This window comes from Burkholderia sp. ABCPW 111, assembly GCF_000773065.1.
GTDB lineage: Bacteria > Pseudomonadota > Gammaproteobacteria > Burkholderiales > Burkholderiaceae > Burkholderia > Burkholderia savannae.
In genome coordinates this window covers 170,583-284,874 of the sequence record NZ_JPWT01000002.1, presented here as the reverse complement: position 1 = coordinate 284,874, position 114,292 = coordinate 170,583, and the positions used below count along the sequence as shown (strand labels likewise).

Here is a 114,292-nt window from a genome sequence, read left to right as displayed (position 1 = left end):
GGCCTGTTCCCGCTAATAACGGGCTTGCGCTGGCCGCCAGAAGGGCCGAGCGCAAGGATTGCGACGAAGCGAATACTCGACGTATTCGCGAGGAGCATGGCGCAGCGATCGGCCCTTCTGGCGGCCAGCCCCTCGACGGATTTTTTCGATCACGGGAACGTGCCTTTGCGCCCGCATGGCGGCGTCGTTCGTCGTTGCAATAGCGACGGCTATTGCGCCTCCTCTCTCCTTGCCATGCGGGCGCAAAGGCACGTTCGCAAGCCCGTTATTAGCGGGAACAGGCCCTAGCCGGTTTATCTCGTCGTCGCCTTCTTAAGCGAGGCTCACTGAATCCCCGCAGCCTCCGCCACGCCGCCCGGCGGCCACGCATACAGGCAGCGCCCCACGAATTGCCCGTTCCTTCCACCCGGCGCGAGCATCGATTCAACTGATCGATTGATCCCCGCCGCATCCCGATCTTGTCCATCTACCGGGCCGCATCGACCTATCGCATTGCCTCGACCTGAACCCTTTCGGCGCTCCTCCAGCATTTCGACTGACCGATTTCCCTGTCAATGACGATTCCGCTCAGCGATCGGAACCTGGGATTTCATCGACACATCGAATCGCGTCCGCGATCTGAGCATTTTTTCGCTGGCTTCGTCATTCGACAGACGGATTACAAGCACGACCTGCAACTTCTCTTTTAATAACTCAGACAGCTACTGCGTCAAGCCTATTTCCATATTGCAAAAACAATAATTATCTTAACGGAGATAATATGGATGAATTGGCAACCCATCGAAACTCGTAGATCTAACAGGTACTCCCTCCGTAACCGACCGAGCGGCACCACACTCGGCACAAGCCATGTGCACGCGCCCACAACCATTCATGTCCAACATGCACAAATGGATAATCGAACATATATTATTTATATCTTTAATTCATTTCCACAAACTTTACGCCCTCCGCCAAAACACAAAACAATCGAAACCATCCCGATCAAAAAAACGAATGAATCGGCCTTCCGGATTGATCGCATAATCTCTCGCAGATCCCGTTTTACTCGCCGATTAACAACGGAACCATCGGGTATCATGCCGAAGCTCGTCGAATGAACAAGGTTCTTCCGTCCACGCGCCTGAACGACCGAATTTGGTTGATCGAGAATCGAAATACCGAAACCAGGAATCCCAAAAACATGAATTCATCGCCGAACCGAGGCGCCATGGAGCTTGGCAAGCAATCCAAGTACGAATCCACGTACAACCCGGAGAAGCTTTTCGCGATTCCGCGCACGATCAAGCGCGAGGAAATCGGCATCACGGGCCCGTTGCCGTTCTTCGGCGTCGACGTGTGGAACCACTACGAGCTCTCGTGGTTGACGCCGCGCGGCGTGCCGCGCGTCGCGATCGCGACGATCGTCGTGCCGTGCGCATCGCCGAACGTGATCGAGTCGAAATCGATGAAGCTGTATTTCAACACCTTCAACAACACGTCGTTCGAGACTCCGGCTGACGTCGAGCGCATCGCCGCGCAAGACCTGTCGCGCTGCGCGGGCGCGCCCGTTTCCGTCACGCTCGAGCCGCTGGAGCGCGCCGCCGCGCGCCACATCGGCACGCCGGCCGGCACGTCGATCGACGAGCAGGACATCGCGATCGACGCATTCGACGTGGACCGGCGGCTCCTCGCGACGCATGACGAACAGGTCCGCGAAACGCTCTATTCGAACCTGCTGAAATCGAACTGCCTCGTGACGGGACAGCCCGACTGGGGTACGGTCTCGATCGCCTACGAAGGCCGGCGCATCGATCGCGAGGCGCTGCTCAGGTACGTCGTGTCGTTTCGCAATCACGAGGAATTCCACGAGCAATGCGTCGAGCGGATTTTCAAGGACATTCAGCAACGATGCGCGCCCGCACGGCTGACCGTCGCGGCCCGCTACACGCGCCGCGGCGGCATCGACATCAACCCGGTTCGCAGCAGCGAGCCGCTGCACGACGTGCCGAATCTGCGCTTGATCCGGCAATAGCCCGCCTCGCAGGCCGATCATGGAATACGCTTCTCATGAAATCGAAGCCGTCATCGAGCCGTCGCTCGACAACGACGCGTTGCTCGTCCTGGTGCGCGTGTGCGATTCCGGCGCCACCTTCAAGATGTCGCCGCGCGAGCTGAACACGAAATCGTGGCTCGGCAAGTTCTCGCGCGAGGACGTCGCGCACATCGGCTTTCTCAACGCCGCCACTGACACGGACGGGCTCGTCCCGCTGTCGTACTTCCCGACGCGCAAGCATCGACTGACGCCCGCCGTCTTGCTGCTCGCGCTTGTCTATGTCGGCTTCCTGATGCTGTCGAACGTGACGGGCGCGCGCGTCATCGAGCTCAGGATCGATGGGCTGCCGCTTCTCGGCGCCGTCAGCTTCGGCATTCCGGCGGCGCTGATCGCGTTTCCGATGACCTACGCGTTCAGCACGATCATCACCGAGGTCTACGGATATCGCGTCAGCCGCCTGGTGATCTGGGGCGGGCTGGCGGTGAACCTGATGTTCATCATCGGCACCTGGCTGCTGTCGCTGCCGCCCGCGTTGCCCAGCTGGGAGGCGCGAAACCCGACGCTCGCCGCCGCATACCCGGCGCTCGCGCTCGAATTCGCCCGAACGTTCGTCGCGTCGACCATCGCGTATTTCTGCGGCGAGTTCATCAACACGACGTTTCTCGCGAAACTCAAGATCGCGACGGCCGGCCGCCATCTGTGGGCGCGTATCGTGTCGAGCACCGGCGTCGCGATCGTGATCGACAGCACGCTGTTCTGCGCGATCCTCTTCTGGGGGCGGCTGCCGCGGGACGTCGTGCTGACGATGATCGGCATCCAGATAGCCTTCAAGCTGATCTACGAGCTCGTGCTGCTGCCCGTCGTCACGGCCGTGTCGAAGCGCCTCAAGCGCGTGGATCAGATCGACTACTACGACTATCACACAAGCTTCAATCCGTTTTCGTTCAAGGATTGATGAGGCGCGACTCGGTCACGACGCCGAGCACCGCAACGCCCCGGCCGAAAGCGTCGACCGTCTGCGCGTGCGGCGCGCCGACGCTTTTGAGCCGGACGGCCTCGCCGTCCTCGATCACGCGGCGCAGCGCCGGCTCGCCGCCGTCGATCGCGGCGACGACCATCTGAGCGTCGCGAAACGCGAGGCCCGGCTCCACGATCACGACCGACCCTTCGCGAAACCGCGGCGCCATCGACGGTTTCGTACGCGCCGCAAACGCGCCGGGGCCGCGCGGCGTATCGACCGTCACCCATCGCGTGTTGCGGGCGGCGTTGTCATGGCCGCGCGAGAAATCGAGCATCTCGTCCCATTCGAGAATCGGAATCGGGTAGACGCGCTCGCTATGCAGCAGATACCCGACGGTCGAAGCGAGCGCGTCGGCGATCGCCAATACGGTGCTGATGCGCGGATCTTCGGTCGACATCGACAGCACGCGGCTCAACGTCGCCGGCGAGATGCCGGTCTGACGCGCCTGCGGCGCGCGTCGATGCGGCGCCGAGACCGCCTTCGCCCGGGCTTCGCCATGCCGCCCCCGGCGGATTCATGCGCGACACACGCGCCGTGCTCGCACTTGAGCGAATCCGAATTTCCACGATTCAGGATTCGATCGAACCACGCGTGCACGCTCCGACTGGCAACATCGTTCGCCAGCGCCGAGGAATTCGGATGCGCCGCGCCGCTGACGCGGCTACCAGCCGAATTTCAACTCCGCGCCCAGATAATCCGCGTTTCGACCGCCCGCGGCGCGGATCGCGTCGCCGATCTGAAAATGCACGATTTCGAGCGCCGCCGCCAGATTCGCCGTCACCGCCCAATCGGCGCGCAACTGCGTGTAGAAACCGGTCCACTTGCCGCCGCGCCCCGCCGTGCCCGGCACGGGCGACGCGCCCTGCGCATAGACCGCGTCCGCCGTCGTCGCGCGCCACTGAAGCCCGACCGCCGCGAGCAGCGTGAGCGCGTTGCTCGGCTTCAACGTGACCGACGGCTTCACGTGAATCAAATTCGTATAGCCGGTGTAGCCGGCGAGCGCGAAGTAGTAGCCGTTCGGGAACAGCGGATTGAACGTCTCGATGCGGCCGTCGTGCGGGTGCCGGTCGCCCGACGCGGCGTCGACCTGCAAGCCGACGCGCGGCGTCCAGCGCACGTTGGCGAACGTATAGCCCGCGAGCGAGCCCACCGCCCACGCGTCGATGCGCTGCGCGCCGACGTGCCCCGACTGGAGCATGCCTTCGACGTCCCAATCGACGTTGCGCTGCCTGCCCGCGTACCGGACATCGAACACGTCGCGATGCTCCGCACCCGAGCCGTCCAGAAACCGGGCCTGCGCCCGGTTGTACCGCGAGTAATAAGCGGACAGATCGCCGGGCCCCACGCCCTGACGTTCGATGCGCACGCCGCTGAACGTGAGATTGCGGTTCGACACGTCGTCGAATGCGTGATCGTCGCGATACTGGACGGGCTGCGTCGCATAGCCGATGAAGCGCCACGGGCCCTCTTCCCAGTCGGCCCAGATTCCGTCGAACGCCTGGCGCACGTTCGGGCCGTCGCGCACCGACACGAAGCGCTGCAAGTCGAACGCCATCTCCTGGCGGCCGATTCGCGCCTTGAAGACGCCGGGCCCGATCGCGCCGGCATAGGTCACGAACGCCTGGCGCAGATCCACGCGATTGCGATCGACGGAGCCGACGTCGTCCTTGCCGAACGTGCGCGCGTCCTCGAGCTGCACGAACACCTGCACGTGCCCGGCGATTCGCAGGTCGGCATGCACCTGTGCGCGCTGCAGCACGTAGGTGTCGTCGTGCGCGCGGCCGAGGCCGAACAGCGGCGCGTCGTTCATCTCGAGCCGCTCGCGCAGCACCGCGCCGAGCGACAGATACGTGTCGCTGCGGCCGAGCAGCGGCAGGTATTTCAGCGCATCGAGCGGCCTGCGCGGCACGCACGGGTCCGCGAGCGCCGACCAATCCTCCTGCCAGCGATTGAACAAGATCGCCGGACGCGCCTTCGTGCAGGATGATGCGTCCGGCGATGCGGGCGACGTAGGTGACATGGGTGACGCTGGCGACGTGGGTGACGTGGGTGACGTGGGCGACGCGGGCGACGCGGGCGACGTGGGCGACGCTGGTGACGTGGGCGACGTCGGCGACGCGGGTGACATGGGCGACGCATCCGCCGCATGCGCGCGCACCGCCGCGAACAGCGACATCAGCGCCCAGCAACCGAGCGCGGAAACGCGGCGCATCGTCATTGCGCGTCGTGCACTTCCGCGATATAGCCGCCGGGGAACGCGAGCATCGCGGTGCGCCCGGCCTGCGTGCGATAGGGCTGCGCCAGAACCTTGACGCCCGCCGCCTGCGCGTTCTCGAGCGTCGCATCGAGGTCGGCGACCGCGTAGCCGGTCGTTTCGCGGCCGTACGGATACGGCAGCTTGCCGTCGGTCACGAACGCGGCGACGCGTCCGAAAGTCGATTCGATCACGATCTTGCGCACCTCGGCGCCCGGCCGGCCGATTGCGCCGCCGTCTTCGCGACGGTTGTCGGAGACGATCTTGCCGTGCGAAAACCGGACCCAGCTCTTGACGAAGCGATCCGCCTCGTACGGCGACAGATAGACGCGATTGTCCGGAACCGTCGCGAGCGGCGCGTAAGACGGCGCCTTCCGGTGCCAATACAGCTGCATCATCACGCCGCCCGGCCAGCGAACGACGGCGTCGCGGCCGATCGGGTCGTCGAACGAATCGACGACGATGTCCGCGCCGGCGGCCCGCGCGGCCTTCACCGCGTCGTCGAGATCCGTCACGAGATAGCCCGTGCGCTCGGCGCCGAACGGATAGGGAATCGGCGTCTTGAACCCGAATACCGACAGCATTCCCACCGGCGTCTGCACGTATTGCGACAGCGTTTCGCTCGGCGTCGGCGTGACGGTGAGCGTCACGCGCGGCGACGCCTTCCCGCCGAACGTCGCGACGAAGCTGTCGACGAACGCGTCCAGATCGGGAACCGCGACGTAGACATGCGTCGTGTCGTATTGCGGCCCGACGGCGACCGGCGGCGCCGATGCGATCGCGCGCGCGGATTCGGCGGCGGCGCCCGCATCCGCATCCGCGAAAGCGGCGGGCATCTGCGCGAAGCCGAACATCAGGGCGGCCAGCAAGGCCGAACGTATTCCCGAGCGTCGTATTTGCATGCTTGTTTCCCAAAGTGGTGAAGTCATCGACATGCCGCGCCGGCGCCTGCTGCGCGCCCGCGCGGCGTTTGGTCCGGCCAGCCGGCCCCGGGGACGAGTCCGCCGAGAATCGCGAGGCAATCGTCGAGGCGGCGGTGCACGCCTTCCAGGCCGAGCGTCGCCGCGCGCGCGGCCGCCGGTTCGATCGCGAGCGGGATGCCGTCGAGACGGCGGCAGATCTCGCCGGCGAAACGTATTTCGGCGGACTGCGCGCCGGGCGTGCGCGGCCGCTGCCGCGCGTTCGCGCGCGCGAAGAACAGCTGGACGGCCGAATGCGCCGGAATGTCCGCGTCGCTCCCGCCGACGCTTCGTCGCGCGACGCGACCAAGCGCGTCACCGGAATGCGACGAGACAGCGACGCGCGGCACGCGCGCCCGATCGCGCGCTCACACCGCCCAGCACGAGCAGCCGAGCGCGCCCCAGAAGCTCTTCAGATCGTCGACCGGCAGCTTGCTGCTCCACGCGCTCGCATGCCGATGCGCATGAATGCCGCAACGGTTCGCGCACGCGCACGCCTGCGCCGCCTGCCGGACCACCTGCTGCAGCGACGCGCCGCCTTCCTTGTCGCCCCACGCCGCATAGCCGCCGAACACGCGGGCGGGCGACCAGTCCGGCATCGCGGGCGGCGGCGCGCCTTCGTCGATGTCGGCGAACGGCCCCGCGCCGTAGACGACCTTGCCGCCGACGACGGTCAAGAGCGACGTCGTATCCGCGATGTCGGATTCCGGGCATGCGAAGAAATCGCGGTCGGGCACGATCAGATCCGCGAGCTGCCCGACCTGAATCCGGCCCTTCTTGCCGACTTCGTTCGAGAACCACGTGACGTTCTCGGTCCACATCCGCAGCGCGGTTTCGCGATCGACGCAATTCGCGCGCGGATAAAGCTGCGCGCCGCCGACCGTCTTGCCGGTGACGAGCCAAGCGAGCGACACCCACGGGTTGTACGACGCGACGCGCGTCGCATCGGTGCCGGCCGACACGTTGACGCCCTTGTCGAGCATCCGCCTGACAGGCGGCGTCGCTTCCGCCGCGGCCTGGCCGTAGCGCTCGACGAAGTATTCGCCCTGGTACGCCATCCGGTGCTGAACCGCGATCCCGCCGCCCAGCGCGGCGATCCGGTCGATCGATTCGTCGGAAATCGTCTCCGCGTGATCGAAGAACCAGTTCAGCCCGTCGAGCGGAATGTCGCGGTTCACGCGCTCGAACACGTCGAGCGCGCGGCTGATCGTTTCGTCGTAGGTCGCATGCAAGCGCCACGGCCAGCGATTCTGCGCGAGCACGCGCACGACCGCTTCGAGCTCGCCTTCCATGTCGGGCGAAAGATCGGGGCGCGGCTCGCGGAAATCCTCGAAGTCCGCCGCCGAGAACACCAGCATCTCGCCCGCGCCGTTGTGGCGGAAATAGTCGGTGCCGTCGTGGTATTTCGATGTCGCGGTCCAGTTCAGGAAGTCCTGCTTCTCTTCCTTCGGCTTCTGCGTGAACAGGTTGTACGCGAGCCGGATCGTCAGTTGATCGTGCTTCGCCAACTGCTCGATCACCGCGTAATCGTCCGGATAGTTCTGGAAGCCGCCGCCGGCGTCGATCGCGCCCGTCACGCCGAGCCGGTTCAGCTCGCGCATGAAGTGCCGCGTCGAATTCAGTTGATATTCGAACGGCAGCTTCGGCCCCTTCGCGAGCGTCGCGTAGAGAATCGCCGCATTCGGCCGCGCGAGCAGCAGCCCGGTCGGGTTGCCCGCCGCGTCGCGCGCGATCCGGCCGCCCGGCGGCTCCGGCGTGTCCTTCGTATAGCCGACCGCGCGCAGCGCCGCGCCGTTGAGCAGCGCGCGATCGTACAGATGCAGGATGAAGACCGGCGTATCGGGCGCGACGGCGTTCAGCTCGTCGATCGTCGGCAAACGCTTCTCGGCGAACTGATGCTCGGTGAAGCCGCCGACCACGCGCACCCATTGCGGCGCGGGCGTGACGGCCACCTGGCGGCGCAGCATCGCCATCGCGTCGGCGAGGCTGCGCACGCCGTCCCAGCGCAACTCCATGTTGAAGTTCAGGCCGCCGCGAATGATGTGCAGATGGTTGTCGATCAGGCCCGGCAACACGCCCTTGCCTTGCAGGTCGACGATCCGCGTGTTCGCGCCCGCCGACGCGAGCAGCTCGTCGCCGCCGACGGCGACGAACCGGCCGCTCTTGATCGCGACCGCGCTCGCGGCCGGATTCGAACGGTCGAGCGTCGTGAAGCGACCGCGGTGCAGGATCAGATCGGGGGTGGCGTGTGCGGCGTGGTCAGCCATGGCGTTGCTCTCCGGATGACGAATCGGGGTGACGGGCGGCCGCGACCTGCGCCGGCGCGTCCGGCGCCTTCGGGCAAGTCGGCAATTGGCCGAACATGTGCGGCTTGACCTGGTGCTGATACCAGGAAGTCGACGTCTCGGCGTTGCTCAGCAGCCGCTTGACGAGCGGCGGCACCTGCTCGCCCGCGAGGATGCCGAGCAGGCCGACGAGTGCGATCACGGGCGGCGCCGGCGAGCGCACGTTGGAGACGCCGTAGATGATGCCCACGAGCAGCCCCATGGCGAGCGACAAGACATAAGCTTTCATGATGGGTAGTCCGGATGTAGTGGTCGTGTGCGTCGTCGGAACGTCGAGCTGGCGCGCGAGCGGTGAACCTGCGATCCGTTCGCGGGCGTCTCGATCGGTCGCGGCTGACTATCGCATTTGCGGGCGCTCGCGTATTGAACGTTTGTCGCCAGTTTTGAACGATAGCGACGCGACGCGACGCGTTCGCACGCGCACGCGCACGCGACATCGAATGGCGCGATGCGGCGATACGGCGATACGGCGATACGGCGATACGGCGGCATCATCGTCGACGGCGAGCAGTTCGCACGCAAGCCGACGCGCAACGTTCACCGGACTCCTCGCCAAGTTTGCGCACTATTGTTCAAGACGGCCGGACACCCACGCTCTAGCATCCATCCCGCAGCAGATCGTTCGAGTCGGCGCGCCCGCGTTTCGACTCGGCCGCCCGGCCTGAACGCGGCGCGCGGCGTCGGCGGCGTGCCGCGTTCGCATTCGATCCAGAAACGATGTGCGCGATCGCAGCGATCACAGCGATCGCCGCTCATCGAATGTCTTTGTTCACTCCCGCCCTGAACGGCGTCACCCCGGAGATTGTCATGTCCGACCCGAAGCTCGAAGTCCTCACTCCGCACAACTGCCAGATGATCTTCATCGATCAGCAGCCGCAAATGGCGTTCGGCGTTCAGTCGATCGATCGCCAGACGTTGAAGAACAACGTCGTCGGCCTCGCGAAGGCCGCGAAGATCTTCAACATTCCGACGACGATCACGACGGTCGAATCGGAATCGTTCTCCGGCTTCACGTACCCGGAGCTGCTCGACGTGTTCCCCGATCACAAGCTGCTCGAGCGCTCGTCGATGAACTCGTGGGACGACCGGAAAGTGCGCGACGCGCTGAAGGCGAACGGCCGCAAGAAAGTCGTCGTGTCCGGACTGTGGACCGAAGTCTGCAACCTGACGTTCGCGCTGTGCGCGATGGCCGAGGGCGGCTACGAGATCTACATGGTCGCCGACGCGTCGGGCGGCACCAGCAAGGAAGCGCACGACTACGCGATGCAGCGGATGATCCAGGCGGGCGTCGTGCCGGTCACGTGGCAGCAGGTGCTGCTCGAATGGCAGCGCGACTGGGCGCACCGCGAGACGTACGACGCCGTGATGACGCTCGTGAAGGAGCATTCGGGCGCTTACGGCATGGGCGTCGATTACGCATACACGATGGTCCACAAGGCTGCGCAGCGCACCGCGAGCGCGCACGAAGTGCTGGCGCCCGTTCCGGCTCGCTGAACCGGATCGGCCGGCGCGCCCGCCATGCGAGCGGACGCGCCGGCCGAATCCGATCGCCGATCGCCGATTGTCGATTGCCGATTGCCGATTGCCGATTGTCGATTGTCGATTGCCGATTTCGCTCGTTTCTCCGCAATCCGGCCGCGAGCAAGCGCGCGGCCGCTTCATGCATGCCGGCGCACGACGCTTCCGATCAACGCGTGCGCGATGGCTCGCGGCCCGATTCGAGCCGCCGCATTTGAGCAGCTCCATTCGAGCGGCCTCATTCAAGCGGCCCAATTCGATCGGCCCCATTCAAGCGACCGGAAAGATCGGCACGCCAGTCGATAGCCGCCACACGCCGGCGATCCGTCGCGCCGCAACCAGCTCGTCCCGGACACGGTCGCCCCGGCCATCGCCGACGCCCGACGCGCAAGCCCGGGCGCGATCCGTCAGCGGTCGAGCGCCTGCGGCATGCGTTCGGCGAGAAACGCGATGAACGTCTGCACCTTTCGCGAATGTCGCCGATTCGGCAGATACGCCCCATAGACTTGCGCGTCGCCGCCCGGCGGCGTCATGCGCCACGCCTCGAACAGCGGCAGCACGCGGCCCGCGACGACGTCGTCGTGCACGCGCCAGGTCGGCGCGAGCGCGACGCCCTGCCCGTCGAGCACGCCTTCACGCAGGATGTCGAGACTGTTCGCGGTCAGCCTGCCGCGAACCTCGACCTTCTCCGCCCCGCCATCGCGGCTGAACGTCCAGCTCTGCCGCCCTTGCCGATACGGAAAACGCAGACACCGGTGCGACGCGAGATCGCCCGGCGCGGCGGGCACGCCCATCTCGTCGAAACAACCGTGGCTCGCGACGACGATGCGCCGATTCTCCGTCAGCTTGCGCGCGACGACCGGCAAGACGCCGCATCAATGGCTGCTCGAACGGCGCATCGACACCGCGAAGCATCTGCTCGCGCATGGCGACTGGCCCCTTGCGCGCATCGCGGCGCATTGCGGCTTTTCGAGCCAGAGCCATTTCACGCAGGCGTTCGCGAAAATCGTCGGCGCGCCGCGCCTGGCCGGCGCGCTTCGACGAAACCCCGCTATTTCCGGTTCACACGACGCCACGCGGCGGGCGGCGTGCCGATCATGCTGGTGAAGACGCGCGTCAGATGCGCCTGATCCGAGAAGCCGCACTGGTGCGCGATGTCGGCGATCGGTTCGGAGTTCGAAAGCAGGCAGTGCTTCACGCGTTCGATCTTGTGCTCGAGCAGCCACCGGTGCGGCGTCGTGCCGACCGTTTGCCGAAACGCCTTGATGAAGTAGCTGCGCGACAAGCCGCACGCCGACGCGACCTGCGAGATCGGCACCTCGCCGGCGGCGTTCTCCTCGAGGATCGCCTTCGCGCGCTCCAGTTGCCAGTTCGCCAGCCCGCCCTTCGCGGGCGCGTTCGGCGCGGCCACGCCATAAGTCTGCACGATGTGGATCTGCATCGCGCGCGCCACGTGACCGGCGAGCAGCGGGCTGCGCGGCGAAGCGCCGGACGCCGCCGTCAGCAGCGCCCCGACGAGACACTGCAGCACCGCGTCGTGGCTGTCGTCCGGACATGCGAGCTCGCGAACGCCGCCCATTTGCATGTCGGCCGTCAGCTCGGCCAGCGTGCGCCGCGGCAGCACGTGGAACAGCATGTCGAACGGCCTTTGCAGATCGGCGCGAAACGGCTCGCCCTCCTGTCGGATTCGCAAGGCGATGCGCGCATCCCGACCCGGCGCGTCGTCGGCGCCCGGCGTCGCGCATGGCGTGCGCGCCGGCAGCGCCACGCCGATCAAGCAGCAATCGGCGGGCGGCAGGAACTCGACGACGCCGAAACCGCACTCCGCATGCCGCACGCGCGTCAGCACGACGGGCGCGTGTGCGTCGGCGCGCGTCTCGATCGTCTCGATCGCCGCGCCGCGAAACGCCTCGTGCAGCTCCATCGGGGCAAGATCAGTGCTGCTCATCGTCAGGCTCGGCAGTGTGCTCGCTTCGGTATCGGCAGATCGCCCCATGGCGGCTACTCCTTCGATCGGGTTAAGGATAATGGCCGATTGCATCCTTCGATAGAACAAAGGTGTCTTTTTTACAGAAACGTCGACGACGCTCGGTCCTCACCAGTTGTCATTCGCGCGCCATGCGCGCATCATCTTCGCACTTCGCGCCGCCGCCTCGCGCCGGCGGCCGTCGGGAGAAACGTCCCGCGATCTATACTTGAACAATCCGTCAGGACGGCAGGTGTCAGGCCGAGGCAACGCTTGCGCAAGCGCAGATCCGATGCCTCGCGCTCCTGGCGACGCGCACTCTTCGATGAATCACCTCCGAAATCTACTGGGGCATCTGAAGCATACCGACGACTTCGCCGCGTACGGGTTGCCGCACGACCTGATCGAACGCGCGTCCCGGTACGGCTGCGTCGTCGAAGTCGATGCCGGCGCGACGCTGTGCGCGAGCGGCACGCGCAGCGACTATCTGTACATCGTGCTCGACGGCACGACCCGATGCGCGCCGCCCGCGCATCCGGCCACGCCGTGCGGCGTCGATCACGGCCCCGGCACCTTCACCGGCGAGCTCGACCTGCTGAACGACATCGCCTGCGAAACCACGGTGGTCGCGTCGTCCGCTTGCCGCCTCGTGCGAATCCATCGCGCCACGCTTGGGGTTCTGCTGGAGCGCGAGCCGGATCTGCGCGACTTGCTCGTGCGTCTTTTCCTGCTTCGCCGCATCGGCCTGCTCGCCTACGGGCCTTCCGCCGCGTCTGCCGCACGCGGCGCCCCGCGCGCCGGCCATCGCGATCCCGGGCGCGATCCCGGGCGCGACTTCGACGTGGCGATCGTCGGCAGCGGGCCGAGCGGCATGATCGCCGCCGCGCACGCCGCATCGAGGCGCCTGAACACGATCGTCGTCGAAGGTCGCCTGCCGTTCGGGATCGACGACGAATTCGCACGGGCCGACACGGCGGAGCTTCAGCGATTCGGTCCACACCTGACGATCGGCAGCCGCACCGTGCGCCTCGACTGCGACGCCTACCCGTTCGGCCTCGTCGCCCGCGACGGCGAACGCATCGGCGCGCACGCGCTCGTCATCGCATCGTCGCTGCGCCCCGAGTACGACCCGCGGCTCGCGCGCGTCACGCTGCGCGCGAACACCGAATGGCTCGGCGGCGCCGTCGACGTGGACGACCGCGGATTCGTCCGCACCGGCCGCGCGGCGTCCGGCACGACCTTCGCCGCCGCATTCGAAACTTCGCAGCCGGGCATGTTCGCGATCGGCGAGGTGCGCGCCGGCCCGCGGCGCTCGGCCGTCGCCAACCTGTCGGAAGGCGCGGTCGCCGTCGAGGCAGTTCGCCGCTTCATCCGCGCGTACCCGGCCTGAGCCCGATCCGCTTCGGGCCTCGCGGCGGCTCACGCAGCCGCTCACAACGCCTTCTCCATCGCCTTTTCTTCGTCGATGAGCAGCGCCGCCCCGATCAGCACCGGCGGCAACGCAAACGCCCATGCGCCGCCGATCAGATAAAGTCCCGCCGCCGCGCCGCATCCGAGTGCGAACGTCGCGACGGTCCACGCCATGTTCGCGAGCCGCGACGGCCCGCCTGCGCGCGGCACGTCTTCGCCGGCGAGGCGGTTCGACAGATGCAGCATCAGTTGCGTGACGGTGCCCGTCATCAGCGTCGTCGGCAACGCGTCCGGCAGATGCAGCCGATGCACCGCGTTCTGGATCGCCATCGCCATCACGAGGATCATTCCGGTCATGATCGCCGGCCACGCATCGCCGTCCGTGAAAGGACCGAGGCGGATCGCAAGCGCCGCGCCGATCGCGAGCAGCAGCCATTGTGCACCCAGCAGGATCTTCAGCGCCGGCGCGCGCGCACGCATCATCGAGCGCCGCGCGACGCCCGCCGCAAGCACGACGAGACAGAAGACAGGCAGCGCCAACAGCTTTGCGACGGCGCCCGTGCTGCCGGAGACGAGCGTCGCGCCGAGCGTGACGAAGTTGCCCGTCACGTGCGCGGTGAAGAGGCCCTGCAGCGCGAGAAAGCCGGCCGTATCGACGAAGCCGCCGTTGAACGTGAGCAGCGATGGAAGGTTCAGTTTCATTGCATCGGGTTCCTGAAGAAAGCAACGGATGCCGGCCGGCAGGCGATCCGCGCGAAATCGCTGCGCGCTTTAATCGCCGCGAACGGCCCGCGGCCGAACCGCGCGCGCGGGATGGCCCGCGCCGCGGCCGTCCGCGCACGGGCCGCCCCTGCGCGACGTCGTCACGCCCATTCCGCGGTGACTTCGATCGGCCGCAAATCGAACAGCAAGACCTCCGCCTGCCTGCCGTTCTCGATTTGCAGCGCCTGCTCGTCGCGAATCCGCGCGCCGTCGCCCTCTTGCAGCGCGACGCCGTTCACCGTCACCGATCCGCGCGCGACGTGCACGTACGCGAAACGCTGCGGCGGCAGCACGAACCGCTCGCTCGCATCGCCGTCGAACAGGCCCGCGTACACCCGCGCGTCCTGGCGAATTTTCAGCGAGCCGTCCTGCCCTTCCGGCGACACGATGAGGCGCAGCTTCCCGCGCTTGTCGCCGTCGCTCACGCTCGTCTGCTGGTAGCGCGGCTCGACGCCGCGCACCGCCGGCCCGATCCAGATCTGCAGGAAATGCACGGGCTGCGCCGACGAATGGTTGAATTCGCTGTGCGCGATGCCCTTGCCCGCGCTCATCAGCTGCACGTCGCCCGGCACGATCACGGAGCCCGTGCCCATCGTGTCGCGATGTTCGAGCGCGCCTTCGAGCACGTACGACAGGATTTCCATGTCGCGGTGCGGATGCATGCCGAAGCCGCGGCCGGGCGCGACGCGATCGTCGTTGATCACGAGCAGGTCCGAGAACCCGACTTGCGCCGGATCGTAGTATTCGGCGAACGAGAACGTATGGCGCGAGCTGAGCCAGCCGTGCTCGGCGCGGCCGCGTTGATGTGCTGCCCTGACTTCAATCATGATGACCTCCGTTTCATCGCGGGCGCTGCGGGTTGCGCGCCTCGTCGATCGATGCCTGCAGCTTACGTCAACTATTTTGATACATATATAAACAGAGAGATAATTACTGTCTCATATTGGTGGACAATCATGCAATTCGACGACCTCCGGATATTCGTCGCGACAGTCGAAGCGGGAAGCTTCACGGGCGCGGCCGACAAGCTCCTGCTGTCCAAGCAGTTCGTCAGCCGGCGCGTGATGGCGCTCGAGGCGTCGCTCGGCGTCCGGCTGCTCGTGCGCAACACGCGCAAGCTCGCGGTGACGGAGCTCGGCCAGGAGTTCCATGCGCGCGCGACGCGCATCCTCGCCGAGATCGCGGAAACGGAAGAAGCGATGTCCGCGCGCCGCGGCGACCTGCGCGGAACGCTGAAGATCAGCGCGCCGATGTCGTTCGGCATCACGCGCTTGTCGCCGCTGATCGCCGAGTTCCTCGTCCAGCACCCGGCCGTGCGGCTGCACGTCGAGCTGAGCGACCGCCACGTCGACCTGATCGGCGAAGGATTCGATCTCGCGCTGCGCATCGGCGCGCTGCCCGATTCGACGCTGATCGCACGCCGTCTCGGCGCGCTGCGGATGGTCGCGTGCTGCAGTCCGGCCTATCGGCGCAAGCGAGGCGCGCCGGCGACGCCCGCCGATCTGCACGCGCACGTCTGCCTGCTGTACGGCCAGGAAGGCCGAACCGGCTGGGAGTTCGCGATCGACGGCGCGCGCCGCACATTCGAAGTGCAAGGCGCGCTGCTCGCGAACAACGGCGACGTGATCCGCGACGCGGCTGTCGCGGGGCTCGGCATCGCGCTGCTGCCGCACTTCATCGTCGAGCCCGCGCTGGACGCGGGCCAGCTCGTGGCGGTGCTCGAGCCGTTCGCGCAGGCGCCGCTGCCCGTCAACGCCGTGTATCCGCAGCATCGGCAAGACATGTCGGCCTGCCGGGTGTTTCTCGGATTCATCGAGGAGCGGCTGCGCGAGCGCTTTTCCCGGTGAGCGGCGGCGACTCGGGCGGTTGGGCGGTTGGGCGGTTGGGTGGTTGGGTGGTTGGGTGGTTGGGTGGTTGGGCAGTCGGGCAGTCGGGCAGTCGGGCAGTCGGGCAGTCGGGCAGTCGGGCAGTCGGGCAATCGGGCAATCGGGCAGTCGGGCAGTCGGGCAGTCGGGCAGTCGGGCAATCAAGCGGTCGGGCGGTTGATTGGGAAGCCGGGCCATTCGGCCGTTGTGTGGCGCTTCCCCGCCTCCCGATTCCATCGCATCGACCGAGATGTCCCGGACGACACGGGAAGGTCATGCTCCGCGCCGCTCCCACCATTCCCGCCACCGGCGCGCTTCGTGAATGCGGCCCGAGCGTGCGCTCTCGACCATCAGGCATCGCGCAACGAATCTGCCGATAGTTTCGCTCTGCTGCTGAACGAGCGGCGCGAAGCGGCCTCCATCGCCCAAGCGACGGGCATGTTCGCGCGCTGACCGCGCCGCATCGAGAATCGAGAATCGAGACGAACGCGTCCCCGCATGCGGTTTCAGATCATCGAAACCATCCGACCAAGCCCGCCGACGAATCCCGGGACCAGCGTCGGCGCGGCGGCGCTCGACCGCAGCCAGCACGGCGAGCGCCCGACAAAGCCCTGAAACCCAGGCATTTCGGGCGCTCGTCGCATCGCCGGAATCACGCCCCGCGCGTCTTCTCCTGCAACGCGCGAATCCGCATCACGGCCGCGGTGTCGTGCACCGCCGATTCGTACAGCTGCGCGAGATCGTGCTTGAGCGCGGTGCGCGAACCGCCGTCGAGATACACCATGTGTCCCGACGGATAGAACCGCGCAGACAGGTTCCGCCGCACCGTCGCATCCTCGAGCGGCATCTGCTGAAGATCGAGCACCGTCTGATAGAACGGCGTGACGAAATCGTAGAAGCCGTTCGCCGACAGCACCTTCAGATCGACGTTCAGCGCCATCGTCGCCGCGAGATCGCCCGCCGTGTAGAGGATCACGTTGCCCTTCGCGTCGACGCCCTGCTGCGCGCCCGTCGGATCGATGTGGCCGAAGTCCCAGAACTTGAACGCCTGATCGTTCAGGTCGGCGAACGACGAGTTCGACGTGTACTTCAGCTGCTCGTTCAGATACGAGTTCCACATCGCCGTGTAGACGCCCGACACGGCCGTCATCGTCGGATCGTTGCCGCCCGAGTTCGGATCGATCTTGCCCGCGATCCCCGATTCGATCCCCGTCACGCGGCCGTCGTATGCACCGAGCGCGAGGCCGCTCGCCTTCAGGAGCGTCGTCAGGAAGAGCGCGTTGCCGCGCGTGTCGTAGCTCGCGACGTCGAGGCTCCACGACAGGAGCGTCGTCGTGTCGATGCCGGTGTAGCCGGACAGCTTCTTGACCACCGCCTCGTCGGGCTGCGGGAACTTGCGCAGCGCGTCGAGATAGCCGGTGCGCGCGAACTGCGCGACCTCCTCGACGAACGCGCCGAGATCGGCCGGCGCCGGCGCGACGCCGAGCCGCTTGTGATACCACGCGTCGGCCGCGGCGGTCGGCAGCGCGCCCACCGGATTGCCCGCCTGCTTGTAGTCGAGGATCGACGATTGCAGCGTGATCCCGTTCAGGTCGACGCCGTCCTCGTGCAGCTTGTAGGCGAGCACGCAGCTGCGCGCGGTGCCGTACGATTCGCCGAACAGGAATTTCGGCGAATTCCAGCGGTTGTTCTTCGTCAGAAAGCGCTTGATGAACTGCTTGATCGAGTTCGCGTCCTGGTCGACGCCCCAGAAATCGCGGTTCTTGTGCGGCGCGACCGCCGCCGAGTAGCCGGTGCCGACCGGATTGATGAACACGAGGTCGCTCTTGTCGATCAGGCTGTCCGGATTGTCCTCCATCCGGTACGGCGCGGGCGGCGTGAAGCTCGGCATCGACGTCCTGATCCGCCGCGGCGCGAACGAGCCGAGCAGCACGAACACCGCCGACGAGCCCGGCCCGCCGTTGTAGAAGAACGTGACCGGCCGCGTTTGCTCCTGCTGGCCGTCCTGCGTGAACGCGACGTAGAAGATCTTCGCGTTCGGCTGCGAACTGCTCGCGTCGACGGTCACGAGATGGCCTGCCGTCGCCGTGTACGCGATCGTGCGGCCGTCGATCTGGATCGTGTGATGCGTGATCGCGGCGGCCTCGGTCGTGTCCGTCACCGAATCGTCGGGGCCGTTGCCGTACGCGACCGGATCGAAGAACGGCTGGTCGCCGTCGCGCTTCGGCGCCGCGACGATCGGCGGCGGCGCGTGAACCGAAGCGGAAGCGCCATGATGGAGCGGCTGCGTGCCGCCCGAAGAAGTCGAATCGATGCTCATCGTGCTGCTCCTTCTGGTTCTATTGGAGGGTGCATGAACGAATCGTCAATCGTGCCAAACCGTTTGCCGCCGATCGCGGCCGCGCGCGCATCGCGAACGGCCGGTCACGTCGAGCCGGCCCCGGGGCCGGCTTCGCGCAATGCGCGGCCGCCGCCTTTGCCGTCGCCGCCTCGCCGCAACGGCGAAGCGGCGAAGCACAGCCGTGATGCCGGAATGCCGTGATGCCGGAATGCCGGCGTCACCGCACGGCCAGCCGGAAAGCCCCGACATCGCCGCCGCGTCGGCCGTGCGACATCGCGGCCCGCCGCGTCGTCGTCGCGGCGACGAACGGCCCGCCGGCATGATCGATGCGCCGCGCGCCGACGCCGCCGGAGCGCCGCGACCGGAACCGCCTCTCCCGATCCCGCGCCGCCAATCTCGAATGGCGCCGCGCGCGCGTCAAGCGCCGCGACGCCGCAGCCTGCGAACCGCCGCGCCGGATGCGGCGGCGCGGCGGCCCGCGACGCACCGCCAGCCGTCGCATCGGCCCGCGATCACCCCGTGGCGCCGCTCTTGAGCGCCGCCACGACCTTCGCGCCGTCCGGGCTGCCGAGCCCCGTGCATGCGTCCCAGCCGGGCGTCGCCGCGTACGCGCCGTTGTCGCCGACCGTGACGTCGCGCAGCGCGCCCGCGTTCCGGTACAGCTTCGGGTTGATCCAGCCCGCGGAACTGCCCGCCGCCGCGTTGATCCGCGCGACGAGCGCGGCCCAGAGCGGCGCGACGGCGCTCGTGCCGCCCATCACCGCCGACGTGCCGCCGACGAGCACCTCGTAGCCCGTCGCGGGCGACGCGTCGCCCGCGACGTCGGGCACGCCGCGCTTCGCGAGCGGCGACGCGGCGCCGCCCCGCGCGAGCGTCGCGCTCAGCCCCTTCTGCCAGTCCGGCAAATCGAACACGTCGCTCACGCCGCCGCCCGTCGAACCGCCGCCCGCCGCGTCGTCGTTCCATACGACCTCGCTGCGGATGCCCTGCCCCGGCAGCGCATCGAGCCGCGTGCCGCCGCACGCGAGCACGTACGGGCTCGACGCCGGAAAGTCGACGTGGTTCGCGCCGTCCTGCACGCCGTCGGCCGAGCCGGCGTCGCCGGACGCCGCGCACACGGTCACGCCGAGCGCCGCGGCCGACTGCAGCACGCGGTTGAACGCCTGCAGCGATTGCGACGTCCACGCGGCCTCCGGGCCGCCCCAACTGATCGACACGACCGACGGCCGGTTCGTCGTGTCGTGCACCGCCTGGTTGACCGCCTGAATGAAGCCCGCGTCGCTGTTCTGCGCGAAATAGACGGCGAGCGTCGCGCCGGGCGCGATCGCGCCCGCGACCTCGAGATCGAGCGCGACTTCGCCGTCCGGCCCGCTCGGGTCGCCCGTCGGCGCATTGCGGCCGGCGCCGACGTTCACGTCGACGAGCTTCGGCTGCCGAGCGAGCCCGAGGCCGCTGAAATACTGCTGGATCTCGGCCGGCCGATACCCGCCGCCGAGCTCGACGATCGCGATGCACTCGCCCGCGCCGTCGCCGGGCGGAAAACCATACAGGGATGCGAGCTGCGGCGGCGTGTAGGTGACGGCCGCGCCGCCGCGCGCCGGCTGGAAAGTCGGCCGCAGCCGGAAATGCGGCCGGGCCTGCGGACGGTTGTCGAGCCCGAGCACCGCGGTGACGACGTCGTGCAACTCGTCTGGCAGCGCGATATCGCCCGTGCGGCCGCGATACTGGCCGATCGTCCGGTGCTCGAAGCGCTGCAGTTTCACGCCGAACGCCGCCTCGAACTGCGCGATCGTGCCCGACAGCACGACGAGGCTCTCGACCGGATCGACGCGCGCGACCGTCAGGCCGTGCTGCTTCGCGAACGCCTCGACTTTGCCGACATCGTCGGGGTGCGCGCAGAAACGCTGCGCGAACGCTTCGCGCGAAACCGGCTTCGCGTCGGGATCGCCGCTCGCGAGGCCTTGCAACAGCGAATCGAGGTGCTGCTCTTCCTGCCGCCGCAACATCACCACCACACGGATCGTCTCGGCCGGATCGCACGGACCGATGCACGTGGATTCGGCGACGATCGGCGGTTCGTTGCCGGCGTGAAGATGCCTTGCCATATTCGAGTCCTCCAGAAGCCGTGATAACGGGTTGCCAGGATTCGGACACGGTCGCGCGATCGCAGTTCCGGGCGGTATGTCGGACGGCGCACACACGCCGTCGACAGGACCGTGCGACAGTACGGCAGAGCAAGTGTAAAGCACGCGCGGCGATCCTGTATCGGCCTCTCGAGCGTTCGCGAAGGCGTGCGCCGGCGCATTCGCGAAGTTCGGCGCGGCGCGGCGTGCGTGTGCGTGTGCGTGTGTGCGTGCGGCGCGCGCGTGTGGCGCAACGCGCGCGCGGCGCGCGGATGCCGGCATTTCGCGGTTAGTTGCTTCGCACGCGCGGGCGGCTTCGCGCGTCGCCGCCGGAGCCGATGCCGGCGCTCGCGCGCGGCAGGTCAGTCGATCGACAGTCGCAGCGCAAAACCGAGCAGCACGGCCGAAAACGTCCAGCGCTGCGCGGTCTGCGCAAGCGGATGCGCGCGCAACCATCCCGCGATGCGCGCCGCGCCGGCGACGCACGCGAGATCGAAGCACAGGCCCGCGAGCACGAGCACGGCACCGAGCGTCGCCATTTGCACGATCACCGGCGCGCCGCCCCGTTGGACGAACTGCGGCAGCAGCACCGAGCAGAACAGCAGCGCCTTCGGGTTCAGCAGGTTGGTGAGCAGGCCTTTGACGAACGTATGGCGCAGCCGCGCGGCGGGCTCGGCCGCGCCGTCGTCGGACAGCGCGAACGCCGGCGAGCGGAAGATCTGCACCGCGACGTACGCGAGGTACAGCGCGCCGCCGTAGCGCACGGTCTCGTAGAGCCACGGCGCGCTCTTGAGGAGCGCGGCGACGCCGCACGCGGACAGCGTCACGTGCACGGCGCGCGCGAGCCCGAGCCCCGCGGCGGCGGCGGCGCCGTGCCGCGCGCCGCGGCCGATGCCCGTTTGCAGCACGAACGCCATGTCCGGCCCGGGCACCGCGTAGACGGCGACGACGGCGGCGATGTAGACGAGCAGCAAATGAGCGGAAAACATGGTCAAGCCCGGATTCGGAAAGGGTTCCATGTTGCCCCTGCTCAACGAGGGTTATTTGGCTAATTTAGCCTTCCAGCACGACGGAATTATTGGAATACACTACTAGAAACCGATTTTTTAGAGCATCCCCACACCATGATCGATCTCGACAAAACCGACCGCGCCATCCTCGCCGCAGTGCAGCTCGACGGACGCATTCCGGTCGCCCGCCTCGCCGACTCGGTGGGGCTGAGCGAAACGCCGTGCGCGCGCCGCCTGAAGCGCCTCGAAAGCGACGGCTACATCGAGCGCTATCGCGCGCAGATCTCGCGCAACGCGCTCGGCTTCGGCGTCATCGCGTTCGTGCTGCTGCGCTGCGCGGTTCACGATCGCGGCGTCGCCAACCGCTTCGAGCGCGAGGTGCTCGGCATTCCGCGCATCCTGTCGTGCCACAACGTGTCGGGCTCCGCCGACTATCTGCTGCAAGTCGTCGCGCACGATCTCGACGATTACGGGACGTTCCTGCGCGAGACGCTGCGCGTGCTGCCGGGCGTCACGTCGATCGAGTCGGCGCTGTCGCTGCGCGAGGTGAAGCGCGAGGCCGAACTGCCGATTCCATGAGCGCCGGCGAAGCGCGCGGCCACCGCCGGGCGCGGCACGGCGCCAACGCGCGCGGCCGAGCGGCGCGCATGCCGGCTATGACGCCGCGGGCGCGGCATCCACTATCATGCGTATTCCCCGAAACGCCGCCGAACCCGCCCCAATGAACGAAGCCGCCCCGATCCGCCTCGAACGATTCGTCGCCCGCCCGCCTGCGCAAGTCTGGGCGGCGCTCACCGAGCCCGCGGCGCTCGCGCGCTGGTGGGCGGCGGGCGACGTGAGCCCCGCGCACGGCCACCGGTTCACGCTCGACATGGGCCCGTGGGGCAAGCAGCCATGCGAAGTGACCACGGTCGAGCCGGAGCGCCGGTTCGCGATCCTGTTCGCGCAGGGCACGCTCGACACGACGATCACCTGGCGGCTCGCGCCCGAGGACGGCGGCACGCGCGTGTTCTTCGAGCATGCGGGCTTCGATCTGGACGCGCCGCAGGCGCGGATCGCGTACGAAGGCATGGCGCGCGGCTGGCCGTCCGTGCTCGCGCGGATCGAACAGGCGATCGGAGGCTGACCTCGCGCCGCCCTGCGTCCGCCCGTCGCGCCGCCGAAGAATCGCGCCCCCTTTGAGCGCTGTCATCAAACTGCCTGATCGCGGGCGCTAGGATCGAACGGTCAGTCATATCAAGGGCCGTCATGAACCACCCTCTGTCCGCCGCGACCAGCGAAGAGCTCGGCCGCACCCGGCATCTGGGCATCGCGCTTCTCGTCACCCTCGTCGCGGCCGGCGCCGCCTACGTGTTCGTCCACCTGTTCGCGGATCTCGCGCCCGTCGGCGAGCACACGGCTCTCCCCTACCTGCTGCTCGGCGTCGCGCTCGCGATCGCGCTCGGCTTCGAGTTCGTCAATGGCTTTCACGACACCGCGAACGCGGTTGCGACCGTCATCTACACGCATTCGCTGACGCCGAACGTCGCCGTCATCTGGTCGGGCATCTGGAATTTTCTCGGCGTGATGGCGTCGACGGGCGCAGTCGCGTTCGGCATCCTGCAGTTGCTGCCCGTCGAACTGATCCTGCAGGTCGGCCACGGCGCGGGCTTCGCGATGGTATTCGCGCTGCTGATCGCGGCGATCGCGTGGAATCTCGCGACCTGGTATTTCGGCCTGCCTTCGTCGAGCTCGCACACGCTGATCGGCTCGATCATCGGCGTCGGACTCGCGAACCAGTTGATGCACGGCTCGTCCGGCACGAGCGGCGTCGACTGGGCGCAGGCGGCGGGCGTCGGCAAATCGCTGCTGTTCTCGCCGATCGTCGGCTTCCTGTGCGCGGGCCTGCTGCTCGCCGTGCTGAAGGCGCTCGTGCGCGTGCCCGCGCTCTATCGCGAGCCGCGGACGAACGAGCCGCCGCCGCTCTGGGTTCGCGGCCTGCTGATCCTGACCTGCACGGGCGTGTCGTTCGCGCACGGCTCGAACGACGGACAGAAAGGCATGGGGCTCATCATGCTGATCCTGATCGGCACCGTGCCGACCGCGTATGCGCTCAACAAGGCGGTCACGCCCGGCGAGACGCAGACGTTCATCGCCGTCGCGCATCGGGCCTCCGAAGCGCTTGCGCGCTACGCGGGCGACGCGCCGCCGTCGCCGAACCCGCGCGCCGACGTCGAGGCATACGTGCAGTCGCGCCGCCTGAGCGGCACGACGCTGCCGGCGGTCCGGCAGTTGTCGGACGCGCTCGCGGCCGAGGTCGGCGCGACGGGCTCGATCGCGACAGTCCCCGAGGGCCAGGCGGACAACGTGCGCAACACGATGTATCTGGTGTCCGAAGCCGTGCGCCTGATGGAGAAGACCGGACAGCCGGCGTTCGCGCCGCAGGACCGCCGCGCGCTCGACGACTATCGCAAGCAGCTCGATCACGCGACGAAGTTCATTCCGACCTGGGTCAAGGTCGCGGTCGCGATCGCGCTCGGTCTCGGCACGATGGTCGGGTGGCGGCGCATCGTCGTGACCGTCGGCGAGAAGATCGGCAAGCAGCATCTGACCTACGGGCAAGGCGCCTCGGCGGAAGTCGTCGCGATGCTGACGATCGGCGCGGCGGACGCGTACGGGCTGCCGGTATCGACGACGCACGTGCTCTCGTCGGGCGTCGCCGGCACGATGGCCGCGAACGGCTCGGGGCTGCAATGGAGCACCGTGCGCAGCCTCGTGCTCGCCTGGGTGCTGACGCTGCCCGCCTCGATCGTCCTCGCGGGCGCGCTCTACTGGGGCTTCCACGCGCTGGTGTGACGCCGGATGACGGCTCGCCGCGCGAGCGCTCCGCATGAATTGCGGCGCAAGATTCGGAGCGCGACGCATCGACCGTTTCGCTAGACTGGCCGCATCGATCCATCCACGATGCAGCGAGGAAACGCCGATGAATGCGACGTTCGAACCACCCGCGACGCCCGCCCGCGCACACGACTCGGCGCACGCCCCGGTTTTACCCGTCGCATCGCGCGAGGCCGCGCTCGCGCAGCGAATCGACGCGCTCTCGTGGCGGCCGATCGAACAGGCCCTCGATCGCGACGGCCACGCGATCGTCCGCGGCCTGCTCGCGCGCCGCACGTGCGAAGCGCTCGCCGCGCTCTATGCGCGCGACGCGCTGTTCCGCAGCCGCGTGACGATGGCGCGGCACGGATTCGGGCGCGGCGAATACAAGTACTTCGGCTATCCGCTGCCGCGCTTGATTCAGGCGCTGCGCACGGCGCTCTATGCGCACCTCGCGCCGATCGCGAATCGCTGGCACGCGCAGATGCGCATCGATGCACGCTTTCCTCTCGAGCACGAACGATTCATCGAGCGCTGTCACGCCGCCGGACAGTTGCGCCCGACGCCGCTGCTATTGCGCTACCGCGAAGACGATTACAACTGCCTGCATCAGGATCTGTACGGCGAGCACGTGTTTCCGCTGCAGGCGGCGATCCTGCTGTCGGAACCCGGCGCCGATTTCACGGGCGGCGAATTCGTGATCACCGAGCAACGGCCGCGCATGCAATCGCGCGTCGACGTCGTGCCGCTCGAGCAAGGCGACGCGGTCATCTTCGCCGTGCACCATCGTCCGGTGCAAGGCGCGCGCGGCCCGTACCGGGTGAATCTTCGGCATGGCGTGAGCCGCTTGCGCGCCGGGCAGCGGCACACGCTCGGGATCATCTTTCACGACGCGTTGTGACACCCGCCGCGGGAAAGCACGCCGTATCGGGCCATGCATGCGCATCGATGCGCATGCCCCTCGACCTTTCCGATCTGCAAACGCAAAGCAGTCGACTCGAATGAATTGGTTGCGCACGCATCCATTTACCGGGACGCATGCGCATCGCACGAACATTCGATGCGACGGCGCAACCGCGTCGCCCGCACACGATTTCGCCATCGCGCCGACATGCGCCACGCGATCGCGCGGCATGCCCGCCCGTAAGAAACGCGCAACAGATTCGAAAGACTGCAACCGCCGACAAGCGAAATTCGACAAGCGAGATTCATCAGGACAATTGACGATAGCGTCGAGCGGACGATCTCCTCCACGAAGGCGCACACGCATTTCGAATGTGCTAACGCGCCGTCGAGAAACGAAGCAAACGCGCCCGTCAGTGTTCGGCATCACCCCGTTCGGCAATTTGCCTTCATTCGCTGCCGCCGCTCGCGGCACCTATTCGCTACTCTTTCGGGCAGCCAGGATCGGCCGCGTTCGCGCGACGATCGTTAGCCACCGAAAGCCTCGCAGCATCGCTCGACGTGCGCCGCCCGTGTTTCTGAACGAAGGTGGAACCATGCGAAATTTCTTCGATCTGGTCGGACAAGCGGCGTGCCGCACGCCCGACGCCGAGGCACTCGTCGCGCGCGACGCTCGGCTGACCTATCACGCGCTCGCCGCGCTCGGCCTGTCATTCGCCGAGCGATTGCGGGCGCTCGATATCGCGCCGGGCGAGCGGCTCGCGATCTTTCTCGACAAGCGCGTCGAGGCGGTCGTCGCGATGCTCGGCGCGGCCGCCGCGGGCGTGGTGTTCGTGCCGATCAATCCGGCTCTCAAGCCCGAGCAGGTCAATCACATCCTCGTCGACAGCGGCGCGCGCTGCCTCGTCACGTCGTCGCTGCGCGCGCGGATTCTCGGCGACGGCGTGCCCGCGAACATGCCGTACGTGATCCTGACCGACGCGAAAACGCAAGCGCCCGCGCCGTCGTCGCGCACGACGTATCTGCGATGGATACAGGCCGACGCGCCGCCCGAATCCGCGGCGCTCGCGCGCGCCAACGCGCAAACCTCGCTGCAAGCTGACACGATCGATACCGATCTCGCCGCGCTCCTCTACACGTCGGGCTCGACCGGCCGCCCGAAGGGCGTGATGCTGAGCCATCGCAATCTGCTCGAAGGCGCATGGAGCGTCGCGCAATACCTGCGCCACACGGCGGAGGATCGCATTCTCGCGGCGCTGCCGCTCAGCTTCGATGCCGGCCTCAGCCAGCTCACGACCGCGTGGGCCGCGAGCGCGACCGCCGTGCTGGTCGACTATCTGATGCCGGCGGACGTCGTCGACGCCTGCGTGCGCGAACGCATCACCGGCTTCGCGGGCGTGCCGCCGCTGTGGGCCCAGCTCTCGCGCGCCGCATGGCCCGACGACGCGCGCGCGCGACTGCGCTATTTCGCGAACACCGGCGGCCGCATGCCGCAACCGGTGCTGCGCGCACTGCGCGCGCTCTTCCCGAATGCGTCGCCGTATCTGATGTACGGGCTCACCGAAGCGTTCCGCTCGACCTACCTCGATCCCGCCGAAGTCGATCGCCGCCCCGATTCGATCGGCAAGGCGGTGCCGAACGCGCGGGTCCTCGTCGTGCGCGACGACGGCTCGCCGTGCGCGCCGAACGAGGTCGGCGAGCTGGTTCATGTCGGCGCGTGCGTGACGCTCGGCTATTGGAACGATTCCGAGCGCACCGCGTTTCGCTATCGGCCGTCGCCCGAGACGAAGCCGGGCGGCGCACGGCGTGAGACGGCCGTCTGGTCGGGCGATCTCGTGCGCCGCGACGACGACGGCTTCCTCTATTTCGTCTCCCGTAACGATGCGCAGATCAAGAGTTCCGGCTACCGGATCAGCCCGGAGGAGATCGAGGACGTCGCGCACGCGAGCGGTCTCGTCGCCGAAGCCGTCGCGCTCGGCGTGCCGCACGACGAGCTCGGCGAGGCGATCACGCTCGTCGTCGTGCCGCTGTGCGCCGAATCGTTCACGCCCGACGCGCTGCGCACGTGGTGCGCGAAGCAACTGCCGCCATACATGGTGCCGCACACGATCGCGGCGCGCGCGTCGCTGCTGCGCAATCCGAACGGAAAATTCGATCGCGTCGCGCTGCGCGCGGATGCCGCAAATCTCGTCGAATCGCTCTGACGGCCGGCCGCGCCGAGCGACCGTCGACGCGCGGCGCTTCGGGCGGTCGCGCCGCGCCGACCACGCCTCGCCGAACCGCGCCGCGCGGTTCGATGCACGATGCGCGGGGCACGACCGTTGCCCGCCGCCGCATTCCGCCCGCCCGGCGTGCTGCAGCGCAATCACGGCCCGCAAGCGCGCGCTCGGCAGCGGTGGCGTGGTCGCATCCCGATCGCTTCGGGTCCCGCCATTTCCCGGCGCCGGCTTGCGTTCCGCCACGAATATATTCGTTCCGCCATATTCCGGCGGAAAACAAGAATTCACCGCGCATCTAAAATCCTGATTCCACTCGAATATCCACTCGACACCATCCTTCACTGACGGCGAGTTGCCGAAACGATACGGCACTTACTGACGCATGCACAAAGACTTGTTCATGCGAAAATGAAATGAACTCGTCTATTGCATCGCACCAACGGTTTAAATTTCCGGCCGCCGAACCGGACGCGTCACGCCCCGCGGCCTCTCCTGCCGGATCGTTGCAGGCAGCGAAAAATATCCGAGCCGTTGAGATAAAAATATCGAACGTCATGCCGGAATAAATCTCAGATAATCCGAACGCCGCTCTTGCAATCGTTATTGCATTTGATATTATTTCCGGACAATTTCTACGTCATTGCGTTATCCGATTTTCATTGGCGACGCGTCCCCAACCCGGTACACGGCACTTCCGAAAGTCTTGATTTTCAATAACGGGGGCATGCAAATTGAGCAGGCTGCTTCAACGCGAATATCGAACAGGTGGAGACGACGGTGCGGGGTCGTCGTCCGGAGAAAGCGCTTCGACACCCACGTTCTCCGCCACCTTGCCGGAATCGCGCGACGTCCGCACGCTGATCGAGACTTTCAGGCAGGCGGCGCTGCAGATCGGCTATCAGCATCATGCAATCGTCGAGCTGACGGGCGCGTCGCATCCCGCGTCGATCAACGTCATCTCGCTGCACTATCCGTCCGAGTGGGTCGAGCACTATACCCGCAACGACTACTTCAACATCGATCCGGTGCATCGCGCGGCGTTCCGGTACAGCACGCCGTTCTCGTGGAGCGACATCGCGACGTCGAATCTGCGCGAGCGGCATCTGCTGACGGAAGCGGAGGACGCGGGCCTCGACCACGGCATCAGCATCCCGCTGCACCAGCCGCTCGGGCGCGTGCTGCTGGTCAGTCTGTCCGGCACCGCGCCCACGCACGACGCCGAGGCGAAGTGGCGCAACGCCTATCTGCTCGGCATGCAGTTCAATCTGCAGTTCCAGAGCATGCGGACGTCCCGTCCCATTCCGCCATCCGTTCACCTGACGGATCGCGAGCAGATATGCCTTACTTGGGTCGCGCGCGGCAAATCGTCGTGGGTCATCGCGAACATGCTCGACATCTCCAAGTACACGGTCGACTTCCACATCGAGAATGCGATGGACAAGCTCAACACGCGCAGCCGCACGTTCGCCGCCGTGAAGGCGACGCGGCAAGGGCTCATTTTTCCATGAACGCGCGCCTCGCCCCGATGCGTTAGCGCCGCCCGCATCATGCGCCGCCGCGCGCCGACGCGATGCAATCGATCAATTGCATCGCATTCCTGATCGAGCCGCGGCCGCCGTCTTTCCGAACGCCATCGCCGTCGCCATCGCCGCCGCCGTGCAGCGGCGAGGCCGGCCCGCATTCGTCGCCTGCAAGACGAGCGCGGCGAATCGCGGCGCCGCGGAACGGCCGCGGCCGCCGCACGCGCGTTCCTCGCAACCGCCACCGTTCATACGCGATCGCACGGGCCCTCCCTTCACCCCGGCGATCGATTCATCGGAGAACCAAGCGCCATGTCATACATCATCGCGGGCCGATTGGACGAACTGCCGCCCCACGTCCAGACCGATCTCGGCGCGTATCGCTACGACGTGTTCGTCCGTCGGCTCGGCTGGACGATCGCCGGCCACGCGCACGACGATCGTGCGGAATGGGACGAATTCGACGGTCCTTCGACGATCCACGTCGTCGCGCTCGACGATGCGCGCGGGATCTGCGGTTATGCGCGCTTGCTGCCGACGACGGGCCCGTATCTGCTGCGCGACGTATTCCCGCATCTGCTCGGCTCGGCGCCCGCGCCGCAATCGCCCGCGGTCTGGGAGATGTCGCGCTTCGCCGCATCGCGCCGGCGCCGCCGCACGACGGAGCGCCAGCCGCTCGGGATGGACTTCTTTCCGTCGGTGCTCGCCGTGGCCGCGTCGCTCGGCGCGACGCGCGTGGTCGGCGTGATGTCGCTGTCGATCGAGCGCCTTTACCGGCGCTCGGGCATCGCGCTGCAGCGCCTCGGCAACGCTGCGCCGTCCGCCGACGGCGGCGTTTCCGCATGCTCGGTCGATTTGCCGCGCCTCGCGTTCGCGCCGTTCGGCCGGTCGCAGTGCGCGTCGTGTCTGTCGATGCATTGACGTCGACGCGAGCGCGTCGCGGCGAGACGCGCGTCTTGTCGTTTTTGCCGATTTCTGCGCGCTCGACGCCCAATACGCGCGTTTGCGCCACGGCTCGCCGTTCGATGCCGCTTCGACGCGTCGCGACGCCACGCGCCGTCGAATTCGATGAACGCCTCTAACTTCGCCGGCCGCCAGTCGCGGCCGGCGACCGCGAACCCGCCGCGCGCTCCATGAATGCGCGGCGGCTCGTCTTCCAGCGAGCCGCGCGCCCATGCGCCGCTGCCGCGCCGCCTCCGGCGCGAGTTCGCGCGTTGCGCGCAACCGCGCGTTATCGCACTGCGCACCGCGCGGGCGACGCCTCGCGCCCAGGTTCCGCTCCGCTGGCGATCCAGCACCCCATCGACGTCCGCGTCACTCCGTCTTGACTCGGTTCCGATTTTGAACCTACGATCCAATCAATACATCACGCGATGTAACATTCGTCGATGGATAACTGACCGTCGACCCAACCGGAGCGTCACGACATGTCCCATCCGAATCCCGCTGCGGGCGCGTTGCTCGCCGAGCCGCTCACGTTGCCGAACGGCACCGTGCTGAAGAATCGCGTCGCGAAATCGGCGCTGAGCGAAGCGCTTTGCGGCCACGACGGCCGCGTGACGCCCCAGCTGATCGCGCTTTACCGGCGCTGGTCGAGTTCGGGCGCGGGGCTCCTCGTCACCGGCAACGTGATGATCGACAGCAAGGCGCTCGGCGAGCCCGGCAACGTCGTGATCGAGGACGAACGCGACCTGCCGCGGCTGCGCGAGTGGGCCACGGCCGCGAAGGCGCACGGCAGCGAGATCTGGATGCAGATCAATCACCCGGGCAAGCAGGCGATGCGCGGGCTCAACGAGCAGACCGTCGCGCCGTCGGCGATCGGCTTCGGCCCGAAGCTGGCTCGGTATTTCGCGGTGCCGCGCGCGCTGACGAGCGCCGAGATCGACGATCTGATCCGGCGCTACGGGACGGCAGCCGCCGTCGCGCAAAAGGCCGGCTTCACCGGCGTTCAGTTGCACGGCGCGCACGGCTACCTGATTAACCAGTTCCTGTCGCCGAAGCACAACCAGCGCACCGACGAATGGGGCGGCAGCGCGGAGAACCGCCGCCGCTTCGTGCTCGCGGTGTACGCGGAGGTGCGCCGCCGAGTCGGCCCCGACTTTCCGGTCGGCATCAAGCTCAATTCCGCCGACTTCCAGCACGGCGGCTTCACCGAGGACGAATCGCTCGACGTGATCCGCGCGCTCGCGCAGGCGGGCATCGATCTGATCGAGATCTCCGGCGGAACCTACGAGGCGCCCGTGATGCAGATCGGCGACCGCAAGGCGTCGACGATCGCGCGCGAGGCGTATTTCCTCGCGTTCGCCGAAAAGGTGCGCGCGCATGTGAAGGTGCCGCTGATGGTGACGGGCGGCTTCCGCAGCCTCGCCGGCATGGAAGCGCCGCTGCGCGGCGGCGCGCTCGACCTGATCGGCCTCGGGCGCATCCTCGCGATCGAGCCCGACGCGCCCGCGCGCCTGCTGCGCGGCGAGGAAACGCTGCACCGCGTGAAGCCGCTCAGCACGGGCGTCAAGTACTTCGACAGCCTCGGCTCGCTCGAGGTGACGTGGTACACGCGGCAGCTCCACCGGATCGGCAAGGGCCGCAATCCGATTCCCGACGAGAACGCGCTGAAGTCGTTCCTGTTCGATCTGTCGTCGAAGGGCTGTGCGATCTTCAAGGCGCGCCGCCTGCGTGCTTCGTCATCAGAAGCGTCGGCGGCGCACCGCTCGGGGACGTCGGTCGTCGGCGGTCAGCGGCACGACGCGCATTGAGCTGTACGACGCGCATTGAGCGGGGCGAGTCGCGTCGCGCGGCGTCGCCGGCCGGCGCGATGACGATACCGATTGACGATGCCGATGACAATTGCGATGAGATGACGATGACGCGCGGCGCTGGCCGCAGCGCTTGCGCGTAAGACATCGCGATCACGCGCGCAAACGGGTCTTCACATCAGTGTCGCTCGACGGTCGAGAACGGCGCCTCGCGAGCGGCAATCACCGCGCGGCGTCGCCCCGTATCGCCCCGCATCGCCGGAACGAACGCGCCGCGCCGCCACTCCCGCACGAACCGAGCTATTCCGCCCGCCACGGCGTCAAGCGCCGCTGCAGCGCGCGCAAGCCGATTTCCAGCGCGAGCGCGATCGCGCCGATCACGAGAATCCCCGCGATCACGACGTCCGTCACGAGGAATCGCGACGCCGAGTACACCATGAAGCCCAACCCGCGCGTGGCCGCGATCAGCTCCGCCGCGACGAGCGTCGACCAGCCCGCGCCGAGCGCGATGCGCACGCCCGTCAGGATGTCCGGCAGCGCGCTCGGCAGCACGACGTGGCGCAGCAGCTTCACGCGCGTCGCGCCAAGCGACGCGGCCGCGCGCAGGCGGCTCTCCGATACGCCGCTCGCGCCTGCGGCGGTCGCGATCGTCAGCGGCGCGAACATCGTCAGAAAGATCAGCAGGATCTTCGACGCATCGCCGATTCCGAACCAGACGACCATCAACGGCAAATACGCGAGCGGCGGAATCGGCCGGTAGAACTCGACGATCGGATCGACGACGCCGCGCACGATCCGGTTCGTCGCGATCAGGATGCCGGCCGGAATCGCGGTGACGACCGCAAGCGCGAACGCCGTCGCGATCCGCGACAGGCTCGCGAACACGTGCTGGCCGAGCGTCGCGTCGTCGAAGCCCTCGGTGCTCAGCGCGACGAGCTTGCGCAGCACCGCCTCGGGGCCCGGCAGCAACGCGGCCGACACCCATTCGAAGCGCGCCGCGAGCCACCAGCCGAGAACGAGCGCGGCCCATGTCGCGAACGCGGCCGCGTGGCCCGCGTGCATGCGCGGCCTGCGACGCGCTCGCGATGCCGCGGGCACGCCCGTCGAAGCATGCGGCACAGGAAAATCCCGATGCTGTTCGGTCGCGGCCAAAGTCAGACCTCCTCGGTTTCTCGCATCAATTGCTCGACGAGCGCGAGATGGATTTCGGTGAAGCGCGGATCGCTCTTGATCGAGCGCATCGATTCGCCGTTCGCGTAACGCCGCGCGAAGTCGAGCGAATGGCGCGCGACGATGCGCCCGGGCCGCGGCGACAGGATCAGCAGCTCGGTCGCGAGCAGCACCGCCTCCTCGACGCTGTGCGTGATCAGAAAAATCCCCTTGCCGGTCGCGCGCCACACGTCGAGCAGCAGCGTCTGCATGTGCTCGCGCGTGAGCGCATCGAGCGCGCCGAGCGGCTCGTCCATCAGCAGGAACGACGGGTCCGCTGCCAGCGCGCGCGCGAGCCCGACGCGCTGACGCATTCCGCCCGAGATCTCGTCGATGCAATGCTGCTCGAAGCCCGCGAGCTTCACGAGCCGCAGCACGTCGCGCGCACGCGCGTTTCGCGCATCGCGGCCGACGCCCTGCATCCGCAGACCGAACGCGACGTTGTCGATCACGTTCAGCCACGGCATCAGCGCGTCGTCCTGAAACACGACGCCGCGATCGGCGCCCGGCCCCGCGACGGGCGCGCCGTCGGCTGTGACGCGGCCCGACGTCGGCCGCTGAAAGCCGGCAAGGAGCGACAGCAGCGTGCTCTTGCCGCAGCCGGACGCGCCGAGCGCGACGGCGATCTCGCCGCTGCCGACCGACATCGATACGTTATCGAGCGCCGTCAACGCGCCGCGGCGCGATTCGTAGACGACGGACACCTGTTGCGCGCAGAGCTTCGCCATGCCGATGCCGCCGCGTCGAATCAGCGCGCCGCGACCGATGCGCGGACGAACTGGTCCGTCACCGTCGGTCGATAGTCGGGCAGCACGCGGTCGATCTTGCGCTGCTCCTTCAGGAAACGCGCGGTCGACGCGATCGCGGCGGCCGTCCCTCCGCCGAGCAGTTCGGGCGACGCCTGCTCGGACGCGGTCGGATAGAGATTGCCGGCGAGCAGCTGCGGAATGTCGCCCGTCGTCGCGCCGCTCAGCCGCGAGATCGCGGCGACTTGCGGCGACGCGCTCGTCCACGCCTTTGCGTTCGCGCGATAGTCGGCGATCGCCTGCGTCGTCACGTTGACGAACTTCGATACGAAATCCGGATGCGCGCGCGCGAAATCGCTGCGCACCGCCCACAGATCGAACGTCGGCGCGCCCCACTTGCCGACTTGCGCCGAATCGACGAGCACCTTGCCGCCGCTCGCCTTCGCGCGGCCGAGCGCCGGGTCCCACGTGTAGGCGGCGTCGATCACGCCCCGCTCCCACGCGGCGACGATCTCGGTCGGCCCGAGATTCACGATCTTCACGCGCTGCGCATCGATGCCCCAATGCTTGAGCGCCGCGAGCAGCGCGTAGTGGCAGTTCGACGCGTAAGGCGTTGCGATCGTCTTGCCGACGAGATCGGCCGGCTTGTCGATGTGCGCGCCGCTGCGCACGACGAGCGCCTCGGACACGCCGGTGATCGCGTTCAGCACGACCGCCTGGATCGGCACGCCGCGCGACACGGCGGCGGTAAACGGGCTCTGCCCGACGTCGCCGATCTGCACGTCGCCGGACGCGAGCGCCGCGACGACGTCCGCGCCCGAATCGAAGCGGCGCCAGTTGATCTTCCAGCCGGTGGCCTTCTCGTACGCGGCGCCCGCCTGCGCGAGCTTCGCCGGATCGGCGCCGTACTGATACGCGACGTTCACCGTGTCCGCATGGGCGAACTGCGCGTGAACCGCGGCGAAAGCGGCGACGGCGAAAGTCGTGGCGGCGAGGATGCGCTTGAGAATCATGAGGCCTTCCCTTCTTCTGGATGCGTTGAATTCGGATGGCCGTCGAGATTACCGGGATGCCCGTCGTCTGTTAAACAACGAAATCTGCGAAGGATATGAGACGGCGCATGCCGCGGCCGCGCCGGGCCCGCTGCAATCCCGGCGGGCGGATAAGCAATGCGCAATTCGTTGGTTTACCGTACGAATGCGTTTTGCGAGACTTGCCGGCTTTGCGCAACACGCGACATGCCGCACGCGGCGCGCGGGCGGCTGGCTGCGCAAGCCGCCGCTTCGCGGCGATTTCAAAGCGATTTCAAAGCGTTTCAAAGCGGCTTTATAGCGGCTTCATAGCGCTTGATAGCGGCTTCAAAGCCGCATCGAACCCGGATCGACGATGACTCGACTGAAACTGACCCGACTGACGCCCGCGATCGGCGCGATCGTCGACAACGTGGACCTTGCGAACGCGGCCGACGGCGACTTGCACCGCGACATTCGCGACGCGCTCGCGCACCATCAGGTGCTGTTCTTCCGCGATCAGCGCCTGAGCGCCGCTCGGCATCGCGACTTCGCGGCCGGCTTCGGCGATCTGCACGTTCACCCGATCTATCCGTCGCATCCGCAGGCGCGCGAGATCATGGTGCTCGACAACGCCGTCTTCGACCTGAAGGACAACGCGATCTGGCATACGGACGTGACGTTCGTCGAGACGCCGCCGAGCGCGTCGATCCTCGCCGCGCGCACGCTGCCCGAGACGGGCGGCGACACGCTGTGGGGCAGCGGCTTCGCCGCGTACGGCGCGCTGTCCGATCGCGTGAAGACGCAGCTCGACGGCCTCACCGCGCAGCACGACTTCACGAAGTCGTTTCCGTTGAAGCGCTTCGGGCTCACCGCCGACGATCGCGCGCGCTGGGAGGACACGCGCATGAAGAATCCGCCCGTCACCCATCCCGTCGTGCGCACGCATCCGGAGAACGGCCGCAAGGCGCTGTTCGTCAACGAAGGCTTCACGACCGAGATCAACGAGCTGCCGGAAGAAGAAAGCGCGGCGCTGCTGCGCTTCCTGTTCGCCCACCAGTCGCGGCCCGAGTTCACGCTGCGCTGGCGCTGGCAGGCGGGCGACGTCGCATTTTGGGACAACCGCTCGACGATTCACTACGCGGTGAACGACTACGGCAGCGCGCATCGGGTGATGCATCGCGCGACGATCGTCGGCGACAGGCCGTATTGACGTGAAAAACGCGCGGCGCGCGCGAGCGCCGCAACGGCATCGCCGGCTTGCCGTTTTTTATCTGACGATTTCGATCGCGAATCGCGCCGGGCGGCGGCACACGCCGGTGTGCGATTCGTTCAATTCGTGCGATTCGCACTTCGACCAGACGGGCGCCCCGTTGCGCCGCCGCTCGATCTCGTTCGATCCCGCTCGTGCTGCGCGTTCGCCTCCGGCCGTGCCCGGCGTCGATGCGAAAGCGCGAATGAAACCGATCGTCAGACTGTCAAAAAGCTGCGGATTATACGGGACGTAGCCGCTTGGAAGCGCATGGTCCATCGCAATTCTCGGCGCAAAACCGACGGCCTCGATACAGCCCGAAATCGCTTGAAAACGGGGCGACGCGTGAATCGTCGGACGCAAACGAAAAACCGCATGCACGCAAACGTTGCCGCGCGGACGGCGCATCGGCACGCGCGGCGCACCGCGACAAATCGACTCTCCCGCGCCGTCGCGCGACTTGCTACACGCCCACACAATCAACAATCATCATCCGGCATCCGGCATCCGGCATCCGGCATCCGGCATCCCAAAAAAACAGACGACAATCTGTTTTCTAAAAATACAACTCAAACCTTGTAAATTCGATTTACAGCATATAAACTGTTTTCTAAGATTACAGCGAATCCCTTGTATTTCAATCAGGTGCGCGCATGGCCATCACCATCGAACACGAGATCAAGACGCTCGACCAACTGCGGCCCATCCTGCGCGGCTTCCGCAAGGTGGCCGGGTTGACGCAGGCGATGGTCGCGAGCCGCCTCGGCGTCACGCAGCAGACGTATGCGCAATTCGAGGCGAATCCGGCGTCGGCGAGCGTCGAGCGGCTGTTCAAGGTGCTGCGCGTTCTCAACGTCGAGCTCACGCTCACCTACATCCACATCGCTTCCGCCAGGCCCGCCGCGAAGCAAGCCATCGCCTTGCCCGCGCGCAAGGCCGCGCAGGCTTCCGGAAGCGGGCGCGCCGCCGCCAAGCGCCCGGCGCCGCCCGCGAGCCAATCGGTGCCCGCCCCGCGCGCCGCCGAGCGCCAGCCCCGCCCCGCGCGCAAGCGCGCCGCCCCGAAGAAGCGGGAGGACTGGTGAGCGCCCGCCGCGCGCGCGCCACGCGCCTGCATCTGTGGATGAACGGCCTGCCCGTCGGCTACTGGGAGCATGCGCGCGACGGCGAGCGCCTCGTCTACTTCGACGAATGGATCGCCGATCCGCAGGGCCGCCCGCTATCGCTGTCGTTGCCGTTCACGCCGGGCAACCAGCCGTATCGCGGCCGGCTCGTCAGCGACTACTTCGACAACCTGCTGCCCGACAGCGAACCGATCCGGCGCCGCATCGCGATGCGCTACAGGACGGGCGGCACGTCGCCGTTCGAGCTGCTCGCGACGCTCGGCCGCGATTGCGTCGGCGCACTGCAGATGCTGCCGCCCGACGAAGCGCCGGACGATCTCGAACGCATCCGCGGCCGCGCGCTCGCCGATGCGGACATCGCGCGGCTGCTGCGCGACATCACGTCCGCGCCGCAAGCCGGGCAGCACGAGCCGCTCGACGATCTGCGCCTGTCGATCGCGGGTGCGCAGGAAAAGACCGCGCTGCTGCGCCATCGCGGCCGCTGGCTGCTGCCCGACGGCAGCACGCCGACCACGCATATCCTGAAGCTGCCGCTCGGGCTCGTCGGCAACCGGCGCGCCGACATGCGCACGTCGGTCGAAAACGAATGGCTGTGCTCGAAGATCGTCGCCGCGTACGGATTGCCGGTCGCGCATTGCGACATCGCGCACTTCGACGAGCAGAAGGCGCTCGTCGTCGAGCGCTTCGACCGCAGGCCGTCGAGCGACGCGCGCTGGATTCTGCGCCTGCCGCAGGAAGACATGTGCCAGGCGACGGGCACGTCCGCGCTCGACAAATATCAGGCCGACGGCGGGCCCGGCATCGAGGCGATCATAGACGTGCTCGCCGGCTCCGAGCACGCGGGCGACCGCCACGCGTTCTTCGCGTCGCAGATCGTGTTCTGGCTGCTCGCCGCGACCGACGGCCACGCGAAGAATTTCAGCATCGCGCATCTGCCCGGCAACCGCTATCGATCGACGCCGTTATACGACGTGCTGTCCGCGCATCCGGTGATCGGCCGGGGGGCGAACCGCTTGCCGGCGCAGCGCGTGCGGCTCGCGATGGGCGTGCGCGGCAAGCACGTCCATTACCTGATCCATCAGATCCAGCGGCGGCACTGGATCGCGCAGGGCCAGCGCGTCGGCTTCGCGCCCGCCGAGGTCGACGACATGATCGACGCGTTGACCGCGCGCACCGCAGGCGTCATCGACGAAGTGTCGGCCCGGCTGCCGCGCGATTTTCCGATGGACGTCGCCGATGCGACCTTCAGCGGGATGCTGCGCCTGAATGCGAAGCTCGCGGCCGAAACGGCGGCGCGGGCCTCGCGATGAGACGGCGCGATGAAGTGATCCGACGAAGCGGCTCGACAAAGTGATTCGATGAAGCGCTGCGATAAGGCCGAGGCCGCGCGCGCCCGGCCCCGCGTACCGGCCGCAGGCGTTCTCGACGACGGCGACGATCGACGTCGTCGAGAACGTCGGACCCTCGCCGGCCGGAAGAAACGCCGGAAAACTCGCCCGCTCATTCATCGCGCGCCGCCTTCGTCGCGACGACGCGCACGCGGCCGTCGCCCCCGGCCGCCGGCGGTGCCGCCCGCCCGTCCGATGCGGCCGCGCGAACGCGCGCCGCGCGTCGATCACCGCGCCGGCGCGGCGCGACGGCCCGAAGTCTCGACTCAAGTGGATTTGCGCTGCCCGGCATGCTGCTCGAACAGCCTGCGCACGATCAGCACGATGCCGCCGACTATGCAGACGAACACGAACCACAGCGCGAGCACGTAGCCGACGAGCTGCCAGAACTCGTCGGCGCGCGCATGCATCACGGCCGCGGAATAGCCGTCCGCGCTGCTCGCCGCGTCGACGTACGCGGCGCGGTACAGAAAGAACGACCGGCAGACCGCGCTGTCCGGCTGTGTCGCAGACAGCAGCGAGCCCGCCGGCATCGCGCGCACCGTCTCGCATTCCGGCGCCGCCATCCCGTCTACGATCGCCTGCTGGACCGGATGATCGACGATCGCGCCGATCCACGTCACCGCGACCGCGAACAGCGCGCTCAGGCCTACCGCATGAATCCACGCGGCCAGCCGTCGACTTCGACGACGCTCGCACCTGTGTTCCATCGCATTGCTCCGTTGCGATCCCGCCCGGCACGCAAAAGCGCGGCGCCGTCGGGACTCCATTCGCCCGAACGCATACTGCGTGCGGCCGCAGCAAATCGGTTTGATATGGCTCAAATGGAACGGGTCCACCCGCGCGCGCGGTCGCGAAAAGAAACCGGATCGCGCACCGTTGGGCCGCATCGATGCATTCGCGCGATCGAATCCCGTTCGACGCCACGGCAATCGCGCGGCCGTCGACGAACGCCGTCGCGCGTCGCGCGCCGCGCGCCGTTCGCGCGAGCGTCGCTCACGCGTGCGCCGCGTCGCCCCGGTGCGCGTCCATCAGATCGTCGAGAAACGCCTGCACGATCGGATCGCCCCGGCCGCGCCGCTGCGTGACCACGTGGAACGTCACGTCGTAGCGCAGCGCGCCGGGGTTCAGCGCCTTGAGCAGCCCCTGCTTCACGTAGGGCGCGGCGAAATGCTGCGGCAGATAGCCGAGATGATGGCCGGACAGGATCAGCAGCGCGACGGCCTCCATGTTGTCGGCGTGCGCGGTGACGTTCGCGGGCGTCGTCGACAGCTCGGCTTCCGGCGACGGATAGGTTCGCCACGCCCACTCGGCATCCGCGACGCGCGCCGCCGAAAGCCGCCCCGCCCGCCCGAAGAGCGGATGGCCGCGCCCGCAATACGCGAGCTGACGCTCGACGAAGAGCGGCGCGTACTCGAGCGTCGGCACGCGGTGCCAGAAATAGCCGATCGCAACCTGCACGTCGCCGCTCAAGAGCCGCTCTTCGAGCTCGCCCGGCGGCCGCACCGAGATCACGAAGCGCACCGCCTCGTCGCGCTGCCTGAAGCGCGCGATCGCGCCGCTGATGCGCGCATTCGCGCTGATCGGCGTGTGGCCGATGAGGCCGATCGCGAGCGTGCCGACGAGCGTCTTGTCCATGTGCCGCGCTTCGCTGCTGAACGCATCGACGGCCGCGTACAGCTTCTTCGCGAGCGCATAGAAACGCTCGCCCTTCGTCGTCAGCCGAAAGCCGCTACGCCCGCGCTCGCACAGCCGGAAGCCGAGGCGCGTCTCGAGCGTCGCCAACTGCGAGCTGATCGTCGGCTGGCTGACGTTCAGCGCCGATTGCGCGACGCTCACGCCGCCTGCGTCGGCCACCGCGACGAACACGCGGATCAGCCGGAGGTCCAGGTCCGTCAGGGTGCCGAGCATGTTTTCTCCACGGCGCACGCCGCCGATACATAGAAGTTCATCGATGTAAACGTTGAATCGTCGTGATTCAAATTGCCATTTTGGCGACGTACAACGCTACCTGTCGTCACATATGGATGATACGACGCCACCAATACGAGAGGAGCAAGACGATGTCGAATCGCGACTTCCAGCCGCAAAGCGGCAACGCGATGCCCCGCTTCGGCGGCATCGCGACGATGATGCGGCTGCCGCAAGCGCCGAATGCCGCGGAGCTCGACGCATGCTTCGTCGGCGTGCCGTTCGATCTCGGCACGTCGAACCGCACGGGCGCGCGGTTCGGCCCGCGCCAGATCCGCTGCGAATCGGTGCTGCTGCGCCCGTACAACATGGCCACGCGCGCGGCGCCGTTCGATTCGCTGCGCATCGCCGACGTCGGCGACGTCGCGACGAACCCGTACAACCTCGCCGATTCGATCGCGCGGATCGAAGCGGCGTACGACGAGATCCTCGCGCACGGCTGCCGCCCGGTCACGCTCGGCGGCGACCACACGATCACGCTGCCGATCCTGCGCGCGATGCATCGCAGGCATGGGCGCGTCGGCCTCATCCACGTCGACGCGCACGCGGACGTCAACGACACGATGTTCGGCGAGAAGATCGCGCACGGCACGCCGTTTCGCCGCGCGGTCGAGGAAGGCCTGCTCGACTGCGGGCGCGTCGTGCAGATCGGCCTGCGCGGCACCGGCTACGCGGCCGAGGATTTCGACTGGTGCCGCGACCAGGGCTTTCGCGTCGTCCAGGCCGAGGCATGCTGGAACCGGTCGCTCGCGCCGCTGATGGACGAAGTGCGCTCGCGCGTGCAAGGCGGCCCCGTCTATCTGAGCTTCGACATCGACGGCATCGATCCCGCGTACGCGCCGGGCACGGGCACGCCGGAAATCGCCGGCCTCACGGTGCCGCAGGGCCTCGAGATCGTGCGCGGCGCGTGGGGGCTCGACATCGTCGGCGCCGATCTCGTCGAGGTCGCGCCGCCGTACGATCCGTTCGGCACCACCGCGCTGCTCGGCGCGAATCTCGCTTACGAGATGCTCTGCGTGCTGCCCGGCGTGAAGCGGCGCGCTTCGTAGCCGAGCGACGAAGCCTCCGGCCCGCGGACCGCGCACGCCGGGCACCCGGCTCGAAGCATGGCATCGCCGCGGCGCGGCATGCGAAGGCGCTCGCCTTGAACGCGAGACTTCGCCGCCCGCCTTCGGCGATTGGCGTGCGGCGATTGGCGTTCGGCGGCCCGTTCGCGAACACGCATCGGCCGTCGTCAATGCATCGACACGCCGATAAGTTGAGGCAATGCAGCCGGCGCGATCGCCGCGCATGCGATCAAGGATCGTGAGAACCGGCAGCGCGGCCTGCGTCGCCTCGACCGGATGAAGATCGCGTTCGCATTCTCCAAGGCGCGGGCGAACGAGCGCGCCGCTCTCCCTTATTGGCTTGCCGAATCGCGCATCGAACGCCCGCATCGCGCACGACGTCCGGCCGGAGGCACGAAGTCGCGAGGTCGCGAGGTCACGAGGTCACGAGGTCACGGGGTCACGAGGTCACGAGGTCACGAGGTCACGAGGTCACGAGGTCACGAGGTCACGAGGTCGCGAGGTCGCGAGGTCGCGAGGTCATGGGGTCACGGGGTCACGGGGTCACGGGGTCACGGGGTCACGGGGTCACGAGGTCACGAGGTCACGGGGTCGCGAGGTCACGGAGTCACAGAGTCACGGCGTCACCAGGATGCGGGTGCGCGGGGTCGATCTCGCGGCCTCACCCCGGCCGCGACAACCCACGCCCCCGCGCGCCGCCACGCTCCCGGCATCCCGCATCGACCACGCCGCCCGCGCGCCGCCCCCAGGCGAGCTTTCCGAGCCGCCCGCAACACCCCGATCCCATCGACACGCATCCGCCGGCGGCACCGATTCCACCTGCCAACCCGAATCCGAAACTTTCCCGCCCCTTTTTTCTCCGGCAAACGTATGATGATTGCCGCGCGTCAAGCGCGCTCACACGCTAGGAGACCCTATGAAAAGACTGAAATACGCTGCAGCACTATTGACCGCGGCGGCAATGAGCCCGTCGTGGTCGCAACCGCCGACCATCGCCGCGCAATCGCACGTTTCCGGCATCAGCAAGGCGGAGCCGACGAAAATCGGCGAGCAGCTCGCCGCGCGCCGCGCGTCGCTGCCGAACCTGCCGCGGCCGTTGCCGACGCTGTCCGCCAGCACGATCCGGCAGGCCGGCTCGCGCGCGTCGCTCGCGACGCGGCAATCGACGCTCGGCGCGCCGGCCGCCGCGACCGCCGCCACCGTCGCGCCGCCCGTCGCGGGCTGCACCGACGTGACGATCGGCGCCGCGTACAACGCGCCCACCGCGCCCGCCGGCCAGTCCGACTGCTTCCAGTTCGTCGCGCCGAGCGCGACGAAGATCGTCGCGTACGTCGTGAACCTGCCGGCAAACGAACAGCACGACGCGCATCTCGTGCAGGTCAACGAAGACGGCTCGTGGACCGTGCTCGACAGCCAGGCCGACCTGTCGCCGAACAAGGTCGTCGAGGCGATCCCGAACGGCCCGGTGCGCCTCTTGCTGCTCGTGAGCGCGCAGCAGGGCGCGGGCAACGCGACGTTCCAGTTCCAGGTGTACGGCACGACGGGCTACGACAGCTACGAGCCGAACGATTCGATCCTGCATCCGACGCGGCTGACCGGCAACCAGCAGATCAACGCGAACCTCGACACGGTCGCGGACTTCGACTACTACGCGGTGCAAGTGCCTTCGACGCAAACGACGAATTACGTGACGTTCAAGGGCGCGGGCACGCAAACGGCCGAGCTCGAAACCGCGCCGAACACGTGGGCCACGCTCGCGTCGGGCACGCCGTACAACATCACGTCGCCGGCGGGCGCGACGCTGATGTTCCGCGTCTACGACAAGGGCGCGACGGCACCCGCCGCGCAAGCCTACACGCTGCGCGTGTCGGACGGCGCGGGCACCGCGGGCTTCTATCGCTTCCTCGACAACGAGAACATCACGCATCTCGTGCGCGGCACCGAGAACGTCGCGCGGGTGGTGTCGGCGGGCGTCATCGCGTGGGACTCGACGGGCAACGTGCGCCTGCCGCCGGGCGAGCGCGTCTGGGTGCGCGCATACGACGGCGCGAGCCAGAACGGCCCCTACACGCTGTTGACGGAAACGTCGGGCTACACCGATGCGAACGGCAACCTGCTGATCGACCTGAACGTCGGCCAGTGTCAGGGCCTCGGCAGCATGACCGGCGACTTCCATACGATGTCGGTGCCATCCGATCGTTGGCGAATCACCTACAACCCGTATGCGGTCGCCGTGGCTTCTCTCGACAACGGTCAAACGCCCAAAAGCTCGTCGCAAATGCACTTCACGCACATCTGCACCGAACTATATCTCGGCCGCAAGTAAACGTGAAAAAGGCGGTTCGCACTCGCCGACCCGCCTGACATGACGCATGAGGCCGGTCGGCGCACCCCGCGCCGGTCGGCCGCTCGACACCGTCCCTGCGACGGGCGCCGTCGAACCGGCCAGCGCATGCTCCGCGCGAGACCGAATGCGAGCGCTGCGCTCACCGGCATCGATCGGCGTTCGATCGGCGCTCGGTCGACGATTTCATGCGATCGCCGAACGCGTCGAAGGCGCTTACATGCGCCGAGCGTGCCGCTCGAGCCGATGATCGATGGCCAATCCATTGACTTGCACATCGGGCTTGCGCATCGCGCCGCACACCTCGTCATGACGCGCAACGGCGCGGCTCCGTCGCGAATCGCCACGCCGTTGCACATGCCGCGCGACACGCGCCCTCTTCCTCGCCCCCATTCACGATCCGCACGGCGGGCGTCGATCGCCTGTTGGCGATCGCGCACGCCGATTTCGCATTCGCGATCGCGCGATCGCGACCATGCATTCGCGACCATGCATTCGTGATCGCCCATTCGTGATCGCGCAAACGCATACGCGCAAACGCCCACGCCTTCCCGCGACTGGCGTCACCGAACGAAGCCGCACATCCGCGTCGAACCGTTCGGCCGCGCCGTTCACTCGCACCGCGGACGACGGATAGCCTGCACGCACAAACGCCGAACGTGCGGATTCGCGACGCCCCGCACGGTGCGCCGCGAATCCGCACGCCATCGAACATCGGCGCCGCAAGCGGCCGTCATCCCGGCTTGCCGCTCAGTTCCTTCAATCCCTTGATCACGCCGAGCAGCGCGCGGCCGTGCTCTTCCGAGCCGTCCCACGCCTCGACGATCGCCTCGCGCAGCAAATCGTTGTACGGGGCCGAAAGCCGGCCCGACTGACGCGCCTCGACGCCGTAGAAACTGCATAGCTTATTGAATGACCCGCTCCTGCGCAGCCGACGCCCGCCCGACGACCTGAGTCGCGAGACGGTGGGCTGACTGACGCCCGAAAGCCTAGCTATTTCGCTGGACGAGCGGGTATCGGCCAGCAGCCGGCTCAATAGGTCCTGAACAGAAAAATGTCTCTTAGGGGCTTCCATAGTATGCATTATACATATACATTAACGCCTAATGAATTGATCGTCGAAGCTGGCGGTCGGCCGCATTCCGAGAAAGAGTTGATGACACTGAAACACCTGCCCCCGACGTTTTGCTGGACCAAGATCGGTAACGAGTCCGGCGAGGAACTCCCGACCATCGTGCTGAGAAAGGAATGGGAGCGCCGGTTGGGAGGCGGGCGGTTTCTGTGGGGCATCGGCCAGCCGCTCGGCAACAGCGCGCAGATTGCCGCGCATCGAACGGGCTCGCTGATCGCGCTGTTCTCGCCGGCGTCGAGCAAGGCGCGGCCGGCGGAAAGAAAACCGGAAGACGTGCTGCTATGGAACGCGTGGATCGATGCGGGCGGCCAGGTGCGTCAGTTGCCGCCGCACACGTTCATCACGAGCCGCGCGACGCTGCCTTCGGGGCGCCGCCGCGAGCATTACTACGCGCTCGTGTGCGCATCGCCGACCGAGCTCAGCATCGGCACGCGCCTGCGCGTGCATCCCGATCACCTGCGCAGCGTGAGCACCGGCAAGGTGCTCGGCGCCGCGCAAAGCGCGGCGGTCGTCGATTGCGTCGGCCGCGAAGCCGAGCAAACGGGCAAGCGCTATCCGCTCGCGCTGTCGGTCGAGCTCGAGGCACCGTACTTCGTGCGGCTCACGCAGCCGAGCATGCTGAAGGCGCGCGATCTCGCGGACATCACGAAGGCGGCGCGCGACGGCGATTTCGGCACGTTCGTCGAGCAGGTCACGCGTCTGCGCAGCCGGCCCGCCGCCGAGCAGGCGCGCGGGTTCACGCGGGATCTGTTCGATTTGCCGCCCGTCGAGGCCGTCGCGCCGTTCGGCGGCGCGGCCCACGCGCAGGCAAGCCATGCGTGGTGACGCAACGGGCGCCTGAGCGCGCCGGACGCGCGGCGCGCGGCGCGCGGCGACTCATGAAAGGTTACGTCGTTGGCGTGCGTCGGCGGTTGGTCGCCATTCGACCATGACGGCCCGATCGGAACGCGCAGCGATCCGGCACGCGGGCCCGCTCGCGGCGGCCGACGATGCGGTTGCATTCGGTGGTTCGCGCCGATGCGCGTCGCGCGATGCGAGCGCTTGCCGTCGGCTTGTCATGTTTGGCAACAGAGGAGCAGCGTCCATGTCGACCATCCCGCATTCACGGGAAGCCCAGGCCGCACAACGTTTCTTCGAGGCGACGCGCAACGTCGACCTCGCCTTTCGCGCCGTTCGCGGCGACGCGGACGATACGACCTCGAGCATCGAATACGCGGCCGCCGTGTCGCGCCTCGATCGCGCGCTCGACGAGCTCGCCCGGGCTCAGGCGCTGTTCGATTCGGCGGTGCGCTTGCGGGCGCGCAAGCGCAATTAGTCTTCGCGTCACCGGCGTCGGCCATGCTCGATGCCGCGCCGCGCCCGGCGTGAATCGCGCGGCGGCCGCCAGCCGGCGCGAAGCGCCCGCGCCACGCCGCGCCTGCTCAAGGCTCGATCACGCGCGGCGTGACGAGAAAGAGCCGCTCGCTATGGCTGTCCTGCTTGTCGGTCGAGCGGAACAGCGCGCCGACGAGCGGCAGCTTCGAGAGCACCGGCACGCCCGACAGCGTGCTCGAGCGCGCATCCACCTTGTAGCCCGCGATCAGCAGCGCCTGCCCCTGCTCGATGAACGCCTGCGTGTTGATCTCGTTCGACACGATCACCGGAATGTTGTCGACCGTCTGCTGCGACAGCTCGCCGTCGACGATCCGCACGTCGAGCTTGATCTGCGTGCGTCCGCCCTCCTCGACGACCATCGGCAGCACGCGCAGCGACACGCCCGTCGAGATGCTGTACAGGTCGGCCGACGTGTAGCCCGCGACGCGCACGAAGAACTGCTTCTTGTTGTCCATCACCGCCTCGACGTTGTCGAGCGTCGTGACTTTCGGGCTCGCGTCGGTGCGCGCCTGGTTCGACGATTCGAGCGCGTTGATCCGCGCGAGCAGATAGCGGCCCGCGTCGCCGAGCACGGCCGTCAGCGACAGGCCGAGCGGGCTCGCCGGCACGCCGGCCGAATCGTTGCCGGGCAGCGTGATCGAACCGAACGTCGGATTCAGCGAGCCACTCGCATACGCGTTCTGCGACGTGAGCCCCGTGCCCGTCTGCAAATCGACGTGGCTGTTGTGCGCGCGCCAGTCGACGCCGAGCTGCCTGAGCGCGCCTTCGTCGATCTCGATGATGCGCGCCTCGATCTCGATGAGGCGCGGCTTCACGTCGAGCAGCGCGATCAGGTCCGGGTACTGCGCCATGTGCTCGGGCGCGTCGCGCACGAGAATCGAGTTCGTGCGCGGATCGGGCTGGATCACCGGCAGGTCGGCCGCGTCGCTCGCGCCCGCGGGCACGGCGCTCGCGCCGCCGAGCGCGTCGGGCGCGCGCGCCGCGCCCGGATTCGCGATCGCCGCGGCGATCATCCCGCCGGGACGCGGATCGCTCCCCTGGCCGCCGAGGCCGCCCGCCGGCATGCCCGCGCCGTCGCCCGCCTGCGCGGCCTGCATGTACGGCGGCAGCGGCGGCAAAGGCGGCACGCCGCTGCGTCCGCCGCCGAGATCCGTCATCGGCGCGGCGCGGCCGATCGGCTTGCCGACCGTCGTCTGCGACGCATGCCTGCCTTCGCCCGGGTGATACATCCGGTTCAGCAGCGATGCGACGCCCGGCATCGTCACGGTCGTGCCGTCGACGTTCACGTCGCGATCGGCGGCCCATGCGTGCTTGAGCGTGAACACGCGGATCGTCGTGCCGCCCGTGCGCGCGGAATTCTCGTCGAGCCGCGCGGCGACGCTCGTCACGAGCTCGACGTAGCGCGACGGCCCCGCGACGAGCGCGGTGCGCTGCTGCGCGTTGTAGGTGACCGGATAGCGCGCGTCGGCAACCTTCATCTGCTCGAGCAGGTCGCGCAGGTCGCCCGTGTTCGCGTGATCGAGCTTCACGAGCGTGCTCTTCATGTCGCTCGCGGGCGTCACGTACAGCACGGTGCCGTCGTAGTACCAGACGAAGCCGAACGACGCGGCGAGCGTGTCGAGGAAGCGCTGCGGCGACATCTTCATCTTGCCGCTGACGGCGCCGCTCACGCCCGGCGCGACGTTCGCCGCGACGTTCTGGCTCGCGGCGAGATCGCGCAGCACGTCCTTCACGTCCTTGCCTTGCGCCGCGTACTGGATTTCGGCGCTGCGCCAGCGAACCGGCGCGGCGTGAGCGGAAAGGCTCGCGAGCGAGCACAGCAGGGGCAGCAAAACGGAAATCTTGGCCTTCATGGGTCCGTCCGGAGGGGGCGCGCACCGTCGGTCGATCAGACGGATCGCGCGCCGCGAATGGGAGACCCCCGCAGTTAACCGCAGCCGCGCGCGGCGAATGCTGCGCGCGGCGAAGGCCCGTTCAATAGAACGAATTGACGGTCCAGCCCGTGACGAGCGGCGTCTGGAGGAATGTATGACCGCCGCTGCAATAGGTGGACTGCCACGGCGTCTTCGCGTAGCTGTCGTACGTCGCCCATTTGCTCGCGAGCCTGACCACGTATCCGCCGCGCGGCTCGGCGGCCTGGTTCAGCGTGACGTTGATCGTCGCGGCGTCCTCGATCAGCTTCGTCGACTGCGCCTCGCCGTGCGCGATCACCTTGTTGCCCTGCACGTCGATGATTTCGACGACGAGCCGCATCTGCCCTTCGCGCCCCTTCAGGTCGCACGTCGCATAGCTCATGTGCATGTACGCGCTCACCGAAATGAGCCCGTTGTTGTCGAGCTTCACGCGCCGGTCGATCGTGTACGTGTACGTGCCGTCCGCTTCGTACGTGATGAGCGATCCGTTCGGATAGGGACCGGCGTAGGTGCTCGAGCATTGCGGGAAATCGGTCGCGCCGGGCGTCGCCATCAGGATCTGGCAGTCCATGTCGGTGCCGCCGATCTTGATTCCCGATTGCGGCAGCCATATGCCGTTCTGGCACGACAGCACCTGCCCGTCCTGGCCCATCGACACGAGCCCCGCGTTCTGCCGCATAGGATCGGGCAAGCACGGCGTGTTGACGACGACGCTGCCCGTGATCTCGAGCCGATTCGCCGCGACGATGCCGGGCACGATCATGTTGCCGTCGCGGTCCACCGCGAGCGCCTGCCAGCCGCCGCCTGTCCACGCGTACGCGCGGAACGTGTCGAGCGTGAGGCGCACGTCGCCGGCTTCGTTCGATGCGTCGTCGGGCAGGGTGCCTGCCGTGGCGACGGGACTCTTCCAGTGCCCGCCCGCGCCGCGCCACACGCCGTTGCTGCAGCTCAGCAGATTGCCGGCCGCGTCGGCGCCGAGCTTGCCGTTCGCGAAGCCGCCGGCCGTTCCGCAGTTCGCCGCATCCGCGCTGCCTTCCACGAACGTGTGCGTGAGCCAGATCGGCACCTGCATCGCGTTCGCCTCCGGATGGCCGCCGACGCCGACGCGATACAGATAATCGCTGTTGATCTGCTGGCCCGGGCCGTTGAAGAAGATTTCGTTCGCGAGATGGCCGGCGTTCGGCGGCGCGGCGTCGGCCGGATCGCACGTGGGCGAGCTGCCGCCGAGGTACGCGCCGAGCGGCATGCGCCACGCGTCGAACGCGCCGCGCGCCTCCGCCGGCAAGCGCGCGCCGATCGAGCCGCCGCCCGGCCCCGCGCTCGCGGCGACGAGCCCGAGCTCCTTGTCGCCGATCGTCTCGCCGCCCGTCGTCACGACGAGCGCGTCGAGCCCGGCGCCGCTCGCGGTCCGCTTGACGAGCACGCACGTATGCTGGCCGTACGCGTTCGCCGGTCGCAGCGCGGCGGGCAGATCGTTCGTCGCCTGCAAATCGGCGAGCGTCATCACGACGGGCGCCTGCGTGTTCGCGCGCTGCAGCCACGCGTCGTAGTCGCGCTTGAGCGCGCGCGTGGCCGCGGCGGTCACCTGCGCCTGGTATTGCGCGGCCTGCTGCGCGCGCACGTCGTCGAGCGACGTATCCACCAACATCGCGATGCCGGCGAGCATCAGCGCAGCGATCGCGAGCGCGCCGAGCATCTCGATCAGCGCGAAGCCGCGCGCGCGGCGGCGGGAAGACGCGAAGCGCATCAGTACGCCTGCCCCATCCACACCGGCAAGCCGTTCGCGATCGTCAGCCCGGCGGGCAACGGCACGCCGTTCGCCGGCACGTTCGGATTCGCGTAGCCGGGACGCACGACCGCGTTGCGATACGCGACGCCCGCGAACAGCGAGCCGCCCGCGAGCGTCGCGATCTCGCCCGCGATGTTCACGGGCGGCGCCGACGCCGCGTACGCGACGACGGTTCCGTTCTCGACATAGTTGCGCCACAGCGGGTTCGCGCCCGGATACCACGCCGGAAACGCGAGTTGCGCGTTCGGCACCGCGCCGCGCGTGCCCGGATGCGTGCGCGCGTAATCGAGCGCGGCCTGGCGGTAGACGGCGAGGTTGTCGGCGAGCGCTTGCGCGGTGCGCGACGGTTGCAGCGCGGCAACGGCGAACGGGCCCTGCAGCGTCGCGTAGACGGCGGCGAGCGCTGCGAAGGCGAGCGCGGCGGCTAAGGCGTACATGAGCGGCGGCGTGGACGGTGGAAAAAAACTCGGGCGGCGTCAGTTCGACTTCCAGACGATCGTGACGGTGCCGGTGCAAGCGCCCGTCGCCTCGGTCGGCGCAACCGGATAGCTCACGGCTTTCTCGCCGACTTTGGCCGACAACCAGTTTCCGCCGGCGGTCAGCGTATTGATGCAGACGTCGCGCGGAACGTTCGTGTACTCGACGGTGAAAGTCTGTCCCGCCCCCGTCACCGTGACGGTGCCGCCCCACGTATTCGAGACGGCATCGTTGTCGCCGGTGGGCAGCGTGTTCGGAAACACCTTCGCGGCGATGAGATTCGCATTCAGCGACTCACTCCCGTAGTTGTTCACCTGCCCCATATAAAGCTTCTTGGTCCCCGTCTGAATCGCATTCAGCTCCTCGGCGAGCCGGTTCGTATTCGCGCTCGAAAACGCCGACCCGAGCAGCGCGATCGCGCCGACGATCACGATCGCCGCGACGCCGAGATACGCGATGCTCTCGAGCAGCGACGCGCCGCGCTCCTTGCGGTGGCGTCGGCAGAACGCCGGTTCGCGTCGATAGGCGGGGTGGGCAGCGAGTGGTTTCATGTTGGTTTCTCCTGGATTGAAAATGCGCGGCGTCAATGCATCGCGCGCGTCATCGCGGCGATTTCCTGCTGGATGCCGAAGAAGCCCGTCACGAGCCAGCCGATCAGCATCGCGAGCACGACGATCGCGGCGCCGTTCAGCACGCGCATCTGCGCGGCGATCCGCGCGACGCCCTCTTCGAGCCACTCGTCGGCGAGCATCTTGAGCGCCGCGTCGAAGCCGCCGTATTCGGCGTAGATGCACAGATCCTCGACGATCTCGCGCGACGGAAACTGATAGCCGGCGTTGAGCAGCGCCTCGCCGGCGTTGAGGCCCGACTTCACGCCGACGAGCGTGTCGTCGATCCGCTCGCGCAGCCACGGCCCCGCGACCACGCCGATCTTGAGCAGCGCCTTCTCGACGGTGACGCCCGACGCCTGCAGCGCCGAGAACGCGATCAGGAAGCCGCTGCCCGCGACGAGCCGGTAGATCGAATAAGGCGGCACGCGGTCCGCGTAGATGCGCAGCGGGCCGCGCCAGCGCGGCAGCGACCACGCGAGCGCGACGAGCGCCGCGGCGAGCGCCGCGACGACGGCGAGCATCCAGCCCTGCACGAACAGCGACATCAGATAGAGCGAGCGCGCGGCGCCGCGCCAGTGCGACGGATCGGCGATCAGCGCGAATTTCGGGATGACGTGCGTGCCGAACAGGTACAGATAGCCGATCACCATCACGACGAGCCCGACCGGATACGCGAGCCCGCCCGTGACCGCGCGGCGGATCTTGCGGCTCGACTGCACGATGTCGGCGACCGACGCGAGCGCGTCCTCGATGCGCCCCGCCTGCTCGCCCGCCGCGACGATCATCTGCTCGGTGGCGGGCACCCACGCGCCCATCGCCTCAGACAGCATCCCGCCGTTCTGCACCGCGAGCCGCCAGTCGGACAGCACGATCGCGAGCGGTTCGCGCGGCTTGCGGCCCTCGCGCGACGCGCGCCATTCGAGCTCCTCGAGCACCTTGAGGAGCGGCAGCCCGTTGCCGAGCATCTTCGCGATCTTCCGATACACGCGCAGCCGCTCGTCGGCGTTCAGGCAGAGCTTCGCCCAGCGGCGATTCAGCTCAAGTGCCATAGCTGAATCCGACCAGCGACAGCTGCTGCCGCGCTTCGCCCGCCGCCGGCGCGAGCGTGCCGACGACCCGCTCGACGCCGCGCGGATCGACGAGCCCCGCCGCGATCTTGTGCAGCGCGTGCTCGGCGAGCGTCACCCCGCCGAGCGTGCGGGTCCAGTATTCGAGCGCGCCGGCCTTGTCGCCTTCGCGCAGGAACTCGAACAGCCGCGCATCCGGCAGGATCACTTCGGCGACGACCGTGCGGCCGATCGTGCCGACCGAGCCGCAATGCGCGCAGCCGTCGCCCGCGATGCACGCGTCCTGCATCCGGCCGTCGAGCGCGCCGCGCAGCCGCGCGAAGAGGCCCGGCTCGATGCGGTCGGGATGATCGACGAGCCGCAGCTTGCAATGCGGGCACAGCAGCTTCACGAGACGCTGGCTGACGAGGCCGGAAATCACCGTGTGATCGGTAACCATCCGTGCGTGCAGGCCGAGATCGATCAGGCGGTCGGCGATCGCGAGCGCGCTGTTCGCGTGCACGGTCGTCCACACCTGATGGCCCGTCATCGACGCGCGCAGCGCCGTCTGCCCGGATGCGCGATCGCGGATCTCGCCGATCATGATCGTGTCCGGGTCGAGCCGCATCGCGTTCGTGATCGCCGCCGCGAACGCGAGCGCGCGGGCCTCCTCGGTCGGCGCGTTCGCGACCGGCGTCTGCACCGCGCCGTCGATCGGGTATTCGATCGGGTCCTCGACGGTGATCACGTGCAGGCTGCCGCGCGATTCGTCGATCTGCGCGGCGAGCGTGCGCTGCAGCGTCGTCGATTTGCCGGAGCCCGTCGGCCCGCTGATGATGTTCATCCCGTGCGGCTGCGCGCGCAGCGCGCGGAACGCCGCGACGTGCCCGGGCGCGAAGCCGAGCGCCGCGAGATCGGTCGCGTCGCCCGCGTCGTTGTAGAGCAGCCGCAGCACCATCAGGCTGCCTTCGCTCGTCGGCGTCGTCGCGATCCGCACGCCGTACAGGTCGTCCGGCAGCTTGTCGCGGTCGCCGATGCTCGCGTCCTGCCGCTCGCTCGGCCGGTAGCTGTTGTCCGACACGGTCGTCATCGCGCCGTACAGCGTCGCGAGCAGCCGCTCGCCGTGCTCGCGCGTGTGCTCGTTCACACGCGCGAGCTCGTTGTGCACGCGGAAGTAGACCTCGGTGCTGAAGCGGCGCACGCGAATGTGGATGTCGGATGCGCGCTCGCGGCACGCGCGGCCGATCAGCTCCTTCGCGAGCACCTGCATCACCGTGTGATCGAGCCGCTCGCCGCCGCCCGCGGCGTTTTGCCGGTACGCCTCGCGCACCTGCATCAGCGTCGCGGGCGTCGGCCGGTACGGCCGGCCCATCCGGTCGAGCCGCGCGCGATACGACAGCACGAACGGATTCATCTCGTGGCCTTCGGCGATGAGCAGCCGCCCGTCGTCGAACAGGCAGACGAACTTGCGCTCCTCGACGCTCGCGGCGAAGTCGCCCGCTTCGCTGACGGCGCGCGGGCCGCGCGGCGGCGCGGCGTCGGCAACGGCGGGCGGCGTCGCGCGCACGGCCGACGCGTCGGGTCGTTGCGCGTCCTGGCTCATGATCCGCTCGCGGGCAGGGAAGGCAGCGAGGGCAGCGTCGGCAGCGGCGCGGCCGCGTTGGCCGGCAGCGGCGGATTGCCCGCGTAAGAAGGCGACGGCGACGCCGTCGACAGCCGGACCGTGCGCCCGCGATTCGACACGACGACCGCGCGCGGCCCGATCGCGACGACGCGCCCGCCATCCGGCAGCGCGTCGCCGCGCTGTACTTCGAATTCGGCGCCGCCGTTCATCCGCAGCGTCGCGAACGCGCGCTTGCCGACGCCCTCGATCGCCGTCACCTCGAACTGCCCGGCCGGCGCGCCGCCGCGCACGCGTGCGAGCTGCGCGGCCCGCTCGGCCACCTGCTGCTCGGTCTCGAGCTTCTTCAACTGCGCCTGCAGCAGCACCGTCTCGCTTTGCAGTTGCGTGAGCCGCGCGGCGGTCGCGCCGCCGTCGTCGGACGGCAGGCCCCCCGCCGCGCGCGCGGCGCCGGCGAGCAGCGCGGCGCCAAGCGCGCACATCGATCGGACGCGACTATTTCGCATAGAGCACTCCTTCGAGAGTCCACTGATTGTTCTGATAAGCGATGCGCTGCACGCGCAACCCCGGCACGTCGATCGCGCGCATGAACTCGGGCGGCGCGAGGCCGCCCAGGCTCGCGTTGAACCGGTACGCGCGCCACGCGGGCGCGGCGGCCGCCTGCTGCGCGAGATTCGCGAGCGGCGCGTGCGACGATCGATCGGGAAGCAGCCGGTCCAGTTTAGCGGCCGCATCCAGCATTTGGAGACGCGACAGAAGCTGTGTCCTGACAGCCGAATCGTCGACGAGCGGCGTGTCGTCCGCCGTCGGTGCGGTGAGCGGCACGTCGAGCGTCGCGCGCTCTCCGTCGGTGGCGACGATGGCGGCGGGCTGCTCGGCGAGCAGGTAGCGCACGTTCGAGCCGTTGCGCGCCCACGCGTAGTGCGCTGTGCCCGGCGTGCATTCGTAGCGCTCGAGCCGCCAGCCGCCCGGCGCGAGCCGCCCGAAACGCGTCGCGCACGCGCGTGAGAACGCGATCGCATCGGGCAGCGTCGCCCACGGATGCGCGACGGGCTCGCTCTTCGCCTGCCGCGCGGCAAGCTCCGCGCGCACGCGCGCGAGCGCCGCCTCGCGCTCCTCGGCCTCGACCTTCGCGCGATGATGCCAATACGCGAGCAGGCCGCCGCCCGCGACGCACACGGCGGCCGCCGCGATCAGCGCGGTGCGCGGCGGCAAGCGCCGCTCGACCGGCCGCAGCGCCCACCAGCGCTCGGTGCGCGGCCGGCCGCCGCGGCGCGGCAGCAGCTCGTCGAGCCGCTTCGGCTGAAAATTCTGGAAGCCCTGCCTCTCGAGCTCCGGCTCGCCGATCACGACGTTCCAGCCGCCCCACGCGTAATCGGTATGCAGCCGCTCGAGCGCTTCCTCGCGGCTGCCGACCCAGTCGCCGTTCGGCATGAACGCGTGGTCGCGCACCGCGAAATACGCCCAGCGCCCGTCGGGCAGCGCGAACGCGCCGAGCCAGTTCGGCGCGGGCTGGCGCCGCCCGTTGTAGAACGCGCCTTCGAGCGCGATCGCGCGCGACACCATCGCGCCGAGCGACAGATGCCCGGGCGCGAAGCCGTCGCGCGTGTTCGCATAGCCGGCCGCCGCGACGCCGCGATCGATCCGCAGCACCATCAGGTCGAACTTCAGCTTCTTCGCGAGCTCGACCGCTTCGGCGCGCAGCTCGTTGCGCCTCGACAGCGATTGCCAGAACAGCCCGCCGACGAAGCGCTGGCGGCCGATTTGAATCACTTGCGCGCTCATCGCCGGCTCCGTCACGCGCCGCCGCGCTGCGTGACGGGCGTGATCAGGATCACGATCACCTCGCGCGAGCGCTGCGCCTCGTAGCCGCCGCCGAGCGCGATCATCTTCGGCACGCCGACGCCGCGCTCGTCGAGCGAATCGTTCGCGCCTTCGTAGCCGCTGATGACGAGCGTCTCGCCGGACTTCATCGCGACGCGCTGCAGGAAGTTGCGCATGTCGACGTCGGGCGTCTGGATGCGCGTCGCGTCGCGGCCCGCGCTGCTCGACACTTCCTTCAGCTCGAGCAGCGACGAGATGTTCGTCGAGAACTGCAGCATCACGGTGCCGTCGTCGAGCACGTGCGGCAGCAGCGTCATGTTGAAGCCGGTCGTCACGGTGCCCGGCGTGAGCGCCGTCGACGAGCCGACGTTCGCGGTGTTCGTCGTCGACACCGACGCGAGATAGCCCGTCTGCGTCGCGACCTGCACGGGCACCGGCTGGTTGTTGAGCGTCGTGACCGACGCCGACGTCTTGCGCCGCACCGTGCCCTGCTGCGACAGCGCGCGAATCAGCAGCTTCGTGCCGTTGAAGCGGCTCGTCGGGCTGAGCACCGTCGCGGACAGATCGGCCGGCGCGAGCGACACCGGCTTGAACGGATTGGCGATGTCGAATCCCGCCGACACCGTCTTGTAGACGAGGGACCAGTCGATGCCGTAGGCGTCGCCCGCATTCAGCGACACGCTGAGCACGGTCACGTTGAGCAGCACCTGCCGCGACAGCGACCGGTTCTGCTGCGCCATGAACGCGGCGACGCGCTCGAGCACGTCGGGCGTGTCGGTCACCGAGATCGAGCCGGTCGCGGGCGACGAAACCGAGCTGCCGTAGCGCGAAAGCATCGACTGGATCGCGCTTTGCAGCCCGTTGAACACCGACAGCTGCGAATTCACCGCGGTGTTCGCCGTGTTGTTCGCGGTGAGGCCCGTCGTGCCGGAGCCGGCGCCGTTCGCGCCGCCGCCCGAGCCGCCCGCCTGCGAGCCGCCCGACGCGCCGTCGCTCGTCGCCCCGCTCACCACCGACGCGTTCAGCGACGAGTCGCCGGGAATCGCGTTGACCTGGAACGTGCGCGTATCGGTGAAGAAGAAGCGGATCGTCCCCTGCTCGAATTTCCAGAACACGCCGAAGCGCGCGCACGCCGCGTCGAGCAGGCCGCTCAGCGTGCCGCCCGCGTACAGGATGCGCACCGCCGCGAACGACGTGCCGCCGCCGTCCGCGCCCGCGCCGCCGCCCGCCTTGCCGACGCCCGACGACGCGCCGCCCGGCATCCCGGGCGGCAGCGGCGGCATCGAGCGCTCGCCCGCCGCGTTGAGAAACACGCTCGCGCCGCGCGCCGCGCCGTCCGCGCCGCCGCCGTGCTGCGAACGCGCGGCCGCCTGCTGCGCGCTCGCGGCGACCTGCGTCGGCACCTGCGTGAGCCGCGTGATCTGCTCGGCGAATTCGGATAACGAAGAGACCGAGCGATCGAACGAAGCCGGCTCGTCGAAGAGCGCGGGCAGCTGTTCGCTGCTTCGCAGCTTGACGGCGCCCGCCGACACCCATAGCCCGTTGTCGACGACGACGGGCGCGAGCGCATGCACGGTGTTTTCGCCTTCGGACGCGCGCTTGAGGAGTGTGTCCGACGCGCTCGAATCGCGGTGCGCGTCCCGCTCGATGCCGCCGCGCAGCCCGGTACAGCCGGCGAGCAGCACGGCGGCCAGAAACGAAATGGCGAAATAGACGCGCATCAGCCCGCTCCTTGCGCGACGACGCGCAACACGTGATTGCCTTGATAGAGAATCGCCTGGATCGGCGTCGACGTGCGGCCGAGACTCGCGACGAGCGCTTGCAGCGCATCCTCGAACGAGCCGCGCAGCGTCGCCTGCGCATCGATGCTGAAATCGACGGGCGCATCCCAGACGAGCTGCCAGCCCGCCGTGCGCGCCCATCGCGACAAGACGCCGCGAATCGTGCCGTCGGACGTGCGTACGTCCCAGAGATACTCGTTCAGGACGTGCCCGTTTGGGACGTGCCCGTTTGGGACGTGCCCGTTTGGGACGTGCCCGTTCGGGACGTGCCCGTCCGGGACGGAGTGCGCCGTGGGCTGCGCGGCGGTCGCAGGCGCGAGCGCGGGCGTGGTCGCGGCGGCCGGCACCGCCGTCTCGGGCGACGCGTCCGCGCCCGGCGCGGACACGGCGGACGCCGGCTGCGGCGGCGCGCGAAAGACATCGGCTCGCTGCGCCGTCAGCGGGGCGTGATCGAAGCGCCCGGCGGATGCATCGCCCGATGCCGGATCGGTGCCGGCGGGCGGACCGCTCGCCGCGCAATCGGTTGCAAAGAGCGCGATCGCGATGGACGCGGCCGCGGCGACCGTAGCGCCGTGCATCATGTTTTTCCTCGTTACTCGACTGCCGTCGTGCGCCGCTGGCCCCCGCGCTTTGCCGCTCGACGATCCCGGATGCCGCGCCCGACGCATCGGGCCGCCTTCGCGACCGGAAATGGCTTTCCGGACCCGGGATTACCTCGGCTTTACATAATAGGTCTGCGCACGCAGTCGCATTATTGAATTGATTATTGCGCGGCAAATATACCCCGAATAGTTTGACAAAAGCTAGTTGGCATGCAAAATTCAATAGACCATTCAATTTCCCACTCGCCGCGCGCAATGCGCCGCCCATTCCATTCATTCGAATCGCCAAGATGAACCAGCATCCCGCCGCCGCCCCGCTGCGCGATCTCGCGGGCGAAGTGCTCGGCCTGATCGACCTGAAGCAGATGTTCACCGACATCCACATCGAGCAAGACCGCCCCGTCACGATCAAGACGCCGCGCGGCTGGATCGAGACGAGCGACGAACCGGTGCTCCTCGACGACATGCGGCCGCTGCTCGACGCGATCGACGAGCATTGGGAGAACGCGCTGCGCCAGGGCACGCTCGATCGCCCGTTCGTCCTCACGCGCTGCCGGCTGCGCTGCCACGTGTATCGCGCGGGCGGCGGCCGCAAGATCGTGATCTCGATGCGCCGCCTGCCGCTCGCGCCGCTGCCGCTCGAGGAGCTCGGCCTGCCCGTGTACGTGCGCTCGATGCTCGACAACACGAAGGGCATCATCCTCGTCACCGGCCCGACGGGCTCGGGCAAGACGACGACGATCGCGTCGCTGCTCGAGCACGTCAACGCGACGCGCAACACGCATATCGTCACGATCGAGGAGCCGATCGAATACTATCTGGAGCGCCGCCAGTCGATCATCTCGCAGCGCGAAGTGCCGACCGACACGCCGAATTTTCCGCACGGGCTGCGCGAGGCGCTGCGGCAGAAGCCGGACGTCGTGATGGTGGGCGAGGTGCGCGACGCGCAGACGGCCGACACGCTGCTGCAGGCGGGCGAATCCGGGCACCTCGTGCTCGCGACGATGCACACGGGCAGCGCGGTCAGCGCGCTCAACAAGCTGCTGTCGTTCTTTCCGGCAGGCGAGCGCGACCGGCACGCGGTCGCGCTCGCCGAATCGCTGATCGGCATCGTCTGCCAGAGCCTCGTGCCGAGCGCGGACGGCGAGAGTCTCGTGCTCGCGAGCGAGCTGCTGTTCAACAACAACAACCAGGTCGCCAAGCTGATCGCGGACCCGGCGAAGCTGCACCTCGTCAACGAATTCCTGCGGCGCCGGGAGGACAACATGTCGCGCTCGCTGAACGACGATCTCGCCTCGCTCGCGGCGCGCAACCGGATCACGACGAAAGACGCGTTACGGGCAACTTACAATCGGCTCGAACTGCATGAAATGATGCAGTCCATTGTTAATCGTTAGATGCATGCGCATCCGATCCGGCATTTTTATATGCCGATCTAAAATCGAAAAAAAATCATATAAACAAGCCCGATCCCGCGTTAATCGACTGGTCGCATTAATTTCAAAAGACGATTGCGGCGGCGAGCCCGAATCGTGCGCGATCGTCGCTTGATAATGTGCGGAATTTGCATCAATTGCCGAGCAGGCGCGTCTGACTCCTGAGGCCGAGGCCGTCCGGCAGCGACGAAAGCGGCGTGGGCGTGGGCGTGGGCGTGGGCGGGCGTGAAGACGGATGCGCCCGCGCCGACGGCTTCGTGGCGGCGAGCGCCGCCTTGGCTGTGGCTGTGGCTGTGGCTGTGGCTGTGGCTGTGGTTGTGGTTGTGGTTGTGGTTGTGGTTGTGGTTGTGGTTGTGGTTGCGGACGCCGGTGCGGGTGCGGCTTCGATTGCGGCTTCGGGTGCCGTTGCGCGTGCGGGTGCAGGTGCGCTCACGTGTGCCATGGCCGGCGCGTCTCGCGCCGATGCCGGCGCGCCCGACGACGCCGGCCGCGACACGAGCGCCGAATCCGTCGTCATCACGCGCGGCGTCACCAGCACGAGCCGCCGCGCGCCGCGCCCGGAGGCAAGCGGCAGCGCCACCGCCGCGCACTCCCCTGCCGCGAGCGTCACGCTCGACGTGGCTTCGCCCAGCGTTGCTTCGCCCGACGTCGTATCGACCGATGTCGCTTCGCCCGGCGACAGCGCGCCGGCCGAGCGGCCGCCGCCATCCTCGCGGCGCTCGACGATCCGCATGTCGAGCGCGTAGCGGCCCGCCTGAGCGGTTTCGCGCGGCGTGACGCGCATCGCGAAACCGCTTCTCCGCGAGTCGAGCGTTCGCACGTCGCCGTCATTCGACGGGACGAACGCCTGCCGCAGACGGCCGAAATCCGCGTTGCCGTCGGGAAGCGTCAATGTCGAGCCGTCGACGTCGATCGATGCCGCACCGCGCGCGGCGAGTTCGGCGACGCGTACACGCGCCTGCGCGCAGCCGTCCGTCGCGATCGCGATGCGCGGCGCGGATGCGCTGGCGGGTTTGGACGATCCGGGTGCGCCGGCGGCGTTGGACGCGCCGGATGCGGCCGGCGTCCCATTTACGGCGGCTGCGGCGGTTGCGCGAGACGCGCCGGATGTGCTGGACGTGCTGGACGTGCTGGACGTGCTGGACGTGCTGGACGTGCTGGATGTGCTGGATGTGCTGGATGTGCTGGATGTGCTGGATGTGCTGGATGTGCTGGACGTGCTGGACGTGCTGGACGTACTGGACGTGCTGGACGTACTGGACGTGCTGGACGTACTGGACATGCCGGACGTGCTAGACGTGCCGGACGCGCTGGACATGCCGAACATGCCGGTTACGGCGGATGCGCGACGCGAATCCGCCGCACCCGACGCCGCCGACGATTCCGCTCGCCCCGGCGAACGCGAAGCATCGCGCGCATCGCCCGCCGCGCGCGATGCCGCGGAGGCCCGCACGTCGTCGCGCCACCGCAACCCCAGCGCATCGAGCTGCGCGGGCGCGAGCGTCGCGCCGAACGCGTCGATCCGTATCGGCGCGGGCAGCGTGTCGAGCTGCGCGACGAGCCGCGCGTCGTGCGCGAGGCGCGCGGGCACGTCGCGGATCAACACGGTGTTCGAGCGCGCGTCCGCGCCGACGATCGGCAGCGACGCGGTGAATTCGCGCACGCCCGGCACCGCGCGCGGTGCCGCGCCCTCCGCTTCGAGCCGCCGGCGCAGCCGCGTCGCGAGCCCCGGCAGCGACGCGTCGCCCCCATCGCCCACCTCGACGCGCACGTCGCGATCGGCCGCCGCGCGCGCGCGCAGCCGGAACGCGCGCGTCTCGGTTCGCACGCGCGCCTGCGCGGCCACGTCGAGCGCACGCGCGGCGGCCAGCACGAGCGCGACGTAGCGCGGCGGGCCGGCGGCCCGCACGATCCGCGCCGCGTCGTCATAAGCGGGCCGCCAGCGCCCGTCGACGATCCGCTGCCGAGCGAGCGTCGCGCGCAGCTCGGCGGGCGTCGCGTAATTGAGCCGCACCGCCGCGCGCCCGAACGCATCGGGCGCGACGAGTTGCAGCACCGCGCCGTCGTAATACCACGCAAGCCCGCATGTGCGCGCGACCCAGTCGACGAAACGCTGCGCGGGCAGCGCGTCGCGCACGTCGAGCCGGCACGGCGTGCGCGCGTCGACGTCGATTGCGACACCCGAACGGCGGCTCAGCTCGCTCAACGCGTCGACGGCGCTCACCGCCCCGACGCGATAGTCGAAGCGCGCGAGCGGCCACGCGAGCGGCACCGCTCGCAGCGCCGGCGCATGGCCCGCGAGCACGAGCGCCACGGCGGCAGCCGATGCGGCCGCGCGCCGCGTCACGATGCGCGATCCGTCGATTCCGCGTCCGCGCCCAGGTTGAGGCGATAGCCGGTCGCATACGCCGCGTGCACGGTCCAGCCGATGCCCGCCGCCTTCAGGCGGCTGCGCAGCCGGCTCACGTACATGTCGACCGAGCGGGTTTGCGCGCACGCGTCCGCGCCCCACACGAGCCGCAGCAGGTCCTGCCGCTGCACGACCGCGCCCGGATGCTCGGCCAGATGCCAGAGAATGTCGAATTCCTTCGCGCTGAACGCGTGCGACGCGCCGCCGTCGGACACCGTCAGCGTCGCGCGCGACAGCACGTAGCGGCCGAGCGGCATGCGAGCGCTATCGGCCGACAGCGCCGCGAAGCGCCGCAGCAGCGCGCGCACGCGCGCGAGCAGCGTCTGCTTTTCGAGCGGCTTGACGAGGAAGTCGTCCGCGCCGGCGTCAAGAATCTTGACGATGTCCTCTTCGTCCGAATGCACGGTCTGGAAGATCACCGGCACGATCGAGCGCGCGCGGCCGCGCACCCATGCGAGCAGCCGCTCGCCCGTCATCCCGGGAAGATCCCAGTCGAGAAGCAGCAGATCGGCCCAGCTGTCGCCGAGAAAGCGCCGCGCGGCGAGCCCGTCCTCGAACGCCTCGACGCGGTAGCCCTCGGCCTTGAGCCACGTGACGAGCAGCGTGCGCTGCACCGGATCGTCCTCGACGACGACGATCTGCTTGGGCTGCTGCACGGTGCGCTGCATGTTCGGTTCGGACATCGCGAAATTATGGGTCGTCAAGCGAAAAAACGAGAAAACGCGCGCCGCCGCTCAGCCGTCCGGCGCGACGCTCGCGCGCCAGCGCGCGATGCCCTCGGGCACGACGGGCGCCGCGCCGAGCGCCGGCGCGAGCGTCGGCAGGCGCATCACGAACGACGTGCCCGCGCCGCGATTCGATTCCGCGTGCAGCGTGCCCGCATGCGCGGCGACCACCTGCGCGGCGAGCTGCAGGCCGAGGCCGAAGCCCATCGAGCCGCGCTTCGCGAGCGGCGCGAAATCCGTCATCCGAGCGTCCGGCGCGAGGCCCGGCAGGCCGCCCGCCCAATCGCGGATCGTCACTTCCGCGTGCGCGTCGCGCACGTGCAGCCGGATCTCGACGCGCGCGCCCTGCCGCGACGCCTGCACCGCATTGTCGATCAGATTCTGCAGCGCGCGGGCGACAAATACGCGCGCGCCGCGCAACCACAGCGGCGCGGCGTCGTCGAGCCAGAGCTGCAACGCGACGCCGCGATAGACGGCCGCCACTTCGAGCTTCGGCACGAGCTCGCGCAGCATCCCGCGCAGATCGAAGCGCACGAAATGGCGTTGCCGCAAATCGTCCGCCGCCGACGCGACAAGATAGTCCTGACCGAGCAGCAGCGCATGCCGCGCGAGCTGCGCGATCCGTTCGAGGCCGCCGCACGCGGCGAACGCGTCGGGATCGGCGTCGTGCAGCTGGGTCAGCGCGAGGATCGAATTCTGCGGCGAACGCAGGTCGTGCGCGAGAAAACGCAGCGACGCGACGCGCTCGTCGAGCGCGCGGCGCAGCGGCGTGACGTCGGCGACCGTGACCGTCGCCGCGATCGCCGGATCGCGCTCGACCGGTTGCAGCGTGAGCCACAGGATCGCGTCGTCGGTCTCGAATTCGAGTCCTTGTTCGAGCGCCTCGAAGAGCGCGGCGGCGTCCGCGCCCGCCGCGTCGCCGAGCACCGCGCGCAGCGGCAATCCGGCGGGCAGCGCGCGGCCGAACAGCGCGCGCGCGCGCGCGGTGGCCGCGACGATCGCGCCGTCGCGGTCGAGCGCGAGCGTGCCCCACGCCTGCCGGTCCTGCATCATCTGGAAGATTCGGGCATCGGCCCCGTGCGGCGCGCTCAAGTTCGACTCCGGCGGACGTTCGGTTCCGCGTATGTTTGGACGGGCCGCGACGCGGCGGCGCGAGCGCGCAGTGTGTACCGATTCGAAAGCGCTTGTCCAGTGCCGCCGCGCCGCGCCGCCCGCGCGCTCAGAAGTCGGCCTTCTGCTTGAGGTCGCCCGCGCTCACCGTCACTTCGTCCGGCGTGAACTCCATGTTGCCGCCCGCGCCGCGCTTGCCCACATGCGCGTTCACGAACGGATTGCCGCCCGACTCGAGACGCTCCAGCTCCTTCGTCGCGCCGGCGTTCAGCTTCACATTGCCGTCCTTGTCGACGACGCCGACCGAATTATTGCTGCCGTTGTACAGGTTGCCCTGCGAGTCCATCTTCAGGTGCAACGCCTCGCCGCCCGCCTTCGTGTTCAGCTTCACGTCGCGCAGGTCCTCGCCGGGCTTGCCGCCCGCCGGTGGCGTCGCGTGGTTCGTCGGGCCGTTGTTGCCGGCCGGCGTGTCGTCGTTCGAATCGCCGCCGATGTTCGTGTCGTCGCCGCCGCCCGAATCGCCCTGCATCAGCAGTTCCTCGATTTCGTGGAGCAGTTCCTCGATCTTCCGATCGCGGCTGCTCGGCGAAGTCGACGAAGTGTGGAACTGCGACGGATGGAGAGTCTGCAACGAAATGCCGTTAACGCTCATGATCGTCTCGCTATGAATGTGAATCGACTGAGGGAAAGGGAAAAGAACGCGCGCGGCCTTGCTGCGCCCGCGGTTCGTCGACAAGCTTAGGCGGCGCGCCCTCATGCGCCGCGAAGCGGGCGAAGCGGCGTCGCGGCGGACGAAACGACGGGTCGCGCGCCGCGCGCCGCCGCCGCGCGACACGGCGCGGTTCGCCGCGCGCGACGGCGCTTCGCGCGCACCGCCCGCTCGTTCGCGCGCAACGGCGATCATCGTCGCCGGGTCATCTCTACTCGACGCATCCCACCGACATGGCGATCAAACCGTGCAACAAGGCCGCGTTGCGCGCGCTGCTCTCGGCCTTCTCGGCCGGGCTGCGCGCGAACGCGCACGCGGACCTCGACGAACTGCTGCTTGCGCTGCGCGCGTTGCAGCCGCGGAACGCCGCGGTCGACCTGTGCGACGTGCGGCTGCGGATCAGCCGGCGCGACTGGATCGGCGCGCTGCACATCCTGCGCACGCTCGAGGAGCAGGAACGCGGCACGCCGCTGTGCTCGGCGTTGCAGAGCTGGTGCCTGTTCGCGCTGCGGGACGACGACTGGCGGCGCTATGCGCAGACCGTGCTGCTGTCGGGGGATCGGGCGTCGACGGCGCTCGTCGGGCGATTCCTGAAGGTGAACGAGCTCGCGGCGAGCGACCGGGGCGAACACGACGACGATGTCGCCGCGCGCGTCTCGCAGTTGCTGCGGCTCGATCGGTATCAATGGGCGCGGCACGTGCATGCGAGCGGGATGGGGTGACGGGCGGTTGGGTTCGTTGTTCGTTGTTCGTTGTTCGTTGTTCGTTGTTCTGCGTTTTTCGTTCTACGCTTCTCGTTTGCCTGTTTCGGCTTGCAGTTTGCAGTTTGCAGTTTGCGGTTCGCGGTTCGCGGTTCGCGGTTCGCGGTTCGCGGTTCGCGGTTCGCGGTTCGCGGTTCGCGGTTCGCGGTTCGAGGTTTGCGGTTCGAGGTTTGCGGTTCGCGACAGATTTCCCATACGCCGCAGCAAACGAGATCGCTCGAAATCGGCAACGCGCATCATGGCAAGCCTCGCGTCCGCGATCGACGCGCATCGCGCACTCGAATGCGATTTTCGCGAGTGCACGCGACGATCGCCGTCACGAATTCGTCGCTCGGCCGCGACTTCCGCGCCCATGATCGAACATGTCGAAACAAGCGGGTTCGCCCGAAATCCGCAACGCGCGTTAAGCCGAAGCAAACGTCGGTGATCGGCACGCGGCGCAAACATCCGCGCAAATGCGGATTTCGCGGATTTCGCGGATGTCGCGGATGTCGCGGATGTCGCGGATGTCGCGGATGTCGCGGAAAGCACGGAAAGCACGGAAAGCACGGAAAGCACGCATAGCGCAGGAAGACATCGCATCCGGCTTCGCACGACGCCCGCGCAAACAAAGCCCGGCCGCGGCATGCGTGACGCGGCCCGGCCCGTCGAGGGCGGCGCGCGCGCCGCGAACGCGTTGCGCGCGCGGCATCGCCAGCGGCGCCGCACCGACCGTCGCGCCAGACTTCCCGCACGGAGAAACGGCCGATGGACGCCACACGACCAGCGCCCCGGCCCCATCGGCCTCGCTCGCTGCGCAAGCCCGCCCCATGCACGACGATCGGCCGGCGCGACGCGGCGAGCGCCGCCGCCCGCCGCGCGACTTCACCGATCGATCGTCTGCGACGGCGCCTCGTCGAACATCCGCCGATAGCCGTTCACGAGCGTCGACCGATGCCGGATGCCCCAGCGGCTTGCGATCTCGAGCACGCTCGCGGCGCGCGGCGCGTCGGACAGCAGCTCGCCGCGAATCCGCTCCATCCGCTGCCGCCTGATCAGCTCGCTCGGCGACAGCCCGAGATACGTCTTGAACGCCGCCTGCAATGCGCGCTCGGTCACGTCGATGTGCGCGGCGATCTCCCGCACCGACAGGTCGCGCTGGTCGAGCCGCTCCATCAGATAGCGATACGCGCGCCGGTACTTGCCTGGCAGCCGCGCGCTGACGTCGTCGCTCGGTGCGGCCGCGTGCGTGCCGCAGCGTGCGATCGCGAGCGCCGGGGCGAGCGCCGCGCCGTCGGAGCGCACGTGCCGAACGGACGCGAGCGCATAGCGCGCGTACAGCGACGACGATTCGCGAATCCGCCCCTGCTGCTCGCGCACCTTCGCCGCGCAGTACAGATAATCGAGCGTCCAGCGCACGTGCGACCCGCAGCGCCCGGCCGCGTCGCGATACGGCGCGATCATCGCGTCGGCGACGTTCGGCGCGTGGCCGGCGAGCGCGGCGAGCGCGACTTCGAGGCGCACGCTGCGCTGATAGTCGGCGAGGCCCGCCTTCGCGCACCAGCTCACGTGCGCGTCGATGCGCGCGAGCGCCGCGTGGTCGCCGGCCGCGAGCGCGCGCGCCTGCCGCATGTAGTCGACGCGCCTCCGCAGCAGCGGCGGCGCGGCGTCGGCTACCGCCGACGCGCCCGCCTGCGCGAACGCGGACGGCGGCAGATCGGCGAGCGTCGAGCGCCAGTAGACGTGATCGCCGAGCGCGTCAGCGCGGCCGATCTGGTATTGCAGCAGCAAATCCGCGCGCAGCGCGCCCGCGAGCTGAAGCCAGCGCGGATCGGCGTCGCGGGCGGCCGCGTCGAGCACGTCGAGCGTCGCCATCGCGTCCTCGGCGCGGCCGAGATGATGCATGACGACGCACGTGCCGACGAGGCTCTCGAGCTTCTGCTCGACGCTCGCCGCGCGATCGTCCGCGATCCGCTGGAAGCCCGCCTGCGCGATGCCGAAGCGGTTCTGGAAAAACGCCTGCCAGCTCGCGTTGCGGCAGGTCATCACGCGCGTCTGGTCGCGCGATTCGCGCAGCAGCTTCTGCGCGCGGCGGAACGTGTCCTCGGCTTCCTCGAAGCGGCCGAGCACGAGCTGGATGTCCGCATACGCGTGGACGTCGCGCACGTCGGCGGCGAGGCCGCCCGGCTCGGCGTCGCAGCGCGCGGCGACGAACGCGGCCGCTTCGGCGAAGCGGCCGTCGAGCACGCGCGCGGCATACGCGCCGTTGGACGAAGGATTGGCGAGCGCGGCGGCGGCGGCGAAATGGAGTGTGGAAAACATGGCGGGTCCTCCCGGCAGGCGGTTTCGAATACGAAGATGTCAGGCTCGATCCGCGCGCCGCGCCGCCGCTCGTCGCGGGGCGCAGCGCGTGGATGCGTGCCGCTATCGTCTCGTCCGGGCCGAATCCGCGCAGCAGTTTGTGACGTTCCGTTACGATTGCCCGGATTGCCGGATTGCCGGATTGCCGGATTGCCGGATTGCCCGGATCGCCCGGATTGCCGGGATCGTCGGGATCGTCGGGATCGTCGGGATCGTCGGGATCGTCGGGATCGTCGGGATCGCCCGGATCGCCGGGATCGCCGGGATCGCCGGGATCGCCGGGATCGCCGGGATCGCCGGGATCGCCGGGATCGTCGGAATTGCCGGAATAGCTGCGATTACCGCGCTTGCCGCCCGGCGCCGCGCCCCGCTACACCCGCAGCCAGAAATATTCGCCGGACGCGATCCCGCCGAACATCTCGTCGCCCGACTCGATGATGTTCTGCCGCCAGTAGCGGCCGTGCTCCGCGTAGTGCGCGAACAGATCGGCGAGCGTCTCGCCCGTCACGTCCGGCGTGAGCGGCAGCCGCATCAGCAGCACGATGCCGCCCGTGTCCGCGTCGATTCCGAGCTGCGCCTGGTCCTGCGCATAGATCAGCAGGTTCGCCTCGAGCAGCAGCCGGTACACCGCGAGCGTGCGCCCCGCGCTGACGATCCCGTAATGAAAGTTCACGTACATCGATTCCGGATCGTCTTCGAAATATTCGAGCCGCACGTCGAAACCCTCGACTTCGATCGAGCGCGTTTCGAGCACATGGTCGACATCCGGCAAATCGACGATCGCGCAAACCTCGGCGATGATTCCCTCGTAGTGTTCCTGGCTCATGGCTGCTCCATTCCGGCATCCGGCACGCCGCAAAAAAACAGCCGGCGCACGCAGCGCCGGCTGTCCAACACGCGTCGTGCGGCGGCGAACTTACTGAATCTTCTCCGCGCCTTTTTGAATCAGGCCCACGGCGGCCTTCTTCACCTCCATCTCCGATTGCGCGATCGTCATCTTCATTTGGTTCTCGGCCATCTTGTTCATCGCCGCAATGCCCGCATCGGTGCTGTTGCCTGCACTAAACAGGGCTCCGCCCGCTTGCAACGCCGTATTAATGATGCTCATGGTCAACACTCCATAGATAGTGCGTGCGTACACGCATCGACAGAAATCCGGCGCAGCCGATCCTTATTGCACATCGCTCGGCCCGCCGCTTTTTTGCCGCGCAGCGTGAGGCGGCGCCGGACGCGGCTCGCGCCGCACCGCTTGCCGCCGCACGCCGCGCGGCGAAACCGTGGCCGCTACGCGGCCGTCGCGTTCGCCTCGTGCAGCGTCGCGACGATCCGCTGCGCCGCGAGCAAGCCGCGATAGATCTTCTGCATCGCATCGCGATCGAACTCGCTCGCGGCTTGCGCGGTGGCCGCGCTCACGCGCTCGGCCGTCTCGCCGAGCGCCCGGCGCAGCGCGCCGATGCGCGCGGCCGCGTCGGGCGCGGCGAGCGCCTGCTCGAGCGGTCCGCAATCGTCCGCTGCCCGTTCCAATGCTTCGTACATGCCGCTTCTCCCGTTGGTTGAGGCCTGTCAGTTGAGGTTCGGCGCGCCGTCGGCCGGCGCGCCCGCAAACACGTGCTTCACGCCGTCCGGCGTCTCGATGTAGCGCACGTCGCCGATCTCGAGCATCCCCGAGTACGCGACGGGCACGGGCGCGTCGCCCGACTGCCGCGCGTCGATCTCGATCGCGCGCACGTTCGGCCCGACGTCCGCGCGCACCCGGTCGACCGCCGCGCGCAGTTGCGCGACGTTCGGCACGACGCCCGACACGAGAAAGCGCCCCTGCCCCGCGTAGGCGACCGTCGCGCCCGGCACGCCGAGCGATTCGCCGATGCTCTGCGCATCGTCCTGCGCGACGTCGTACCGGCGCTCGACGCGATGCACGGCGAGCCGGTCGAGCAGCTTGCGTGCGGCAAGGTCGTCGGCGGGCGTCGCGACCATCCCGCTGACGGCGACCATCGCGCCGCGCGGCGCCGCGTGCAGCTCCGTGTAGCCCGCGCGCCCGAGCTCACCGCCGATGCGCGTCGCGAGCGCATCCGCCGTCTCGACCGCGGGCGGCGCGCCCGGATGCGCGCTCGCGAGCATCGCGCCCATCGCGAGAAGGCCGGCGACGAGCGCGCCGCCCGCCGCCGCGCACGCCGCGAGCTTGCGCTGCGCGCCGCGCCTTGCCGCGTCGGCGCCGGGCGGCGGCGCCCACAATGTCGCGAGCAGGTCGAGATCGCTCGGCCACTCGCCGCCCGCGGGCCCAACGCAGAGCGCCGTCTCGCCGAACGGCACCGGCACGAAGTCGAGCATCAGGAGCGGCGAGCCGTCGGCGTCGAACGGATCGGCGGCCGTCTCCGGCGGCGCGCTCGCCGCCCGCCGCGCGCGCGTTGCGCCGCGCGCGTCGATCGACAGCAACAGATCGCCGTCGCGCCAGTCGGTGATGCGAATCTCCGCGTCCTCGCCCGCGCCGATCCGGTGCTCGCCGGCGTCGAGCGCGATTTCCGCGCCGGCGTGCAAACCGGTCAAGATCCGCAGCAGCTTCATCGGTTGCTCCTTGTCCTTGCATCGTGCGTTTCATTGGCATCGATCGAATCGATCGCGATCCGTGCGTCGCTTCGATCGCGCCGCGTCGTTCGTCGATGTAGCCAGAATAGTTCGATGCGGTGCCGCGGTTCGTGCGTCGCGCGAATTCGCCGCCGCGTTTGCGAAGCGCCGCCCGCGCCGCGACGCTCACGATCGCGGCCGCGGCGCGCCACGCTGTGCGGCCCGCTGTGTCGCCCGCGGCGCAACCCGCTCAATCGCGGATACGCCGCCGCGCAGCGTCTGCACGCTCGCGATCGCGCGAGCGAGCTGCGCATTCGTCGACGGCCGCTCCGCGTTGAACACCATCAGCGGCAGCAGCAGGTAGTGCGTGCTCGCGCGGTCGCCGCGCTCGGCCGCCGCATCGCGCGGCGCGGCGCGCACGCTTCGCGTCGCGTCGAGCAGCAGCTGCTTCACCCCGCTCCAGCCGATCGGCGTCCACGGCCCGGTGCGCAGGCGGGCGGCGAGCAGGTCCGCGCTGTGACTCAGCAGCGCCGCCGTGATGCGCGCGCCCGGCTCCGCGTCGACACGCCGGCCGAGCTGAAGCAACGTATCGGCCCACAGATGCCGCAGCGCCTGCTCGCGCTCGGCGGCACCTGCCGGCGTGCGCGCGAGGTCGGCGAGCGCACGCTGCGCGGGCGCGAGCGCCGGCCGCGTGCGCGCCGCGCGCACGCGCGGCAGCGCAAGGACGCTCGCCGATTCGCCGTCGCGCTCCTCCTGCTCGCGCTGCTGCCCTCCGCCGCCCCGGCCGCCCGACTGCCGGTCGCGCTCGTCATGCGGCGCGACGTGCGCATGCGGCACCGACGATTCGTCGCCGCCGTCGAACGCTTCCGACCGGCTATCGGCGCGGCGACGCCCGCGCGAACCCGCCGCCGCCGCCCGCGCGCGCGGCTTCAGCTTCGCGAGCATCTGGCTGCGCGCGGCGATCACGCTCGCCTGATAGCCGTTCGAATACGTAAAGCGCGTGCCGTACTTGCCGTAGGTCGTCGCGACGCGCGCGCGCGCCGGCCGGCGCCGCCTCGGATCGGGCTTCGCCGCGTGGAGTGCTTGCGCGATCGCGCGCGTGATGCGGCTCATGACGGCACCGCCGCGGACAAGAGCTGCTGCGCGAAATGCAGGATCTCGGCGGCCGCCCACGGCCCGGCGATCGCGACCGTCACCGTCACCGCGACGAGCTTCACGCCGTACGAGATGCTCTGCTCCTGCAGCGACGTGATCGCCTGCAGGAACGAGATCGCGAGGCCGGATGCGGCCGCGACGAGCACGACGGGCAGCGAGATGTAGAGACACAGCATCATGCCTTGCGACGTGAGCCGGATCAGGTCGTCGATTTCCATCGGGCGAATCTCCTCGGAATCGGTAAGCGGTAAGCGGTAAGCGGTAAGCGTGAATCAGGAATAGGTCAGCACGAGGCCGTGCACGAGCGTCGACCAGCCGTCCATCACGACGAACAGCATCAGCTTGAACGGGATCGCGACGTTGGTCGGCTGCACCTGGTTCATCCCCATCGACATCAGCACGTTCGCGATCACGAGATCGACGATGATGAACGCGATATACAGGATGAAGCCGATGCGAAACGCGTCGGTCATCTGCGCGAGCGTGAACGCGGGCGCGAGCACGATCAGATCGTCTGCGCGCAGCTGCGCGGCCGCGGCCTTCGGCCAGACCACCGACGCGGAGCGCAGGAAGAAGCGCTTCTCGCGCTCGCGCGAGTGCGCGGCGAGGAACTGGCGGAACGGCTCCTTCGCCGCGCCGAACGCCTGCAGCATCGCCTGCGTCGGCTGCGGCGACAGCGCCTGCCCCTGCAGCTGCTGCTGCGCGGCGAATCCGATCGGCGCCATGATGTACAGCGACACGAGGATCGCGATGCCGTTGAGCACCATGTTCGGCGGAACCTGCTGCACGCCGAGCGCGTTGCGCAACAGCCCGAGCACGACGACGACTTTCGCGTACGACGTGACCACCATCGCGATGAACGGCACCATGCTCATCACGAGCACGGCGATCAGGAGGCCGGTGATGTCGTTAAACTGAACCATCGTCGCCCGCCATCCGGTCGATCCGCACGCCGAGATGCGCGCCCACCGCGACGAGCCTGCCGCCGCCGATCGCCTGGCCGTACGCGACGAGCCGCACCGGCACGTCGCGCGCGGCAAGCGGCAGCTCGAGCACGTAGCCCGGGCGCAGCGCGGCCAGCTCGGCGATCGACAGCGACAGCGTGTCGATCTCGACGTGCACGGGCAGAGCGACGTCGCCGAGAGCGGCCGCCTCGGGCGCGGCGGGTGGCGCGTCTTCGCCCGGCGATGCGGGTGGCGAAGTGGGTGGCGCAGCGGTCAGCGAAGCGGTTGGTGAAGCGGTTGGTGACGCGGCTGCTGAAGTGGCCGGAGAAACCGCCGGTAAAGCGGCTTGTGAATCGGCCGGAAAATCTGCCGGCGAATCCGCCGCCAAGTCGCCCGCGACGATCGGCTCGTCGAGATCGTCGGCGGTGTCGGGCGTTTCGGTCATCGTCATCGTGGTTCCCTCGATCAGAACGGTTGCGTGCCATTGCGTCGCGCCGCGCGCACCCCACCACGCGTGCAGCGGGCCCGAGCGCGCGCCGCCGAGCGCGGACGGCACCATGTCCAGCAGCACGTCGCCCGGCCGCAGGCTACGCAGCACCGCGAGCGGCAGCGCGCGCGAGCCGAGCCGCACACGGCCGGGCAGACGCACGCGCGCGAGCGCGCCCGTCGCCGCGCCGCGCGGCCGCTCGCGTGGCAGCCGCGCCGCGAGCGCGTCGAGCCACGGCGTCTGCGCATCGAGCAGCGCGCAGCGCATCGGCATGCCGTCGAGCGCGAACGTCAACACGCAGCGCGTCGCGTCGAGCGCCGCCGCAGGCGCGGCGCGCAGCCCGCCGATCGTCACGCCGGCGAGCCCCGCCGCCGCGAACGCGGCGACGAGCGGCGCGAGCAGCGTCGACGCGAGCGCGGTGCGCAGCGACAGGCTCGCGTCGTCGCCGCGCGCATCCAGCGCAGGCGCCGCGACGACGTCGAGCGCCGGAAACGCCGCGAGGTCGATCGCGACGCGCGCGCTCGCGCCGTTCAATCGCAGATCGAGCACGCCGGGGCGCTCGAAGCGCGGCCGCTCGTGCGTCGCCGCGCGCCAGTCGGACAACGTCGGAAAGCGCGCGAGCCACGCGGCGAGCCGCGCGTCGGCGATCAGGCGCGCGAGCGCCGCGTCGAACGCGCTGCACGCGGGCAGCGGCAGCGCGGCGTCGATGCCGGGCGGCGCGGCGGTGTCGGGTTCCAGTTCGATCGGCTCGGTATCCATCGTCGCGGATAGTCGGGTTTGCTTACGGGTTTGCTTACGGGTTCGCTTACGGGTTCGCTTACGGGTTCGCTTACGGGTTCGCTTGCGGGTCCGCTTGCGGGTTCGCCTGCGGGTCCGCCTGCGGGTCCGCCTGCGGATTCGCCTGCGGGTTTACTTGCGGGTCCGGCTACGCGCTTGCTCAGCCCACGTCGATCTCGATCGTGCGCGGCGCGCCGCAATGCGCGAGCAGCGTGTCGAGTCGCGCGTGCAGGGTCGCGCCATGCGTGCAGAGTAAGTGCCGCGTCGCCGCGTCCGGCGTCTCGAACCGAAGCCGCAAGTCGAAACGCGAAAGAACGAGATGCAGCACCGTGTCCGGCAGCAGCGCGGGCGCGAGCGGCAGGCTGATCGCCCACTGGCTTCCCGCATCGTCGCCGCACAGCGCGGCGATCTCGGCCGCGAGCGCCTCGGCGACGCGCACCATCCGCTCGCGCTGCGCGAACACCTGATTGACGAACGCGCCGGAGCCCGCGCACGCGCGCGCCATCGCCTCGCGCTCGGTCGGCGGCGGCGCGCCGTCGCGCCATGGCGGCGATGCGTCGCGCCGCCGTTCGTCGCCGGCCGACGCGCGCTCGCCGGCCGGCGCGACGCGCGCGCGCCGCAGCAATTGCGCATAGTCGAAACCCCGCCGCGCCGTGTGTGCCGGGAACGCGCCGTCCGGCCCGGCGGCCGGCTCGCCCGCGATGATCCGCACCGGCCTCAGATCAGCGGCGCTCATGCGTGCGCCGCCGTCGGCATCGTCACGCGGCCGACCGGCTGCAATTCGACCTGGTCGCCGAGCTCCTGATACGAATAGACGGGCAACCAGCCGAGCCGCGCCTCGATCATCCGCCGCGTGTAGCGGCGCACGTCCATCGACGTGACGAGCGCGACGTCGTCGCGCGGCGTCTCGCCGACGAACGACGCGACGCTGTCGACGAGATAGCGCACCTGCTCGGGCGGCAGCGCGAGGAAGTTGCCCGCGGGCGTCTGCTTGATCGACTGCCGGATGTGCTGCTCGACCGGCAAGTCGAGCAGCACGGCCGGCAGCCGTCGCGCGCCGCGCGCCGCGCGATACGCGAGATAGCGCGACAGGTCGCCGCGCACGTATTCGGCGAGCATCAGCATGTCCTTCTCCTTCGGCCCCCACGCGACGAGGCTCTCCATGATGTCGCGCGCGTTGCGGATCGGGATGTGCTCTTCGAGCAGGCGGCGCAGCACATCCGCGATCCGCTGCGTCGGCAGCGCCTTCTGCACTTCGGCGACGAGCCCCGGATAATCGGCGCCGAGCTGATCGAGAATCCATTGGGTTTCCTGAATACCGAGGAACAGATGCGCGTTGCGCCGGAGCAGCGCGATCGTCTCGTGCGCGATCACCTGCTCGGCGCGCCATGCGCGCGCGCCGGCCGGCACCGCCTTGTCGTCGATCCAGTAGCTCTCGGCGAGGCCGCCCGCGGGCCCGCGCTTCGTGCAGCGGCCGGCGAGCGCCGCATCCGACGCCGCGTCGGGCAGCATCGTCTGGTCGGCCGGCAGTTCGAGCCGCGCCTGCGGCACGTCGCGCATCAGGATCTCGCACGTCGCCTCGGGCAACGCGCCGCTCGTCCACAGCGTGATGCCGGGAAACGGCAGCCCCTGCTCCTCCTGCAGCTTCGCGCGCTCCTCGTCGAACGCGCGATCGAGCGCGGCGGGCGCGAGCCGCGCGACGAGATCCGGCGCGACGCGCACGCCGATCGCGCACGTGAAGAGCGGCGCGCGCGGCAGGATCGACGGCGTGCCGCTCTTCGCGCCCGCGCGCTGCAGCGCGATCACCGGCTCGCCGCGCGCGGCCGTGCGGCGCGCGCCCTTCTGCAGCCGGTAGCCGGCGAACGCGAGCGTGGCCGACAGCAGCGCGAACAGCGCGGCCGGAAAGCCCGGCACGGCGGCGAAGCCGATCAGCAGCACCGCCGCGAAATACAGCGCGCGATGGCTGCCGCCGAGCTGCCGCGCGATCTCCGAGCCGAGCGACGCACCTTCGCCCTCGTCGTGATCGTCGGCGACGCGCGTGATCATCACGCCCGCCGCGACCGAGATCAGCAGCGACGGAATCTGCGACACCATCGCGTCGCCGACCGACAGGATCGAGAAGCGGTTCGCCGCTTCCCCCGCCGTCATCCCGTGATACATCACGCCGATCGCGATGCCCGCGACGATGTTCACGAGCGTGATGATGAGCCCCGCGATCGCGTCGCCCTTGACGAACTTCATCGCGCCGTCCATCCCGCCGTGCAACTGGCTCTCCTTCGCGAGCGTCGCGCGCTTGCGGCGCGCCTCGTCGGGCGTCAGGATGTTCGCGCGCAGGTCCGCGTCGATGCTCATCTGCTTGCCGGGCATCGCGTCGAGCGTGAAGCGCGCGCCGACTTCGGCGACGCGCTCCGAGCCCTTCGCGATCACGATGAACTGTACCGTCGTGATGATCAGGAACACGACGAGGCCGACGACGAGATTGCCGCCGACGACGAGCTCGCCGAAGCTCTCGATGATGTCGCCCGCGTTCGCGTGCAGCAGGATCGACTTCGTCGACGCGATGTTCAGCGATAGCCGGTACAGCGTCGTGAACAGCAGGACCGACGGAAACACCGACAGCGACACGATGCTGCCGACGTACATCGTCACCATCAGCAGCGTGACGCTGATCGCAATGTTGACGCCGAGCAGCACGTCGATCACCTCGGGCGGCAGCGGCAGGATCATCAGCGACACGATCGCGACGACCAGCACCGTGATGCCGACCTCGCCGCCGGCGGGAAGCTTGAGGGTTTTCAGCGTCATGACGACCTCGCGGAGGGAACGACGGCGGCGGCGCGCGTGGGCGCGACCGATTCGACCCAGCGCAGGATCGCGGCCACCGTTTCGAACAGTTCTTCGGGAATCGCCGCGTCGCGCTCGATGCGGTACAGCGCGCGCGCGACCGGCGGATTGCCGACGATCGGCACGCCGAGCGCGTGCGCGTGACGGCGCAGCGCGAGCGCGCCGTCGTCGACGGCTTTCTCGATCACGCGCGGCAGCGGATGCTCGTCGGGCGCGTAGCGGATCGCGACCGCGTAGTGCGTCGGGTTGACGACGAGCACGCTCGCCTGCCCGACGTTCTGCCGCGCGGGTGCGCTCGTCGCGATCTCGCGCGCGAGGCGGCGGCGCTCGCCCTTCGTGTGCGGATCGCCTTCGCTTTCCTTGTGCTCGCGCTTCGCCTCTTCCTTCGTCATCCGGTTGTCGCGGATGAACATCACGCGCGCGATCTTGTAATCGGCCGCCGCGAACACCGTGACGACGAGCGCGACGACGCCGAACAGCTTCATCAGCACCGTCCACAGCACGCGCGACAGTTGCGGCGTCGCTTCGTACACGCTCGCGACGACGAGCGGAAACAGCGACGTCATCATCTTCCAGATCACGCACGCGAGCACCACCGCCTTGACGATCATCTTCACGAGCTCGAGCAGCGACTTCAGCGAGAAGATCCGCTTGATGCCCGCCATCGGATTGATCGCGTCGAACTTCGGCATCACGGGCTCGAGCGTGACCATGAAACCCGCCTGCGGCGCCTGCGACGCGACGCCCGCGACGATCGCCGCGGCGGCGAACGGCAGCATCGTCAGCGCGGCGCTCGCGGCGAGGTCGTGCAGCGCGGCGAGCGTCGCCTGCGGCGTGCGCTCGCCGTGCACGAAATCGAGCGCGGTGCGCATCGCGCGCACGAGGCCGCCCGTCAGCATCGATTCGCCCGCCGTCAGCACGCCGATCGCGGCCGCGAGCGTCACCGCGTCCGCGACGTCCTTGCTCTTCGCGACCTGCCCCTTCTCGCGGGCCCTCTTCAGCTTGCGCTCGGAGGGCTCTTCGGTTTTCTCTTCGGCCATCGCCGCCGTTCCTGTCGAGAGTCGGACACGGCGCGTACGTTAATGGCGCGGCGCGCCGCGCGCGCGCGCCGGCCCGAAGCCGCGCCGCCCGACGCGAAGCGCGCGCGGCGCTTCGCATCGCATGCGCGCGCTTCGCGTCGGCGGCCGAGCGGCCGCCCCGCGCTGCTACCTTGCGCCCCATACGCTTTTCCATCAACGACATGCGCCGCTCGCGCGGCGACACGGAGCGCACACCATGGACGAATCCCGGCCGACCTATCTGCGATGCAGCCAAGCGGCGCTGAACGAACTGATCGACGCCGCGAGCCTGGCGCTCGGCGGCGCGCTCGGCGGCCCGGCCGCCGATCCCTACGACATCGGCCTGCTGATCGACGCGCTGCGCGTGCTCGCGCCGCAATTGCCCGCCGCCGATATGTTCGACGGCATGCTGCACGTCGCGCTCGGCAATTTCGACGACGCCGTGCGCGTGTTCGCGGAAATCGCGAGCGGCGCGACGAACGCGATCTACGGCAAGGCGCTGCTCGCGTTCGCGCTGCAACTGAAGCGCGATCCGCAATGGCGGATCGCCGCCGACGAGGTGCTCGCGGCGGGCAGCCCCGCGCAGGCCGTCGCGCTCGTGCGCGCGCTCGAGCGGCAGCACGACGTGATGCTCGCGAAGGAGCGCGCGGAGCGCACGGGCGTCTGGGAGTTGCCCGAATCGGGCGCGGCCGCGCGCGGCGACGCGCCCGATGCGCCGAGCGCGAATCCCGCAAGCCCCGCGAATCCTGCGAATCCCGCGAATCCCGCGGGCGGCTTCGACGCGCAGGCCGCGTTCGCACATCGGCAATATCTGCGTCTTTGACGAGGAGGCCCGCATGACCGCCCCGCTTTCCCCGACCGACCTGACCCGCGCGCTCGACGCCGCGTTCTCCGACGCGGCGGCGCCCGGCGGCCCGGCGGCTGCGACGACCACGGCCGGCACGGCGGCGCACGACGTCCCGGCCGACGTCGCCGGCCGCTTCCAGGCGCTGATGTCGAACGCGACGCCCGCGCCGCCCGTCGCGCCTGCGCACGACGCGAGCGCGATCGCGAAGCTCGTCGAGACGTCGGACGCCGCGATCAGGCAGGTGCTCGACAACGCCGCCTATTTGAGCCGGCACGCGAGCGAGCTGCCGATGAGCCAGATGTTCGCGGCGTCGATCCAGGCGTCGGCCGAGGCCACCGCGATGCAGATCGATCTGCAGGCGAAGATGAGCGTCGTCACGTCGACGAAGGACGCGATCGGCTCACTGATGAAGAACCAGTAACCATGAAACGACTCCATCTCCCGATCGCCGCCGCGCGCGGCCGGCGCGCCGCCCGGCTCGCCGCGCTCGTCGCATGCGCGATGCTCGCCGCCGGCTGCCGGCAGGAGCTTTACGGCGGCCTCGCCGAGCGCGACTGCAACGAGATGATGGCCGCGCTGCTGCAAACCGGCGTCGACGCGCAGAAGAAGACGCCCGACGGCGGCAAGACCTGGACGCTCGCCGTCGACGACAAGCAGATCGTCAAAGCGATGGAAGTGCTGCGCGCGCGCGGGCTGCCCGCGGCGCGCTACGACGATCTCGGCGCGCTCTTCAAGAAGGACGGCCTCGTGTCGACGCCGACCGAGGAGCGCGTGCGCTTCATCTACGGCGTGTCGCAGGAGCTGTCGGACACGCTGTCGAAGATCGACGGCGTCGTCGTCGCGCGCGTGCACATCGTGCTGCCGAACAACGATCCGCTCGCGCAGGTCGCGAAGCCGTCGTCGGCGTCGGTGTTCATCAAGTACCGGCCGAACGCGAATCTCGCGACGCTCACGCCGCAGATCAAGAACCTCGTCGTCCATAGCGTCGAAGGGCTCACGTACGACGAAGTGAGCGTCACGTCGGTCGCGGCCGATCCGGTCGATCTCGCGTCGGCCGCGCAGCCGGGCGCGCGGGACTCCGGCGGCGCGACGCTCATCGGCGTGCTCGCCGCCGTCATCGTGTGCGCCGCGCTCGCGGCCGCGGGCGGCGCGCTGTGGTGGCGCGCGCGCAGGCACGGCGGCGCGGGGGCTGGCGCGGGCGGTCTCGCCGCGCGGCTGCGCGGCGGCAATGGCGGCGGCCGCGGCAATGGCAATGGCAATGGCAATGGCGGTGGCGGTGGTGGCGGTGGTGGCGGTGGTGGCGGTGGTGGCGGTGGTGGCCGTGGCGGCAGCGGTGGCAGCGGCGCGAAAGCCGCCGCCGCGTCTCGGCAGGCCGGCGCGCGATGAGCGGCGGCACGCCGGTTGCAAGCGTCGCGAGCGTCGCGGCAAGGGCGACATGGCTTGCCGGCTACGACGCGAACGCGCGACGCGCGGTGGACTGGATTCACGCGAGCTGGCACGGCGCGCTCGCGCCGCTCGTCGCCGCGACGCGCGAGCGCGAGCGCGCGCCCGCGCTGCGCGCCGCATGCTCGCTGCTGCTGCTGCGCGCAGTGGGGGCCTCGTCGCCGCCACTCGACGGCTTCGATGCGCCCGCGGACCGGCTCGCCGCGCTGCCCGTGGCCGACGCGCTGCGGCTGTTGCGCCTGCGCGCGCTGCTGTCGCGGCGCACCGAGCTGCGTCACTGGATCGACCGCGCGAGCCGCGAGCGGCTCGCCGGCTGGGTCGGCGCCGACGGCTGCCGCGCGCTCGCCGCGCTCACGGCGCTGCCCGACGCGCCGCGCGCGCGCGGCCTCGATCGCCGCGCGCCGATCACGCCGCTCGCGCAACTGTCCGGCGACGACATCGCATGGGAAGGCTGGTGCCTGTTCGAGCGCGAACGGGTCTGGTCGCCCAAGGGGCCGGCGCGCATCGTGCGCCTCGCGTTGCCGCGCGAGCGCGCGCGCGCGCCGTGGATCGAACACGCGGCGGCGGACGCGGACGGCGCGACGCTGCTCGCGCGCCTGCCGTCGCTGTATCCGGAGTGGTCATGGCTTTTTGGCTGAAGAACCGACAGATTCCGCTCGCCGACGATTGCTGCATCGACGCGCCGCACGGCGTGCTGCGCCGCGACGCGTTCGAGACGGTTCAAGCGCTCGACGCCGCGCTCGACGCGCTCGCGGCGCAACGCGACGCCGTGCTGCGCGCGGCCCGCGACGAAGCCGAACGGGTCGCCGCCCGCGCGCGCGCGCAGGCCGACGCGCTCGTCGAAGCGGCGCGGCGCGAGCACGACAGCGCTTATGCGCGCGGCTACGACGCGGGCCGCGCGCAGGCGATCGCCGACTGGCACGCGCAGGCGGCCGATTCGTTCGAGCAGGAGCGGCGCGTGCGCGACCGGATGCGCGAGCGGCTCGCGGAGCTCGTCGCCGCCGCCGTCCAGCAGATGGTGCGCGCGGAGGACGCGCGCGGCCTCTTCGCGCGCGCGGCGCAGACGGTCGAGCGCGTCGTCGCCGGCGCCAGCTATCTGACGGTGCGCGTGTGCGAAACCGATTACGACGCCGCGCGCGAGCAGTTCGGGTTCGTCGCCGACGCGTGGCGCCGGCAGGGCCGCAACGTGCCCGTCGACGTCGTCGTCGAGCCGCGCGTCGCGCCCGGCACCTGCGTATGCGAATCCGATTTCGGCACCGTCGACGCGAGCCTCGACACGCAACTGAACGCGATCCGCGCGGCGCTCGCCCGCGCGCTCGACGACGCGAGCCGCGCATGAACGCGCTGACCGATCTGTCCCGCGTCGCCGACGCGATGGCCGCGCGGCTCGCGATCGAGCCCGCCGTCGGCATGACGGGCAAGGTGCTCGAAGTGATCGGCACGCTCGTGCGCGTCGTCGGCCTCGAAGCGACGCTCGGCGAGCTGTGCGAGCTGCGCAGCGCGTCGGGCGCGCTGCTCCAGCATGCGGAAGTCGTCGGCTTCACGCGCAACGTCGCGCTGCTCTCGCCGTTCGGCGCGCTCGGCGAGATCAATCGCGGCACGCGCGTTGTCGGCCTGCGCCGGCCGCTGTCGGTGAAGGTGGGCGACGGCGTTCTCGGGCGCGTGATCGACAGCTTCGGCGAGCCGATCGACGGGCGCGGCCCGCTCGACTGCGACGCGCTGCGCCCCGTGCTCGCGCCGCCGCCGAACCCGATGTCGCGGCGCATGGTGGACGCGTCGCTCGCGACCGGCGTGCGCATCGTCGACGGCCTGATCACGCTCGGCGAAGGGCAGCGGATGGGCATCTTCGCGCCCGCCGGCGTCGGCAAGAGCACGCTGCTCGGCATGTTCGCGCGCGGCGCATCGTGCGACGTCAACGTGATCGCGCTGATCGGCGAGCGCGGCCGCGAAGTGCGCGAATTCGTCGAGCTGATCTTGGGCGAGGACGGCATGGCGCGCTCGGTCGTCGTGTGCGCGACGTCCGACCGCTCGTCGATCGAGCGCGCGAAGGCCGCGTACGCGGCCACCGCGATCGCCGAGCATTTTCGCGACCAGGGCAAGCGCGTGCTGCTGATGATGGATTCGCTCACGCGCTTCGCGCGCGCGGGCCGCGAGATCGGCCTCGCGGCCGGCGAGCCGCCCGCGCGGCGCGGCTTCCCGCCTTCCGTGTTCGCCGAGCTGCCGCGCCTGCTCGAGCGCACCGGGATGGGCGAGCGCGGCTCGATCACCGCGCTCTACACGGTGCTCGCCGAGGACGATTCCGGCAGCGATCCGATCGCCGAGGAAGTGCGCGGCATTCTCGACGGCCACATCATCCTGTCGCGCGAGATCGCCGCGCGCAACCAGTATCCGGCGATCGACGTGCTCGGCAGCCTGTCGCGGATCATGCCGCAGGTCGCGACGCGCGAGCACGTCGGCGCGGCGGGCCGGCTGCGCCGGCTGCTCGCGAAGCACCGCGAGATCGAGACGCTCCTGCAGCTCGGCGAATACCAGGCGGGCAGCGATCCGGCGGCCGACGAAGCGGTCGCGAAGATCGACCGGGTCCGCGCGTTCCTCAACCAGCGCACCGACGAGCACTCGCCGACCGACGCGACGCTCGCCGCGCTGCACGCGCTTGTCCAATGACGTGCCGCAAGCAGCGCGCCTTCGAGACGCTGCTCGCGCGCCGCGAGCAGCGCGGCGCGAAGCTGCGCGCGGAGCAAGGCGCGCTGCGCGCCGAACGCGACGCGGCGGCGGCCGAGCTCGCGCGGTGCGAAGCGCACGCGTACGCGAAGCGCGATGCGGCGAACCGCTACGCGGCGCGCGTCGACGCGATGGCGGCCGGCCGCGCGCCGTTCGCGATCGGCGACTACGCGGCGTGCCGCCGCTATCGCGACGCGCTGCTCGACGAGCACGCGCTCGCGCACGCGCAATGCGCACGCCTGCGCGCGGCGCTGCAGGCGAAGGCCGACGCGCTCGCCGCGGCCGCGCGCCGGATCGCCCGCAACGATGCGCAGATCGACGTCGTGCGCGAGCGCATCCGACGGCTCGCACGCGCGGCCGAGGCGGCCGCCGAGGACGCGCAGGACGAGGAAATCGAGGAAGGCGCGCTCGCACGCCGGCTCGCGGCCGCGCGGGCATCGAACTAGGAGCCCGGACATCGGCATGACGACCTACGACATCTTTCCGTTGCAGCACCTCGGCGACGAATTCATCGGCTTCATCGTGCTGCTCGCGCTGTCGAGCGAGCGGCTGCTCGTGATCATGACGATCCTGCCCGCGACCGCCGACAACGTGATGAAAGGCCCGCTGCGCAGCGGCGCGGCGGCGCTCTGGTGCCTGTTCGTCGCGTGCGGCCAGCAGGCGCTGATTCCGCAGCTGCGCGGCGCGTTCCTCGTGTTCGCCTGCGCGAAGGAGGCCGTGATCGGGCTCGTGCTCGGCATCGCGGCGTCCACCGTGTTCTGGGCCGCCGAGGCGATCGGCACCTACGTCGACGACGTCGCCGGCTTCAACAACGTGCAGATGCAGAACCCGAGCTCGGGCACGCAGACCTCGCTGATGGCGACATTGTTCGGGCAGCTGACGATCGCTGCGTTCTGGATGCTGGGCGGCATGACGTTCCTGCTCGGCGCGCTGTACGAATCGTATGCGTGGTGGCCGCTCGGCTCGTTCGATCCGGTGCCCGCACCGCTGCTCGCGCTGTTCGCGCAGGCGCGGCTCGACATGCTGATGAACATGATCGCGCGGATCGCCGCGCCGATGATGGCGATGCTGCTGCTCGTCGACCTGGGCCTCGCGTTCGTCTCGCGATCCGCGCAGAAGCTCGATCCGATGTCGGTCGGCCAGCCGCTCAAGGGCGCGATCGCGGTGCTGATCGTCGCGGTGCTGGCGGGGAATTTCGTGACCGAGATGCGCGGGCAGATTTCGCTGGCGGGGCTTGCGCAGCAGGTGAGGCAGCTCGCCGGTCATTAGCGGGGAATCGGCAGCGCGATCGACAGCGGAGAAGAGACGAAATCAAAGGCGCCGCCATCCGGCCGGCCCGCCGTCCGCTGCCGGGCGCGACGCGACGTTGCGGAATTCGACGCGCACGCGGCCGAAAAGACGAAGGCCGGCGGCGCGCGACGAACCGCCGGCGCGCCGCGCTGCGCTCATTCGCCGCCCCGGGCCGGCGGCGCATCGGCGCGCCGCGGATCGCCGGCGAACGTCAGCGCGCGCCCCGCTCGTCCGCCACGTGAGCGAGCCATTCGACAAAATCCCGCGCAACGCGCTCGCGCCGCTCGTCATCGTGCCAGACCCGTATCACCTGCCCGACGGTTCCGCCTTCGGCGGGATCGAGATCGAGACACAAATGATTGCCGCCGCCGTCGTGCGTGAACGGAATCCACTTGAGGTTGTACCAGTCGTCCTTGATGCCCGCGTCGGGCTCGGACGTCATGTCGTCGAAATCGCCGCCGGCCACGAGGCCTTTCCAGATCGACCATTGCGCGACGATCTCGCGCGCGCTCAGGAGCGCGTCGTTCTCGGCGAACACCGCGCCCGCATCGGCCTGGCCGTCGTGAATCCGCAGGCTTTCGACGAATGCGGGCGGCAGCGTCACGCCGAGCGCCGCCTGCATCGCATCGATTTCGCCGGCCGGCGCCGGTCCGTTGAGTCCGCCCGGCAAGCGGCTGCGATCGGCGGCGAACCAGTCGTCGAGCTGATTCCAGACGACGCGAAGATCGGCGCTCGCGGCGGCCGCATCCGAAGCGGCGGAAGCGGTCGCGACGGCGGCGCAAGGCAACGGCTGCGCCGCCGGCGCGGCGGCCGGCAACGCGTCGAGCGGCGCCGCATCCGGCCCGGCGCGATCGAGCCGCAGAAACTGAACCGCGCTGCCGGCCGGCAACGGCGCCTGCCCAGCCGGAATCGCGACGAGCACGCTTGCCTGAGCGACGCCGCGGATCGGCCCGTCGCCTTGAGACGGCAGCAGCCGGACAATCGGTTCGCCGTTGGCGCCGCGGCGCAGATTGCCCCATTGCATGCCATTGAGCTCGGCATGGCGCTCGACGTCGTGCGCGATCGCGCCGGTTTCCCAATCCGGTCCCGGCCGCGCAACGTGCTCGAGCAAATCGAGCACGTGCGACACGACGGCGTGCGTCAGCATCGCCACCGCGCTCGTATGGCCGGGCAGGTTGATCAGCGTCGCCTGGTCGTAGAACGTCAGCGCCAGCGTCCCGTGCGGCGTGCCGTCGGGCCGCGTCAGCGCAACCGTCTCCCTCTTCGGCGGCGAGCGATCGTCGCTGCGACCAAAATTGAAGCGCCCAGCCGGCGTTTGCTTGATCTCGACGGACGAGCGCTCCGTCGAGTACATCATCTGCGCATTCAGCCCGAGATCCTGAAACGGCGGCGCCGCCGGCAATCCCGCGCCGACGATCAGATCGTAGCGTTGCGAGAGCTCGACGAGCTTCCGCTTGAATGCGTATTCGTCGCGCTGCACATCGGGCGATGGCTGCGTCATGTCCGGCGGCGCGAGATATTCGACGCTCGGCGCGTCGTACCCCCACCGCCGCAGCATCGCGCGGATGTACGGCCCGCGCGTGTCCGGCCGTTGCCACGGTTCGCGCGCTTCGCCTGGCGGCACCTGATCGTAGCCGACGATCACGACGCCGATGCGCGGGCGCTTCGTCACCGCGATCTCGCGCACGCCCGCGGCGATCAGCGCGGCCTGCCGCTCGGCGGTGATCCGCTCGCCCTTCGGCAGCAGCACGTCCCCTTTCCGGTATTCGCTGCCCGGCGCGATCACGTGATGGCCGGGCGGCACCGGAGCCTGAAACCGCAGGTAAGACTTCTCGCCCCGATACGTCACCTGATGCCCGGACTTCGGCACGATCGCGTCGGCGTTTTCCGGCAACGGGAAATAGGCGGGTATGTCGACCGCCCGCCGCACGCCGATCGCGCGAGCCGCCGGGCTGCTCGTGCGCGACGCGAGCACGCGCCGGGTGAACTCGAAGTCGAGCTCGACCGGCTCGCGACGAGACGCGCGCGCCGTATCGGACGCGCGCAGCGCAAAGCCTTCGGATGCGGCGAGCGCAACGGACGGTACGTCTTCGACGGCGATCACGTCGGCGGCGGCGACGCGCAGCAGCGCATCCTCGATCGCTACCGTCTCGCTTTGCATTGCCCCCGGGACTGCCCGTTGGCACCATTGATAAGCCTGATTGAGCCAGGCGGGAAAATTCGCGTGTTCGCTCATGGAATTCTTCAGGTGCGATGCCGCGGTTCGCGCAACGAGACGGCGAATCACGGCATCGTCGGTGCTGTTTTTCTATGTGAGTCAGCGTTTCGACGCGGCCTGCGAACCCACGTCGACGTAAAACTCCTCGCTATCCAGCACACGCTGGTTCAAATAGAAGTTGCCGAGATACGCACCGGCGCGGCGATTGTCGCTCGCGTCGATACGCTTGACCGACACTTCGTTGTCCCGTGCGCCTTCCTGTGTCGCGGCGAACGGATATTCGTCGCAGTCGCAATCCGTCGGCGTTTCCTCCGGATCGCCCGTGAACGTGCATTGCCCCGTGACCGAACCGTACTTCACGACGCACTGCTGCTTCGAATTGCTGCGGTTGGCGCGACGCCAGTCCGCATCGCGCGTGCGCTTGAGCGGCTTCGACTCCCAAGTGTCCGGGAAGATTGTGCCATCTCCTCGCGACACGAACTTGCCCGGACTGCCCGCCGCCTGCGCCTCGCGAATATGGATCGCGGATTCGTCGACGTCGAGATTCTCGGCGGTGATGGTGCGCAGTACGGCGGGCGCGTCCGGATAGATGCAGCCTTGCGTGCCGCTCTTCGCGAGCCCGACGTCGCATCGAATATCGGGAATGTAGCCCGCTCCCGCATACGAGCTCACGCTCGCGCCGTTCTCGAACGAATCGCCCGATCTGGCGACGCGGTACTCGATGGTCGGACGGATCAACTGCGGATTGTCGCCGCCCATGTTCGGCGTGATCGCCACCGGCACTTCGCTGGACAAGCCGCCGATCGCGAGCGGCACCCCCGCGTTCGGCGCGACCGTGCATGCCGGGCCGCATTCGACGACCGGCTTGATCATCACGCCGCCCGGATTGCCGGAAATCGCGCGCGCGCGGAACCGGAACTTCAAGGTCCACGCGAGCTGGTTCGACGGATTGTCGGAATACGCATACGCGTCGATGGCGACGCGGCCGATCTCGCTGTTCTGATCGTCCTTGACCACGTATTCGAGCGGAGACGACTTCTGACAGTGAGCGCCGCGGCTCAGCAATGCGTCTTTCGTCCGTTCGGTGCTGACGGCCGTACAGATCGGCGAAACGTCCGTGGCGCTTTCGGCGTGCGCCTGCATCGCCGCGACGCACAGAATCGCGCCGGCAAAAACCTGGCCCAACCGGGTTCGATGATTCACATCCCCTCCTGACTAACAAGTAATCGAAATGAAATTTTTGTTGCGCACCGAATTTAACGATTCATTCGATCGAAATAGAACTGTCAGGTTTGTCAGGAATGTAAATATTCCGGATTGCGTGAAGGCGCGGTATTTTTTCCCGGAAAGATCAGGAATATCGGCCGCCGCGTCTTATTGTTCAAATACGCGAAAACGCCGGCGAAGCTCGGCTCATGGGGCGCGCGCCGCCCGTCTTCGGGCTCGGTCCGGCACGTCGAACGAATGGCGACGATGCCGGCGCGGCATTTTCGAATCACGCGATGGCGATATTCGATTCGAATTGCTCGACGTGTTCATCGCGATTCGCATTCGTATCGGCGTCGAATTCGAGACCGATATCGAAGCCGATATCGATCTCGAATTCCGGTCGACGCCTCGCGATATCCCAGGGATGCCAAATCATGAGCAGGCCGACGCCGACAGCGGCAGGCGCGCCGGACGATCCATCGTATCGATCACCGCGCCCGCGCCCGCGCCGTCCGCGCTCGACGAGGCGGCTTCGCGGCGAAGCCGCCTTCGCCGCGTCACCGCGGATTCGTCTGCACGAACTCGAGCATTTCGTCGCCGCGCCCGCTCGGCACCGCACGCAGCATGGACAAGCTGAATCCCTTCGCATGCGCCCATTCGATCTTCGGCGGCATCGCAAGCTCGCGCTTGTCCGTGACGACGTCGAGGAGCGCCGGCCCCGGATGCGCGAGCAGCTTGCCGGGCGCGTCGGGCAGCGCCCGCGATTCGGTCACGCGCAAGCGGTAAAGGCCCGCGCCCGTCGCGATCGCCGCGAAATCGGTCTCGTGCAGATCGGTGCCCGTGTCCAGATAGCCGCCCGCCTTCATTTCCATCGCGACGAAGCCGAGCGAGCCGTTGATGTAGACGATCACCTTGATCGGCAAATCGAGCCGGCGCGCGCTCGGCAGATCGCCGAACAGCATCGGCAGTCCGCCGCCGGACAGCGACACGACCTGCCGGCCCGGATGCGCGGCCTGCGCGCCGAGCGCCTGCGGCAGCGCGTTCGCCGTCGAGCCGTGATTGAACGAGCCGTGCAGCCGCCTGCGGCCGCTCATCGTCAGATAGCGCGCCGCCCACAGCGTCGGCGTGCCGACGTCGGCCGCGAAGATCGCATCGGCGGCGGCGAGCTCGTCGACGACGCGCGTCAGATATTGCGGATGAATCGGCCGTCCGGCGGGCGACGGCCGCGCCAGCTCGTCGAGCCCGTCGCGCGCCGACGCGTAATAGGAATCTGCGCGGCGATCGCGGGCACCGGCACGTGATTGCGATGACAGTCGAACAGGCCGTTGATCAGATGCAGATTGCCCGGCCCGCAACTGCCGGCGCACACCGCGAGCCGGCCGGTTTCCGCCGCCTCGGCGCCCGCGGCGAAGGCCGCCGTTTTCTCATCGCGCGTGTGCATCCAGCGAATGCCGCCGATTCGGCGCAGGCTGTCGGACAATCCGTTCAGGCTGTCGCCCGTCACGCCCCAGATCCTCGTGACGCCGGCGGCGGCCGGCGTCGGCGTCGGCGCGAGGTAATCGGCAATCGCGCTTGCCATGCGATCCTCCGTTCAAATCAAGTGCAATCCGCGTGCGTGCGCGGCCAATTCGTCGCGGAAATCGGGATGCGCGAGACGGATCAGCGCGTTCGCCCGCTCGGTCGACGACAAGCCCTTCAGGTTCGCCACGCCGTATTCGGTCACGACGAGGTGCGTGTCGGTGCGCGGCGTCGTGACGGGCCCCGTCAGCCGCGCGACGATCTTCGAGACCGCGCCGCCCGCGGCGGTCGAGTGAAACGCGAGGATCGATTTCCCGCCGCGCGACGCGTACGCGCCGCGCACGAAATCGAGCTGCCCGCCCGACGCGCTGTACTGATGGCCGTTGACGTGCTCGGAATTGCACGCGCCCGTCAAGTCCATCTCGATCGTCGAGTTCACGGAGATCATGTTGTCGTTGCGCGCGATGTTGCAGGGATCGTTCACGTAATCGACCGGATGGCTCTCGAGCGCCGGATTGTCGTGGATGAAATCGTACATCGCGCGGTCGCCCATCGCGAACGTAAACACCGACTTGCCCCGGTTGAGCGTCTTGCGGCTGTTGTCGACGACGCCGCGCAGTATCAGCTCGACGAGCCCCGGCGTCAGCAGCTCGGTGTGGATGCCGAGATGCCGGTGGCCGACGAGCGCGCCGCACACCGCGTTCGGCAGCGCGCCGATTCCCATTTGCAGGCACGCGCCCTCCGTCACGAGCTCCGCGATCTGCTCGCCGATCACGCGATCGAGCGCACCGCCCGGCTTCGGAGTCAGTTCCGGCAGCGGATGGCTCGATTCGACGATCGCGTCCACTTCCGACACGTGCAGCAGCGAATCGCCGAACACGCGCGGCATGTTCGGGTTGACTTCGACGATCAGCCGGCGCGCGGCGCGCGCGACCGAGCTCGTGTAGTCGTTGTTCGTGCCGAACGTGAAATAGCCGTTGCGGTCCATCGGCGACACCATCACGAGCATCGCGTCGACGTCGACGTGATCGGCGAACAGCCGCGGCGACTGGCTGAACGAATTCGGCACGAAGAACACCACCTTGCGGCCGCCGTCCGCTTCGCCGAGCTTCACGAGCTCGCGCTCGGGCTGCCCCATGAACATGCAGTGCGGCAGAATCCGCCCCATCAGCGAATAGCGCAGCAGCGTCTCGCGCAGGAACGCTTCCGCATGAAAGTAGTACACGCGCAGTTCGTCGACGTCGCCCGCTTCCGCGCGGGCGGCGAGCGCGGCGAGCAGCGCCGGCGGCTGCGCCATCGCCATGCCGAGCGCGATCGACGAGCCGCTTCGCACCGCCGACACCGCGCGATCCGGCGACGTCAGCTTCCCCGTATAGATTTCCTTCACGTCACGATCCTTCTGCATCCCGAACCTCCTCGGCGTTCCGTTTCAGTCGTTCAGTAATTGGCGTCGGCTTCCGGCGAAAGGCCGCGCTTGTAGATCAGCATCGTGCGTTCGAACGACATCACGATGACACCGTGCTGATTGACGCCCGTCGTCTCGACAGTCACGATTCCCTGCGTCGGCCGGCTCTTCGATTCGCGGCGCGACAGCACCCTCGATTCGGCGTAGAGCGTATCGCCCGCGAACACCGGGGCTCTCGCCCTCACCTGGTCCCAGCCGAGATTCGCGACCACCTTCGCGCTGACGGTGCGCACGCTCATGCCGGTCAGCAGCGCGAGCGTGAACGTGCTGTCGACGAGCAGCTTCCGCCACTCGGTCTTCGCCGCGTATTCGGCGTCGAAGTGCACCTGCTGCGTGTTCATCGTCAGCAGCGTCATCCAGATGTTGTCGACGTCCGTGATCGTGCGGCCCGGGCGATGCTCGTAGACGTTGCCGGGCTCGAAGTCCTCGAAATACAGGCCGGATGTCTCGCGAAACCGCTTGTCGCCGATTTGCCGATAGGCGGGAATCGTCGTGCTCATGCTCGTCTCCTCGTCAAAGAAAAGGGTGGCGTCAGCGCGCGGCGGCCAGGACGTCCCGGGCCTCGCGCGCGATCGCTTCGTCGACCATGCGGCCGTCGACGGCGGCCGCGCCTTGCAACGCCACGCCGATCACGCGGCGCGCCCACGCGATCCGCTGCGGCGACGGCGTGAACGCCGCGTTGATCGGCGCGACGTGAAACGGATGAATCGCCGCCTTGCCGCGAAAGCCGTTGTGCACGGCGAACGCGAGATCGGCGTCGAGCGCGGCCGCGTCGCGCAGCGCGAAACAGGGCGCGTCGAGCGCGGCGACGCCGCAAGGCGCGCAGGCCGCGGCGATGCGCACGCGCGCGATCTGCAGCGCGAGCGCGTCGGGCTGCGCGGCGACGTCGGATGCGTAATCGGCCGCGCCGAACATCAGCGCTTCGATCGACGCCGACGCGCGCGCGATCGCGCCGGCCTGCTCGACGCCCGCCGCGGACTCGATCGTCGCGACGAAACGGGGCGCCCTGCCCGCGTCGCGCAAGAGTGCATCGAGACGAGCGATCCGCTCGGGCGACTCGACCTTCGGGACGACGATGAAATCGGGCAGGCGCGGCGCGTCGATCAGCATGCCGATATCCGCGTGGCCGGCGACGGAATCGGGCGCGTTGATGCGCACGGCCGACGCCGGCCGCGCTTCGGCCGGCTCGCCCGCCAGCCACGCACGCGCGTGGTCGCGCGCACGCTGCTTGTCGGCGGCCGAGACCGAATCCTCGAGATCGACGATCAGCACGTGCGCACCGCATTCGCGCGCTTTCGCAAAGCGATCCGGGCGCATGGCCGGCGTAAACAGCCAGCTGCGCGGCCGACTGTACGGCCGGCTGAGCGATGCGGGCATGGCTGCGTCGTGTGGAACGGGCATGGTCAAGGCTCCTCGCTGAACGAAACGACGAGTTCATTGTCGCCACCCGGCCCGCGCGCGACAATGCGGCATTGTCGGGGGCAGCCTTCGGGAAACCGGAAGGCTAGCGGCGCCGCGCGAACGTCCTGCCGCTTTCGACGAGATGGCCGAGCAATTGCCGCGCATACGTCGGCAACGCGTCGACGTCCGCGACGCACACTTTCATTTCGCGCAGCGCCCAATCGTCGCGCAGCACGAGCGTCTTGATCGACATCGTCCGCTTGCAGCGCCGTGCGGCCGATTCGGGCACCACCGACACGCCGACGCCGTTTTCGACGAGACGGCAGATCGCGTCGAAGCTGCGCAGTTGAATGCGCGGCTTGAGCCGCCGATGCCGTTCGCGCGCATGCGCTTCGAGATAGGTTTGGATCGCCGCGCCCGCCGCGTAGCCGACGAAATCGTAATCGAGCAGCGTCTCGAACGACACGTCGCGCGCGGCCGAGAATTCCGGCTGCGACGCGGGCACGACCGCGCACAGGCGATCGGTCGCGAACGGAAAGCTCCGCAGCCCGCCGACGTGCTCGCCCGCCGCGACGATCCCGATGTCGGCCACGCCTTCGACGAGCGCCTCGACGATCTCGTGGCTGAGCATTTCCTCGAGCTCGATGCTCACGTTGCGATGCTGAGCGAGAAAGCGCGCAACGGGGCCGGGCAGGAATTCGGTGAGCGCGTTGGTGTTGGTCAGAAGGCGCACCGTGCCGCGCAAGCCGTTCGCGAATTCGCCGAGATCGTCGGTGAGGCGCTGCATCGATGCGAGCGTCGCGCGCGCATGGCGCAACAGCGTGTGCCCCGCTTCGGTGGGCTTCACGCCGAGCCGTTCGCGCACGAGGAGCGGCACGCCGGCCGTCTCCTCCATCTGCTTGATGCGTCCGCTCGCCGAGCCCAGCGCCAGATTGACCCGGCTCGCGCCGTGCGTGATGCTGCCGGCCTCGACGACGGCCACGAACAGACGCAGATCGGTGATGTCGAAACGCATGCGCCCTCCCGGATCGACGAGCCTACGGATGAGTCGAAGGCTGGCCTCGACTGTCGGGCATTGTGAACGACAGCCGGCGTTTTCACAATCGGCGTGACGGGTACGCGCGAAGCAGGTCGGCGTCCGACGTTGCCGTGTCGAAAATGCATCGCACATGCATCGCGAGCGCGGCGCAAACGCATCGCGAACGTCACGCGCGCCGCATCGCGCAACGCCGCAGATCCCGCGCGCACTACGCTCGTGCCTTTCGCAACCAGGAGCGCGTACGCCCGCGCGTCGAGGTCGGCCAAGCCGAGAACCGACCCGCCTTGCTCCGGCATCATCGATGTGCGGGTGCGCACATCGTCGATTCGCTTTCGGCCTTCGTGTCGTTCGTCACGCGGCGAGTCTCCATTTCGTTTTCGCCGGCGATGGCACAATGCTCGAACCAAGCTTTTTTTCGAATCGCGGCCATGGTCTCCGACACTGGAAAATACGCAACGCGGGATCAAGTCTGTTTTCGCGAGCGCTTGAGATTCGATACATCGCACCGGCCCCCACCTTCAACCTCGGGAGATCCAAATTGAGCGACAGCAGCGAAAGCGCGGCAAAGGGATTGGGCTTGTTCTCGACGCTGCAAGCCGCAACGGAGCTCAGATTCTTTTTCCTATCGGTGGCGTTCACGCTGCTCACCGACAACGCACTCGTTTGGACTCACCAGCCGGGAATCATGGCGATCGCCGGCGATCCCGAATTGATGTCGAGAGCCAATCTTCCGATCAAGATCATTCTCATATTCGTGGGATTTTCATTCCTGTCGTCAATCGCCCTCCCGCTGTTGGCCGCATTCGTCGACGCCATTTATCTCGCGACGATCGGAAGCTGGCTGACGAGCCTCCACTCATACCTCGACGTCAAGACAGGCGCGCTGGAGCGCAGCGCCCGCCGGCGTCACGATTGCGTGAGCCCGATCGAACTCCGGGACGAGGCTCATCTGACCAAGGACAAATACTATCTCGACCTCTATAAGGATCATCAGGAGAAGCTCGGCGACGATCGAAAGAACACCATGCGGTTCGCGCTGTACGCCTTCTATTGCCTGACGATGCTCTGCTGGAACGCGTATCTCGGCTGGACGCCGGAGAACACCCTCTCGATCGTGTTCTCGACATTTCTCGGGGACAAGACCTACGTGTTCTACGCGATACTCATCTTCTTCGTGATGTTCGTGTCGCGCTTCCACGAGAAATGGGAGCCGAACTGGATCTACTGCCCGTCGCTCTATCGCAAGATTACGGACGCCGAGAATCATCGAAGGTAGCGAGCCGCGCGAGCACGATCGGGACAGGCTTGAGCCGCATGATTCGAGCAACCGTGGCACCGGAATCGCGTCTCGGTGCGACACGTCAGTCGAGGCGCCGCGCCGTCCGCCGGATCGCTTCGACGCGCGCCTGCACCTGCGCTTCGAGCCCCGCATTGAACGTGCGCAACGCGTCGTTCTGCGCACGCGTGAGCGCGTCGAGGCGCGCCGCTTCGCGATGCAGGCGTTGCTGCTCGATCGCCTGCTCGACGGTCATCAGCAGATCGTGATCGTCCCAAGGCTTCGTCAGATAACGGTAGACGCCGGCCTCGTTGATCGCGCGCACCGCCGAATCGATTTCCGAATAGCCGGTCAGCAGAATGCGCATCGCGTCCGGCCGGCACTCGCGCGAGCGCGCAAGAAACGCCGCGCCGCTCATCCGCGGCATCCGCATGTCGGAGACGATCAGATCGACCGCGTACTCGGCCAGCGCGGGCAGAGTGCAGCGTCGCCGCTGTCGGCGGTGAGCACGCGGTAGCGCTTCGGCCGAAGCACGCGCTCGAGCGACGACAGCACGCTCGGCTCGTCGTCGACGAGCAGCACGACCGGCGCGCGCGGCGGGCGCGTCGCTCGCCGCGCGCGCCGGCCGTGCGTCGTCTTCCCCGGCGGACTCGTTGCGCTCTGTCGACATCGAAGGACTGCTTGCTTTCAAGCGTTCGCTCATGGTGCCCTCGTCCCCGATCTTTCTTTTTCCTTGGATAACGGCACGACGCGTCTTCTCATGCACTAGGGAAAACGCGCGAATGGCGGCACGCGAAATCGCGAAATCCCGGCGGCCCGGAATTTCGGATTTTTTCAGCGTCGGCTGAATTATTTAAACGGATATTTCACGCCGGAAATGGGAAATCGGGTTTTCCCATTTATGACCGGAACAGGCTTCGTTGCTTGTTGCTTTTCCCTTTTTATCCTTGTCGCCCGCCGATCGAGATCGACGCGCGCACCGCGCTCCCGTTCGCCGAACGCCGCCGCGCCTGCGAACGATCAACCGAACGCGCGATTCCATTCGCGATTCAGTCATGCGCCGAACAGTCGAATCCGATTCGGCCACTTTTAATACGCCGCGGGAAAAACATATGACGAGGCGGAGATGCACTTCTTTCGATTCGCGTGGCGTCGCGCGCAATATTGGCTGTGCTTATTGGTCGCCGGCTTCTTGCTGCCGCAAGGCGCGCTCGCGGCCGTCACGGCCTCGTATTCGGACATCGTCGGCGCGGACAGCGGACTGTGCGTGTCCGCCGCCGGCAACTCGACCGCGTCGGGCGCGGGCATCGTGCAGACGTCGTGCGCGGGCCTCAATAACACGACGTGGTCGTTCGTCCCCGTCGGCAGCCGTTATCACATCGTGCTGCAAGGCAGCGGCCTGTGCCTGAACGTGCCCGGCGGCTCGCTCGCGAGCGGCACGCAACTGATCCAGTATGCATGTCAGAACAGCAGCATGACCAACGATCAATGGACGATCGTCGCGGTCGGCTCGAGCTACCGGATCGTGTCCGCGTCGAGCGGCATGTGCGTGAACGTCAGCGGCGCATCGCGCGCGGGCGGCGCGGCGCTGATCCAGTATCCGTGCCAAAGCGCGGGCGCGCTCAACGACCAGTTCAACGTGTACTTGCCCGTCGTCGCGTTCACCAACGTCGCGGCGGCGAGCAGCAATCTTTGCATGAGCGTCAGTGGCGGATCGACGGCCGCCGCCGCGCCGGTCGTGCAGGGTGCATGCTCGAATCAGGGCGGCACGAGCTGGTCGCTGCTGCCGGCCGGCAGCGGCTATCACGTCGTGTCGCAAAGCACCGGGCAATGCCTGAACGTGTCCGGCGCAAACACGACGAGTGGCACGCCGCTCATTCAGTACCCCTGTCAGGGCGACGCGCAGACCAACGATCAATGGACGGTCGTTCCCGTCGGATCGAAGTACCGGCTGATCTCGGTGTCGAGCGGCATGTGCGCGAACGTGAGCGGCGGCTCGCTGTCGTCGGGCGCGCCACTGATCCAGTATCCGTGCCAGGACGCGAACGCGCTCAACGATCAGTTCGCGCTCAGCCTGCCGCAGTCGTTCCCGGTCACGCTGCCGTCCGCGTGGAGCCCGGTGATTCCGCTGCCCGTCAATCCGATCGGCCTCGCGAACACGCCGAACGGCAAGCTCGTGATGTGGTCGGCGGATCAGCAGTTCAGCTTTCAGAACGACGTCGGCGGCAAGACGACGCAAACGCAAACCGCCGTGTTCGATCCGGCGACGAATCAGGCGACGCCATATCTCGAAACGTCGGCGGGCTCGGACATGTTCTGCCCCGGCACCGCGATGCTGCCGGACGGCCGGCTGCTCGTGAACGGCGGCGACAGCAGCCCGAAGACGACGCTCTACGACTGGTCGAGCAACACGTGGAGCGCTGCGGCGACGATGAACATCGCGCGCGGCTATCAGGGCGACACGCTGCTGTCGAACGGCTCGGTGCTCACGCTCGGCGGCTCGTGGAGCGGCGGCCAGGGCGGCAAGACCGCCGAGGTGTGGACGAACGGCGGCGCGTGGACGCTGCTGCCCGGCGTGCCGGAGACGAATATCGTCGGCCCGGACCCGCAGGGCATCTATCGCGGCGACAACCACCTGTGGCTGTTCGCACAAGGCAACGGCACCGTGTTCCATGCGGGGCCGAGCTCGCAGATGAACTGGATCTCGACGAACGGCGGCGGCGCGATTCAGTCGGCAGGCATGCGCGGCGTCGATCCGTTCAGCATCAACGGCACCGCGTCGCTGTACGACGTCGGCAAGATCCTGAAAGTGGGCGGCGCGAAATCGTATCAGCAGAACGGCAGCGTCACGACCTACGCGTCGAATTCGGTCTATCAGATCGACATCACGCGCGGGCCGAATCAGCCGGCGGCGGTGCAGCGCCTGAACGGCATGACTTACCAGCGCGCGTTCGCGAACAGCGTGATCTTGCCGAACGGCAACATCGTGATGATCGGCGGCCAGAGCGTGCCGATGCCGTTCACCGACACGACCGCGATCATGGTTCCCGAAATATGGGACCCCGCGACGCAGCGCTTCAATCTGCTCAAGCCGATGCAGACGCCGCGCACCTATCACAGCACGGCGATCCTGATGCCGGACGGCCGCGTGTTCGCGGGCGGCGGCGGCCAGTGCGGCGCCGGCTGCGCGATGAATCACCTGAACGCGGAGATCCTGACGCCGCCGTACCTGCTCAACGCCGACGGCACGCCGGCGCAGCGGCCGGCGATCGTGTCGGCGCCGACGTCGGCGGGCCTCGGCACGTCGATCAGCGTGTCGACGCAGGGGCCGGTGACGTCGTTCGTGCTGATGCGCCTGTCGTCCGTCACGCATTCGACGAACAACGACCAGCGGCGCATTCCGCTCGCGATGACGTCCTCCGGCGCAACGAGCTACCGGCTCGCGATTCCCGCCGATCCCGGCATCGTCCTGCCCGGCTACTACATGCTGTTCGCGCTGAACGCGCAGGGCGTGCCGAGCGTGTCGACGTCGATCCGGATCTCGTGACGATGCTCGGCGAACAGCGCGCGCGCCGCGCATCATCGACGGGACTCGCGCTGACGCTCGTGCTTGCGCTCGCGTGGCCCGGCCACGCGGCGCACGCGAACGATCTCGCGGCGCGCGGCCGTGCGTTGTTCGGAGGCGACGCGCGGCTGCAGGGGCGACTGCCGATGCATCCCGGCGATCTGCCCGCGCCGCTCGTGCGCTGCGCGAACTGTCACGCGGCGGGCGCGGGCGCCGCGGTGCCGAATTCGATTGCACCGCGCCTCACGCGCATGTGGCTCGGCGATTTGCAGAGCCGGCGCGGCGGCCCGCCGAGCCGCTACGATCGCGATGCGTTCTGCGCGCTGCTGCGCACCGGGCTCGATCCGGCCTACGTATTGATCAATGTCGAAATGCCGCGCTACCGCATCGGCGAGCGCGATTGCACCGCGCTCTGGACCTTTCTGAACGAGACGCCGCATGAGCGCCGATGAAATCCGGATGCAACGGCGCGCGCTGCTCGCCGCCGCGCTCGGCGCATCGCTCGCGCCGGCGCTGCCCGCGCTCGCGGCAGCAGAACGCGCACGGCCGCCGGCCGGCCAAAGCGGCTATCACGGCGGCCTGATCGCGCCGCCCGTGCCGGTGCCCGACATGCCGCTGCGCACGGCGGACGGCCGCGCAACCCGCCTGCGCGCGCTGCTCGCCGGCCGCGTTACCGCGCTGCAGCTGTTCTACACGGGCTGCTCGTCGACGTGCCCGATCCAGGGCGCCGTGTTCCGGCGCGTGCAAACGCTGCTCGGCCCGCATCCGAAGCCGGACATCCAGTTGCTGTCGCTCAGCATCAGCCCGCTCGAAGACACGCCGCGGCGAATGCAAGCGTGGCTCGCCCGCTTCGGCGCGCGTCCCGGCTGGATCGCCGCCGCGCCCGGGCTGAAGGATGTCGACGCGCTGCAGGCGTTCTTCGGCGGCGGCCGCACGGGTCTCGACAATCACGCCACGCAGGTGCAGATGATCGATCGGCGCGGCGAGCTGGTTTGGCGAACTTACGAATTGCCGTCGCCGGAGACGATCGCGGCGCTGCTCGGCAACGCGTGACGGCGACGGCGCGCGGAATCATTCGGGTCGCGCCGAGCGCATGGCGAACCGCCGCACGGCGCGCGGCCGCGTCGCCGCGCGCCGCGCCGCGCCGCGCCGCGCACGCCGTCAACGCCGTCAACGCCGTCAACGCCAGTTCGCGTCGACCCACTGGCAAACGCTCTCCCACTCGGGCGTCGCCATGTACGCGAGCGTTTCGCTCTCCAGCCGAGCGGCCATGCGCCAGTCGTCGAGTTCCACGGCATCGCCCAACGCGAGATTGGCGCGCCGGTAGCATCCGCCGAGCAATTGCGCCGCCTGCTGCGTCGCGAGCATCGTCGTCGTATCGAACGTCAGCCCGAGCAGCGCCGCCGCCGGTACGCCGTTGCTCGCAAACGGCCAGAACCATGTCGTCACGCCCCATCCGAGCGGGTCGCCGACGGCGTCCGGACAAACGCCCTCGCGACTGACGCCCGTGCCGAGCGACAGCACGCGCAAATTGCCGAGGTCGCCGCCGAGGCCGCTCGCGAGCGCCTCGGAGACGGCGGTCATCGACGGATTGTTCGCGAATACGCCGCCGTCCGCGAAATAGCCGAGCAGCGGCACTTCGTACGGCGGAAAATACGAAGGCGCGGCCGACGTGGCGAGCGCCGCGTCGACGAGACTCACGTGGCGATATGCATTGCCGCTCGCGTTCGAGAACGTGCAGGCGGTCCAGCCCTGCATCGCCGGGTCCCACAAGCGCGCCGAATTGACGACGATCAGGCGGCGCAGCTCGCTCAGATCCCCGCCGCGCAGCAGTTCCTGCGCGATGCGTTTGAGCCCCGTGTTCACGTACTTGCATGCGAGAAGCCCCGGCCCGGCCAGCGCGTCGACAGCCGCGGCGTTCGTTGCGAGCGCCGCCCTCTGTTCGAGCCACGCGCCGTTCTCCTGGAATATCTCCGCGCCTCGCCTTCTGTAGACGTCGACGACTTGCGAGATCGGCACGCCGCGCGCAAGCGCGAGCGCGATCAGGCCGCCCGTCGACGTGCCGGCGAAGCCGTCCGTCCTCGCAAGCATCCCGCTGCGTCGATCGAGATCCTGAATGAGCAAGGCGGTGATCAATCCCCTGATGCCGCCACCGTCGCAACTGAGAATCTTGAAGGCCATCGCAGTTCTCCTCGGCTCGTGAAATGAATGCGCGGATGCCGTCGAACGGACGAACGCGCGCTTCGCCGCCGCGACGCGCTCGTCGGCGAGGCGACGCGACGTCCGCGCCGCGTTTTCGCGCCGGATGCGGCGCGCATCCGGCGACCGGCGCGCGTCGGCATCGCCGCGCCAATCCGGTCCGGCATTTCATCCGGCTCAATTAGCGGCTTCGCTTCGTCGGCAGCGAAGGCTCGACAGCCGGATTCGCCGGTGATTCGCCGGTGCGCGATCGGAAAACCCGGCCGGTCCAAACCGGCTGCCGTCGGCCGGTTTCAGCGCCGTTTGCCGATATTCGTCTTGCCTTTCCTCGTCTCGTTCGAATCGCGACGAATCACGGCCAATCGCGGCGATGCGTATTCTTAAATTAGGATGCGCAAGCCGCTTTGACCAGGCCGCAGCCCGACAGATTCGACGCGCCTCGTGCCTTGCGCGATGCGTTCGCGCGCCGCGCAAGGCACGCCTCGCCGACGCCCGGCATGCGCTTTCGCCGCGCCGCGCGCGCCGTGCTTCGCCACGCCCGCGCACGCGACGAAAGCGCATCGCCGCCGACGCCGACCCCCGTTGCCCTCGCCATCCCGCTGCGCGCCGAAGCGGCTGTTGTCGAGCCTTTCCCGCACGCGCGCTCGCGCGTCGTCTCCTCGTCGTCGCCCGTCCTGCGCCGGGGCGGCCAGCCCCGCTACAGTTCGAGCACGAGCCGCCCGCGCTTCGCGCGCGAGCAACACGCCATCATCCGCGTGTTCGCCGCGCGCTCGCTCGCGCTCAGCACGCTGTCGCGATGGTCGACTTCGCCCGCGAGCACGCGCACCTCGCACGCGCCGCACAGCCCCTCCTCGCAATCGCTCTGCACGTCGACGTTCGCGGCGCGCAGCGTCGCAAGCAGCGTCCGGTTCGAGGGCACCGTCAGCGTGAGGCCCGAATCCGCCAGCTCGACTTCGAACGGCTGCTCGGCGGCCGGATCGACGCGCGGCGCGCCGGCCGCGAAATGCTCGACGCGCAGCGCGTCCGCCGGCCAGCGCGACGCGCATGCGGCCAGCGCGGCGAGCATCCGCGCCGGCCCGCACGCATAAACCTGCGTGCCGGGCGCGACATCGAGCGCGGCGAAATCGTGGCGCGTGCCTTCGTCCGATACGTGCAAGCGCAGCCGGTCGCCGTGCAGCGCGGCGAGCTCGCCGACGAACGCCATCGTTCGCCGGCTGCGCCCGCTGTAATACAACGTGTAGTCGATGCCGCGCGCACGCGCTTCCCGCGCGATCGCACCGATCGGCGTGATGCCGATGCCGCCCGCGATCAGGACCGCACGGCGCGCATGCGCGTCGAGCCGAAAGTGATTGCGCGGCCCGCGAATCCTCACGCGCATGCCGGGCCGCAGCCGCTCGTGCATCCAGGCGGAGCCGCCCCGGCTCGCCGGCTCGCGCAGCACGGCGATCTCGTACGCGCCGCGCTCGTCCGGATCGCCGCATAGCGAATACTGACGCGAAAGGCCGGTGTCGCCGCACTCGACGTCGATGTGCGCGCCCGCGCTCCAGCGCGGCAGCGGCGCGCCGTCGGGCGCGGCGAGACGCACGCGCAGAATGCCCTCGGCCACGGCCGTCACGCTGTCGACGCGCATCGCGCGCCCCGCGCCGCGCGCGCCCGATTCGCCGATCCGCACGGCCAGCGCGGACCGTCGCGCGTGCGCGCGCCGCCGCTCCGGATTCTCGGCCGGGTTCCATTCGACCCGCAGATGCTCCGGACCACGAAACGACGTGTTCGGCACATACGTAAAGCGTTGCTCGGCAAGCCGCATGTGCGGCAGGCGGCGTGTCAGCTCGTCGATGAAGATCTGCATCTCCATTCGCGCGAGATGCTTGCCCATGCATTGATGCGAGCCGTAGCCGAACGTCAGGTGATCGGCGGGATTGTCGCGATGAATGTCGAACAGGTCCGGATCGGCGAAGTGGCGCTCGTCGCGATTCGCCGACGACGTGACGATCAGCAGTTTCGCGCCGGCGGGAATCGCGACGCCGCCGACCGTCGCATCGCACGTCGCGAGCCGCCGCCACGCGGCGATCGATCCGTTGTGGCGCAGGCATTCGTCGACCGCGTTCGGGATCAGCGACGCGTCATCGCAAAGCTCGCGCCACGCGTGCGGGTGTTGCAGCAGCAGCTTCAGCGCATTCGCGGCGGCGTTCGCGGTGGTCTCGTGCGCGGCGACGATGCCCGCCATCATCATCGAATGCAGATACGAATCGGTGACGACGTCCGGATGCTCGCGCTGCATGCGGATGCCGAACTGCATCCAGCCGGGCCCCGACGGATCTTCGCGCATCTTGTCGAGCACCTTGCCCGCGTAGCGCCAGAACTGCCCGACCGCCTGCGCGACCGCAACCTGCTCCTCCGGCCGCGGACGGCCCCACGTATTGACCGTGTGCGCGATCGAGTATCGGCGCAGCGTGTCCATGTCCTCCTCGGGCACGCCGAGGAAATGCAACGCGACCGTGAGCGGCACTTCCCACAGCATCTGGTCGACGAGATCCGCGCGACCGTCGTCGATGAAGCGGTCGACGTATTCGCGCGCGAGCCGCCGCACCATCGGCTCGTGCGCGCGCAGTGCATCGGGCGTGAAAGGCTCGATCAGCAGGCGCCGGCGCGCCATGTGCGCGGGCTCGTCCTCGTTGACGAGCGTGCGGTTCATCGCATAGCCGTACGACGCGAGCACCGCGTTCGCTTCCGCCCCCGTCGGCGTGATCTTCTCGAGCGCGATCGACGGGCTGAACGTCCGGTTGTCGCGAAAGATCGCCTTGATGTCGTCGTAGCGCGCGACGACCCAGTAGCCGAGCTTCGGGCTGTAGAACACGGGCTCCTGCTCGCGCGCCCAGCGCACGTATTCGGGCGGGTCCTGCTGATAGGCGTCGCAGAACGGATCGAACGCCGCCGCCCCGGCGCTCGCCGGGCACCCGGCCGGGCGCGGCGCGCCGGAAGGCGACGCGGCGTGAAACGGACACGGCGCGGCGAGCGAAGCCGATGCGGATGCGGATGCGGATGCGGATGCGGATGCGACATTCGTCATCGCGGTCCTCCAATTGAGGAATGACGTTTTGCGTAACCCTGGTGCGCATTGCGCAATCATAGATCGGGATCAACGTGCATCGCATTCCTATCGTAGTCACGCGGGTAGTCACGCGGCCGGGGCGGCGTCCGCTCGCCGCCGGCGACACGCACTACGATCGCCGGATGACGAAAAAGACCCCTACCCTGAAACCCGCGAAGACGATCCGCTCCCGCGCGCGCCGCACCTGAGCCGGCCGTCGACGCGCCCGCGCCGCGCGAGCGGCGGCAACGCGTGCAGGCGGCCGCCACGGGCATGGCGGTGCTCACGGGACTCGCGCGGCTCGGCTGGCGCGCGACGCTGACGGCGCTCGCGGCGCACGTCGACGAAAGCGCCGCGAAAGTGCATCGCCATCTGGCGAGCCTGATCGAGGAAGGATTCGTATCGCAGGACAGCGGCACGCGGCAGGACTACCTCGGCACCGAGGCACTGCAGATCGGCGTCGCCGCGATGCGCGAGGCCGAGCCGATCCGCGCGGCTGCGTGAGACGCTCGCGCTGACGTGCTTCATCGCGGTGATGGGCAATCGCGGGCCGACGATCCCGTGCATCGAGGAGCCGGGGTGCCCGTGATCGTCAACGTGCGCGCGGGAGAGGTGGCCTCACTCGTTCGGACAGGTTTCTGAGATTTTTAAGTGGAACGTCCGAGGCAATCATGCGGCCGATTTGATCGCAGGCTGCGTCGCGAAGTATGCCTCATCCGGCGTCTGATCCGCCAGGCTCGAATGGGGCCGTTTCCGGTTGTACAGCTCGATGTAGTCGCCGATGGAGCGCCGGGCATGGCTGACCGACTCGTAGGCCCGCAGGTAAATCTCTTCGTACTTGATGCTGCGCCAACTTCGCACGCGAAATCGGAATGACAAAGGCGGCGAATCCCTGCTTGGGAATCAAGAAATACAGCGAGTCGGGGCGCGATGTGTACGTGGAAGATGACCTGTTCCGAAAAGTCTACGACCATGCGGATCAGCCGACGCGCGACGCAATGGACCTCGCCTACCTGACTGGCCAGCGACCGCAGGATACCTTGCTGCATGACGAGCGCGATATCCGTGACAACTTCCTGCACATCGATCAGGGTAAGACCGGCAAGAAGCTCAGAATGGAGGTGACGGGCGAGCTTATGGCCGTGATCAATCGCATTCGCGCCCGCAAAGCCGGATACAAGATTGTCAGCACCGCGCTAGTCGTCAACGAGAAAGGCGAACGAATGACGCTCGATACTCTTCGACGACGCTTCCGCGACGCCAGAAGAAAAGCCGGCGTGCGCGACAACGAATTCCAATTTCGAGGTCTGCGGGCGAAGGCTGGCACCGACAAGACGGACAGCACGGGCGATATTCGCCAAGCACAAAGGCAGCTCGGGCACACTTCGGCCACCATGACGGAGCACTATGTTCGCAATCGCCGCGGCGACAAGGTGAAGCCGACGAAATGACGGAATTGCGGAAAAGAATGACATTTGCGGAACTGAATTGCTTCGAATCCCGATTGCGCAATTTCCCGCAACGCCTTATGGCGGAAGACAGCCGGAGTCGAACCGACCTGGCGCGGGCTGACCGCACCAACTGGGTTTGAAGCCCAGCCGCACCACCGGATACGAATGCCTTCCTGCGAGAACGGAAACGGGAGCGGACATGAAGCATGCCGTCCCGTCGAGATCCGTTGCGAACTACACACGCCCGGAACCGGGCTACTGCGAACCGATCAACAATCGGCTGTCGGCCCGCAACCAGTGAAGATCGCGGTGGAAGCGAGTATACCCAACGCGATCGAAGAACTCGAGAATTTGAATTGCCCGCTTGCGGCCGAGGCCCGTCGCATTGCGAAACGTCGCCGCGTCGAGCGAGCCGCCGCGCTCGTCCGCGAGCCGCGCGATCAATCGCGCGAGCTCCGCGATCACGTCGCGGTGATAGAACAGATCGCGCACGACCTGCTGCACGTCGCCCCGCCGCGCGAGCTTGCGCAGCAGCGCGCGCACCGCGTCCTCCGCCGCGCCCGTCGCCGCCGCGTGATCGCGCACCCACGGCGGATCGTAGCGGCCCGCCGCGACGAGCGGCAGCAAGCGCCCGGCCAACGCTTCCTCGTTCGCGTCGAAGCTCACCGCGTGCGACGGCAGATGCAGCCATGGCCCGCTGCGCGCAACCGCGCCGTCCGCGATCAGCGCGTCTGTCAGCGCGCGCCACAATGCGTCGTCCGCGAGCGGCGCCGCGATCCGGCGCAGCCGCGCGACGTCCGGCCCCTGCTCGTCCGGCGAGCGCTGGTGAAACGTCGCGAGCGCGTCGAGCGCGCGCGCGCGCAGCGCGTCCCAATGCCGGCGCGCGACGACGCGCGCTTGGTCCGCATGCTTGCCCGGCGACGCGACGTTCACCGCATCGGCGGGCAGCGTCCACGCCTGCGCCGGCAAGCCGGTCAGGTGCATCAGCGTCGCGCGCGTGATGCCGAGCGGCGCTTCGTCGAGCAGCGCGTCGAGGCGGCCTTCGTCGAGCCACGTCGCAAGCGCGTCGAGCCATGCGCGCCGCGCGCTCGTGCGCCGCTTGCGCGCGGGGCCAAACGGATCGAGCACGCGGCCGCCGCCGACCGTGCGCGTCGCCTGCGCGTTGCGCACGATGAAGCGCTCGCCCGGCACCGCGAACACCGGCTCCGAGAAATTCAGTTGCGCGCGCGCACGCTGGCCGGGCCCGAGTGCGTCGCCGTCGAGCAGCGCGACATGCGCGACGCGGTGCAGCGTGCCGAGATGCACGTGCAGCGGCGTCCAGTGCGAGATCGTCAGGTCGGCGTCCGGCGTCAGCGTCAGCTCGACGTCGATACGCGGCGACAGCGCCGCGAGCCGCGGATCGACGATCGCATCGCCGCGCGCGAGCGCCGCCTTGTCGATGCCCGCGAGGTTCAGCGCGCAGCGCTCGCCCGCATGGCCGACGTCGGTCGCGCGGTTCTGCGCATGGATGCTGCGCACGCGCACCGATTCGCCCGTGCGCGCGACGGCGAGCGTATCGCCCGTGCTCACGCGCCCCGCGAACGCGGTCCCGGTCACGACGGTGCCCTGCCCCGCGAGCGTGAACACGCGGTCGACCGCGAGCCTGAACAGGCCGTCGTCGCGCCGCGCGCGCCATGCGAGCGCCGTATCGCGCAGATGCGCGTTCAGCGCGGCGACGCCCGCGTCGCCCGCCTCGATCGCGCGCGTCTCGAAGATCGGCGCGCCGGCGAGCGGCGAGGTCGCGAGCCACGCGCGGATCTCGTCGCGCACCTGCGCGATGCGCGCCGCGTCGGCGCGATCGCATTTGGTCAGCGCGACCGCGCCGCGCGCCACGCCGAGCAATTGCAGAATCGCGAGATGCTCGCGCGTTTGCGGCATCACGCCGTCGTCGGCGGCGATCACGACGAGCGCGAAGTCGATCCCGCACGCGCCCGCCGCCATCGTATGCACGAGCTTCTCGTGGCCGGGCACGTCGATGAAGCCGAGCACGTCGCCGTTCGGCAGCGGCGTGTACGCGTAACCGAGCTCGATCGAGATGCCGCGCGCCTTCTCTTCCTTCAGCCGATCGGTGTCGACGCCCGTGAGCGCGCGCACGAGCGTCGTCTTGCCGTGATCGATGTGGCCTGCGGTTCCGACGATCATGCGGGCGTGTCCGTCGAGGCTTGCGCGCACTGCGCGACGAGCGCGGCTTCGTCGTCGGCTTCGAGGCAGCGCAGGTCGAGCCGCAGCGCGTCGTCGGCGATGCGGCCGAGCACCGGACGCGGCCAGCCGCGCAGGCGCTTCTCGAGCTGCGCGAGCGCGCGGCCGCTGCGCTTGCCGTCGCTCGCGCGCACGACGAGGCCGCAGCTCGGTAATTGATCGACGGGCAGCGCGCCGCTGCCGATCTGGCTGAACATCGGCTCGACGTTCACGACGAATGCCGCGCCGATCGCCTGTTGCAGCACCGGGCGCACGCGCTCGGCCGCCGCCGCGATGTCCGCCTGCGCGCGCGTGAGGAGCCGCAGCGTCGTCAGCCGCTCGCGCAGGAATTCCGGCGCCTGGTACAGGCGCAGCACCGGCTCGAGCGCGGCGAGCGTCAGCTTGCCGACGCGCAGCGCGCGCTTGAGCGGATGCTTCTTGATCTTCGCGATCAGATCGCGCCGCCCGACGACGAGGCCCGCCTGCGGGCCGCCGAGCAGCTTGTCGCCGCTGAACGTGACGAGGTCGGCGCCCGCTTCGACGGTCTCGCGCACCGTCGTCTCCTTCGGCAAGCCCCAGCGCGTCAGGTCGACGAGCGTGCCGCTGCCGAGATCGACGGCCACGGGCAGCCCGCGCTCGCGCGCGAGCGGCGCGAGTTCCTGCAGCGTCACTTCCTTCGTGAAGCCGCTAATCGCGTAATTGCTGCAATGCACTTTCATCAGGAGCGCGGTGCGCGGCCCGATCGCGTCCGCATAGTCCCTCAGATGCGTGCGATTCGTCGTGCCGACCTCGCGCAGCTTCGCGCCCGCGCGGCTCATGATGTCGGGAATGCGAAACGCGCCGCCGATCTCCACGAGCTCGCCGCGCGACACGATCACCTCCTTCTTCGGCGCGAGCGCGGACAGCGCGAGCAGCACGGCGGCCGCGTTGTTGTTGACGACGGTGGCGGCCTCGGCGCCCGTCAGCTCGCAGACGAGCTCGTCGATCAGATCGTCGCGGTCGCCGCGGCGGCCGGTCGCGAGATCGAATTCGAGATTCATCGGCTGCGTGAGCGCCTGCACGACCGCGCGCACCGCTTCGTGCGGCAGCAGCGCGCGCCCGAGATTCGTGTGCAGCACGGTGCCCGTCAGGTTGAACACCGCGCGCAGCGCGCCCGCCGCGTCCGCCGCGAGACGCGCGCGCACGTCGGCCGCGATCCGCGCGTCGTCGAGCGCGCCGGCCGCGGCCGGATCGCGGCGCGCGGCGTCGCGCCACGCGTCGAGCGACGCGCGCACCGCGGCGAGCGCGCGCGTGCGTCCGTATTCGTCGACGAGCGGCTTCACGTCGGGCGACGACAGCACGCGCTCGACCGACGGCACGCGCGCGAGCAGCTCGTTCAGTTCGTTCGCGCCCGGTCCGCTCACGTCCGCTCTTCTCCCGCGGCGTCGGCCGGCAGGTCCGGCCACAGCAGCGGATTCGGCGACGCGCGCCGGTAGCCCGCCTCGCCCATCAGCAGATCGAGCGTGAGGCTCGCGAGATCGTCCGCGAGCGGCTCGACGTCGTAGTCCTTCTCCTGATAGCCGATCTTCCGATACGTGTGGCACTCGTCGCACGACTCGGCCTTGATCGCTTCGCTGCCGCCTTCGATCCCGTGATACGCGATCCCCTTCGTCGAATCGCAGTGCGAGCACTTCGTGCGAACCATGTGCCATTCGCTCGAGCACAGCCCGCACTGGAGGAAGCGGTAGCCCTGATACTGGCCGCCGACGCGCACGATGCTCGCCACCGGCTGCGCGCCGCACACGGGGCAAAGGCCGGGCTGCTCGAGATAAGGAACGTCGGCGGGCGCGATGCGGCTCGCGAGCGCGGTCCACACCACCTGCAACGCGGCCATCAGGAACGGCGCCGACGCCGGGTCGATTTCGGCGAAGCGCTGCGCGAGGAGCGCGTCGGCCTGCGCGTCGAGCCCCGCGGGCGCGCGCAGCCGCAGCCCGTCGATCAGCTTCGCGAGCGGCGGATTCACGAGGCCCGCGCGCTCGACGCGGTCGAGCAGGCCTTGCAGCACGTCGCGCCAGCGCGGATCGCGCTCGCCGCCGAGCGCCGGCGCGAGCGGCATCGAATGATGTTGCGCCCGCTCGATCGCGTCCCGCGCGGGCGCGTTCGGCTCGAACGTCTGCACGAGTTCGTGCTGCGCGTCGGCGACGGCCGCCATCAGCCGCAGGTAGCCCGAGATGGGGTTCAGGTCCGCGAGCTCGCGCAGCCGCGCGGCGCGCGCGGCGAACACGGCGCCGCGCTCGGGCATGCGCACGCGCGGAATGGCCGAATGATCGAGCGATGCGATTTCGCTCGGTTCGAGAATGCGTTGGGTTGGGTCAGTCACGTGAGTGCCCTAAAAAAACAAGCGCCGAATCGTCGGCGCTTTCTTGTTGTGTCTGCCGTGCGCGCGCCCGCCGGGCCGCTCATGCGGCCGGCGGCCGTCGCGAGTCGCGCGGCGCGCGCGCAAAGTCCGCTTGCGCGCCGTGCGCCGGCATCGTGCGATGCGTCGCTACTTCACGCTCTCGCGAAACCACTTCGGATGGTGCTTTCTCGCCCAGCCGACGGTCACGGTGCCGCGCACCATCGCGCCGATCGAGCCCTTCACCCACAGCGCCGCGTACACGTGCACGACGATGCCGACGATCAGAACGAACGCCGCCGCCGCATGCACGACGGCCGCCGCGCGAATCACGCCGATCGGGAAGTAGAACGAGAAATAGCGCCGCCAGATCACGATCCCGGAAACGAGCAGCAACAAGAGGCACGCCACCATCGCGAAGAATAGCAGCTTCTGCCCCGCGTTATAGCGGCCCACCTCCGGCAGCTTCTCCTCGCGGTTCGCGAGCACGTCGTCCATCTGCCGCAGCCACTGGCGATCGCCCGCGTCGAGCAGGTTGTGATGCCAGTAGCGCACGGCCATCACCGCGAACGACACGAACATCACGAGGCCTGCGAACGGATGCAGAATCCGCGTCCACTGCCCGCCGCCGAACAGCGCCGTCATCCAGAACATCGACGGATGGAACAGCGCGAGCCCGGACAGCGCGAGCAGCACGAACGAGATCGCGGTGATCCAGTGGTTCGAGCGCTCGTTCGCCGTGTAGCGGACGATCAGGTTGGGGTCGTCATGCTTCATTTCGCGTCCTCCTCGATGCGGCGCGCGTCGTCGCGGGCGGCGGCTTCCTCTTCGTCCGTCACTTCATTCGGGCCGACGCGCGTGTAGTGGAAGAAGCCGGCGAGCGCGGACAACGCGATGCCCGCGACCGCGAGCGGCTTCGCGATGCCCTTCCACAGCTTCACCATCGGGCTGATCGACGGATTGTCGGGCAGGCCGTGATACAGCGAAGGCTTGTCCGCGTGGTGCAGCACGTACATCACGTGCGTGCCGCCGACGCCCGCCGGATCGTACAGCCCCGCGTGCTCGAAGCCGCGCCCCTTCAGATCGGCGACGCGCTCGGCCGCGTGCCGCTTCATGTCGTCCTTCGTGCCGAACACGATCGCGCCCGTCGGGCAGGTCTTCACGCATGCGGGCTCCTGGCCGACCGCGACGCGGTCCGAGCACAGCGTGCACTTGTACGCGCGATTGTCCTGTTTCGAGATCCGCGGGATGTTGAACGGGCAGCCGGTCACGCAATAGCCGCAGCCGATGCAGTTCTCCTCGTGGAAATCGACGATCCCGTTGTTGTACTGAACGATCGCGCCCGGCGACGGGCACGCCTTCAGGCAGCCCGGGTCCTCGCAGTGCATGCAGCCGTCCTTGCGGATCAGCCACTCGAGGTCGCCCGCCGGGTTCTCGTATTCGGAGAAACGCATCACCGTCCACGAGTGCTCCGACAGATCGGCCGGGTTGTCGTAGACGCCCACGTTCGTGCCGACTTCGTCGCGCAGGTCGTTCCATTCCATGCAAGCCGTCTGACACGCCTTGCAGCCGATGCACTTCGACACGTCGATCAGCTTCGCGACGCTGCCCGTCACCGGCTCGCGCGCGGTGGGCGGCGGCGTCGTGGTGGCCGAGACGCGCTTGATATCGAGCGATTGCAATGCCATCTCTTTCCCCTTACGCCTTTTCGACCTTCACCAGGAACGACTTGAATTCCGGTGTGTACGAGTTGCCGTCGCCGACGGACGGAGTCAGGGTGTTCGCGAGATAGCCGGGCTTCGTCAACCCCTTGAAGCCCCAATGCAACGGAATGCCGACCGTCTGCACCTTGCGGCCGTCGACCGTCAGCGGCTTGATCCGCTTCGTGACGAGCGCGACCGCGACGATGTGCCCGCGGTTCGACGACACCTTCACGCGCTCGCCGTGCGCGACGCCGATCTCCTTCGCGAGATCCTCGCCGATCTCGACGAACTGCTCGGGCTGGATGATCGCGTTCAGCCGCGCATGCTTCGTCCAGTAATGGAAGTGCTCGGTCAGGCGATACGTCGTCGCGACGTGCGGGAACGTGTCGACCTTGCCGAACGCCGCGCGGTCGTCCGGGAACACGCGGGCGGCCGGGTTGTTCAGCGCCCGCGGGTTGTTCGGATGCAGCGGGTTCGCGGCGAGCGGCGTCTCGAACGGCTCGTAGTGCTCGGGGAACGGGCCTTCGTTCATCCCGGCGCGCGCGAAGAAGCGTGCGACGCCTTCCGGGTTCATGATGAACGGCCCCATGCCGGTTTCGGGCGGCTCGTCGGCCTTGTAGTCGGGAATGTCCGGGCCCGTCCACGCACGGCCGTTCCAGCCGATCAGCTTGCGCGTCGGGTCGAACGGCTTGCCGCTCACGTCGCACGACGCGCGGTTGTACAGAATCCGCCGGTTCGCGGGCCACGCCCACGCCCAGCCGAGCGTCTGGCCGATGCCCGTCGGATCGGCGTTGTCGCGCCGCGCCATCTGGTTGCCCGCTTGCGTCCACGCGCCGCAGAAGATCCAGCAGCCGCTCGACGTCGTGCCGTCGTCCTTCAGCTGCGCGAAGCCGGCGAGTTGCTCGCCCTTCTTCACGAGCGTCTTCGACGCGTCCTTCGGATCGGGCAGGTCCGCCAGCGCGCGGCCGTTGAACTCCATCGCGAGCTCTTCGGGCGTCGGGCTTTCCGGGTTCGCGTACGGCCAGCTCAGATTGACGATCGGATCGGGGTACTTGCCGCCGTCCTTCCTGTACATGTCGCGCATCCGCAGGAAGATCCCCGACATGATCTCGAGGTCGCTCTTCGCCTGGCCCGGCGGCTCCGCGCCCTGCCAGTGCCACTGCAGCACGCGGCCGGAGTTGACGAGCGAGCCGCGCTCTTCCGCGAAGCACGACGTCGGCAGCCGGAACACCTCGGTCTGGATCGTCGACGAATCGACGTCGTTGAAATCGCCGTGGTTCTTCCAGAACTCGGACGTCTCGGTCGCGAGCGGGTCCATGATCACGAGCCACTTGAGCTTCGCGAGCGCCTCGGAGGTCTTGCGCTTCGACGGCGCCGCCGCGAGCGGATTGAAGCCCTGGCAGATGTAGCCGTTCATCTTGCCCGCGTGCATCAGCTCGATCGTCTGCAGCAGGTCGTACTGCTTGTCGAGCTTCGGCAGATAGTCGTAGCCCCAGTTGTTCTCGGCGCCGACCGCATCGCCCCACCAGGCCTTCATGAAGCTCACGTGGAACGCGCGGTAGTTCTTCCAGTAGCTCAGCTGGTTAGGCCGCAGCGGCTGCTGCGCGCGCTTCTGGATGTACGCGTCGAAATCCTGCTCGGCCTGCATCGGCAGCGTCATGTAGCCCGGCAGCAGGTTCGACATCAGCCCGAGGTCGGTGAGCCCCTGGATGTTCGAGTGGCCGCGCAGCGCGTTCATGCCGCCGCCCGCGATGCCGATGTTGCCGAGCAGCAGCTGCACCATCGCGCCCGTGCGGATCATCTGCGCGCCGACCGAGTGATGCGTCCAGCCGAGCGCGTACAGGATCGTGCCGGCGCGGCCGGGCACGGCCGTCGTCGCGAGCATCTCGCACACCTTGAGGAACTTGTCCTTCGGCGTGCCGCAGATCTTCTCGACCATCTCCGGCGTGTAGCGCGAGTAGTGCTGCTTGAGCAGGTTGTAGACGCAGCGCGGGTGCGCAAGCGTGTCGTCGACCTTCACGAAGCCGTCGTCGCCGCGCTCGTAGTCCCACGTCGACTTGTCCGGGTACGCGTGCTTGTCCGCGTCGTAGCCGGAATAGATGCCGTCGTCGAACGCGAAGTCCTCGCGAACGATGAACGAGAAATCCGTGTAGTGCTTGACGTACTCGTGCTGGATCTTGTCGTTCGTCAGCAGGTAGTTGATGATCCCGCCGAGGAATGCGATGTCCGTGCCGGTTCGAATCGGCGCGTAATAGTCGGCGACCGATGCGGTGCGCGTGAAGCGCGGATCGACGACGACGAGGCGCGCGTTGCGATGCGCCTTCGCTTCCGTGACCCATTTGAATCCGCACGGGTGCGCCTCGGCGGCGTTGCCGCCCATCACGAGAATCACGTCCGCGTTCTTGATGTCGACCCAATGGTTCGTCATCGCGCCACGGCCAAACGTCGGGGCAAGACCTGCCACCGTCGGGCCATGTCAGACACGAGCCTGGTTGTCGAACGCGAGCATCCCCATGCTGCGCACGGTCTTGTGCGTCAGATAGCCGACCTCGTTGCTGCCCGCCGAAGCGGCCAGCATGCCCGTCGTGAGCCAGCGGTTGACCTTCATGCCGTCGTCCGTCGTCTCGACGAAGTTCGCGTCGCGGTCCGCCTTCATCAGCTTCGCGATCCGGTCGAGCGCGTCGCTCCACGAGATCGGCGCCCACTTGTCGGAGCCGGCCGCGCGATACTCGGGCTGCGTGAGGCGGCTCGGGCTATGGATGAAGTCGATGAGGCTCGCGCCCTTCGGGCACAGCGTGCCGCGGTTGACCGGATGGTCGGGATCGCCCTCGATGTGGATGATGCTCGACGTGGCGTTTTTCGCGCCGTCGCCGAGGCTGTACATCAGTATCCCGCAACCGACCGAGCAGTAGGGGCAGGTGTTGCGGGTTTCGACAGTGCGCGCCAGCTTGTATTGGCGGACCTCGGCGAGCGCTTCGGCCGGTGAGAAGCCCATCAGGGCTAGACTCGAGCCGGCGAGCGTCGTCGCGGACAGCTTCAGGAACTGGCGCCGGGACAGTTGGAGCATGGTGGTCTCGGGCGGGTTGTATTGAAGGGGAACGGTTTGATTGGACGTCGTTGCGTTGCTGGGGTTACGAATGCGTGATTGCGGGCGGCGCGGGCGCGCGGCGCGGCGGCGACGGACCGCACTGTCTATCTATCGTCTTTCCTTTATATGACAACGTGACAGAATCGGATAGCGGAACCGTCACCAATAAGGGAAAACCATTTCTTACACGGCGCAAGGTTATCAGATCACGCGAAACCGCGGCGTGTCACGCGAGGATCGCGCGCACCGGCACAGCGGCCGCGCCGCCCGAACCGGCGCCGTGGGCCGTGCCGCGAGCGGCGCGCCCGCGTGCCGGGAGATCGTCGCGGCCGGATTTCTCGGGCTTGCCGAAATGCCGGAATGCCTGGCTACCGGTTACGGCCTTCGGCCGGCACGGCGAGCGCCCTCTCGGCACGCCGCCCCGGCACGTTTACGGCATCCGGCACGAAATATTGACGGTCGCGTCAATTTCGTCAACAACATCCCCCAGGGCGGCGCGACGCAGGTGCGCGTCTGGGAAAACGTCGCCGGACAGGGCGCGGGCTACGCCGGCTACGATCCGAACTTCATCGGCTACGGCCCGGACAACCGGGCCAACAACCACGGCTGGTCGTCGACGGCCGACGTCGGCCCGACCTCGAGGACCGACCGCCGCTGCACGTCGCAAACCGTCGCGACGAGCGTCACGCGGCCGTCGGGCTCGGACATCGCGATCGCGGTG

Annotated in this window: 97 protein-coding genes, 1 tRNA gene and 9 pseudogenes (1 of these 107 running past the window's edge); 41 read left to right on the top strand and 66 right to left on the bottom strand. The window is 68.6% G+C overall.

What is annotated here, in order from left to right:
- From X946_RS35995 to X946_RS02895, 3 genes and pseudogenes are all read left to right on the top strand, one after another.
- Positions 1-203, top strand: a pseudogene (locus X946_RS35995) (hypothetical protein); the annotation flags it as partial.
- Positions 204-1,210: 1,007 nt separating this feature from the next.
- Positions 1,211-2,014: an NADPH-dependent 7-cyano-7-deazaguanine reductase QueF gene (queF, locus tag X946_RS02900; protein WP_226377286.1), complete on the top strand. Its 804-nt coding sequence runs from the start codon at positions 1,211-1,213 to the stop codon at positions 2,012-2,014.
- A 19-nt stretch (positions 2,015-2,033) separates the two neighbouring features.
- Positions 2,034-2,990 (top strand): queuosine precursor transporter, encoded by a 957-nt coding sequence (locus X946_RS02895; RefSeq protein ID WP_038743832.1) that lies wholly within the window; start codon positions 2,034-2,036, stop codon positions 2,988-2,990.
- On the opposite strand, the gene X946_RS02890 is transcribed toward X946_RS02895, so the two are convergent.
- The 5 genes from X946_RS02890 to X946_RS02865 all read right to left on the bottom strand — a co-directional run bounded on the left by X946_RS02890 (position 2,980) and on the right by X946_RS02865 (position 8,843).
- Positions 2,980-3,570, bottom strand: coding sequence for a S24 family peptidase (locus X946_RS02890; protein ID WP_326929469.1), 591 nt, complete (start codon positions 3,568-3,570; stop codon positions 2,980-2,982). The two genes, X946_RS02895 and X946_RS02890, sit on opposite strands and share 11 nt — an antisense overlap.
- Positions 3,571-3,717: 147 nt before the next feature.
- Positions 3,718-5,274, bottom strand: a complete 1,557-nt coding sequence (locus X946_RS02885; RefSeq protein ID WP_038743830.1) for an alginate export family protein — start codon at positions 5,272-5,274, stop codon at positions 3,718-3,720.
- Positions 5,271-6,164 carry a VOC family protein gene (locus X946_RS02880; RefSeq protein WP_038743828.1) on the bottom strand — a complete coding sequence of 298 codons (894 nt, stop codon included), beginning with the start codon at positions 6,162-6,164 and terminating at the stop codon, positions 5,271-5,273. The genes X946_RS02885 and X946_RS02880 overlap by 4 nt, the downstream gene beginning before the upstream one ends.
- Before the next feature lie 473 nt (positions 6,165-6,637).
- A complete protein-coding gene (locus X946_RS02870; RefSeq protein WP_038743824.1) occupies positions 6,638-8,536 on the bottom strand; it encodes an amidohydrolase in 1,899 nt (632 codons plus the stop codon).
- Positions 8,529-8,843 carry a XapX domain-containing protein gene (locus tag X946_RS02865; protein WP_038743822.1) on the bottom strand — a complete coding sequence of 105 codons (315 nt, stop codon included), beginning with the start codon at positions 8,841-8,843 and terminating at the stop codon, positions 8,529-8,531. Before X946_RS02865 ends, X946_RS02870 begins: the two co-directional genes overlap by 8 nt.
- A gap of 578 nt (positions 8,844-9,421) precedes the next feature.
- On the opposite strand from X946_RS02865, the gene X946_RS02860 reads away from it, so the two are divergent.
- Entirely contained in the window at positions 9,422-10,108 is a 687-nt protein-coding gene (locus tag X946_RS02860; RefSeq protein WP_038743905.1) for a hydrolase, read from the top strand.
- Positions 10,109-10,539: 431 nt separating this feature from the next.
- Here the strand turns inward: X946_RS02860 and X946_RS02855 are convergent.
- Positions 10,540-10,992: pseudogene (locus X946_RS02855) on the bottom strand (substrate binding domain-containing protein); the annotation flags it as partial.
- On the opposite strand from X946_RS02855, the pseudogene X946_RS02850 reads away from it, so the two are divergent.
- Positions 10,982-11,239 (top strand): annotated as a pseudogene (locus tag X946_RS02850) (helix-turn-helix transcriptional regulator); the annotation flags it as partial. The pseudogenes X946_RS02855 and X946_RS02850 overlap by 11 nt on opposite strands.
- Here the strand turns inward: X946_RS02850 and X946_RS02845 are convergent.
- Positions 11,184-12,080: a helix-turn-helix domain-containing protein gene (locus tag X946_RS02845; protein ID WP_038743902.1), complete on the bottom strand. Its 897-nt coding sequence runs from the start codon at positions 12,078-12,080 to the stop codon at positions 11,184-11,186. The pseudogene X946_RS02850 and the gene X946_RS02845 overlap by 56 nt on opposite strands.
- 343 nt (positions 12,081-12,423) lie before the next feature.
- On the opposite strand from X946_RS02845, the gene X946_RS02840 reads away from it, so the two are divergent.
- Complete coding sequence (locus tag X946_RS02840; protein WP_038743818.1) at positions 12,424-13,488, top strand: cyclic nucleotide-binding domain-containing protein; 1,065 nt, start codon at positions 12,424-12,426, stop codon at positions 13,486-13,488.
- Between the two features lie 41 nt (positions 13,489-13,529).
- On the opposite strand, the gene X946_RS02835 is transcribed toward X946_RS02840, so the two are convergent.
- Positions 13,530-14,210 (bottom strand): YoaK family protein, encoded by a 681-nt coding sequence (locus X946_RS02835; RefSeq protein ID WP_038743816.1) that lies wholly within the window; start codon positions 14,208-14,210, stop codon positions 13,530-13,532.
- 161 nt (positions 14,211-14,371) lie between these two features.
- The gene (locus tag X946_RS02830) at positions 14,372-15,097 is read right to left on the bottom strand and encodes a pirin family protein (protein WP_038743814.1); all 726 of its coding nucleotides are present in this window, start codon (positions 15,095-15,097) and stop codon (positions 14,372-14,374) included.
- Positions 15,098-15,226: 129 nt separating this feature from the next.
- Between X946_RS02830 and X946_RS02825 the strand changes: the two genes are divergently transcribed.
- The gene (locus X946_RS02825; protein ID WP_038743812.1) at positions 15,227-16,117 is read left to right on the top strand and encodes a LysR family transcriptional regulator; all 891 of its coding nucleotides are present in this window, start codon (positions 15,227-15,229) and stop codon (positions 16,115-16,117) included.
- A 670-nt stretch (positions 16,118-16,787) separates the two neighbouring features.
- On the opposite strand, the gene X946_RS02820 is transcribed toward X946_RS02825, so the two are convergent.
- The 3 genes from X946_RS02820 to X946_RS02800 form a co-directional block, all read right to left on the bottom strand.
- A complete protein-coding gene (locus tag X946_RS02820; RefSeq protein WP_038743810.1) occupies positions 16,788-18,455 on the bottom strand; it encodes a S10 family peptidase in 1,668 nt (555 codons plus the stop codon).
- Positions 18,456-18,988: 533 nt separating this feature from the next.
- Complete coding sequence (locus X946_RS02805) at positions 18,989-20,581, bottom strand: S53 family peptidase (RefSeq protein ID WP_038743805.1); 1,593 nt, start codon at positions 20,579-20,581, stop codon at positions 18,989-18,991.
- Between the two features lie 380 nt (positions 20,582-20,961).
- Positions 20,962-21,588 carry a LysE family translocator gene (locus X946_RS02800; RefSeq protein WP_038743900.1) on the bottom strand — a complete coding sequence of 209 codons (627 nt, stop codon included), beginning with the start codon at positions 21,586-21,588 and terminating at the stop codon, positions 20,962-20,964.
- 135 nt (positions 21,589-21,723) lie between these two features.
- Between X946_RS02800 and X946_RS02795 the strand changes: the two genes are divergently transcribed.
- The 8 genes from X946_RS02795 to X946_RS02755 all read left to right on the top strand — a co-directional run bounded on the left by X946_RS02795 (position 21,724) and on the right by X946_RS02755 (position 31,860).
- Positions 21,724-22,188, top strand: a complete 465-nt coding sequence (locus X946_RS02795; protein ID WP_038743804.1) for an Lrp/AsnC family transcriptional regulator — start codon at positions 21,724-21,726, stop codon at positions 22,186-22,188.
- A 142-nt stretch (positions 22,189-22,330) separates the two neighbouring features.
- Positions 22,331-22,735 carry an SRPBCC family protein gene (locus X946_RS02790; protein WP_038743802.1) on the top strand — a complete coding sequence of 135 codons (405 nt, stop codon included), beginning with the start codon at positions 22,331-22,333 and terminating at the stop codon, positions 22,733-22,735.
- A 122-nt stretch (positions 22,736-22,857) separates the two neighbouring features.
- Positions 22,858-24,444, top strand: a complete 1,587-nt coding sequence (locus X946_RS02785; protein ID WP_038743800.1) for an inorganic phosphate transporter — start codon at positions 22,858-22,860, stop codon at positions 24,442-24,444.
- Between the two features lie 127 nt (positions 24,445-24,571).
- Complete coding sequence (locus tag X946_RS02780; protein WP_038743798.1) at positions 24,572-25,366, top strand: 2OG-Fe(II) oxygenase; 795 nt, start codon at positions 24,572-24,574, stop codon at positions 25,364-25,366.
- Positions 25,367-25,964: 598 nt separating this feature from the next.
- Positions 25,965-27,572, top strand: coding sequence for an acyl-CoA ligase (AMP-forming), exosortase A system-associated (locus X946_RS02775; RefSeq protein ID WP_038743796.1), 1,608 nt, complete (start codon positions 25,965-25,967; stop codon positions 27,570-27,572).
- A gap of 845 nt (positions 27,573-28,417) precedes the next feature.
- Positions 28,418-29,095 carry a LuxR family transcriptional regulator gene (locus tag X946_RS02770; RefSeq protein ID WP_038743794.1) on the top strand — a complete coding sequence of 226 codons (678 nt, stop codon included), beginning with the start codon at positions 28,418-28,420 and terminating at the stop codon, positions 29,093-29,095.
- A 324-nt stretch (positions 29,096-29,419) separates the two neighbouring features.
- On the top strand, positions 29,420-30,028 hold the full coding sequence (locus tag X946_RS02760) for an acyl-homoserine-lactone synthase (RefSeq protein WP_038743790.1): 609 nt from the start codon (positions 29,420-29,422) through the stop codon (positions 30,026-30,028).
- 506 nt (positions 30,029-30,534) lie between these two features.
- A complete protein-coding gene (locus tag X946_RS02755; protein ID WP_038743788.1) occupies positions 30,535-31,860 on the top strand; it encodes an NADH:flavin oxidoreductase/NADH oxidase family protein in 1,326 nt (441 codons plus the stop codon).
- Positions 31,861-32,160: 300 nt separating this feature from the next.
- On the opposite strand, the gene X946_RS02750 is transcribed toward X946_RS02755, so the two are convergent.
- The 3 genes from X946_RS02750 to tauA are packed head-to-tail and all read right to left on the bottom strand — an operon-like array spanning position 32,161 to position 34,828.
- Positions 32,161-33,012, bottom strand: a complete 852-nt coding sequence (locus X946_RS02750) for an ABC transporter permease subunit (RefSeq protein WP_038743786.1) — start codon at positions 33,010-33,012, stop codon at positions 32,161-32,163.
- Positions 33,013-33,014: 2 nt separating this feature from the next.
- The gene (locus tag X946_RS02745) at positions 33,015-33,797 is read right to left on the bottom strand and encodes a taurine ABC transporter ATP-binding protein (protein WP_038743783.1); all 783 of its coding nucleotides are present in this window, start codon (positions 33,795-33,797) and stop codon (positions 33,015-33,017) included.
- A gap of 20 nt (positions 33,798-33,817) precedes the next feature.
- Positions 33,818-34,828 carry a taurine ABC transporter substrate-binding protein gene (tauA, locus tag X946_RS02740; RefSeq protein WP_038743780.1) on the bottom strand — a complete coding sequence of 337 codons (1,011 nt, stop codon included), beginning with the start codon at positions 34,826-34,828 and terminating at the stop codon, positions 33,818-33,820.
- Here tauA and X946_RS29910 point away from each other — a divergent pair.
- Both X946_RS29910 and tauD read left to right on the top strand, forming a co-directional pair.
- The gene (locus X946_RS29910) at positions 34,827-35,147 is read left to right on the top strand and encodes a hypothetical protein (RefSeq protein ID WP_235363986.1); all 321 of its coding nucleotides are present in this window, start codon (positions 34,827-34,829) and stop codon (positions 35,145-35,147) included. The two genes, tauA and X946_RS29910, sit on opposite strands and share 2 nt — an antisense overlap.
- 54 nt (positions 35,148-35,201) lie before the next feature.
- Entirely contained in the window at positions 35,202-36,038 is an 837-nt protein-coding gene (gene tauD / locus X946_RS02735; protein ID WP_038743777.1) for a taurine dioxygenase, read from the top strand.
- Positions 36,039-36,095: 57 nt separating this feature from the next.
- On the opposite strand, the gene X946_RS34905 is transcribed toward tauD, so the two are convergent.
- Entirely contained in the window at positions 36,096-36,563 is a 468-nt protein-coding gene (locus X946_RS34905; protein WP_161788626.1) for a hypothetical protein, read from the bottom strand.
- 167 nt (positions 36,564-36,730) lie between these two features.
- Between X946_RS34905 and X946_RS02725 the strand changes: the two genes are divergently transcribed.
- Positions 36,731-37,159 carry a helix-turn-helix transcriptional regulator gene (locus tag X946_RS02725; RefSeq protein WP_038743774.1) on the top strand — a complete coding sequence of 143 codons (429 nt, stop codon included), beginning with the start codon at positions 36,731-36,733 and terminating at the stop codon, positions 37,157-37,159.
- Entirely contained in the window at positions 37,156-38,508 is a 1,353-nt protein-coding gene (locus X946_RS02720) for a type II toxin-antitoxin system HipA family toxin (protein ID WP_038743772.1), read from the top strand. The genes X946_RS02725 and X946_RS02720 overlap by 4 nt, the downstream gene beginning before the upstream one ends.
- Positions 38,509-38,852: 344 nt before the next feature.
- On the opposite strand, the gene X946_RS02715 is transcribed toward X946_RS02720, so the two are convergent.
- On the bottom strand, positions 38,853-39,296 hold the full coding sequence (locus X946_RS02715; RefSeq protein ID WP_038743769.1) for a hypothetical protein: 444 nt from the start codon (positions 39,294-39,296) through the stop codon (positions 38,853-38,855).
- A gap of 286 nt (positions 39,297-39,582) precedes the next feature.
- Complete coding sequence (locus tag X946_RS02710; protein ID WP_038743768.1) at positions 39,583-40,497, bottom strand: LysR family transcriptional regulator; 915 nt, start codon at positions 40,495-40,497, stop codon at positions 39,583-39,585.
- Between the two features lie 152 nt (positions 40,498-40,649).
- Here X946_RS02710 and speB point away from each other — a divergent pair, with 152 nt between their 5' ends.
- Both speB and X946_RS02700 read left to right on the top strand, forming a co-directional pair.
- Complete coding sequence (gene speB, locus X946_RS02705) at positions 40,650-41,606, top strand: agmatinase (protein ID WP_038743765.1); 957 nt, start codon at positions 40,650-40,652, stop codon at positions 41,604-41,606.
- A 934-nt stretch (positions 41,607-42,540) separates the two neighbouring features.
- The gene (locus tag X946_RS02700; RefSeq protein WP_038743762.1) at positions 42,541-43,950 is read left to right on the top strand and encodes a hypothetical protein; all 1,410 of its coding nucleotides are present in this window, start codon (positions 42,541-42,543) and stop codon (positions 43,948-43,950) included.
- A gap of 751 nt (positions 43,951-44,701) precedes the next feature.
- Here the strand turns inward: X946_RS02700 and X946_RS34900 are convergent.
- Positions 44,702-45,043 (bottom strand): hypothetical protein, encoded by a 342-nt coding sequence (locus X946_RS34900; RefSeq protein ID WP_052144986.1) that lies wholly within the window; start codon positions 45,041-45,043, stop codon positions 44,702-44,704.
- An 81-nt stretch (positions 45,044-45,124) separates the two neighbouring features.
- Between X946_RS34900 and X946_RS02690 the strand changes: the two genes are divergently transcribed.
- Together X946_RS02690 and X946_RS02685 are read left to right on the top strand one after the other, a co-directional pair.
- Entirely contained in the window at positions 45,125-45,925 is an 801-nt protein-coding gene (locus X946_RS02690; protein ID WP_038743896.1) for a hypothetical protein, read from the top strand.
- Positions 45,926-46,184: 259 nt separating this feature from the next.
- On the top strand, positions 46,185-46,415 hold the full coding sequence (locus X946_RS02685) for a hypothetical protein (RefSeq protein WP_038743759.1): 231 nt from the start codon (positions 46,185-46,187) through the stop codon (positions 46,413-46,415).
- A gap of 106 nt (positions 46,416-46,521) precedes the next feature.
- On the opposite strand, the gene sctC is transcribed toward X946_RS02685, so the two are convergent.
- The 10 genes from sctC to X946_RS02635 all read right to left on the bottom strand — a co-directional run bounded on the left by sctC (position 46,522) and on the right by X946_RS02635 (position 58,117).
- Positions 46,522-48,327 carry a type III secretion system outer membrane ring subunit SctC gene (gene sctC / locus X946_RS02680; protein ID WP_038743757.1) on the bottom strand — a complete coding sequence of 602 codons (1,806 nt, stop codon included), beginning with the start codon at positions 48,325-48,327 and terminating at the stop codon, positions 46,522-46,524.
- Between the two features lie 121 nt (positions 48,328-48,448).
- Positions 48,449-50,134 carry a shufflon system plasmid conjugative transfer pilus tip adhesin PilV gene (pilV, locus tag X946_RS02675; RefSeq protein ID WP_038743755.1) on the bottom strand — a complete coding sequence of 562 codons (1,686 nt, stop codon included), beginning with the start codon at positions 50,132-50,134 and terminating at the stop codon, positions 48,449-48,451.
- On the bottom strand, positions 50,134-50,613 hold the full coding sequence (pilM, locus tag X946_RS02670; RefSeq protein ID WP_038743752.1) for a type IV pilus biogenesis protein PilM: 480 nt from the start codon (positions 50,611-50,613) through the stop codon (positions 50,134-50,136). The genes pilV and pilM overlap by 1 nt, the downstream gene beginning before the upstream one ends.
- Positions 50,614-50,652: 39 nt before the next feature.
- Complete coding sequence (locus tag X946_RS02665) at positions 50,653-51,204, bottom strand: type 4 pilus major pilin (protein WP_038743749.1); 552 nt, start codon at positions 51,202-51,204, stop codon at positions 50,653-50,655.
- A gap of 32 nt (positions 51,205-51,236) precedes the next feature.
- Positions 51,237-52,313 carry a type II secretion system F family protein gene (locus X946_RS02660; protein WP_038743747.1) on the bottom strand — a complete coding sequence of 359 codons (1,077 nt, stop codon included), beginning with the start codon at positions 52,311-52,313 and terminating at the stop codon, positions 51,237-51,239.
- On the bottom strand, positions 52,303-53,913 hold the full coding sequence (locus X946_RS02655; protein WP_038743744.1) for a GspE/PulE family protein: 1,611 nt from the start codon (positions 53,911-53,913) through the stop codon (positions 52,303-52,305). The genes X946_RS02660 and X946_RS02655 overlap by 11 nt, the downstream gene beginning before the upstream one ends.
- Positions 53,910-54,413, bottom strand: a complete 504-nt coding sequence (gene pilP / locus X946_RS02650) for a type IV pilus biogenesis protein PilP (RefSeq protein ID WP_038743741.1) — start codon at positions 54,411-54,413, stop codon at positions 53,910-53,912. Before pilP ends, X946_RS02655 begins: the two co-directional genes overlap by 4 nt.
- Positions 54,414-54,426: 13 nt before the next feature.
- Complete coding sequence (gene pilO2 / locus X946_RS02645) at positions 54,427-55,716, bottom strand: type 4b pilus protein PilO2 (protein ID WP_038743894.1); 1,290 nt, start codon at positions 55,714-55,716, stop codon at positions 54,427-54,429.
- Positions 55,717-55,727: 11 nt separating this feature from the next.
- Entirely contained in the window at positions 55,728-57,476 is a 1,749-nt protein-coding gene (gene pilN, locus X946_RS02640) for a PilN family type IVB pilus formation outer membrane protein (RefSeq protein WP_038743738.1), read from the bottom strand.
- Complete coding sequence (locus tag X946_RS02635) at positions 57,476-58,117, bottom strand: toxin co-regulated pilus biosynthesis Q family protein (protein ID WP_038743736.1); 642 nt, start codon at positions 58,115-58,117, stop codon at positions 57,476-57,478. The genes pilN and X946_RS02635 overlap by 1 nt, the downstream gene beginning before the upstream one ends.
- Positions 58,118-58,428: 311 nt before the next feature.
- On the opposite strand from X946_RS02635, the gene X946_RS02630 reads away from it, so the two are divergent.
- A complete protein-coding gene (locus X946_RS02630; RefSeq protein WP_038743733.1) occupies positions 58,429-59,535 on the top strand; it encodes a type IV pilus twitching motility protein PilT in 1,107 nt (368 codons plus the stop codon).
- A 172-nt stretch (positions 59,536-59,707) separates the two neighbouring features.
- Here X946_RS02630 and X946_RS35985 read toward each other — a convergent pair whose 3' ends face one another.
- The 5 genes and pseudogenes from X946_RS35985 to X946_RS02610 all read right to left on the bottom strand — a co-directional run bounded on the left by X946_RS35985 (position 59,708) and on the right by X946_RS02610 (position 64,576).
- Positions 59,708-60,358 carry a hypothetical protein gene (locus X946_RS35985; RefSeq protein ID WP_235363987.1) on the bottom strand — a complete coding sequence of 217 codons (651 nt, stop codon included), beginning with the start codon at positions 60,356-60,358 and terminating at the stop codon, positions 59,708-59,710.
- 444 nt (positions 60,359-60,802) lie between these two features.
- Positions 60,803-61,921, bottom strand: a pseudogene (locus X946_RS35980) (secretion protein); the annotation flags it as partial.
- Positions 61,918-62,667 carry a response regulator transcription factor gene (locus X946_RS02620; protein WP_038743729.1) on the bottom strand — a complete coding sequence of 250 codons (750 nt, stop codon included), beginning with the start codon at positions 62,665-62,667 and terminating at the stop codon, positions 61,918-61,920. The gene X946_RS02620 and the pseudogene X946_RS35980, both read right to left, overlap by 4 nt.
- Positions 62,668-62,718: 51 nt before the next feature.
- Positions 62,719-63,759 (bottom strand): sensor histidine kinase, encoded by a 1,041-nt coding sequence (locus X946_RS02615; RefSeq protein WP_052144985.1) that lies wholly within the window; start codon positions 63,757-63,759, stop codon positions 62,719-62,721.
- Between the two features lie 169 nt (positions 63,760-63,928).
- The gene (locus X946_RS02610) at positions 63,929-64,576 is read right to left on the bottom strand and encodes a hypothetical protein (RefSeq protein ID WP_052144984.1); all 648 of its coding nucleotides are present in this window, start codon (positions 64,574-64,576) and stop codon (positions 63,929-63,931) included.
- 185 nt (positions 64,577-64,761) lie between these two features.
- Between X946_RS02610 and X946_RS02605 the strand changes: the two genes are divergently transcribed.
- A complete protein-coding gene (locus X946_RS02605) occupies positions 64,762-65,250 on the top strand; it encodes an HrpB1 family type III secretion system apparatus protein (protein ID WP_038743725.1) in 489 nt (162 codons plus the stop codon).
- Positions 65,251-65,313: 63 nt separating this feature from the next.
- On the opposite strand, the gene X946_RS34895 is transcribed toward X946_RS02605, so the two are convergent.
- From X946_RS34895 to sctU, 14 genes are all read right to left on the bottom strand, one after another.
- Complete coding sequence (locus X946_RS34895) at positions 65,314-65,643, bottom strand: hypothetical protein (protein WP_038743722.1); 330 nt, start codon at positions 65,641-65,643, stop codon at positions 65,314-65,316.
- A 49-nt stretch (positions 65,644-65,692) separates the two neighbouring features.
- Complete coding sequence (locus X946_RS33020; protein WP_152611607.1) at positions 65,693-65,980, bottom strand: hypothetical protein; 288 nt, start codon at positions 65,978-65,980, stop codon at positions 65,693-65,695.
- A gap of 173 nt (positions 65,981-66,153) precedes the next feature.
- Positions 66,154-67,590: a helix-turn-helix transcriptional regulator gene (locus tag X946_RS02595; protein ID WP_038743720.1), complete on the bottom strand. Its 1,437-nt coding sequence runs from the start codon at positions 67,588-67,590 to the stop codon at positions 66,154-66,156.
- A 409-nt stretch (positions 67,591-67,999) separates the two neighbouring features.
- A complete protein-coding gene (locus tag X946_RS02590; RefSeq protein ID WP_038743717.1) occupies positions 68,000-68,455 on the bottom strand; it encodes a CesT family type III secretion system chaperone in 456 nt (151 codons plus the stop codon).
- A gap of 90 nt (positions 68,456-68,545) precedes the next feature.
- Positions 68,546-68,737: a hypothetical protein gene (locus X946_RS02585; RefSeq protein ID WP_038743714.1), complete on the bottom strand. Its 192-nt coding sequence runs from the start codon at positions 68,735-68,737 to the stop codon at positions 68,546-68,548.
- A gap of 176 nt (positions 68,738-68,913) precedes the next feature.
- Complete coding sequence (locus X946_RS02580) at positions 68,914-69,165, bottom strand: hypothetical protein (protein WP_038743712.1); 252 nt, start codon at positions 69,163-69,165, stop codon at positions 68,914-68,916.
- 27 nt (positions 69,166-69,192) lie between these two features.
- Positions 69,193-70,191, bottom strand: coding sequence for an HrpD5 family protein (hrpD5, locus tag X946_RS02575; RefSeq protein ID WP_038743710.1), 999 nt, complete (start codon positions 70,189-70,191; stop codon positions 69,193-69,195).
- A gap of 186 nt (positions 70,192-70,377) precedes the next feature.
- Positions 70,378-71,304 carry a hypothetical protein gene (locus X946_RS02570; protein ID WP_052144980.1) on the bottom strand — a complete coding sequence of 309 codons (927 nt, stop codon included), beginning with the start codon at positions 71,302-71,304 and terminating at the stop codon, positions 70,378-70,380.
- Positions 71,301-71,564, bottom strand: a complete 264-nt coding sequence (gene sctS / locus X946_RS02565) for a type III secretion system export apparatus subunit SctS (protein WP_038743708.1) — start codon at positions 71,562-71,564, stop codon at positions 71,301-71,303. Before sctS ends, X946_RS02570 begins: the two co-directional genes overlap by 4 nt.
- Positions 71,565-71,618: 54 nt before the next feature.
- Positions 71,619-72,269 (bottom strand): type III secretion system export apparatus subunit SctR, encoded by a 651-nt coding sequence (gene sctR, locus X946_RS02560; protein WP_038743706.1) that lies wholly within the window; start codon positions 72,267-72,269, stop codon positions 71,619-71,621.
- Positions 72,256-73,536, bottom strand: coding sequence for a type III secretion system cytoplasmic ring protein SctQ (gene sctQ, locus X946_RS02555; RefSeq protein ID WP_038743704.1), 1,281 nt, complete (start codon positions 73,534-73,536; stop codon positions 72,256-72,258). Before sctQ ends, sctR begins: the two co-directional genes overlap by 14 nt.
- 178 nt (positions 73,537-73,714) lie before the next feature.
- On the bottom strand, positions 73,715-74,290 hold the full coding sequence (gene sctP, locus X946_RS02550; RefSeq protein WP_038743701.1) for a type III secretion system protein SctP: 576 nt from the start codon (positions 74,288-74,290) through the stop codon (positions 73,715-73,717).
- Complete coding sequence (sctV, locus tag X946_RS02545) at positions 74,287-76,359, bottom strand: type III secretion system export apparatus subunit SctV (protein WP_038743699.1); 2,073 nt, start codon at positions 76,357-76,359, stop codon at positions 74,287-74,289. The genes sctP and sctV overlap by 4 nt, the downstream gene beginning before the upstream one ends.
- Positions 76,356-77,438 carry a type III secretion system export apparatus subunit SctU gene (sctU, locus tag X946_RS02540; protein ID WP_038743698.1) on the bottom strand — a complete coding sequence of 361 codons (1,083 nt, stop codon included), beginning with the start codon at positions 77,436-77,438 and terminating at the stop codon, positions 76,356-76,358. The genes sctV and sctU overlap by 4 nt, the downstream gene beginning before the upstream one ends.
- 235 nt (positions 77,439-77,673) lie before the next feature.
- Here sctU and X946_RS02530 point away from each other — a divergent pair, with 235 nt between their 5' ends.
- The 8 genes and pseudogenes from X946_RS02530 to sctT all read left to right on the top strand — a co-directional run bounded on the left by X946_RS02530 (position 77,674) and on the right by sctT (position 83,736).
- The gene (locus X946_RS02530; RefSeq protein ID WP_038743694.1) at positions 77,674-78,279 is read left to right on the top strand and encodes an HrpB1 family type III secretion system apparatus protein; all 606 of its coding nucleotides are present in this window, start codon (positions 77,674-77,676) and stop codon (positions 78,277-78,279) included.
- A gap of 13 nt (positions 78,280-78,292) precedes the next feature.
- The gene (locus tag X946_RS02525) at positions 78,293-78,724 is read left to right on the top strand and encodes a type III secretion protein HrpB2 (RefSeq protein WP_038743692.1); all 432 of its coding nucleotides are present in this window, start codon (positions 78,293-78,295) and stop codon (positions 78,722-78,724) included.
- 2 nt (positions 78,725-78,726) lie between these two features.
- Positions 78,727-79,530: pseudogene (gene sctJ / locus X946_RS02520) on the top strand (type III secretion system inner membrane ring lipoprotein SctJ); the annotation flags it as partial.
- Between the two features lie 155 nt (positions 79,531-79,685).
- On the top strand, positions 79,686-80,384 hold the full coding sequence (locus X946_RS02515; protein WP_038743690.1) for a type III secretion protein HrpB4: 699 nt from the start codon (positions 79,686-79,688) through the stop codon (positions 80,382-80,384).
- Entirely contained in the window at positions 80,369-81,085 is a 717-nt protein-coding gene (sctL, locus tag X946_RS02510; protein WP_038743688.1) for a type III secretion system stator protein SctL, read from the top strand. Before X946_RS02515 ends, sctL begins: the two co-directional genes overlap by 16 nt.
- The gene (gene sctN, locus X946_RS02505) at positions 81,082-82,410 is read left to right on the top strand and encodes a type III secretion system ATPase SctN (RefSeq protein ID WP_038743685.1); all 1,329 of its coding nucleotides are present in this window, start codon (positions 81,082-81,084) and stop codon (positions 82,408-82,410) included. Before sctL ends, sctN begins: the two co-directional genes overlap by 4 nt.
- Positions 82,407-82,913, top strand: coding sequence for a type III secretion protein HrpB7 (locus X946_RS02500; protein WP_038743683.1), 507 nt, complete (start codon positions 82,407-82,409; stop codon positions 82,911-82,913). Before sctN ends, X946_RS02500 begins: the two co-directional genes overlap by 4 nt.
- Before the next feature lie 16 nt (positions 82,914-82,929).
- Positions 82,930-83,736, top strand: a complete 807-nt coding sequence (sctT, locus tag X946_RS02495) for a type III secretion system export apparatus subunit SctT (RefSeq protein WP_038743681.1) — start codon at positions 82,930-82,932, stop codon at positions 83,734-83,736.
- A 232-nt stretch (positions 83,737-83,968) separates the two neighbouring features.
- Here sctT and X946_RS02490 read toward each other — a convergent pair whose 3' ends face one another.
- Together X946_RS02490 and X946_RS02485 are read right to left on the bottom strand one after the other, a co-directional pair.
- The gene (locus X946_RS02490; RefSeq protein ID WP_038743678.1) at positions 83,969-85,993 is read right to left on the bottom strand and encodes an SMI1/KNR4 family protein; all 2,025 of its coding nucleotides are present in this window, start codon (positions 85,991-85,993) and stop codon (positions 83,969-83,971) included.
- 81 nt (positions 85,994-86,074) lie between these two features.
- The gene (locus tag X946_RS02485; protein ID WP_235363985.1) at positions 86,075-87,178 is read right to left on the bottom strand and encodes a NucA/NucB deoxyribonuclease domain-containing protein; all 1,104 of its coding nucleotides are present in this window, start codon (positions 87,176-87,178) and stop codon (positions 86,075-86,077) included.
- 28 nt (positions 87,179-87,206) lie between these two features.
- Here X946_RS02485 and X946_RS33005 point away from each other — a divergent pair, with 28 nt between their 5' ends.
- Positions 87,207-87,821 (top strand): hypothetical protein, encoded by a 615-nt coding sequence (locus X946_RS33005; RefSeq protein WP_145986865.1) that lies wholly within the window; start codon positions 87,207-87,209, stop codon positions 87,819-87,821.
- On the opposite strand, the pseudogene X946_RS02480 reads toward X946_RS33005, so the two are convergent.
- From X946_RS02480 to X946_RS02460, 5 genes and pseudogenes are all read right to left on the bottom strand, one after another.
- Positions 87,742-88,763, bottom strand: a pseudogene (locus X946_RS02480) (thiamine pyrophosphate-dependent enzyme). The gene X946_RS33005 and the pseudogene X946_RS02480 sit on opposite strands and share 80 nt — an antisense overlap.
- Positions 88,764-88,775: 12 nt before the next feature.
- Positions 88,776-90,107 carry an acetyl-CoA hydrolase/transferase family protein gene (locus X946_RS02475; RefSeq protein WP_038743676.1) on the bottom strand — a complete coding sequence of 444 codons (1,332 nt, stop codon included), beginning with the start codon at positions 90,105-90,107 and terminating at the stop codon, positions 88,776-88,778.
- 32 nt (positions 90,108-90,139) lie between these two features.
- Complete coding sequence (gene ripB, locus X946_RS02470) at positions 90,140-90,667, bottom strand: (R)-specific enoyl-CoA hydratase RipB/Ich (protein WP_038743674.1); 528 nt, start codon at positions 90,665-90,667, stop codon at positions 90,140-90,142.
- A gap of 31 nt (positions 90,668-90,698) precedes the next feature.
- Complete coding sequence (locus X946_RS02465; protein WP_414734357.1) at positions 90,699-91,568, bottom strand: aldolase/citrate lyase family protein; 870 nt, start codon at positions 91,566-91,568, stop codon at positions 90,699-90,701.
- Between the two features lie 103 nt (positions 91,569-91,671).
- Positions 91,672-92,583, bottom strand: coding sequence for a LysR family transcriptional regulator (locus tag X946_RS02460; protein ID WP_038743670.1), 912 nt, complete (start codon positions 92,581-92,583; stop codon positions 91,672-91,674).
- A gap of 562 nt (positions 92,584-93,145) precedes the next feature.
- Between X946_RS02460 and X946_RS02455 the strand changes: the two genes are divergently transcribed.
- Positions 93,146-93,883, top strand: coding sequence for a hypothetical protein (locus X946_RS02455; protein WP_152611606.1), 738 nt, complete (start codon positions 93,146-93,148; stop codon positions 93,881-93,883).
- Between the two features lie 103 nt (positions 93,884-93,986).
- Here the strand turns inward: X946_RS02455 and X946_RS02450 are convergent.
- Positions 93,987-94,586, bottom strand: a pseudogene (locus X946_RS02450) (response regulator); the annotation flags it as partial.
- A 423-nt stretch (positions 94,587-95,009) separates the two neighbouring features.
- Here X946_RS02450 and X946_RS02445 point away from each other — a divergent pair.
- Genes X946_RS02445 through X946_RS02435 form a run of 3 tightly spaced genes read left to right on the top strand, consistent with a single transcriptional unit; the run spans position 95,010 to position 98,501 of the window.
- Entirely contained in the window at positions 95,010-97,430 is a 2,421-nt protein-coding gene (locus X946_RS02445; protein WP_038743666.1) for an RICIN domain-containing protein, read from the top strand.
- Positions 97,427-97,900: a hypothetical protein gene (locus X946_RS02440; RefSeq protein ID WP_038743664.1), complete on the top strand. Its 474-nt coding sequence runs from the start codon at positions 97,427-97,429 to the stop codon at positions 97,898-97,900. The genes X946_RS02445 and X946_RS02440 overlap by 4 nt, the downstream gene beginning before the upstream one ends.
- A complete protein-coding gene (locus X946_RS02435) occupies positions 97,887-98,501 on the top strand; it encodes an SCO family protein (protein WP_038743662.1) in 615 nt (204 codons plus the stop codon). Before X946_RS02440 ends, X946_RS02435 begins: the two co-directional genes overlap by 14 nt.
- Before the next feature lie 126 nt (positions 98,502-98,627).
- Here X946_RS02435 and X946_RS02430 read toward each other — a convergent pair whose 3' ends face one another.
- Together X946_RS02430 and X946_RS02415 are read right to left on the bottom strand one after the other, a co-directional pair.
- Positions 98,628-99,629, bottom strand: coding sequence for a patatin-like phospholipase family protein (locus tag X946_RS02430; RefSeq protein WP_038743658.1), 1,002 nt, complete (start codon positions 99,627-99,629; stop codon positions 98,628-98,630).
- A gap of 715 nt (positions 99,630-100,344) precedes the next feature.
- On the bottom strand, positions 100,345-102,717 hold the full coding sequence (locus tag X946_RS02415; RefSeq protein WP_038743653.1) for a cytochrome P450/oxidoreductase: 2,373 nt from the start codon (positions 102,715-102,717) through the stop codon (positions 100,345-100,347).
- Positions 102,718-102,881: 164 nt separating this feature from the next.
- On the opposite strand from X946_RS02415, the pseudogene X946_RS02410 reads away from it, so the two are divergent.
- Positions 102,882-103,365, top strand: a pseudogene (locus tag X946_RS02410) (helix-turn-helix domain-containing protein); the annotation flags it as partial.
- A gap of 42 nt (positions 103,366-103,407) precedes the next feature.
- Here the strand turns inward: X946_RS02410 and X946_RS02405 are convergent.
- A pseudogene (locus tag X946_RS02405) lies at positions 103,408-103,605 on the bottom strand (integrase core domain-containing protein); the annotation flags it as partial.
- A gap of 29 nt (positions 103,606-103,634) precedes the next feature.
- Between X946_RS02405 and X946_RS02400 the strand changes: the two are divergent.
- Entirely contained in the window at positions 103,635-104,189 is a 555-nt protein-coding gene (locus X946_RS02400) for a tyrosine-type recombinase/integrase (protein WP_235363984.1), read from the top strand.
- A 78-nt stretch (positions 104,190-104,267) separates the two neighbouring features.
- Here the strand turns inward: X946_RS02400 and X946_RS33000 are convergent.
- The 7 genes from X946_RS33000 to fdnG form a co-directional block, all read right to left on the bottom strand.
- Positions 104,268-104,363 (bottom strand) — tRNA-Sec (locus X946_RS33000).
- Positions 104,364-104,444: 81 nt separating this feature from the next.
- Positions 104,445-106,370 (bottom strand): selenocysteine-specific translation elongation factor, encoded by a 1,926-nt coding sequence (gene selB, locus X946_RS02395; RefSeq protein ID WP_038743649.1) that lies wholly within the window; start codon positions 106,368-106,370, stop codon positions 104,445-104,447.
- Positions 106,367-107,809, bottom strand: coding sequence for an L-seryl-tRNA(Sec) selenium transferase (gene selA, locus X946_RS02390; RefSeq protein ID WP_038743647.1), 1,443 nt, complete (start codon positions 107,807-107,809; stop codon positions 106,367-106,369). Before selA ends, selB begins: the two co-directional genes overlap by 4 nt.
- Positions 107,806-108,765: a formate dehydrogenase accessory protein FdhE gene (gene fdhE, locus X946_RS02385; protein ID WP_038743646.1), complete on the bottom strand. Its 960-nt coding sequence runs from the start codon at positions 108,763-108,765 to the stop codon at positions 107,806-107,808. The genes selA and fdhE overlap by 4 nt, the downstream gene beginning before the upstream one ends.
- A gap of 165 nt (positions 108,766-108,930) precedes the next feature.
- Positions 108,931-109,557 (bottom strand): formate dehydrogenase subunit gamma, encoded by a 627-nt coding sequence (locus X946_RS02380; RefSeq protein ID WP_038743643.1) that lies wholly within the window; start codon positions 109,555-109,557, stop codon positions 108,931-108,933.
- Positions 109,554-110,468, bottom strand: coding sequence for a formate dehydrogenase subunit beta (gene fdxH / locus X946_RS02375; RefSeq protein WP_038743641.1), 915 nt, complete (start codon positions 110,466-110,468; stop codon positions 109,554-109,556). The genes X946_RS02380 and fdxH overlap by 4 nt, the downstream gene beginning before the upstream one ends.
- A gap of 10 nt (positions 110,469-110,478) precedes the next feature.
- The gene (fdnG, locus tag X946_RS02370; protein ID WP_082717702.1) at positions 110,479-113,550 is read right to left on the bottom strand and encodes a formate dehydrogenase-N subunit alpha; all 3,072 of its coding nucleotides are present in this window, start codon (positions 113,548-113,550) and stop codon (positions 110,479-110,481) included.
- Positions 113,551-114,076: 526 nt separating this feature from the next.
- Here fdnG and X946_RS35975 point away from each other — a divergent pair.
- Positions 114,077-114,292: the 5' portion of a hypothetical protein gene (locus tag X946_RS35975; protein ID WP_235363983.1), read on the top strand. It continues 204 nt past the right edge of the window; 216 of the gene's 420 nt are visible here — the first part of the coding sequence; the start codon lies at positions 114,077-114,079; its stop codon lies beyond the right edge, outside the window.

What these genes read in the sequence shown, in the direction of transcription:
- queF (WP_226377286.1), top strand. Translation starts at nt 1,211, where the DNA reads ATGGAGCTTGGCAAGCAATCCAAGTACGAATCCACGTACAACCCGGAG.
- X946_RS02895 (WP_038743832.1), top strand. Translation starts at nt 2,034, where the DNA reads ATGGAATACGCTTCTCATGAAATCGAAGCCGTCATCGAGCCGTCGCTC.
- X946_RS02885 (WP_038743830.1), bottom strand. Translation starts at nt 5,274, where the DNA reads ATGACGATGCGCCGCGTTTCCGCGCTCGGTTGCTGGGCGCTGATGTCG.
- X946_RS02880 (WP_038743828.1), bottom strand. Translation starts at nt 6,164, where the DNA reads ATGTTCGGCTTCGCGCAGATGCCCGCCGCTTTCGCGGATGCGGATGCG.
- X946_RS02870 (WP_038743824.1), bottom strand. Translation starts at nt 8,536, where the DNA reads ATGGCTGACCACGCCGCACACGCCACCCCCGATCTGATCCTGCACCGC.
- X946_RS02865 (WP_038743822.1), bottom strand. Translation starts at nt 8,843, where the DNA reads ATGAAAGCTTATGTCTTGTCGCTCGCCATGGGGCTGCTCGTGGGCATC.
- X946_RS02860 (WP_038743905.1), top strand. Translation starts at nt 9,422, where the DNA reads ATGTCCGACCCGAAGCTCGAAGTCCTCACTCCGCACAACTGCCAGATG.
- X946_RS02845 (WP_038743902.1), bottom strand. Translation starts at nt 12,080, where the DNA reads ATGAGCAGCACTGATCTTGCCCCGATGGAGCTGCACGAGGCGTTTCGC.
- X946_RS02840 (WP_038743818.1), top strand. Translation starts at nt 12,424, where the DNA reads ATGAATCACCTCCGAAATCTACTGGGGCATCTGAAGCATACCGACGAC.
- X946_RS02835 (WP_038743816.1), bottom strand. Translation starts at nt 14,210, where the DNA reads ATGAAACTGAACCTTCCATCGCTGCTCACGTTCAACGGCGGCTTCGTC.
- X946_RS02830 (WP_038743814.1), bottom strand. Translation starts at nt 15,097, where the DNA reads ATGATTGAAGTCAGGGCAGCACATCAACGCGGCCGCGCCGAGCACGGC.
- X946_RS02825 (WP_038743812.1), top strand. Translation starts at nt 15,227, where the DNA reads ATGCAATTCGACGACCTCCGGATATTCGTCGCGACAGTCGAAGCGGGA.
- X946_RS02820 (WP_038743810.1), bottom strand. Translation starts at nt 18,455, where the DNA reads ATGAGCATCGATTCGACTTCTTCGGGCGGCACGCAGCCGCTCCATCAT.
- X946_RS02805 (WP_038743805.1), bottom strand. Translation starts at nt 20,581, where the DNA reads ATGGCAAGGCATCTTCACGCCGGCAACGAACCGCCGATCGTCGCCGAA.
- X946_RS02800 (WP_038743900.1), bottom strand. Translation starts at nt 21,588, where the DNA reads ATGTTTTCCGCTCATTTGCTGCTCGTCTACATCGCCGCCGTCGTCGCC.
- X946_RS02795 (WP_038743804.1), top strand. Translation starts at nt 21,724, where the DNA reads ATGATCGATCTCGACAAAACCGACCGCGCCATCCTCGCCGCAGTGCAG.
- X946_RS02790 (WP_038743802.1), top strand. Translation starts at nt 22,331, where the DNA reads ATGAACGAAGCCGCCCCGATCCGCCTCGAACGATTCGTCGCCCGCCCG.
- X946_RS02785 (WP_038743800.1), top strand. Translation starts at nt 22,858, where the DNA reads ATGAACCACCCTCTGTCCGCCGCGACCAGCGAAGAGCTCGGCCGCACC.
- X946_RS02780 (WP_038743798.1), top strand. Translation starts at nt 24,572, where the DNA reads ATGAATGCGACGTTCGAACCACCCGCGACGCCCGCCCGCGCACACGAC.
- X946_RS02775 (WP_038743796.1), top strand. Translation starts at nt 25,965, where the DNA reads ATGCGAAATTTCTTCGATCTGGTCGGACAAGCGGCGTGCCGCACGCCC.
- X946_RS02760 (WP_038743790.1), top strand. Translation starts at nt 29,420, where the DNA reads ATGTCATACATCATCGCGGGCCGATTGGACGAACTGCCGCCCCACGTC.
- X946_RS02755 (WP_038743788.1), top strand. Translation starts at nt 30,535, where the DNA reads ATGTCCCATCCGAATCCCGCTGCGGGCGCGTTGCTCGCCGAGCCGCTC.
- X946_RS02745 (WP_038743783.1), bottom strand. Translation starts at nt 33,797, where the DNA reads ATGGCGAAGCTCTGCGCGCAACAGGTGTCCGTCGTCTACGAATCGCGC.
- X946_RS29910 (WP_235363986.1), top strand. Translation starts at nt 34,827, where the DNA reads ATGAGGCCTTCCCTTCTTCTGGATGCGTTGAATTCGGATGGCCGTCGA.
- tauA (WP_038743780.1), bottom strand. Translation starts at nt 34,828, where the DNA reads ATGATTCTCAAGCGCATCCTCGCCGCCACGACTTTCGCCGTCGCCGCT.
- tauD (WP_038743777.1), top strand. Translation starts at nt 35,202, where the DNA reads ATGACTCGACTGAAACTGACCCGACTGACGCCCGCGATCGGCGCGATC.
- X946_RS02725 (WP_038743774.1), top strand. Translation starts at nt 36,731, where the DNA reads ATGGCCATCACCATCGAACACGAGATCAAGACGCTCGACCAACTGCGG.
- X946_RS02715 (WP_038743769.1), bottom strand. Translation starts at nt 39,296, where the DNA reads ATGGAACACAGGTGCGAGCGTCGTCGAAGTCGACGGCTGGCCGCGTGG.
- X946_RS02710 (WP_038743768.1), bottom strand. Translation starts at nt 40,497, where the DNA reads ATGCTCGGCACCCTGACGGACCTGGACCTCCGGCTGATCCGCGTGTTC.
- speB (WP_038743765.1), top strand. Translation starts at nt 40,650, where the DNA reads ATGTCGAATCGCGACTTCCAGCCGCAAAGCGGCAACGCGATGCCCCGC.
- X946_RS02700 (WP_038743762.1), top strand. Translation starts at nt 42,541, where the DNA reads ATGAAAAGACTGAAATACGCTGCAGCACTATTGACCGCGGCGGCAATG.
- X946_RS34900 (WP_052144986.1), bottom strand. Translation starts at nt 45,043, where the DNA reads ATGGAAGCCCCTAAGAGACATTTTTCTGTTCAGGACCTATTGAGCCGG.
- X946_RS02690 (WP_038743896.1), top strand. Translation starts at nt 45,125, where the DNA reads ATGACACTGAAACACCTGCCCCCGACGTTTTGCTGGACCAAGATCGGT.
- X946_RS02685 (WP_038743759.1), top strand. Translation starts at nt 46,185, where the DNA reads ATGTCGACCATCCCGCATTCACGGGAAGCCCAGGCCGCACAACGTTTC.
- sctC (WP_038743757.1), bottom strand. Translation starts at nt 48,327, where the DNA reads ATGAAGGCCAAGATTTCCGTTTTGCTGCCCCTGCTGTGCTCGCTCGCG.
- pilV (WP_038743755.1), bottom strand. Translation starts at nt 50,134, where the DNA reads ATGCGCTTCGCGTCTTCCCGCCGCCGCGCGCGCGGCTTCGCGCTGATC.
- pilM (WP_038743752.1), bottom strand. Translation starts at nt 50,613, where the DNA reads ATGTACGCCTTAGCCGCCGCGCTCGCCTTCGCAGCGCTCGCCGCCGTC.
- X946_RS02665 (WP_038743749.1), bottom strand. Translation starts at nt 51,204, where the DNA reads ATGAAACCACTCGCTGCCCACCCCGCCTATCGACGCGAACCGGCGTTC.
- X946_RS02660 (WP_038743747.1), bottom strand. Translation starts at nt 52,313, where the DNA reads ATGGCACTTGAGCTGAATCGCCGCTGGGCGAAGCTCTGCCTGAACGCC.
- X946_RS02655 (WP_038743744.1), bottom strand. Translation starts at nt 53,913, where the DNA reads ATGAGCCAGGACGCGCAACGACCCGACGCGTCGGCCGTGCGCGCGACG.
- pilP (WP_038743741.1), bottom strand. Translation starts at nt 54,413, where the DNA reads ATGTGCGCGCTTGGCGCCGCGCTGCTCGCCGGCGCCGCGCGCGCGGCG.
- pilO2 (WP_038743894.1), bottom strand. Translation starts at nt 55,716, where the DNA reads ATGAGCGCGCAAGTGATTCAAATCGGCCGCCAGCGCTTCGTCGGCGGG.
- pilN (WP_038743738.1), bottom strand. Translation starts at nt 57,476, where the DNA reads ATGCGCGTCTATTTCGCCATTTCGTTTCTGGCCGCCGTGCTGCTCGCC.
- X946_RS02635 (WP_038743736.1), bottom strand. Translation starts at nt 58,117, where the DNA reads ATGATGCACGGCGCTACGGTCGCCGCGGCCGCGTCCATCGCGATCGCG.
- X946_RS02630 (WP_038743733.1), top strand. Translation starts at nt 58,429, where the DNA reads ATGAACCAGCATCCCGCCGCCGCCCCGCTGCGCGATCTCGCGGGCGAA.
- X946_RS35985 (WP_235363987.1), bottom strand. Translation starts at nt 60,358, where the DNA reads ATGCGCGTCACGCCGCGCGAAACCGCTCAGGCGGGCCGCTACGCGCTC.
- X946_RS02620 (WP_038743729.1), bottom strand. Translation starts at nt 62,667, where the DNA reads ATGTCCGAACCGAACATGCAGCGCACCGTGCAGCAGCCCAAGCAGATC.
- X946_RS02615 (WP_052144985.1), bottom strand. Translation starts at nt 63,759, where the DNA reads ATGCAGGACCGGCAGGCGTGGGGCACGCTCGCGCTCGACCGCGACGGC.
- X946_RS02610 (WP_052144984.1), bottom strand. Translation starts at nt 64,576, where the DNA reads ATGAGGGCGCGCCGCCTAAGCTTGTCGACGAACCGCGGGCGCAGCAAG.
- X946_RS02605 (WP_038743725.1), top strand. Translation starts at nt 64,762, where the DNA reads ATGGCGATCAAACCGTGCAACAAGGCCGCGTTGCGCGCGCTGCTCTCG.
- X946_RS34895 (WP_038743722.1), bottom strand. Translation starts at nt 65,643, where the DNA reads ATGGGCGCGGAAGTCGCGGCCGAGCGACGAATTCGTGACGGCGATCGT.
- X946_RS33020 (WP_152611607.1), bottom strand. Translation starts at nt 65,980, where the DNA reads ATGCCGCGCGCGCAACGCGTTCGCGGCGCGCGCGCCGCCCTCGACGGG.
- X946_RS02595 (WP_038743720.1), bottom strand. Translation starts at nt 67,590, where the DNA reads ATGTTTTCCACACTCCATTTCGCCGCCGCCGCCGCGCTCGCCAATCCT.
- X946_RS02590 (WP_038743717.1), bottom strand. Translation starts at nt 68,455, where the DNA reads ATGAGCCAGGAACACTACGAGGGAATCATCGCCGAGGTTTGCGCGATC.
- X946_RS02585 (WP_038743714.1), bottom strand. Translation starts at nt 68,737, where the DNA reads ATGAGCATCATTAATACGGCGTTGCAAGCGGGCGGAGCCCTGTTTAGT.
- X946_RS02580 (WP_038743712.1), bottom strand. Translation starts at nt 69,165, where the DNA reads ATGTACGAAGCATTGGAACGGGCAGCGGACGATTGCGGACCGCTCGAG.
- hrpD5 (WP_038743710.1), bottom strand. Translation starts at nt 70,191, where the DNA reads ATGAAGCTGCTGCGGATCTTGACCGGTTTGCACGCCGGCGCGGAAATC.
- X946_RS02570 (WP_052144980.1), bottom strand. Translation starts at nt 71,304, where the DNA reads ATGAGCCGCATCACGCGCGCGATCGCGCAAGCACTCCACGCGGCGAAG.
- sctS (WP_038743708.1), bottom strand. Translation starts at nt 71,564, where the DNA reads ATGGAAATCGACGACCTGATCCGGCTCACGTCGCAAGGCATGATGCTG.
- sctR (WP_038743706.1), bottom strand. Translation starts at nt 72,269, where the DNA reads ATGGTTCAGTTTAACGACATCACCGGCCTCCTGATCGCCGTGCTCGTG.
- sctQ (WP_038743704.1), bottom strand. Translation starts at nt 73,536, where the DNA reads ATGGATACCGAGCCGATCGAACTGGAACCCGACACCGCCGCGCCGCCC.
- sctP (WP_038743701.1), bottom strand. Translation starts at nt 74,290, where the DNA reads ATGAGCGCCGCTGATCTGAGGCCGGTGCGGATCATCGCGGGCGAGCCG.
- sctV (WP_038743699.1), bottom strand. Translation starts at nt 76,359, where the DNA reads ATGACGCTGAAAACCCTCAAGCTTCCCGCCGGCGGCGAGGTCGGCATC.
- sctU (WP_038743698.1), bottom strand. Translation starts at nt 77,438, where the DNA reads ATGGCCGAAGAGAAAACCGAAGAGCCCTCCGAGCGCAAGCTGAAGAGG.
- X946_RS02530 (WP_038743694.1), top strand. Translation starts at nt 77,674, where the DNA reads ATGGACGAATCCCGGCCGACCTATCTGCGATGCAGCCAAGCGGCGCTG.
- X946_RS02525 (WP_038743692.1), top strand. Translation starts at nt 78,293, where the DNA reads ATGACCGCCCCGCTTTCCCCGACCGACCTGACCCGCGCGCTCGACGCC.
- X946_RS02515 (WP_038743690.1), top strand. Translation starts at nt 79,686, where the DNA reads ATGAGCGGCGGCACGCCGGTTGCAAGCGTCGCGAGCGTCGCGGCAAGG.
- sctL (WP_038743688.1), top strand. Translation starts at nt 80,369, where the DNA reads ATGGCTTTTTGGCTGAAGAACCGACAGATTCCGCTCGCCGACGATTGC.
- sctN (WP_038743685.1), top strand. Translation starts at nt 81,082, where the DNA reads ATGAACGCGCTGACCGATCTGTCCCGCGTCGCCGACGCGATGGCCGCG.
- X946_RS02500 (WP_038743683.1), top strand. Translation starts at nt 82,407, where the DNA reads ATGACGTGCCGCAAGCAGCGCGCCTTCGAGACGCTGCTCGCGCGCCGC.
- sctT (WP_038743681.1), top strand. Translation starts at nt 82,930, where the DNA reads ATGACGACCTACGACATCTTTCCGTTGCAGCACCTCGGCGACGAATTC.
- X946_RS02490 (WP_038743678.1), bottom strand. Translation starts at nt 85,993, where the DNA reads ATGAGCGAACACGCGAATTTTCCCGCCTGGCTCAATCAGGCTTATCAA.
- X946_RS33005 (WP_145986865.1), top strand. Translation starts at nt 87,207, where the DNA reads ATGAAATTTTTGTTGCGCACCGAATTTAACGATTCATTCGATCGAAAT.
- X946_RS02475 (WP_038743676.1), bottom strand. Translation starts at nt 90,107, where the DNA reads ATGCAGAAGGATCGTGACGTGAAGGAAATCTATACGGGGAAGCTGACG.
- ripB (WP_038743674.1), bottom strand. Translation starts at nt 90,667, where the DNA reads ATGAGCACGACGATTCCCGCCTATCGGCAAATCGGCGACAAGCGGTTT.
- X946_RS02465 (WP_414734357.1), bottom strand. Translation starts at nt 91,568, where the DNA reads ATGCCCGTTCCACACGACGCAGCCATGCCCGCATCGCTCAGCCGGCCG.
- X946_RS02460 (WP_038743670.1), bottom strand. Translation starts at nt 92,583, where the DNA reads ATGCGTTTCGACATCACCGATCTGCGTCTGTTCGTGGCCGTCGTCGAG.
- X946_RS02445 (WP_038743666.1), top strand. Translation starts at nt 95,010, where the DNA reads ATGCACTTCTTTCGATTCGCGTGGCGTCGCGCGCAATATTGGCTGTGC.
- X946_RS02435 (WP_038743662.1), top strand. Translation starts at nt 97,887, where the DNA reads ATGAGCGCCGATGAAATCCGGATGCAACGGCGCGCGCTGCTCGCCGCC.
- X946_RS02430 (WP_038743658.1), bottom strand. Translation starts at nt 99,629, where the DNA reads ATGGCCTTCAAGATTCTCAGTTGCGACGGTGGCGGCATCAGGGGATTG.
- X946_RS02415 (WP_038743653.1), bottom strand. Translation starts at nt 102,717, where the DNA reads ATGACGAATGTCGCATCCGCATCCGCATCCGCATCCGCATCCGCATCG.
- selB (WP_038743649.1), bottom strand. Translation starts at nt 106,370, where the DNA reads ATGATCGTCGGAACCGCAGGCCACATCGATCACGGCAAGACGACGCTC.
- X946_RS02380 (WP_038743643.1), bottom strand. Translation starts at nt 109,557, where the DNA reads ATGAAGCATGACGACCCCAACCTGATCGTCCGCTACACGGCGAACGAG.
- fdxH (WP_038743641.1), bottom strand. Translation starts at nt 110,468, where the DNA reads ATGGCATTGCAATCGCTCGATATCAAGCGCGTCTCGGCCACCACGACG.